At 61.2% G+C, this 114556-nt stretch carries 93 protein-coding genes, 1 tRNA gene and 7 pseudogenes (1 of these 101 only partly in view); 37 read left to right on the forward strand and 64 right to left on the reverse strand.

Features of this window, described 5'->3' with window-relative positions; genetic code table 11:
- The 3 genes from NDJ82_RS06745 to NDJ82_RS06755 all read right to left on the reverse strand — a co-directional run.
- Window positions 1–991 carry the 5' end (the start) of a bifunctional diguanylate cyclase/phosphodiesterase gene (locus NDJ82_RS06745; RefSeq protein WP_250925162.1) on the reverse strand. 1568 nt of this gene lie to the left of the window's left edge, so only the first 991 of its 2559 coding nucleotides appear in the window; the start codon lies at window positions 989–991; its stop codon lies off the left edge, out of view.
- A 74-nt stretch (window positions 992–1065) separates the two neighbouring features.
- Entirely contained in the window at window positions 1066–2205 is a 1140-nt protein-coding gene (locus tag NDJ82_RS06750) for an MFS transporter (RefSeq protein WP_250925245.1), read from the reverse strand.
- A 44-nt stretch (window positions 2206–2249) separates the two neighbouring features.
- Window positions 2250–3272, reverse strand: a complete 1023-nt coding sequence (locus NDJ82_RS06755) for an alpha/beta hydrolase (protein WP_250925163.1) — start codon at window positions 3270–3272, stop codon at window positions 2250–2252.
- 166 nt (window positions 3273–3438) lie between these two features.
- On the opposite strand from NDJ82_RS06755, the gene NDJ82_RS06760 reads away from it, so the two are divergent.
- On the forward strand, window positions 3439–4353 hold the full coding sequence (locus NDJ82_RS06760; RefSeq protein ID WP_099585336.1) for an AraC family transcriptional regulator: 915 nt from the start codon (window positions 3439–3441) through the stop codon (window positions 4351–4353).
- Here the strand turns inward: NDJ82_RS06760 and NDJ82_RS06765 are convergent.
- Both NDJ82_RS06765 and proP read right to left on the reverse strand, forming a co-directional pair.
- Window positions 4328–4834, reverse strand: a complete 507-nt coding sequence (locus tag NDJ82_RS06765) for a GAF domain-containing protein (RefSeq protein ID WP_099585335.1) — start codon at window positions 4832–4834, stop codon at window positions 4328–4330. The two genes, NDJ82_RS06760 and NDJ82_RS06765, sit on opposite strands and share 26 nt — an antisense overlap.
- Before the next feature lie 51 nt (window positions 4835–4885).
- Window positions 4886–6388, reverse strand: a complete 1503-nt coding sequence (gene proP / locus NDJ82_RS06770) for a glycine betaine/L-proline transporter ProP (protein ID WP_099585334.1) — start codon at window positions 6386–6388, stop codon at window positions 4886–4888.
- Window positions 6389–6783: 395 nt separating this feature from the next.
- Between proP and NDJ82_RS06775 the strand changes: the two are divergent.
- Both NDJ82_RS06775 and NDJ82_RS06780 read left to right on the forward strand, forming a co-directional pair.
- A pseudogene (locus NDJ82_RS06775) lies at window positions 6784–7053 on the forward strand (GNAT family N-acetyltransferase); the annotation flags it as partial.
- 143 nt (window positions 7054–7196) lie between these two features.
- The gene (locus tag NDJ82_RS06780; protein ID WP_099585333.1) at window positions 7197–8600 is read left to right on the forward strand and encodes an MFS transporter; all 1404 of its coding nucleotides are present in this window, start codon (window positions 7197–7199) and stop codon (window positions 8598–8600) included.
- 51 nt (window positions 8601–8651) lie between these two features.
- On the opposite strand, the gene NDJ82_RS06785 is transcribed toward NDJ82_RS06780, so the two are convergent.
- Together NDJ82_RS06785 and NDJ82_RS06790 are read right to left on the reverse strand one after the other, a co-directional pair.
- Window positions 8652–9944 carry a PQQ-dependent sugar dehydrogenase gene (locus tag NDJ82_RS06785; protein WP_099585332.1) on the reverse strand — a complete coding sequence of 431 codons (1293 nt, stop codon included), beginning with the start codon at window positions 9942–9944 and terminating at the stop codon, window positions 8652–8654.
- Complete coding sequence (locus NDJ82_RS06790) at window positions 9941–10354, reverse strand: DUF2231 domain-containing protein (RefSeq protein WP_160385003.1); 414 nt, start codon at window positions 10352–10354, stop codon at window positions 9941–9943. Before NDJ82_RS06790 ends, NDJ82_RS06785 begins: the two co-directional genes overlap by 4 nt.
- Before the next feature lie 221 nt (window positions 10355–10575).
- On the opposite strand from NDJ82_RS06790, the gene NDJ82_RS06795 reads away from it, so the two are divergent.
- Window positions 10576–11601, forward strand: coding sequence for an apurinic/apyrimidinic endonuclease family protein (locus NDJ82_RS06795; RefSeq protein ID WP_250925164.1), 1026 nt, complete (start codon window positions 10576–10578; stop codon window positions 11599–11601).
- Entirely contained in the window at window positions 11598–12392 is a 795-nt protein-coding gene (locus NDJ82_RS06800; RefSeq protein ID WP_250925165.1) for a nucleotidyltransferase domain-containing protein, read from the forward strand. Before NDJ82_RS06795 ends, NDJ82_RS06800 begins: the two co-directional genes overlap by 4 nt.
- An 86-nt stretch (window positions 12393–12478) precedes the next feature.
- On the opposite strand, the gene NDJ82_RS27605 is transcribed toward NDJ82_RS06800, so the two are convergent.
- From NDJ82_RS27605 to NDJ82_RS06810, 3 genes and pseudogenes are all read right to left on the reverse strand, one after another.
- Window positions 12479–13246: a methyl-accepting chemotaxis protein gene (locus NDJ82_RS27605; RefSeq protein ID WP_371926551.1), complete on the reverse strand. Its 768-nt coding sequence runs from the start codon at window positions 13244–13246 to the stop codon at window positions 12479–12481.
- Window positions 13247–13333: 87 nt separating this feature from the next.
- Window positions 13334–14431, reverse strand: a pseudogene (locus NDJ82_RS27610) (cache domain-containing protein); the annotation flags it as partial.
- Between the two features lie 137 nt (window positions 14432–14568).
- Window positions 14569–18552 carry a bifunctional nitrate reductase/sulfite reductase flavoprotein subunit alpha gene (locus NDJ82_RS06810; RefSeq protein WP_250925166.1) on the reverse strand — a complete coding sequence of 1328 codons (3984 nt, stop codon included), beginning with the start codon at window positions 18550–18552 and terminating at the stop codon, window positions 14569–14571.
- A gap of 587 nt (window positions 18553–19139) precedes the next feature.
- Here NDJ82_RS06810 and nirB point away from each other — a divergent pair.
- The 4 genes and pseudogenes from nirB to NDJ82_RS06830 all read left to right on the forward strand — a co-directional run bounded on the left by nirB (window position 19140) and on the right by NDJ82_RS06830 (window position 23108).
- Window positions 19140–21683, forward strand: a complete 2544-nt coding sequence (gene nirB, locus NDJ82_RS06815) for a nitrite reductase large subunit NirB (RefSeq protein ID WP_112195548.1) — start codon at window positions 19140–19142, stop codon at window positions 21681–21683.
- Window positions 21683–22024 carry a nitrite reductase small subunit NirD gene (gene nirD / locus NDJ82_RS06820; protein ID WP_099585325.1) on the forward strand — a complete coding sequence of 114 codons (342 nt, stop codon included), beginning with the start codon at window positions 21683–21685 and terminating at the stop codon, window positions 22022–22024. Before nirB ends, nirD begins: the two co-directional genes overlap by 1 nt.
- A 270-nt stretch (window positions 22025–22294) precedes the next feature.
- Window positions 22295–22666 (forward strand): annotated as a pseudogene (locus NDJ82_RS06825) (HIT family protein); the annotation flags it as partial.
- Window positions 22659–23108, forward strand: a complete 450-nt coding sequence (locus NDJ82_RS06830) for an NUDIX hydrolase (RefSeq protein ID WP_250925167.1) — start codon at window positions 22659–22661, stop codon at window positions 23106–23108. The pseudogene NDJ82_RS06825 and the gene NDJ82_RS06830, both read left to right, overlap by 8 nt.
- Here the strand turns inward: NDJ82_RS06830 and NDJ82_RS06835 are convergent.
- On the reverse strand, window positions 23105–23665 hold the full coding sequence (locus NDJ82_RS06835; protein ID WP_250925168.1) for a cysteine hydrolase family protein: 561 nt from the start codon (window positions 23663–23665) through the stop codon (window positions 23105–23107). The two genes, NDJ82_RS06830 and NDJ82_RS06835, sit on opposite strands and share 4 nt — an antisense overlap.
- Window positions 23666–23784: 119 nt before the next feature.
- On the opposite strand from NDJ82_RS06835, the gene NDJ82_RS06840 reads away from it, so the two are divergent.
- The gene (locus NDJ82_RS06840) at window positions 23785–25185 is read left to right on the forward strand and encodes an XAC2610-related protein (RefSeq protein ID WP_250925169.1); all 1401 of its coding nucleotides are present in this window, start codon (window positions 23785–23787) and stop codon (window positions 25183–25185) included.
- A gap of 84 nt (window positions 25186–25269) precedes the next feature.
- On the opposite strand, the gene NDJ82_RS06845 is transcribed toward NDJ82_RS06840, so the two are convergent.
- Entirely contained in the window at window positions 25270–26355 is a 1086-nt protein-coding gene (locus NDJ82_RS06845) for a methyl-accepting chemotaxis protein (protein ID WP_502941221.1), read from the reverse strand.
- 207 nt (window positions 26356–26562) lie between these two features.
- A pseudogene (locus NDJ82_RS27615) lies at window positions 26563–26835 on the reverse strand (PAS domain-containing protein); the annotation flags it as partial.
- Between the two features lie 163 nt (window positions 26836–26998).
- On the opposite strand from NDJ82_RS27615, the gene NDJ82_RS06850 reads away from it, so the two are divergent.
- On the forward strand, window positions 26999–29197 hold the full coding sequence (locus tag NDJ82_RS06850; RefSeq protein ID WP_250925170.1) for an OsmC domain/YcaO domain-containing protein: 2199 nt from the start codon (window positions 26999–27001) through the stop codon (window positions 29195–29197).
- A gap of 370 nt (window positions 29198–29567) precedes the next feature.
- Here the strand turns inward: NDJ82_RS06850 and NDJ82_RS06855 are convergent, their stop codons facing one another.
- Window positions 29568–30734: a cystathionine gamma-synthase gene (locus NDJ82_RS06855; protein WP_250925171.1), complete on the reverse strand. Its 1167-nt coding sequence runs from the start codon at window positions 30732–30734 to the stop codon at window positions 29568–29570.
- Complete coding sequence (locus NDJ82_RS06860; RefSeq protein WP_112195534.1) at window positions 30731–32107, reverse strand: pyridoxal-phosphate dependent enzyme; 1377 nt, start codon at window positions 32105–32107, stop codon at window positions 30731–30733. Before NDJ82_RS06860 ends, NDJ82_RS06855 begins: the two co-directional genes overlap by 4 nt.
- Window positions 32108–32221: 114 nt before the next feature.
- Between NDJ82_RS06860 and NDJ82_RS27620 the strand changes: the two are divergent.
- Together NDJ82_RS27620 and NDJ82_RS06870 are read left to right on the forward strand one after the other, a co-directional pair.
- Window positions 32222–32326, forward strand: a pseudogene (locus NDJ82_RS27620) (AraC family transcriptional regulator); the annotation flags it as partial.
- Window positions 32327–32485: 159 nt separating this feature from the next.
- Window positions 32486–33205 (forward strand): type 1 glutamine amidotransferase, encoded by a 720-nt coding sequence (locus NDJ82_RS06870; protein WP_158876193.1) that lies wholly within the window; start codon window positions 32486–32488, stop codon window positions 33203–33205.
- 47 nt (window positions 33206–33252) lie between these two features.
- On the opposite strand, the gene NDJ82_RS06875 is transcribed toward NDJ82_RS06870, so the two are convergent.
- On the reverse strand, window positions 33253–33609 hold the full coding sequence (locus NDJ82_RS06875; protein WP_099585316.1) for a VOC family protein: 357 nt from the start codon (window positions 33607–33609) through the stop codon (window positions 33253–33255).
- A gap of 103 nt (window positions 33610–33712) precedes the next feature.
- Here NDJ82_RS06875 and NDJ82_RS06880 point away from each other — a divergent pair, with 103 nt between their 5' ends.
- Window positions 33713–34456, forward strand: a complete 744-nt coding sequence (locus tag NDJ82_RS06880) for a class I SAM-dependent DNA methyltransferase (protein WP_191946170.1) — start codon at window positions 33713–33715, stop codon at window positions 34454–34456.
- 65 nt (window positions 34457–34521) lie between these two features.
- Here NDJ82_RS06880 and NDJ82_RS06885 read toward each other — a convergent pair whose 3' ends face one another.
- A complete protein-coding gene (locus NDJ82_RS06885; protein WP_099585314.1) occupies window positions 34522–35865 on the reverse strand; it encodes an MFS transporter in 1344 nt (447 codons plus the stop codon).
- A gap of 123 nt (window positions 35866–35988) precedes the next feature.
- Entirely contained in the window at window positions 35989–36924 is a 936-nt protein-coding gene (locus NDJ82_RS06890; RefSeq protein WP_191946169.1) for an EamA family transporter, read from the reverse strand.
- A 390-nt stretch (window positions 36925–37314) separates the two neighbouring features.
- Here NDJ82_RS06890 and NDJ82_RS06895 point away from each other — a divergent pair, with 390 nt between their 5' ends.
- The 3 genes from NDJ82_RS06895 (at window position 37315) to NDJ82_RS06905 (ending at window position 39464) form a co-directional block, all read left to right on the forward strand.
- Window positions 37315–38049, forward strand: coding sequence for a helix-turn-helix domain-containing protein (locus NDJ82_RS06895; RefSeq protein ID WP_250925173.1), 735 nt, complete (start codon window positions 37315–37317; stop codon window positions 38047–38049).
- A 79-nt stretch (window positions 38050–38128) separates the two neighbouring features.
- Window positions 38129–39073, forward strand: a complete 945-nt coding sequence (locus NDJ82_RS06900; protein WP_191946168.1) for a DMT family transporter — start codon at window positions 38129–38131, stop codon at window positions 39071–39073.
- A 91-nt stretch (window positions 39074–39164) separates the two neighbouring features.
- Window positions 39165–39464 carry a hypothetical protein gene (locus tag NDJ82_RS06905; RefSeq protein WP_250925174.1) on the forward strand — a complete coding sequence of 100 codons (300 nt, stop codon included), beginning with the start codon at window positions 39165–39167 and terminating at the stop codon, window positions 39462–39464.
- A 569-nt stretch (window positions 39465–40033) separates the two neighbouring features.
- On the opposite strand, the gene NDJ82_RS06910 is transcribed toward NDJ82_RS06905, so the two are convergent.
- The 5 genes from NDJ82_RS06910 to NDJ82_RS06930 form a co-directional block, all read right to left on the reverse strand.
- Window positions 40034–40708 (reverse strand): hypothetical protein, encoded by a 675-nt coding sequence (locus tag NDJ82_RS06910; RefSeq protein ID WP_191946589.1) that lies wholly within the window; start codon window positions 40706–40708, stop codon window positions 40034–40036.
- Window positions 40709–41167: 459 nt separating this feature from the next.
- On the reverse strand, window positions 41168–41479 hold the full coding sequence (locus tag NDJ82_RS06915; protein WP_099585309.1) for a hypothetical protein: 312 nt from the start codon (window positions 41477–41479) through the stop codon (window positions 41168–41170).
- A 176-nt stretch (window positions 41480–41655) separates the two neighbouring features.
- Window positions 41656–43149, reverse strand: a complete 1494-nt coding sequence (locus tag NDJ82_RS06920; protein WP_250925175.1) for a methyl-accepting chemotaxis protein — start codon at window positions 43147–43149, stop codon at window positions 41656–41658.
- Window positions 43150–43342: 193 nt separating this feature from the next.
- The gene (locus NDJ82_RS06925; protein WP_250925176.1) at window positions 43343–45502 is read right to left on the reverse strand and encodes a TonB-dependent siderophore receptor; all 2160 of its coding nucleotides are present in this window, start codon (window positions 45500–45502) and stop codon (window positions 43343–43345) included.
- A 187-nt stretch (window positions 45503–45689) separates the two neighbouring features.
- Complete coding sequence (locus NDJ82_RS06930; RefSeq protein ID WP_099585306.1) at window positions 45690–46181, reverse strand: Lrp/AsnC family transcriptional regulator; 492 nt, start codon at window positions 46179–46181, stop codon at window positions 45690–45692.
- A gap of 121 nt (window positions 46182–46302) precedes the next feature.
- On the opposite strand from NDJ82_RS06930, the gene NDJ82_RS06935 reads away from it, so the two are divergent.
- Window positions 46303–47337, forward strand: coding sequence for a histone deacetylase family protein (locus NDJ82_RS06935; RefSeq protein WP_112195517.1), 1035 nt, complete (start codon window positions 46303–46305; stop codon window positions 47335–47337).
- Between the two features lie 61 nt (window positions 47338–47398).
- A complete protein-coding gene (locus NDJ82_RS06940) occupies window positions 47399–48802 on the forward strand; it encodes an amino acid permease (protein WP_099585304.1) in 1404 nt (467 codons plus the stop codon).
- Here NDJ82_RS06940 and NDJ82_RS06945 read toward each other — a convergent pair.
- The 20 genes and pseudogenes from NDJ82_RS06945 to NDJ82_RS07035 form a co-directional block, all read right to left on the reverse strand.
- Window positions 48759–51299 carry an autotransporter family protein gene (locus NDJ82_RS06945; protein ID WP_250925177.1) on the reverse strand — a complete coding sequence of 847 codons (2541 nt, stop codon included), beginning with the start codon at window positions 51297–51299 and terminating at the stop codon, window positions 48759–48761. The genes NDJ82_RS06940 and NDJ82_RS06945 overlap by 44 nt on opposite strands.
- A gap of 250 nt (window positions 51300–51549) precedes the next feature.
- Window positions 51550–52311, reverse strand: coding sequence for a PIG-L deacetylase family protein (locus NDJ82_RS06950; RefSeq protein ID WP_099585302.1), 762 nt, complete (start codon window positions 52309–52311; stop codon window positions 51550–51552).
- A 176-nt stretch (window positions 52312–52487) separates the two neighbouring features.
- Entirely contained in the window at window positions 52488–53147 is a 660-nt protein-coding gene (locus NDJ82_RS06955) for a glycosyltransferase family 2 protein (protein ID WP_191959029.1), read from the reverse strand.
- Entirely contained in the window at window positions 53144–53743 is a 600-nt protein-coding gene (locus tag NDJ82_RS06960; protein WP_250925178.1) for an SAM-dependent methyltransferase, read from the reverse strand. Before NDJ82_RS06960 ends, NDJ82_RS06955 begins: the two co-directional genes overlap by 4 nt.
- On the reverse strand, window positions 53740–54498 hold the full coding sequence (locus NDJ82_RS06965) for a PIG-L deacetylase family protein (RefSeq protein WP_099585299.1): 759 nt from the start codon (window positions 54496–54498) through the stop codon (window positions 53740–53742). The genes NDJ82_RS06960 and NDJ82_RS06965 overlap by 4 nt, the downstream gene beginning before the upstream one ends.
- Window positions 54495–55493, reverse strand: coding sequence for an acyl-CoA dehydrogenase family protein (locus NDJ82_RS06970; protein ID WP_250925179.1), 999 nt, complete (start codon window positions 55491–55493; stop codon window positions 54495–54497). The genes NDJ82_RS06965 and NDJ82_RS06970 overlap by 4 nt, the downstream gene beginning before the upstream one ends.
- Before the next feature lies 1 nt (window position 55494).
- Complete coding sequence (gene glgX / locus NDJ82_RS06975; protein ID WP_099585297.1) at window positions 55495–57654, reverse strand: glycogen debranching protein GlgX; 2160 nt, start codon at window positions 57652–57654, stop codon at window positions 55495–55497.
- A 119-nt stretch (window positions 57655–57773) separates the two neighbouring features.
- Entirely contained in the window at window positions 57774–58043 is a 270-nt protein-coding gene (locus tag NDJ82_RS06980) for a DUF2934 domain-containing protein (protein ID WP_250925180.1), read from the reverse strand.
- Window positions 58044–58067: 24 nt separating this feature from the next.
- Window positions 58068–60818 (reverse strand): malto-oligosyltrehalose synthase, encoded by a 2751-nt coding sequence (locus NDJ82_RS06985; protein WP_250925181.1) that lies wholly within the window; start codon window positions 60816–60818, stop codon window positions 58068–58070.
- Window positions 60815–62899, reverse strand: coding sequence for a 4-alpha-glucanotransferase (malQ, locus tag NDJ82_RS06990; protein WP_250925182.1), 2085 nt, complete (start codon window positions 62897–62899; stop codon window positions 60815–60817). Before malQ ends, NDJ82_RS06985 begins: the two co-directional genes overlap by 4 nt.
- Window positions 62896–64641, reverse strand: coding sequence for a malto-oligosyltrehalose trehalohydrolase (treZ, locus tag NDJ82_RS06995; RefSeq protein WP_250925183.1), 1746 nt, complete (start codon window positions 64639–64641; stop codon window positions 62896–62898). The genes malQ and treZ overlap by 4 nt, the downstream gene beginning before the upstream one ends.
- A 19-nt stretch (window positions 64642–64660) precedes the next feature.
- Entirely contained in the window at window positions 64661–66217 is a 1557-nt protein-coding gene (gene glgA / locus NDJ82_RS07000) for a glycogen synthase GlgA (RefSeq protein WP_099585292.1), read from the reverse strand.
- Between the two features lie 462 nt (window positions 66218–66679).
- Window positions 66680–67633 (reverse strand): D-2-hydroxyacid dehydrogenase family protein, encoded by a 954-nt coding sequence (locus NDJ82_RS07005; RefSeq protein WP_250925184.1) that lies wholly within the window; start codon window positions 67631–67633, stop codon window positions 66680–66682.
- Between the two features lie 26 nt (window positions 67634–67659).
- The gene (locus NDJ82_RS07010) at window positions 67660–68661 is read right to left on the reverse strand and encodes an alpha/beta fold hydrolase (RefSeq protein WP_250925185.1); all 1002 of its coding nucleotides are present in this window, start codon (window positions 68659–68661) and stop codon (window positions 67660–67662) included.
- Window positions 68662–68705: 44 nt separating this feature from the next.
- Entirely contained in the window at window positions 68706–69149 is a 444-nt protein-coding gene (locus NDJ82_RS07015; RefSeq protein ID WP_191946153.1) for a VTT domain-containing protein, read from the reverse strand.
- Between the two features lie 3 nt (window positions 69150–69152).
- On the reverse strand, window positions 69153–69599 hold the full coding sequence (locus NDJ82_RS07020) for a DUF411 domain-containing protein (protein ID WP_112195496.1): 447 nt from the start codon (window positions 69597–69599) through the stop codon (window positions 69153–69155).
- Between the two features lie 81 nt (window positions 69600–69680).
- Window positions 69681–70139, reverse strand: coding sequence for an SRPBCC family protein (locus tag NDJ82_RS07025; protein WP_158876220.1), 459 nt, complete (start codon window positions 70137–70139; stop codon window positions 69681–69683).
- An 89-nt stretch (window positions 70140–70228) separates the two neighbouring features.
- Window positions 70229–71074 carry a methyl-accepting chemotaxis protein gene (locus tag NDJ82_RS27625; protein WP_371926527.1) on the reverse strand — a complete coding sequence of 282 codons (846 nt, stop codon included), beginning with the start codon at window positions 71072–71074 and terminating at the stop codon, window positions 70229–70231.
- A gap of 15 nt (window positions 71075–71089) precedes the next feature.
- Window positions 71090–72223: pseudogene (locus tag NDJ82_RS27630) on the reverse strand (HAMP domain-containing protein); the annotation flags it as partial.
- A 134-nt stretch (window positions 72224–72357) separates the two neighbouring features.
- Window positions 72358–73353, reverse strand: coding sequence for an aldo/keto reductase (locus NDJ82_RS07035; RefSeq protein ID WP_112195491.1), 996 nt, complete (start codon window positions 73351–73353; stop codon window positions 72358–72360).
- Window positions 73354–73470: 117 nt separating this feature from the next.
- On the opposite strand from NDJ82_RS07035, the gene NDJ82_RS07040 reads away from it, so the two are divergent.
- Window positions 73471–74412 carry a LysR family transcriptional regulator gene (locus NDJ82_RS07040; RefSeq protein WP_191959036.1) on the forward strand — a complete coding sequence of 314 codons (942 nt, stop codon included), beginning with the start codon at window positions 73471–73473 and terminating at the stop codon, window positions 74410–74412.
- Here NDJ82_RS07040 and NDJ82_RS07045 read toward each other — a convergent pair.
- Window positions 74409–77891 carry a membrane-targeted effector domain-containing toxin gene (locus NDJ82_RS07045; protein ID WP_250925186.1) on the reverse strand — a complete coding sequence of 1161 codons (3483 nt, stop codon included), beginning with the start codon at window positions 77889–77891 and terminating at the stop codon, window positions 74409–74411. The two genes, NDJ82_RS07040 and NDJ82_RS07045, sit on opposite strands and share 4 nt — an antisense overlap.
- A gap of 299 nt (window positions 77892–78190) precedes the next feature.
- Between NDJ82_RS07045 and NDJ82_RS07050 the strand changes: the two genes are divergently transcribed.
- On the forward strand, window positions 78191–78379 hold the full coding sequence (locus NDJ82_RS07050; RefSeq protein ID WP_099585282.1) for a hypothetical protein: 189 nt from the start codon (window positions 78191–78193) through the stop codon (window positions 78377–78379).
- A gap of 30 nt (window positions 78380–78409) precedes the next feature.
- On the opposite strand, the gene NDJ82_RS07055 is transcribed toward NDJ82_RS07050, so the two are convergent.
- A complete protein-coding gene (locus NDJ82_RS07055) occupies window positions 78410–78790 on the reverse strand; it encodes a fe2+ zn2+ uptake regulation protein (protein ID WP_158876228.1) in 381 nt (126 codons plus the stop codon).
- Between the two features lie 237 nt (window positions 78791–79027).
- Between NDJ82_RS07055 and pvdQ the strand changes: the two genes are divergently transcribed.
- Window positions 79028–81316, forward strand: coding sequence for a bifunctional acylase PvdQ (gene pvdQ / locus NDJ82_RS07060; RefSeq protein WP_250925187.1), 2289 nt, complete (start codon window positions 79028–79030; stop codon window positions 81314–81316).
- A 212-nt stretch (window positions 81317–81528) separates the two neighbouring features.
- Window positions 81529–81602 (forward strand) — tRNA-Cys (locus tag NDJ82_RS07065).
- 84 nt (window positions 81603–81686) lie between these two features.
- On the opposite strand, the gene NDJ82_RS07070 is transcribed toward NDJ82_RS07065, so the two are convergent.
- Window positions 81687–81947 (reverse strand): hypothetical protein, encoded by a 261-nt coding sequence (locus tag NDJ82_RS07070; protein ID WP_158876232.1) that lies wholly within the window; start codon window positions 81945–81947, stop codon window positions 81687–81689.
- A 150-nt stretch (window positions 81948–82097) separates the two neighbouring features.
- Between NDJ82_RS07070 and NDJ82_RS07075 the strand changes: the two genes are divergently transcribed.
- From NDJ82_RS07075 to souR, 3 genes are all read left to right on the forward strand, one after another.
- On the forward strand, window positions 82098–82265 hold the full coding sequence (locus tag NDJ82_RS07075; RefSeq protein WP_158235035.1) for a hypothetical protein: 168 nt from the start codon (window positions 82098–82100) through the stop codon (window positions 82263–82265).
- Between the two features lie 258 nt (window positions 82266–82523).
- Window positions 82524–83132 carry a LysE family translocator gene (locus tag NDJ82_RS07080; protein WP_112195482.1) on the forward strand — a complete coding sequence of 203 codons (609 nt, stop codon included), beginning with the start codon at window positions 82524–82526 and terminating at the stop codon, window positions 83130–83132.
- A gap of 342 nt (window positions 83133–83474) precedes the next feature.
- On the forward strand, window positions 83475–84455 hold the full coding sequence (souR, locus tag NDJ82_RS07085) for a transcriptional regulator SouR (RefSeq protein WP_177411617.1): 981 nt from the start codon (window positions 83475–83477) through the stop codon (window positions 84453–84455).
- A 43-nt stretch (window positions 84456–84498) separates the two neighbouring features.
- Here souR and NDJ82_RS07090 read toward each other — a convergent pair whose 3' ends face one another.
- Window positions 84499–85104 carry a TetR/AcrR family transcriptional regulator gene (locus NDJ82_RS07090; protein ID WP_250925188.1) on the reverse strand — a complete coding sequence of 202 codons (606 nt, stop codon included), beginning with the start codon at window positions 85102–85104 and terminating at the stop codon, window positions 84499–84501.
- Window positions 85105–85186: 82 nt separating this feature from the next.
- Between NDJ82_RS07090 and NDJ82_RS07095 the strand changes: the two genes are divergently transcribed.
- Window positions 85187–85786 carry an NAD(P)H-dependent oxidoreductase gene (locus NDJ82_RS07095; RefSeq protein ID WP_250925189.1) on the forward strand — a complete coding sequence of 200 codons (600 nt, stop codon included), beginning with the start codon at window positions 85187–85189 and terminating at the stop codon, window positions 85784–85786.
- A 1-nt stretch (window position 85787) separates the two neighbouring features.
- Here NDJ82_RS07095 and NDJ82_RS07100 read toward each other — a convergent pair whose 3' ends face one another.
- The 3 genes from NDJ82_RS07100 to NDJ82_RS07110 form a co-directional block, all read right to left on the reverse strand.
- Window positions 85788–86177, reverse strand: a complete 390-nt coding sequence (locus NDJ82_RS07100; protein ID WP_099585274.1) for a hypothetical protein — start codon at window positions 86175–86177, stop codon at window positions 85788–85790.
- 32 nt (window positions 86178–86209) lie between these two features.
- Entirely contained in the window at window positions 86210–87466 is a 1257-nt protein-coding gene (gene aroA, locus NDJ82_RS07105) for a 3-phosphoshikimate 1-carboxyvinyltransferase (RefSeq protein ID WP_250925190.1), read from the reverse strand.
- A gap of 90 nt (window positions 87467–87556) precedes the next feature.
- The gene (locus NDJ82_RS07110; RefSeq protein ID WP_250925191.1) at window positions 87557–88111 is read right to left on the reverse strand and encodes a UPF0149 family protein; all 555 of its coding nucleotides are present in this window, start codon (window positions 88109–88111) and stop codon (window positions 87557–87559) included.
- 160 nt (window positions 88112–88271) lie between these two features.
- On the opposite strand from NDJ82_RS07110, the gene NDJ82_RS07115 reads away from it, so the two are divergent.
- The gene (locus NDJ82_RS07115) at window positions 88272–89084 is read left to right on the forward strand and encodes a crotonase/enoyl-CoA hydratase family protein (RefSeq protein WP_099585271.1); all 813 of its coding nucleotides are present in this window, start codon (window positions 88272–88274) and stop codon (window positions 89082–89084) included.
- Between the two features lie 5 nt (window positions 89085–89089).
- The gene (nudC, locus tag NDJ82_RS07120) at window positions 89090–89923 is read left to right on the forward strand and encodes an NAD(+) diphosphatase (RefSeq protein WP_250925192.1); all 834 of its coding nucleotides are present in this window, start codon (window positions 89090–89092) and stop codon (window positions 89921–89923) included.
- Here nudC and NDJ82_RS07125 read toward each other — a convergent pair.
- The 6 genes from NDJ82_RS07125 to NDJ82_RS07150 all read right to left on the reverse strand — a co-directional run bounded on the left by NDJ82_RS07125 (window position 89891) and on the right by NDJ82_RS07150 (window position 96268).
- Window positions 89891–90670 carry a TSUP family transporter gene (locus tag NDJ82_RS07125; protein ID WP_032886830.1) on the reverse strand — a complete coding sequence of 260 codons (780 nt, stop codon included), beginning with the start codon at window positions 90668–90670 and terminating at the stop codon, window positions 89891–89893. The genes nudC and NDJ82_RS07125 overlap by 33 nt on opposite strands.
- Window positions 90671–90850: 180 nt before the next feature.
- Window positions 90851–91567, reverse strand: a complete 717-nt coding sequence (gene pcsA / locus NDJ82_RS07130; protein ID WP_099585269.1) for a phosphatidylcholine synthase — start codon at window positions 91565–91567, stop codon at window positions 90851–90853.
- Window positions 91568–91715: 148 nt separating this feature from the next.
- Window positions 91716–92636, reverse strand: a complete 921-nt coding sequence (locus tag NDJ82_RS07135; RefSeq protein WP_250925193.1) for a class I SAM-dependent methyltransferase — start codon at window positions 92634–92636, stop codon at window positions 91716–91718.
- Window positions 92637–92686: 50 nt separating this feature from the next.
- Window positions 92687–93175: a DUF1289 domain-containing protein gene (locus NDJ82_RS07140; RefSeq protein WP_099585267.1), complete on the reverse strand. Its 489-nt coding sequence runs from the start codon at window positions 93173–93175 to the stop codon at window positions 92687–92689.
- A gap of 84 nt (window positions 93176–93259) precedes the next feature.
- Window positions 93260–94510, reverse strand: coding sequence for a ribonucleotide-diphosphate reductase subunit beta (locus NDJ82_RS07145; protein ID WP_150677006.1), 1251 nt, complete (start codon window positions 94508–94510; stop codon window positions 93260–93262).
- 345 nt (window positions 94511–94855) lie between these two features.
- Window positions 94856–96268, reverse strand: a complete 1413-nt coding sequence (locus NDJ82_RS07150) for an aminotransferase-like domain-containing protein (protein WP_250925194.1) — start codon at window positions 96266–96268, stop codon at window positions 94856–94858.
- A gap of 158 nt (window positions 96269–96426) precedes the next feature.
- On the opposite strand from NDJ82_RS07150, the gene NDJ82_RS07155 reads away from it, so the two are divergent.
- From NDJ82_RS07155 to NDJ82_RS07175, 5 genes are all read left to right on the forward strand, one after another.
- A complete protein-coding gene (locus NDJ82_RS07155) occupies window positions 96427–96591 on the forward strand; it encodes a rubredoxin (RefSeq protein WP_016968943.1) in 165 nt (54 codons plus the stop codon).
- Between the two features lie 26 nt (window positions 96592–96617).
- Entirely contained in the window at window positions 96618–97487 is an 870-nt protein-coding gene (locus tag NDJ82_RS07160; RefSeq protein WP_099583163.1) for a sugar phosphate isomerase/epimerase family protein, read from the forward strand.
- Window positions 97488–97557: 70 nt separating this feature from the next.
- A complete protein-coding gene (locus NDJ82_RS07165) occupies window positions 97558–98190 on the forward strand; it encodes a LysE family translocator (protein WP_099583162.1) in 633 nt (210 codons plus the stop codon).
- A 106-nt stretch (window positions 98191–98296) separates the two neighbouring features.
- Window positions 98297–99355: a diguanylate cyclase gene (locus NDJ82_RS07170; protein ID WP_099583161.1), complete on the forward strand. Its 1059-nt coding sequence runs from the start codon at window positions 98297–98299 to the stop codon at window positions 99353–99355.
- Between the two features lie 46 nt (window positions 99356–99401).
- Entirely contained in the window at window positions 99402–100631 is a 1230-nt protein-coding gene (locus NDJ82_RS07175) for a M20/M25/M40 family metallo-hydrolase (RefSeq protein WP_099583160.1), read from the forward strand.
- A gap of 68 nt (window positions 100632–100699) precedes the next feature.
- Here the strand turns inward: NDJ82_RS07175 and NDJ82_RS07180 are convergent, their stop codons facing one another.
- From NDJ82_RS07180 to NDJ82_RS07200, 5 genes and pseudogenes are all read right to left on the reverse strand, one after another.
- Window positions 100700–101047, reverse strand: coding sequence for a hypothetical protein (locus NDJ82_RS07180; RefSeq protein ID WP_250925195.1), 348 nt, complete (start codon window positions 101045–101047; stop codon window positions 100700–100702).
- A gap of 95 nt (window positions 101048–101142) precedes the next feature.
- Window positions 101143–101499: a hypothetical protein gene (locus tag NDJ82_RS07185; RefSeq protein ID WP_250925196.1), complete on the reverse strand. Its 357-nt coding sequence runs from the start codon at window positions 101497–101499 to the stop codon at window positions 101143–101145.
- 43 nt (window positions 101500–101542) lie between these two features.
- A pseudogene (locus NDJ82_RS07190) lies at window positions 101543–102472 on the reverse strand (type IV secretion protein Rhs); the annotation flags it as partial.
- Between the two features lie 110 nt (window positions 102473–102582).
- Window positions 102583–105666 carry an efflux RND transporter permease subunit gene (locus NDJ82_RS07195; protein ID WP_250925197.1) on the reverse strand — a complete coding sequence of 1028 codons (3084 nt, stop codon included), beginning with the start codon at window positions 105664–105666 and terminating at the stop codon, window positions 102583–102585.
- Between the two features lie 2 nt (window positions 105667–105668).
- Entirely contained in the window at window positions 105669–106775 is a 1107-nt protein-coding gene (locus tag NDJ82_RS07200) for an efflux RND transporter periplasmic adaptor subunit (protein ID WP_191958368.1), read from the reverse strand.
- A 102-nt stretch (window positions 106776–106877) separates the two neighbouring features.
- Here NDJ82_RS07200 and NDJ82_RS07205 point away from each other — a divergent pair, with 102 nt between their 5' ends.
- Together NDJ82_RS07205 and NDJ82_RS07210 are read left to right on the forward strand one after the other, a co-directional pair.
- Complete coding sequence (locus tag NDJ82_RS07205) at window positions 106878–108089, forward strand: MFS transporter (RefSeq protein WP_250925198.1); 1212 nt, start codon at window positions 106878–106880, stop codon at window positions 108087–108089.
- 397 nt (window positions 108090–108486) lie between these two features.
- Window positions 108487–110424, forward strand: coding sequence for a TonB-dependent receptor domain-containing protein (locus NDJ82_RS07210; RefSeq protein ID WP_250925199.1), 1938 nt, complete (start codon window positions 108487–108489; stop codon window positions 110422–110424).
- On the opposite strand, the gene NDJ82_RS07215 is transcribed toward NDJ82_RS07210, so the two are convergent.
- Both NDJ82_RS07215 and NDJ82_RS07220 read right to left on the reverse strand, forming a co-directional pair.
- Window positions 110421–111740 carry an ATP-binding protein gene (locus tag NDJ82_RS07215; protein WP_178075313.1) on the reverse strand — a complete coding sequence of 440 codons (1320 nt, stop codon included), beginning with the start codon at window positions 111738–111740 and terminating at the stop codon, window positions 110421–110423. The genes NDJ82_RS07210 and NDJ82_RS07215 overlap by 4 nt on opposite strands.
- A gap of 20 nt (window positions 111741–111760) precedes the next feature.
- Window positions 111761–112504, reverse strand: a complete 744-nt coding sequence (locus NDJ82_RS07220) for a response regulator (RefSeq protein WP_191958371.1) — start codon at window positions 112502–112504, stop codon at window positions 111761–111763.
- Window positions 112505–112684: 180 nt separating this feature from the next.
- Here NDJ82_RS07220 and NDJ82_RS07225 point away from each other — a divergent pair, with 180 nt between their 5' ends.
- The gene (locus tag NDJ82_RS07225) at window positions 112685–113551 is read left to right on the forward strand and encodes a pirin family protein (protein WP_250925200.1); all 867 of its coding nucleotides are present in this window, start codon (window positions 112685–112687) and stop codon (window positions 113549–113551) included.
- A gap of 65 nt (window positions 113552–113616) precedes the next feature.
- Here the strand turns inward: NDJ82_RS07225 and NDJ82_RS07230 are convergent, their stop codons facing one another.
- Window positions 113617–114414, reverse strand: coding sequence for an EamA family transporter (locus tag NDJ82_RS07230; RefSeq protein WP_250925201.1), 798 nt, complete (start codon window positions 114412–114414; stop codon window positions 113617–113619).
- Window positions 114415–114556: the final 142 nt, after the last annotated feature.

The raw sequence follows: 114556 nt of genomic DNA on the forward strand, positions 1-114556 counted from the left end.
CATTGATCTCCCAGACCCAGTCGGAGCTGGCTTCCACTACATCGCGAAAGCGCGCTTCGCTGGTGGCCAAGGCGCTCTGGCTGGTTTGCAATGAACTATGACTGGCATCCAGGGCCAGGGCAGCGGCGGTGCTGCGGCGCAAAATCATCCACGTCATCAGGCACACCAGCAACGCGGCCAGGCCCAGCAAGGGCAGGCCGACACCAATCAAGCGCCGGCCGGGCTGTTCCGGCTGCCAGTACAGGCTGCCGGCGCTGCCGTGGTCGCCGAGGGGCAGAAACACGCCCTTGGCGATGTCGTCAGGGCTGGCGATGTGCAGGTTGTCCACGCCAAAGTCATTGCCGATCCGGCCCAGTTTGGCGCTGTCGAGAATGTCGACGAAGATCAGCACCGAGGCTGGCCGGCCATCCGTAACCACAGTGGGGTCGGTGCCTGGGGTGATCGCGGCGGCGGCCACCAGCGCCGGGCTGCCGCGTACGTTGATGAACGTGCTCACGGGGGTTTCGTCGTCGGCACCGGCGCGGGCCTGTTCGAGAAGCTGGGTCAGGGGCTGGTCGAGCCATTCGCTGATTTCAAAGGCTTGCAGTTCGCCCTCGACCACCGCGTAGACGGTGCGGTTGGCGTCGTTGACCACAAACAGGCCTTGAAAGCCGAAATCATGGAACAGTGTCGAGCCGATATTGCCACGGGCGTAGGCCCACTCCTTGTCGACCTCGATATGCAGGTGCCTGTAGGCATCGCTCCAGAATGCGTAATCCTTGACCGTCACCCGCATGGCTTTTTCCATGGACTGCATGGCTTTGCGGGTATGGAATGCGCTTTCGGCCTGCTCGGTGTGGTCCAGCTCATGGGCAATGTAAAGCAGCGAGTAAGCCGCTGCCGCAAAGACAACGGCCAACAGGACCATGAAGTTGAACAGTGACGTGCGCGTCAGCGACAGGCTGGTACGGGTGGACAGCGAGCGAACGATCGGAGCGAGAGAGTTGGGCATTATTTCGCGCAGGGCCTCGCTGCATGTCAGGGGTATGACAGCTTATCGGCGGCCCTGGAAAAAGGTTGAGCGCGTCAGGCGGTGCTCAAGCGCCCGGCGCGATAACTGACCCGGCGTGCCGCCCACGCCAGCAACGCGGCCACGCACAGCAGCGTCGCACTCAACTCGAACGTCGCCTGATAACCACTGATATCAAACACCACGCCTCCCACTGTGGCACCTGAAGCAATCGCCAACTGGATGATCGCGACCATCAAGCCGCCTCCAGCCTCGGCATTGTCGGGCAGGGTGTTTGCCAGCCAGGTCCACCAGCCCACGGGGGCGGCGGTGGCGACCAGGCCCCAGAGTCCCAGCAACAGGGTCGTCATCCCGGTCGAGCTGCCGAAAGCGACCAAGGCCAGGGCGATCAACGCCATCAGCAGTGGGATAGCAATCAGCGTGGGGTACAGGCTGCGCTTCAAAAACCGTTCGATCAGGAACGTCCCCGCCAGACCGGCCAGACCGAGTACCAGCAGCATCAGCGATAACAGGGATACGCTGACTTGGGTGACGGTTTCCAGAAACGGTCGCAGGTAGGTGAACAACATGAACTGACCCATGAAAAACACGCTGACGGCGAGCATGCCGATGGCCACCGGCGGGTGCTTCATCAGGCGCAGCACATTGGTGGTCGTTGCGTCGCCGTGGGTCTTGATCGACGGCAGGCTGATCAGCAGCCACACCACGGCAATCACTGCCACCGGCACCACGCAGAAAAACGCGCCACGCCAGCCGATCATCCCGCCGAGAAAGCTGCCGAGCGGCGCGGCAATCACCGTTGCAAGGGCGTTGCCGCCGTTGACCATGGCCAAGGCACGCGGCACTTGGGCTTCGGGCACCAGGCGCATGGCGGTGGCAGCCGACAGGGACCAAAACCCACCAATCGCCACGCCGATCAGCGCACGCCCCAGCATGAAGATCAGGTAATTCGGCGCAAGTGCTACCACCGTCCCGGACACGATCATCAGCAGGGTCAGTGCCACCAGCAGGCGCTTGCGATCCACCCGGGCCGCCACGGCGGCAATCACCAGGCTGGTGAGCAAGGCAAACAGCCCCGACACAGAGATGCCTTGACCGGCCTGTCCCTGAGTGATGTCGAGGTCAGCCGCCAGCGGCGTCAGCAGGCTCACCGGCATAAACTCCGAGGCGACCAATGTAAAGGCCGCCAGGGACATGGCGAGCACCGCGCCCCAGCGCGGTGCAGTCGAGTGACCGGGCTTCACTTGAGGTTGTTCTTGAAGAAGGCGGTGAGCTGGGCGAACGGAATCAGGTTGACCCGGTCGTACAGATCCACATGGCCCGCATTGGGGATGATGAGCAGTTCTTTCGGTTCGGCCGCACGCCGGTAGGCGTCCTCGCTGAACTCGCGGGAGTGGGCGTTGGCACCCGTGATCAATAGCAGTGGGCGCGGGGAAATCGTCTCGATGTCGTTGAACGGGTAGAAGTTCATGAACTTCACGTTGCTGGTCAGCGTCGGCATGGTGGTGGTCTGTGGCGATGCACCGGCAGGCGTGACTTGGCCGCGTGGGGTGCGGTAGAAATCGAAGAACTCGTCACCCACCGGGTCGCCCGTCAGCATGAGCGGCGAGCCGCTGGTGTAGAGGGTTTCGCCGCCCTGGAATTCCACGTAGCGCTGGTTCGCCGCCTGCAGCAGGATGTGCCGGCGCTGTTCCAGCGTGACGCCGTGCTTGAGCCCGTTGCGGTTGGCCGCGCCCATGTCGTACATACTGACGGTGGCGATGGCCTTGAGGCGTGGGTCGATTTTTGCGGCAGCAATGGCAAAGCTGCCGCTGCCGCAGATACCGATCACGCCGATGCGCTCACGGTCGACCATCGGCCGGGTGCCGAGGAAGTCCACGGCGGCGCTGAAGTCTTCGACGTAGAGGTCGGGCAGCACCGCATTGCGCGGTGCACCGGCGCTTTCGCCCCAGAACGACAGGTCCAGGGACAGTGTGACGAAGCCCTGTTCGGCCATTTTGGCGGCATACAGGTTGGCGCTCTGTTCTTTGACGGCGCCCATGGGGTGGCCGACGATGATTGCAGGGTTTTTTGCGCCAGCGGCGAGGTTTTTCGGCACGAACAGGTTGCCGGCAACCTGCAGGCCGTATTGGTTGTTGAAGGTGACCTTTTCGACTGTCACCTTGTCGCTTGTGTAGAAGTTGTCAGCACCGTTGGACATATCGGCTCCCAGAGCAGTTAACGACGTCACCAGCAAACCCAGGGCAAGCAAGAGGCGTTTCATGGGTGGATCCTTGAAGGGGTTGGTCCGTGCATTTTCCCGGTGTGTCCGTAGGTTCTGTAGTGCGTTGCGCTGGATTACTTGCCTGATGCTCTGAGTCTGTGGGTTTGCCGGGGACGCCATGGGCTGTGCGGGGTACAGTTCGTGAACCAACGAAAAAGGGCGGGTTATGAAGAACAATCTGGACGCGCTGATTCACGCCATTGCTTCGCGCATCGGCGCACCTGGGGACAGCCCCATGCCAATCCCAGGCCTGGGGTTTTATCGGCGCGAGCAGCCGTGCACGCCGGTGGTGTGCATGGTCGAACCGAGCATCGTGCTGGTCGCCCAAGGTCAGAAGCAGTTATGGGTAGGCGGCGAAGGGTATCCGTATGACACGTCGCGCTTTCTGGTGACGTCGCTGGATATACCGGCCAATTCCGAAGTGCTGCAAGCGAGCCCTGCGCGGCCGTGCCTGGGGCTGACCTTCAAGCTGGACCTGCGCATATTGGCCGAGCTTATAGCCCAGAGTGAGTTGCCGCCCAAGCGCGAGCGCTCTGCGCTGAAGGGGGTCGGCATCGGTGTGGTCACCGAGGGCATGCTGGCGTCATTTGCGCGGCTGGTGGCGTTGCTCGATGAGCCCGAAGCGATCCCGGTCCTCGCGCCGTTGATCCAGCGCGAAATCCACTACCGGCTATTGCAGAGTGACCAGTCGGATCGACTGCGCCAGATCTGTTCGGTGGACGGGCAGGGGTATCGCATCGCCAAGGCGATTGACTGGCTCAAGCTCAATTACGACGCGGCACTGCGCGTTGAAGACCTGGCGGCGCGGGTGCAGATGAGCGCGGCGACTTTCCATCATCACTTTCGCCAACTCACGGCAATGAGCCCATTGCAGTATCAGAAGTGGCTGCGCTTGAACGAGGCGCGCCGGTTGATGCTCAACGAGCATCAGGATGTGTCCAGCGCGGCGTTCAAAGTGGGCTATGAAAGCCCGTCGCAGTTCAGCCGCGAATACAGCCGGCTGTTTGGAGTGCCGCCCAAGCGCGATATCGCCGGGTTGCGCGGCAAGCCTGGATTCAGCGATCGCTCTGCGTCAGGTTAGCGAAAAAAATGCAGCCGATCAGCCGCGCAAACAGGCTCAGGGTTTCTGGCAGGTTGGGGTCGTCAAACAGCATTGCCTGTGAATCCAAGGCACACAGCGCGCCGAACAATCGGCCGTCGGGCAGGAAGATCGGCGCACCGGCGTAGCTTTCGATGGCGAACTGCTTGACCACCGGGCGTGCGGCGAAGCGGCCGTTTGCACTGACTTGCGGGATGAACAAGGTCTGGGGGTTGATGCAGAACTCGCTGCACAGGGTGGTTTCGAGGTCGAGCACGTCGTCCACATGGATCCCCATTGCCATGGGGTCGTGGACCGAGCAGACCACCCATTCCAGATCGGTGAACTTGGCGATGCCGGCAAAGCGCATGCCGGTCAGACGGGTGACCAATTGCAGGATGCTGGTGGTGGCTTCTATTTCGGCGATGGCGGCGCGTTCGTCTGCGCTGAGTAACGATTGTGCTGAGGTGACGCTGGGAAGCATGCTGAACACTCCAAAGGCGTGGTGGCCTAGGCCACCACGCACGGTCAGGGCTTAATTGATTCGCGGATGCTGTTGTACCAGATTCTGGCGCTTGGCTTCCAATGCAGCAATTTCGGCGTCGATGTCTTCGATCTTCTGCTCGATATTGTCGTGGTGTTCCTGCAGCAACTCCTTGGCTTCTTCCATGTCCGACGCCGCCGGTGCCGCGCCACGCAGGGGCTTGTTGGCGGTTTCCTTCATGGTCAGGCCGGTGATCAGGCCGACCACGGCAAACACCATCAGGTAATAGGCGGGCATGAACAGGTCATTGGTGCTTTCCACCAGCCAGGCCACGGCGGTCGGGGTCACACCGGCGATCAGCACCGAAACGTTGAACGCACTGGCCAACGCACTGTAGCGCAAGTGGGTGGGGAACATCGCCGGCAACGTCGAGGCCATCACACCGATGAAGAAGTTGAGGATCACCGCCAGGATCAGGAGACCGGCGAAGATCAGGCCGATCTTGCCGCTGGTGATCAGCATGAATGCCGGGATCGACAGGAACAGCAAGCCAACGCTACCGGCGATGATGAAGGGCTTGCGGCCGATCTTGTCGCTGACAAAACCGATGAACGGCTGCACAAACAGCATGCCGACCATGATCGCGATGATGATCAGCACGCCGCTGTTTTCTTTGTAATGCAGGTTGTGGGACAGGTAGCTCGGCATGTACGTGAGCAGCATGTAGTACGTCACGTTGGTCGCCGCGACGATGCCGATGCAGGTCAGCAGGCTGCGCCAATGCTTGGTGGCGACTTCCTTGAACGAAACCTTGGGACCATGGGTCAGGCCTTCGCGGTCGCCTTGTTCGAGCTTGTCCATGTGCTGCTGGAACGCTGGGGTTTCTTCCAGCGCATGGCGCAGGTACAGGCCGATGATGCCCAGGGGCAGGGCGAGGAAGAACGGCAGGCGCCAGCCCCACGCTTCAAATTCGGCTTCGCCGAGCACGCTGGAGATCAGCACCACCACACCGGCACCCAGCACAAAACCGGCAATCGAGCCGAAGTCCAGCCAGCTGCCGAGGAAACCGCGCTTGCGGTCCGGGGCGTATTCGGCGACGAAAATCGACGCGCCGGTGTATTCACCCCCCACCGAGAAACCCTGGGCCATTTTGCACAGCAGCAACAGGATCGGCGCCCAGATGCCGATGGAGGCGTAGCCGGGAATCAAGCCGATGGCGAAGGTGCTCAGGGACATGATCACGATGGTGGCGGCGAGGACTTTCTGTCGCCCGTACTTATCGCCGAGCGCGCCGAAGAACAGGCCACCCAGCGGGCGAATCAGGAATGGCACGGAGAACGTACCCAGTGCGGCGATCATTTGTACGCTGGGGGAGGCGTCCGGAAAGAACACTTTACCGAGCACATAGGCGACAAACCCGTAGACACCGAAGTCGAACCATTCCATGGCATTGCCCAGGGCGGCGGCGGTTATCGCCTTGCGCACCTTGGCATCGTCGACGATGGTGATGTCCTTCAACCCGATGGGTTTAACGCTTTTTTTACGTAATTTCATGCGAACCACTCTAAAACCGAACAGGGGTGGTGCTATCACCGCGATAGCACCGCTCTGTCAGTTCAGATACAAGCGGACACGAAATAATTCACCCGCAGGTGTATTTTTTCTCAACCGGGTGCAGAACCACCTGTGGGAAGCGCAATTTTCCAGCTCCACGAGCTCCCTGACAGTGAGCTGGCTTTTGTGATGGGCGGGCTTCTGTGGTGAGCGGGCCTGCCCCGCGCTGGGCTGCGAAGCAGCCCCAAAACCATACAGCTCGGTTTGTCTGGAAAAACGGGGGTGGTTCTGATGGGGCCGCTGCGCAGCCCAGCGCGGGGCAAGCCCGCTCACCACAACAAGCCCGCTCACCACAAAAAAGAGCGGCATCTTGAGAGAGGATCAACGCAATGGCCACCGAGCGCCGTATCAACCTCGTCTACCGTTTTGCCGTGGAGGCGTGGGGGCAGGGCTATGCCACCGAACTTGCCCGCGATGCCCTGGCGTTGGCCTTTGAAAACCTGAACGTGCCCCAAGTGTTCGGGCTGGTGCGACCCGATCACGCCGCATCGATCCGCGTGTTGGAAAAGGTTGGCATGCAGCACTTCGGCCTTCTTGACGATGTGCCTGGCCAGGCGCCCAGCCTGGTCTTGCGTATTTGTCATCCTACAACTGAGCCTCCGTGAAACTTCTCGTAACCATGTGGTACCTAGACAAACGTTAATCTTTGAGATTGACACCGCTCAGGCGTCTCGCTATAAAAGTCGAAGTTGTACGACGACATATGACGTTACATATGTCCTGACTAACAAAAATAAAAAGTGATGCCATGAATCTGAACGAGCCCATCAGCGCCCACCGCGTGGGTCAGGCGGTAGGCAACTATCGCTGGACCATCTGTGCGATGTTGTTTTTCGCCACCACCGTCAACTACCTCGACCGTCAGGTGCTCAGCCTGTTGGCACCGCAGTTGTCCACGCAATTTGGCTGGAGCAACACGGATTACGCCAACATCGCGGCGGTGTTCCAGTTCGTGTATGCGATTTCCATGCTGTTTGCCGGGCGGTTTGTCGACAAGATCGGTACCAAGGCCGCCTATGTGGTCGCGATTGCCATCTGGTCCACCGGCGCCATCATGCATGCGTTCTCGGTGCAGATGGGTGAGGGCATCGCCGCCGTCAGCGGCGCAATTGGGTTGGCGGTGATTCCGGTATCGATTGCCGGCTTCATGCTCTCCCGTGCAGTGCTGGCGATTGGCGAGGCGGGTAATTTCCCGATTGCGATCAAGGCTACCGCCGAATATTTCCCCAAGAAGGAGCGGTCCTTCGCGACCGGTATCTTCAACTCCGGTGCCAATGTCGGCGCAATCCTGGCGCCGATCTGCGTGCCGCTGATTGCCGGTATGTGGGGCTGGGAAGCCGCCTTCATGGTGATCGGCATGCTCGGGTTCCTGTGGGTGGCGGTGTGGGCGGCGGTGTATGAAAAGCCCGAGCAGCAAAAACGCCTGTCGGCCGAAGAACTGGCCTATATCCGCAGTGACCAGACCGTACAGCCACACACCAAAGCCCCGGCTGGCACGTCCGAGAAGAAAGTTTCGTGGTTCAAGCTGCTGACCTACCGCCAGACCTGGGCCTTTGCCTTCGGCAAGTTCATGACCGACGGCGTGTGGTGGTTCTTCCTGTTCTGGCTACCGACTTACCTGTCGGCGCAATACGGCATGAAAGGCGCCGATATCGTCATGCCGCTGGCGGTGCTGTACAGCATGACCATGGTCGGCAGTATCGGCGGCGGCTGGTTCCCCAGCTACTTCATGGCCCGCGGCGATGCTCCGTACGACGGCCGCATGAAAGCCATGCTGGTGATCGCGCTGTTCCCGCTGGTGGTACTGCTGGCGCAGCCCCTGGGCTATATCAGCTTCTGGGTCCCGGTATTGCTGATCGGCGTGGGTGCGTCTGCGCACCAGGCGTGGTCGTGCAACATCTTCACCACCGTGTCGGACATGTTCCCGCAGAAAACCGTGGCCTCGGTGGTCGGCATTGGCGGCATGGCCGGTGGGATCGGCGGCGTGGTGATGACCAAGATCGGCGGTTGGGTGTTCGACTACTACAAGTCGATCAACGACATCCACACTGGCTACATGATCATGTTCGCCATCTGCGCGCTGGCTTACCTGGTGGCCTGGAGCGTGATGAAAACTTTGGTGCCGCGTCACAAGGAAATCACTGACCTGTAACGCGAACTCCCTGTACGGGGTTTTCTGTAGCAGAAAACCCCGCATCTGCTGCTATTGGTTGCGCGTCACTCGCCACACCGTATTGGCCAAGTCATCGGCAATGATCAGTGCACCCTTGGGGTCCACCGTCACACCCACCGGGCGGCCACGGGTCTTGCCGTCGTCGCCACGGAAGCCGGTGGCGAAATCAATCGGCTCGCCCGCCGGTTTGCCATTGCTGAACGGCACAAAGATCACCTTGTAGCCCACCGGATTCTCACGGTTCCAACTGCCGTGCTCGCCGACGAACACCCCATCGGCGAATTTCTCGCCCATGGCCGGGATGGAGAAGTCCACACCGAGCGCCGCCACATGGGAGCCCAGGCTGTAATCGGGCTTGATCGCGGCCGCGACTTTGGCCGGGTTCTGCGGTTGCGCACGCGGGTCGACGTTCTGGCCCCAGTAGCTGTAGGGCCAGCCGTAGAACGCGCCTTCACGCACCGACGTCAGGTAATCCGGCACTAGGTCGGGGCCGAGTTCGTCGCGTTCGTTGACTACTGTCCACAATTGCCCGGAGTCCGGTTGGATGGTCAGCGCCGTCGGGTTGCGCAGCCCGGTGGCATAGGGCTTGTGCGCGCCTGTGGCGGCGTCGATCTGCCAGACCATGGCGCGGTCGATTTCCACTTCCATGCCCCGTTCGGTCACGTTGCTGTTGGAGCCGATGCCCACGTAGAGCTGGCGTCCGTCTGCACTCACGGCCAGGGACTTGGTCCAGTGGTGGTTGATCTGTGCCGGCAGGTCGGTGACTTTGACCGGCGCGCCACTGGCCTTGGTCTGGCCGTCGGTGTAGTCGAACCGCACCAGCGCATCCTGGTTGGCCACGTAGAGCTTGCCGTCGGCAAATGCCAGGCCGTAGGGCGCGTTGAGGTTGTCGGCGAACACGGTTTTCAGCTCGTAGGTGCCGTCACCGTCGGCGTCGCGCAGCAGGGTCAGGCGGTTGCCGCCCTTGACCTTGGTGTTGCCCTCGGCCTTGATCAGGCTGGCGATCACATCCTTGGGCTTGAGCTTGGCCGCACTGCCGCCACGGCCTTCGGCGACGAGGATGTCACCGTTGGGCAGCACCAGGGTCTGGCGCGGAATCGCCAGGTCGGTGGCGATTGCGGTCACGCTGTAACCCTCGGGCACTTTGGGTTTCTGCTCGCCCCACGGCGCGGGCTCGGCGATCTTCATGCTCGGCAGCAGGCTGCTTTGCTGCTCGGGCAACTTGGGATCAGGGCCACGGGCCTGGGTTTTATCGCCTTCGCCACCACAGGCGCTCAGCAGCAGGGCGGCACTCAACAGGGTCAATGTATTGGACGTTTTCATTTGGCACCTCCCGAACGCAGGCCAGTCCACGTGGCTGCCAGCGTCAGCAGCATCACGATTGCCGACAACACCAGGCCGGTCGGCATGGCGGCGTAGGCATCCTTGGCGTGTTGGAAGGCGTTGACCAAGCCCAGGACCCAGGTGACCAACAGCAGCAGGACATACAGCGTGGGCTGCCCGGCCTTGCGCTCGGCGCGCAGCAGGTTGACCAGTGCAAACAGCAGCGCAAAACCACCGAATACCAAGGCACCGGCAATCAGCCAGGAGGCGAAGTTGGCCCATTGAATCTGGTAGGTCTGGGTGTAGGCAATGTCACTGAGCAGGGCGCCGAGAAACAGCGGCACGGTGCCGGCGAGCAAGGTCGCATGCAGCGGGCCTGGCGTACGGCGATAAGTGGAGAGGGTAGTCATGGTGATGGCGGCTCCTTGTCTGTTTCAACGTAGCTTTTTTTTCAACGTAGCGTTGTTTCAACGTAGCTATCCAACGCATCTGGGCGCGGCAGCGCATAGGAAGTGAGCGCGGCGCTTGTCAGAAAGTTCAGGGTGATCAGTGTCTAAATATTATGAACCCGCTGCCTGAGCCCACGCCTAACGCCGTATCATCCTGTCCTTTCCTTTCGCCGGGCGCCTCCATGACACACCCTCGCATTGGCTTTGCCTGCCAGTACAAGCATCCTGAACGCCTATTGTCGGCCAGCGCCCTCAAGCTGATCGAAGGCCCCTTCAACCCGCGCACCACCACCTTGCGCTGGATGGACGGAGTCACGCCGCAGGTCGCCCGCGACAAGCTGGTCGAAGTGGTCACCCATAACCTGGCGGCACAGTTACGCCTGCTGGCCTATGTCGCCGACCTGCCGCCGACCTTGCGCATGCTGCGCCTGAGCAGCGACCTGCTGCCGTTCTACAGCCATCCTAAAGTCGCCGACGTTTATAAAGACCCTGCCATCGAACGCCAATTGATCGAAGGGTTCGCCGCCATCGGCGAGCTGGCGCGCGCCTCGGATATTCGGCTGTCGTTCCACCCCGGCCAATACTGCGTGCTGGGTTCGGAAAACCCCGGCGTGGTGGAAAACAGCCTCGCCGAATTCGAATACCACGCCGACATGATCCGCATGATGGGCTACGGCCGGCGCTTCCAGGACCTCAAGTGCAACGTGCACATCGCCGGGCGCCTCGGCGTGGAAGGCACCCGCGCCGTGTGGTTGCGTTTGTCCGAGGTGGCGCGCAACTGCATCACCTTTGAAAACGATGAAAAGACTTATGGCCTCGACCACTGCCTGCAAGTCGCCGACCTCGCGCCGGTGGTGCTCGACATTCACCACTGCTGGATCAACGAAAACGAGTACATCGACCCCAACAGCGAACGCGTCGCTCGCGTGATCGACAGCTGGCGCGGCGTACGCCCGACGATGCATTACTCCCAACCCCAGGAAAGCCTGCAGGAGCTGGGTTTCGACGCCGAGCACAAGCTGGAAATGGACGCGCTGTTGCAGGTGATGTCCAAGCGCGACCTGTACGGCCACAGTGCGCAAATGTGGAACCGCTGGACCAACGACTACGCGCTGCAGTTTCTGGAGCGCTTCGACATCATGCTGGAAGCCAAGGACAAGAACGTGGCGGCGCTGGCGTTTTATGAACACTGGAAGAAAAAGTCATGAGCCCGTCGAACATCGACCTCAACGGTTACATCCTCAGCGTCACCGATAGCCCCGTGCAGCCTGAGTTTCAACCACTGCTTGAGGATGTCTGCGCGTCGCTGTCGCAGGATGATCTGGGTCTCGATGGGATCTATCTGTACGGCAGTGTCGCCAGGGCAGACGCCACGCCCGGGGTCTCTGACCTTGACCTCACGCTGGTGCTGCGCGAACCGCCGACTGCGCCGCTATTGGAACGCCTGGAAGCGATCCGCCAGGCGCTGGAGCAGCGCCACCCGGAGGTCATCAAGGTCGATTTCGATATTGGCAGTCGTGCGCAAGTCCTGGCGCCTGAAAACACGCACAGCTGGGGGTTTTGGCTCAAGCACCATTGCCGGTGCCTGTGGGGCAATGACCTGTCGCAACAGTTCGAGTGGTTTCGGCCGTCACGCGAGATCGCCGTGGCGCTGAATGCTGACTTTGAACAGGTGTTGGCGGGCTATCTCGCACGTATCGCGCAGGCCGATGCCGAGCCGCAACGCCTGCGCTTGCAGCGTGAAGCGTCGCGCAAGGTGGTGCGGGCCACGCATGTGCTGCGCTCGGAAGAGGCGACGACGTGGCCGCAGACGCTTGAAGAACATGTCGCGCTGTTCGTGCAGTGTTATCCGACGATGATCACACAGGTGGCATTCTTTCTGTTTGAAGCGCGAAATCCCGAAGCGCAAGGCGATAACTTCACCACCCGGTTGCAAACCTTTATGGCGTGGATGGCCTTGCAACGTACCGCCGCAATCGCAGCACAGGTATCCACATAGCTCCTGAAAGCTGACACATAACGTTGTAGTGAGCGGGACAAGCCCGCTCACCACACGCCAGCGCCTACAGGTGCGCTTGCCGAAAGTCAGGACTTGAAGCGCCCCACCAACCCATTGAGCTCGCTCGACAGCTCCGACAACCGCCCCGAGTCGTCCTGCGCCGAGTTGGCCAGGCTTTCCACCAGCCGCGCTTCGTCGTAGATCTGCTGGATATGCCGGTTGATCTCTTCGGCCACGCTGTGTTGTTCCTCGGCGGCGGCGGAGATTTGCAGGTTCTGGTCGCGGATCTCGTTGACCGACAACTGGATGCCTTCAAAGCTGTCCCGCGCGCTCTCGATGGACGACACGCTGGCCCGTGACAGGTCCAGGCAACTGCCCATTTTTTGCGTGACTTCCTGGGTCTTGTTTTCCAGGGTGCCGAGCAGGTGTTCGATTTCGCCGGTGGAGTCCGAGGTGCGCTTGGCCAGTGCGCGCACTTCATCGGCCACCACCGCAAAACCGCGGCCCTGATCACCGGCGCGGGCCGCTTCGATGGCGGCGTTGAGCGCCAGCAGGTTGGTCTGTTCGGCAATGGCGCGGATGGTGCCGAGGATCTGGTTGATGCTGCGGCTGCCGGCTTCCAGTTCGACCATGGCCTGGGACGATTCGGTCAGGCGGCGGCCCAGGCGGTTGACGTTGTCGGTGGTCACTTCAATCTGCTGCTTGCCCTCGGCCACGCGGCGGTGGCCGTTCTCGGCGGACTCCGCCGCGCCGCTGCACGAGCGCGCCACTTCGTTGGCGGTGGCGACCATTTCGTTGAACGCGGTGGACACCAACTCCACCGCCTCACGCTGACGCCCGGCGGCTTCATTCATGTTGTGCGCCACTTCGCTGTTGACCTTGGAGGCGTTCTGCAAATTGGCCGAGGCTGCGCCGATGTGCTGGATCAGTTGGCGGATGGCCGCCAGAAACTTGTTGAACCAGCCCGCCAACTCGGCGGTTTCGTCCTTGCCCTGCACCTGCAGCGCGTGGCGCAGGTCGCCTTCGCCCTCGGCGATGGATTGCAAGCCGCTGCTGACCTGGCCGATGGGCTTGACGATCACCTTGGAAAACGCTGCCGCGAGCAAGCCGAAGACCAGCACCAGCACGCCGACGATGGCGGCGGTGAGGTAGGTCATGCGTGTGGCTTCGGCCATCACTTCGTTGTGTTCGATCAGCCCGATATAACGCCAGCCCAGGCCGGGGGAGGTCCACACGTTGGCCATGTAGCGCACACCGCCGATCTCTACTTCGGTGGAGCCTTGGGGCGTTTGGGCAAGGTGGGCATAGGCGTCGCCCAAATCCTTGAGCGGCTTGAAGCTGTGGCCGGCGTCACGCGGGTCCACCAGCACCACACCGTCCTCGATCAGCATCACGTAGCCGCTTTCGCCGAGCTTGATGCTCTTGACCAACTCGGTGAGGTTCTTCAGCGACACGCTGACCACGAACACGCCTTTGGCTTTGCCCGCGTTGTCGAGCAATGCCCGTGCAGTGCCCACCAGGGCCACGTCGTCTTTGTCGTAATAGTAAGCCGGGGTGCGCACGGTCTTGCCGGGGCTGGCCATCGCCGCTTTGTACCAAGGGCGCGTGCGCGGGTCGTATTTGGCCAGTTGCGGGTCATCCGGCCATTTGACGTAGGTGCCGTCTTCCAGGCCGATGGACAGGATGGCCGCCGCCGGGTGGGTGGCGCCAAAGCGGGCGAAACGGTCGATCACGGTTTGCGCGGCCGCAGGCATCGGTTGGCTGGGCGCATCCGCGGGTTGGTAATTCTTCAAGGTGTTGATAGAGGTGTATACAGGATCCGTAGCCATTTGATCGACGTTCTGCAGCGTGCCGTCGAAGAACTGGCGGATATTGCCATCGATCTGGCGGATTTCCCGGGTGCTGCCATCAATGAACTGTTCAACCGCCTGGGTTCGCGTGTTCATGACAGAGATCACGGCCACCAGGCTGACCGGGATAAACGCGACAGAAACAAATGCCAGGACAAGCTTATTTTTTATTTTCATCGAGACGACCATCAGCGCAGAGGGTGGTCAAACCGCCGCACGCTGTAATAACAGTGCGGCGATTTGCTATCAATGCTGTTTCGGCCCGTACTCAGCAAATCTTTAGGGTTTTTTGTACACAATACAATTGACGATTGTTCTGTATCCAATCAGTAGACATCACGCAAGTAACGCTTCTGCTCGCTCAGTTGGCGCCAGTACTCCACGGCGTCCTCCACGCCCAGCCCACCGTGGGTGTGCGCCACTTGGCGCAACGCCTGGTCCACATCCTTGGCCATATGGCTGGCGTCGCCGCAGATGTACAGCCTGGCGCCGTCCTGCAACCAGCGCCACAGCTCGGCGCCCTGTTCGCGAATGCGGTCCTGCACGTAGATCTTCTGCGCTTGGTCACGGGAAAACGCCAGGCTCAGGTGAGTGAGGAGGCCATCGCGCTGCATGCCTTGCAGTTCGTCCTGGTAGTAGAAGTCGCTGGCGGCGTACTGCTCGCCAAAAAACAGCCAGTTACGGCCCTGATGCCCCATGGCCCGACGCTCCTGCAAGAACGCGCGAAACGGCGCCACCCCAGTGCCGGGACCGATCATGATCATCGGCACGTCACCGTCCGTTGGCGTGCGAAAGTGTTTGGACGGCTGCACAAACACCGGCACTTCGCCGTCGCCGACGCGGTCGGCGAGGAAGGTCGAGGACACACCTTTGCGTTTGCCGTATCGCACCGCCGCCACGGTGAGGTGGACTTCCTGGGGATGGGCCTTGGCGCTGGAGGCAATCGAATACAGCCGGGGTTGCAGGCGCTTGAGGGTACCGAGCAGTTCGTCCGCCGAGCAGTCGATGGGGTATTCCTGCAGCACATCCGTGAGCTGTCGGCCCCATAGCCAGTCTTTGAGTTCGGCCTTGTGCTCGGGTCGCAGCAGTTGCTCCAGGCCTGGATTGGCGCTGCGTTCGGCAATAAAGGCCAGGGTCTCGTTGCCGGGGCGGGCGATTTCGAAGTGCTGGGTCAGGGCTTGTTGCAGCGACACGTCACCGAACGTCTCGATGTTCACCGAAGCGCCTGCGCTCAGTTGGGTCAGCTCAAGCAGTTCGCTCACCAGGTCCGGGCAGTTGCGCGGCCGCACGCCGAGGGCGTCACCGGCTTCGTAGGTCAGGCCGGAGCCCGTCAGGTCCAGGGCGAACTGGCGGGTTTCCTTGTGGGCGCTGTGGGGGTTCAGGTGCCGGTTGAGCAGCAGGCGTGACGGGTGCAGTTTGGTTTTGCCGGCCGGGGTGGCCGCCGCTGCGACGGGTTTGGCCGGGTTGAGGGTTTGCTGGAATCGGGTCAGCCAGGCATCGGCGGGTTCTTCGAATTCGGTGTCGCAGTCGACACGTTCCAGCAGGCGAGTGGCGCCCAGTTCCAGCAGGCGCTGGTCAAGCCTTTTGCCGTGCTTGCAGAACTGGTCGTAATTCGGATCGCCCAAGGCCAGCACCGCAAACCGCAGAGACTCAAGGCGCGTCTCGACGGTGCTGAGGCTGTGCCAGAACCCTTCGCCATTGTCCGGTGGATCGCCGTCGCCAAAGGTGCTGCTGATAAGGGCCAGGGTCTGGACGCTGGCCAGTTTGCTTGCGGGGAAGTCCGCCATGGCGCTCAGTTCTACGCTGATGCCCGCTTCGCGCAGGCGTTTGGCAAAGCGCTCGGCGAGGGCTTCGGCATTGCCGGTCTGCGACGCCCACAACAGCGTGACGTCCGGGGCGGCTGCTGGCGCAGAGTCTGCGCGGCTGAACAAACCGCCGAGCAAGCCGTCCAGCCATAGGCGGGCATCCTTGGCCAGCGGCGCGCTCGCCGGCATTACCGGTACGCCAGCGTCCTGGCGCGCCGCACTGGCGTGCAGGCCGCTGAGGAACCCGGCGAGGTAGGTGCGTTCACTGTCGCTCAGTAACGGCGCCGGTACGTTACGGATATCGGCGAGTTCGGCGAAGGCGTCGAGGCGCGACATGCTGAAGTCCTCTCGGAGATCTTGGGGAGCGGGTTGATCAAGGAACTGATGGTCGATCAGCTCGACTCGGGCCAGCGCGACAGCGCAGCACTTGAACTCGGGCTGCAGGGAAATCGGGTCGACGGCATCGTTGGTCACCGCGTTGATCGCCAGGTGCTCGCCAAACACATCATTCCAGTGGAAGGGCGCAAAGCAGTTGCCGGGACGCACGCGGTCGGTGATCAGCGCTGGCAGCACGGCACGCCCGCGCAGGGAGCGCACCTCCACCGGATCCTTGGCCTTGAGGCCCAGGCGCCTGGCATCGTCGGGGTGGACTTCCACGAACGGGCCAGGGTTGAGTTTGTTCAGGGTGGCGACCTTGCCGGTCTTGGTCAGGGTGTGCCACTGGTGCTGCAGGCGGCCGGTGTTGAGCACGAACGGGAAGCGCTCGTCGGGCATTTCCGCAGGCGGCATATGGGGGCGCGGGAAGAACTGGCCTTTGCCGCTGTCGGTGGCGAATGCGAGCGTGGCGGCAGTGCGATAGCGGATCGGGTTGCGGTCCGCGCCATCGGCCGAAGCGCAGGGCCATTGCAGCGGTTGTTCACGCAGGCGTGCGTGGCTGGCGCCGCGTAGGTCGTAGCCGGTCTTGGGGTTCCAGGCGCGTTTGATTTCTTCGAATACCTCGGCGGCGCTGGCATAGGTGAAGGCGTCGGCAAAGCCCATTTCACAGGCAACCCGAGCGATGATTTGCCAGTCGGGCAAAGTGTCGCCGGGCGCCTCGACGGCTTTCTGCATCAGGGTCAGGTTGCGTTCGGAGTTGATCATCACCCCTTCAGCCTCGGCCCACAGCGCGCCGGGCAGCAGGATATCGGCGTAGCGGTTGGTCTCGGTGTCGAGGTAGGCGTCCTGGGTGATCACCAGTTCGGCGGTGCGCAAACCATCGATGGCGATCTGGCGATTGGGCACGCTGGCCACCGGGTTGGTGCAGATGATCCAACACGCCTTGATCTGCCCGGCAGCCATCTGCTCGAACATCGCCACGGTGCCGTTGCCGGCCTGGCGCGGCAGGTGGTCAGGCGGGATTTGCCAGAGGTCTTCGATAAATGCGCGGTCGGCTTCCACCAGCACCGAACGCTGCCCCGGCAGGCCTGGGCCCATGTAGCCCATCTCGCGGCCACCCATGGCGTTGGGTTGGCCGGTGAGGGAAAACGGCCCGCTGCCGGGGCGGCAAATCGCGCCGGTGGCCAGGTGCAGGTTGCACAGGGCGTTGGTGTTCCAGGTGCCGTGGGTGCTTTGGTTGAGGCCCATGGTCCAGCAACTCATCCACTCGGCGGCCTGGCCGATCCAGTCGGCGGCTTGGCGGATATCCGCTTCGGCCAGGCCGGTGAGGGCGGCGACGCGGTCGGGCGAATAGTCCTCAAGAAAGCCAGGCATGGCCTCCCAGCCTTCGGTGAATGCGGCGATGAAGGCTGGGTCGGTGTGGCCGTTTTTAACCAGCAGGTACAGCAGGCCATTGAGCAGGGCGAGGTCGGTGCCGGGCTTGATCGGCAGGTACAGGTCGGCCTTGTCGGCGGTGGCGCTGCGTCGGGGGTCGACCACGATCAGCTTCGCCCCGGCCTTGACCCGGTCCATCATGCGCAGGAACAGAATCGGGTGACAGTCGGCCATGTTGGCGCCGATCACGAAGAACAGGTCGGCGCGGTCAAAGTCTTCGTAGGACCCCGGAGGCCCATCCGAGCCCAGGGACAGCTTGTAGCCGCTGCCCGCGCTGGCCATGCACAGGCGCGAGTTGGATTCGATGTTCGGCGTGCGCACAAAGCCCTTGGCCAACTTGTTGACGAGGTACTGCGCCTCCAGGGACATTTGCCCGGACACGTAGAACGCCAGCGCATCGGGGCCATCGCGGTCGAGGATATGGCGCAGACGGCTGGCGGTTTCGCTGATGGCGGTGTCCATGGCGATGCGCACCGGGTCGTGATCGCGCTCTTCGCGCAGGTAGGCATTCTCCATGCGGCCTGAATCGGCGATGGCTTGGCCGCACGTAGTGCCTTTGGTGCACAGGCGACCGAAGTTGGTGGGGTGGGCCTTGTCGCCGATCACCTTGACCACTTTATTGTTTTCCACTTGCATCACGATGCCGCAGCCGACGCCACAATAAGGACACACGCTGCGTACGCTTTGGTTTGCCATCCGTCACCCTCGAAACTTTTTTACCCGCCAACAAAAAAGCGCCCTGCAACCCACCGTTTGGAAACGGGGGGTGCACGGCGCCTTTGTCGTGAATGGGCAATCAGCGTTGACTGCTTTATGCAGGTGTTCCTAGCAAGTCACGCGCCAGCTTTGCATTTCAAGTGGCTTACCCACTGTGGCGAGGGAACTTGCTCCCGCTGGGCTGCTAACCGGCCCCAACATCCAGGGAGCGCTGCGCACTCCAGCGGGAGCAAGCTCCCTCGCCACAGAGGCGGGTATGCGCACTTATATGATGCGGGGCGCACCAGTTGGAGGCGCAATCGTGGGCGTATTGCTGGGTTGAAGGGCTGGCGTAGCCGCGACTGCGGGGTTGCGGCCAATTGGCACGCCGCCTGCAAGCTCACCCTCAACCCCACTCGGTCAACGACGATCGACAGGCCCTTCAAGGTCATGGGCATAAAGCGATGGATCCGGCGAAGTCGTCCGAACCGATCCCGCATAAGAACAGGCAAAGACGCCTGGAACCGCAAGGTTTCAGGCGTTTTTTTTTGCTTTTTAAACCGTGATGAATGTTGTCAGGTGCTGATATGAACAAACCGATGAAAACCCTGATCGTCGTTGGCAATGGCATGGTCGGTCACCATTGCGTGGAGCAACTGATCGAGCGCGGTGCGCTGGAGCACTTCCACCTGCATGTGTTCAGTGAGGAGCCGATGCGCGCCTATGACCGTGTGCACCTCTCCGAGTATTTCACCGGCCGCGATGCCGAGTCGTTGGCCCTCTGCGAAGCGTCGCTGTACCAGACGCCGGGTGTGACCTTGCACCTGGGCGTGCCGGTGCTGGAAATCGACCGCGCCCGCCGGGAGGTGATCACGGCGCAAGGCTGTGTGGGCTACGACAGCTTGGTCCTGGCCACCGGTTCCTACCCGTTTGTGCCACCGATTGAAGGCGCCGAAGGCGATTCGCGGTTGGTGTATCGCACCTTGCAAGACCTTGATGCCATTCGTGCTGCGGCAGCCAATGCCCGGCGCGGGGTGGTGGTCGGCGGTGGCTTGCTGGGCCTGGAAGCGGCGAACGCCCTGAAAAGCCTCGGCCTGGAAGCCCATGTGGTGGAGTTCGCGCCGCGCTTGATGCCAGTGCAGTTGGATGATTTTGGCGGCCTGGCGCTCAAGGCCCAGATCGAACGGCTGGGCGTCGGTGTGCACCTGTCCCGTGCCACGCAGTCGATCAGCGCGGGCGAGCAGTACCGCTATCGCATGAACTTTGCCAACGACGAATTTCTGGAAACCGACCTTATCGTATTCTCCGCCGGTATCCGCGCCCAGGATGCACTGGCGCGCCAGGCTGGCCTGGAGATCGGCCCGCGCGGCGGCGTGGTGATCAACGATGAATGCAAAAGCTGCGACCCGCACATCTACGCGATTGGCGAGTGTGCCTCGTGGAATGGCAGCCTGTTCGGCCTGGTCGCGCCGGGCTACCAGATGGCCCGTGGGGTTGCCGCGCTGTTGTGCGCGCAGGCCGCCGAGCCGTTTGTCGGCGCCGACATGTCCACCAAGCTCAAACTGCTCGGCGTGGACGTTGGCTCCATCGGCGACGCCCACGCCCACACGCCGGGTGCGCGCAGCTACCAGTTTATCGACGAGGCCAGCGCCAGCTACCGGCGCCTGGTGGTGGACGCATCGGGCAAGCATGTGATCGGTGCGGTGCTGGTGGGTGACAACAGCTACTACGACACCTTGCTGCAATACATGCAGAACGCGATTGCGCTGCCGGCGGAACCGGCCAGCCTGATCCTGCCGTCCTCCGCCGGCGCACCGACCCTCGGCCCCGGCGCGTTGCCCGAATCGGCCACCGTGTGTTCCTGCCACAACGTCACCAAAGGTGCGATCTGCTCGGCCATCGACGGCGGTTGCAGCGACCTGGGCCTGCTCAAATCCCAGACCAAGGCTTGCACCGGTTGCGGCGGTTGCGCGGGCTTGCTCAAGCAGGTGTTTGAACACGAACTGATCGCCCGTGGTGTCAGCGTCGACAAGAGCCTGTGCGAACACTTCGCCTATACCCGCCAGGAACTGTATGCCCTGGTGCGGGTGGAAGGGGTGATCACCTTCGAAGAACTGCTGGCCAAGCACGGCCGTGGCCACACCGGGTGCGACGTGTGCAAACCGGCGGTGGGTTCAATCCTGGCTTCGTGCTGGAACCAGCCGATCATGGATGCCTCGCTGGTGCCATTGCAGGACACCAACGACACGTTCATGGCCAACATGCAGAAGAACGGCACCTACTCGGTGGTGCCACGGATTCCGGGCGGCGAGATTACCGCCGACAAGCTGATCGTGATTGGCGAGGTGGCGAAGAAATACGACCTCTACACCAAGATCACCGGCGGCCAGCGCATCGACCTGTTTGGCGCGCAACTGCATGAGCTGCCGGATATCTGGGCCGAGCTGATCGCGGCCGGCTTCGAGACCGGGCACGCGTATGGCAAATCCACGCGCACGGTCAAGTCCTGCGTGGGCAGCACCTGGTGCCGCTACGGCGTGCAGGACAGCGTGAAAATGGCGCTGCTGATCGAGGACCGCTACAAGGGCCTGCGTTCGCCGCACAAGCTCAAGTTCGCGGTGTCCGGCTGCACCCGTGAATGCGCTGAAGCCCAGAGCAAAGACGTGGGCGTGATTGCCACCGAAAAGGGCTGGAACCTCTACATTGCCGGTAACGGCGGCATGCGTCCGCGCCATGCCGAACTATTTGCCACCGACCTCGATGACGCCACGCTGATCCAGTACATCGACCGTTTCCTGATGTTCTACATCCGCACCGCCGACAAACTGCAGCGCACCTCAGTGTGGCGCGAAAGCCTGGAAGGCGGCCTGGATTTCCTCAAGGACGTGATCCTGCACGACAGCCTGGGCCTGGGCGCCGAGTTGGAAGCGCAAATGCAACTGGTGGTCGATCGCTACGAATGCGAATGGGCCAACGCCCTTAAAGACCCGGAAAAGCTCAAGCGCTTCCGCACCTTCGTCAACGACAAACGCCCGGATCCGGACATCCACTTTGTCCAGGAACGCGGCCAGCGCCGGCCGATCATGGCCGCTGAACTCAACCTGATTCCTGTCATCGAGGAGCTTGCCTGATGAGCCAATCCACCTGGAAACGCGTGTGCAACGAGACTGACCTGGTGCGCCATTCCGGCGTGGTGGTGTGGCTGGACGGCGCGCAAGTGGCGCTGTTCTACCTGCCGGGCGCGCAGGAACAGACGCTGTTCGCCATCGACAACCATGACCCGGAGTCGGGAGCGAATGTGATTGGTCGCGGATTGGTCGGCAGTATCAAGGGCGATCTGGTGGTGGCTGCGCCGATCTATAAGCAGCATTACCGCTTGCACGACGGCCAGTGCCTGGAGGCGCCGGATCAGCGCCTGCGGGTGTGGCCGGTGCGGTTGAATGCTGGAGTGGTGGAAGTAGGCGTGGGCTGACACACCTGGGTATAAATGTGGGAAGGGGGCTTGCCCCCGATAGCCATAGGTATCTACACAACTTCCCGTGGATGCTGAATCTATGGCAACTGGGCTGTTGTGGTGAGCGGGCTTGTCCCGCGCTGGGCTGCGAAGCAGCCCCATCAAAGCCACCGCGTTTTTTTCAGAAAAACCAAGTTGCCTGGTTTTGGGGCTGCTGCGCAGCCCAGCGCGGGACAAGCCCGCTCACCACAGAGTTATGTATAAGCCTTTGAGAGTTGTGTAGATAGCTATGCTGTGATGGGGGATGTGCAGTTTCTGCCGGGCTACTGCCTGCTGTTGCCTGATCCGGTGGTGGCGAGCTTGAACGACCTGGATACCGAAGCCCGCGCCGCCTACCTGCTGGACATGGCGCGACTCGGCGATGCAGTGCTGCAGGCCACTGACGCCTTGCGCATGAACTACGAGATCCTCGGCAATTCCGAGCCCGAGTTGCATTGCCATATCTTCCCGCGCTACGCCTCGGAGCCCGACGACAAGCGCAGGATGCCCGCGTGGTTTTATGACTGGAAGAGCGCGGTTCCTTATGCAGAAGAGCTTCACGGGGAGTTGCGCCAGGCCATTGCGCGCTTGCTTCAGGACGCGAGCACATCCCATGCGTGAACGACAGGCATCGCGACTGTTGGTGATCAGCCCCTCCCAAACCGTGCTGTTGTTCAGGTTCGTGCATAAGGATGGCGCGCTGGCCGGGAAAAACTACTGGGCTACCCCGGGCGGAGGGGTTGAGCAGGGGGAAACCTTTGAGGCCGCAGCCATCCGCGAGCTGCGCGAGGAGACTGGGATAACGGCCAGCAGCGTGGCGGGCTCAGTGGGCGAGCGCCGTTTCCCGATGATGCTCCCCACTGGCGAAACCGTGCTCGCCGTCGAACAGTATTTTGTGGTTCACGCAGAAAGCGAAGCGCTTTCCAGTGCTGAGTGGACCGTGGAGGAAACACAGGTCATGGCCGACCACCATTGGTGGTCGGCGCACGAACTGCGATCGACGCAAGAAACGGTATTCCCCGAGGCTCTGTTGGACATGCTGGTGAGCGCGGCATTGTTCTAAGCCGACGCCAGTATCTCATCGCTCCCGACCACCCTGGCGTAATCCATCGCCAGGTTGCTCAGTGACAGCGCATGCACATCCTCCGCTGGCCACAGGCGCCCCGACAAGTCGGTTTGGTCAAACGTGTAGCAGGCGTCGGCGGCCACGATGACATCAAAGCCCAGGTTGCCGCCTGAGCGCGCCGTGGCCTCGACGGAGTTGTTGGTGATGACCCCGACGATCACCAACTGCCTGATCGCTCGCGTGAGCAGCCAGCGTTCCAGGCCGGTGTTTGTGAACGCATCCGGTACGTTTTTCTCCAGCACATGCTCATGCGCCTGGGGCTGCAGTGCGGGCTGGAATTCACAACCCGGTTGCCCCGGCCAGAACACGGAGCCCGGTGAGCGGGAGATATGCCGCACATGCACGATGGGTCTACCGGCTTGCCGCCAGGCGCTGAGCAGACGGTGCATGTGCAACTCCGCATGCGGATTGTTACGTCGCCCGAGCGCGGGTTGGTTGATGCCTTGCTGCATGTCGATGATCACCAATGCGGCGTTGTTGCTTAACGATTCCATGGCACCTCCCTTCGCGCGTGAGGCCCGCAACATAGCAGCCTACGGGCACATCCAAACAGCGATTTATGCGCGGACAACCGCTACACTGCCGCCCCCGAATTTCAGCAAGGATGCTTTGCATGCGTTCGCTTGTCAGCGCTGTGCTCCTCTCCATGGCCGTGGCGGCTCCGGTCATGGCCGAACCCCGCTCGTTCTCGGTCAATGACCCCAGCGGCAAGTACCTGGTTGAAGTGCTGTTCCCCGAGGTGCCGCAGGACTTGCAGTACCTGGCGCGGGCACTGGTCACCCTCCGCGACGCAGCCACCCTCGAAATCCTCCAGCAATTGCAGACCCCGGACGCCCAGGTGCCGATGGACCAGAACGGTAAAACCGTCGACTGGCGTTTGATGGGGGAGAACGGCGTGGTGTACTTCGCCGACATCAATCAGGACGGCCGCCAGGACTTGGCGATCCGCAACGGCACCGGCGCGGATAAAGATTTCCAGTCCAGTTACGACGTGTACCTGCAAGACTCGCAAAAGACGCAGTGGGTGCTGAACGGCCCCTTGACCGAGCTGGCCAACGAAACCTCCGGCGGCATGTTCTCGGTCAACCCCAAGGACGGCATTATCCATTCGCAGACCGACCGTGGCTGCTGCTGGACACGTGCGAGCCGCTGGCAAATGCGCAACGGCGAACTGGTGCGACTCAGCTCATATACCCAGCAAGAAGTGCCTGCGACAGACGATGACGCCAACACCAGCATGCCCAGCGGCTACATGCTGCGCACCACCGGCGAATGGAAGGACGGCCAATGGCTGGAAACCGCCAGGCTGGAAGGGCCGGTCAATGAAGATGCACAGCGGCTGGTGGGCACCCTGGATGGCAAAATCCCGGTAGAAATCTGGTACCAGCAACAGGGCGCGGTGATGATTGGCGAGCTGCGCTACACCCAAAGCGGCAGCGGTAAGCCGATCAAGTTGGTGGGGGATCGCGGCGAGTATGCTGATGAGTCCTTCCTTTACCTGCATGAATACACCGATGACGGCCATCAGACCGGCATTTGGCGCATCAAATCGGATTACACCGGTACCTGGGTCAGCAGCGCCAAGGGCGACCAGCGAGAGCGAGCGATCCAGTTGCACGACGAATACCGTGAGCCCGAGTACGAAAAGTTCGACGAAGTCGCCCGCGATCAGCGCGACGGTCACTACCAGATGCGCAATGACTTCCTCGACCGCGACGGCGACCTGGACCTGAAAATCCTCCCCGACCGCGATGCCCAGGGCCGGGAAGTGGCAGAGTTCACCTTGACGCTCAAGGAAACCGGCACCGACAAGGTGATCGTCAGCGCGCACCACTCGGTGGCGATGGAAACCGAAAACCTGATCATCGTGCGCGAGCCCTTGGCGACTCGTCGCGCCGGCCCGTATCACATTCAACTGGTGAAGAATTTCGCGGTGATCAACCACAACTCGGCGCCGGACTTTGCGGATTACTTCACGGGGATGTATCGCAAGCAGCCTCAGGGGAATCCGTAGATTGCGTCTTCACCCTCACCGGGCAAGCGCAAGCTGCTACGCAGGCCGTAGGCACCTTGTGACAGGGTGCCCGCTTGCCTTCACTCAGCGATTGAAGCGTTCTACCAACGCATATTGAGTGGCCGCCGTATTGGTCAGCTCCTTGCTCAGACCTGTGGATTGATGGGCTTGCATCGACGTCTGGTCGGCCAGTTCGGCGATGGTGGTGATGTTGCGGCTGATCTCCTCGGCGACCGCGCTTTGCTCCTCGGTGGCGGCGGCGATCTGGGTGGTCATGTCGGTGATGTGGGACACCGCTTCGCTGATACCGACCAATGCCTGGTCCGCTTCCAGCACCCACGCCACGCCTTCCTGGGCCTGGCGTTGACCGTTTTCCATGCTTTGCACGGCGTTGTTGGACGATGCCTGCAACTGAGTGATCAGGGCGTGGATCTGGGTGGTGGATTGGGAGGTGCGCTGGGCCAGTTGACGCACTTCATCGGCTACCACGGCAAAGCCACGGCCCTGCTCGCCAGCGCGGGCGGCTTCAATCGCGGCGTTGAGTGCCAGCAGGTTGGTTTGATCGGCGATGCCTTTGATCACGTCCACCACACTGCCGATTTCGTCACTGTCCTTGGCCAATTGCGCCACGGTGGTGCCGGTTTCGCCCACCACGGCAGACAACCGCTCAATGGCCAGGCGGGTATCTCGCGCCACTTCACGGCCACGGCCGGTCAGCACATTGGCTTGTTGGGTGGCGTCGGCCGTGCGCTGCACATGGCTGGCGACTTCCTGGGTGGTCGCCGCCATCTGGTTGACGGCGGCGGAGACTTGTTCGGTCTCGACGCGCTGGCGATCCAGGCCTTTGGAGCTGGCGGTGGCCAACTGATCCGATTGCCCGGCCAGGGCGCTGAGCTGTTCGGCACTGTCCTGCAAGCGGGTGAGGCAGGTTTTCAGGCGGGCGTTCTGGCTGAGGAACGCGGTTTCCAAGCGCGCCTGGGGGCCGCTCGCGTCGCTGTACATCTGGGCGATCAAGGCATCCGATGTCGAGGGCTCGACACCCGCCAGCAGGCGCAAGGTGCTGCCTTGGCGTACGCGGGAGCAGAGCACGCCCACCGGCACGGCGACGGCGACGGCTACTGCAATGGCGACCGGGGCGCTGAGGAACAGCCCGGCCAGACTGCCGGCGATACCGGTGGCTGCGTAGGGGATGCAGCTCACCAGTGCCGGCACCCAGGCATTCATGGATGAAATACCCGTCTTGCCTTGGCCCAGACGTCGATACAACGCCTCGGCGCGGCGGATTTCATCGGCCGTGGGTTTGACCCGCACGGACTCGAAACCCACCACCCGGCTGCCTTCGAAGATCGGCGTGACGTAGGCGTTGACCCAATAATGGTCGCCGTTTTTCGAGCGGTTCTTGACGATGCCCATCCACGGCAGGCCTTGCTTGAGCGCAGCCCACATGTGTGCAAAGACCGCCGGCGGCACATCGGGGTGACGCACAATGTTCTGCGGCGCGCCGATCAGATCGGCGCGTTCAAAGCCGCTGATTTCGACAAAGGCGTCGTTGCAATAAGTGATGCCACCCTGAGTATCGGTGGCAGAGATCAGTTTTTGTGAAGGCGCGAGTGAAATCTCGCGTTGTGTTACGGGCTGGTTGTTGCGCATTCCGACTACTCCCTGGTTGCACACAGTCCATCGGCGCCAACGTGCAGAAGATTAATCCACATTGGCTATTTCGCCAGCCATTGGTCAAAAGCCTGAAATTAATCGACGAAAAACCCCATAATGGCGGCCATTTTTGTTTAGCCCGTTATTCTGGTGTGCCCCCATGGAAATCAAGGTCAACTTTCTCGACAACCTCCGGCTTGAAGCCAAGTTCGATGACTTCACGGTGATTGCCGACCAACCGATTCGCTATAAAGGCGACGGTTCGGCACCGGGGCCATTCGATTACTTCCTCGCATCGTCGGCGCTGTGCGCCGCGTACTTCGTGAAGCTGTACTGCCAGACCCGCAATATCCCCACGGACAATATTCGCCTGTCCCAGAACAACATCGTCGACCCGGAAAACCGCTATAACCAGATCTTCAAGATCCAGGTCGAATTGCCGGCGGATATCTCCGATAAGGACCGCCAGGGCATCCTGCGTTCCATCGACCGTTGCACCGTGAAAAAAGTGGTACAGGCCGGGCCCGAGTTTGTGATCGAAGAGGTGGAAAACCTCGACGCCGACGCCCAGGCCTTGTTGATGCCCAGCAGTCTGTCGGAGCAGGGCACCTACATCGCGGGCAAGGACCTGCCGCTGGAGCAGACCATCGCCAACATGTCCGGCATCCTTGCCGGCCTGGGCATGAAGATCGAGATTGCGTCGTGGCGCAATATCGTGCCCAACGTCTGGTCGCTGCATATCCGCGATGCGCATTCGCCGATGTGTTTCACCAACGGCAAGGGCGCGACCAAGGAGGGCGCGCTGGCGTCGGCATTGGGCGAATTCATCGAGCGGCTCAACTGCAACTTCTTCTACAACGATCAGTTCTGGGGAGAGGAGCTGGCCAACGCGCCGTTCGTGCATTACCCGGATGAGCGCTGGTTCCAGCCAGGCCCGAATGACGAGTTGCCAACCGAGATCCTCGACGCTTACTGCCGCAAGGTCTACGACCGCGAAGGCGAGTTGCGCGGTTCGCACCTGTTCGACACCAACTCCGGCAACGAAGCGCGTGGCATTGTTTCGCTGCCGTTCGTACGCCAGTCCGATGGCGAGGTGGTGTACTTCCCGTCCAACCTGATCGAAAACCTCTACCTCAGCAACGGCATGAGCGCGGGCAATACCCTGGCTGAAGCCCAGGTGCAATGCCTGTCGGAGATTTTCGAACGTGCGGTCAAGCGTGAAATCATCGAAGGCGAATTTGCTTTGCCGGACGTGCCAGCTGACGTGCTCGCCAAGTACCCGAGCATTGTGGCGGGCATTGAAGGCCTGGAAGCCCAGGGCTTCCCGGTGCTGGTCAAGGATGCGTCCCTGGGCGGCGAGTTCCCGGTGATGTGCGTGACCTTGATGAACCCGCGCACCGGCGGTGTGTTCGCCTCGTTCGGCGCCCACCCGAGCCTGGAAGTGGCGCTGGAGCGCAGCCTTACCGAACTGCTGCAAGGCCGCAGCTTCGAAGGCTTGAACGACTTGCCGCAACCGACCTTCGAAGGCCAGGCAGTGACGGAGCCGAACAACTTCGTCGAACACTTCATCGACTCCAGTGGCGTGGTGTCGTGGCGCTTCTTCAGCGCACAGTCGGACTACGAATTTGTCGAGTGGGACTTCAGCGGCGAAGGCGAAGACTCCAACGTCCAGGAGGCTGCGACTTTGTTCGGCATCCTGGAAGGCATGGGCAAAGAAGCCTATATGGCGGTGTACGAGCACCTCGGCGCCACCGCATGCCGCATCCTGGTGCCGGACTACTCGGAAATCTACCCGGTGGACGACCTGATCTGGGACAACACCAACAAGGCGCTGTTTTTCCGCGAGGACATCCTCAACCTGCATCGCCTGGACACAGAAGAATTGCAGGCGCTGGTCGAGCGCCTGATCGAAAGCGAACTGGACGACTACACCGACATCACCACGCTGATCGGCATTGAGTTCGACGACAACACCGTGTGGGGCCAACTGACCATCCTGGAGTTGAAGCTGCTGATCTTCCTGGCCTTGCAGCAGTACGAGGAGGCGAAGGAATGTGTGGAGATGTTCCTGCAGTACAACGACAACACCGCCGACCGTGGCCTGTTCTACCAGGCGCTGAACGGGGTGCTGGAGATGGAACTGGACGACGACCTGGACCTGGCGGACTACGAAGCCAACTTCCGCCGCATGTTTGGCAATGAGCGGATGGACGCAGTGATCGGCTCGGTCGATGGCAGTGTGCGGTTCCATGGGTTGACGCCGACCAGCATCAAGCTGGAAGGACTGGACCGGCATCTGCGCTTGATCGAGAGCTACAAGAAGCTGCACAGCGCACGGGCGAACATCAAGTCGAACTGATCGCGTGCACAGGCGCACTGGCTTCTTGGGGTGAGCAGGCTTCTGTGGTAATTGGGCTTCTTAGGGTGAGCGGGCTTCTGTGGTAATTGGGCTCCTTAGGGTGACCAGGCTTCTGTGCTAAGTGGGCTTCTGTGGTGAGCGGGCTTGCCCCGCGCTGGGCTGCGAAGCAGCCCCAATAACAAACACCGCGTAGCATCAGCAAGGGCCCGATCGCCCGGGTTTAGGGCGGCTTCGCCACCCAGCGCGGGGCAAGCCCGCTCACCACAGAAGCCCGCTCACCACAGAACCTCACTTACCAAGGAACCCTGCCCACCATAAGAACCCTGCTCACCACAAGAAGCCCGCTCACCACACAAACCCGGTAGCGCAGTTAGATGCGGGCCAACGCCTGCGCCAAATCCGCCCGCAGATCTTCCACATCCTCAACCCCCACCGACAACCGCACCAGCCCGTCACCAATGCCCAACTGCGCCCGCATTGCCGCCGGGATGCTGGCATGGGTCATGATCGCCGGATGTTCGATCAGGCTTTCCACGCCGCCCAGGCTTTCGGCCAGGGCGAAGATCTGCACGTTTTCCAGAAAGCGTGTGGCGCCAGCCAGGTCGCTGTTCAGGTCCACTGAAATCATCCCGCCGAACCCGCGCATCTGCTGGCGGGCCAAGGCGTGCTGTGGGTGAGAAGCAAGACCGGGGTAGTAGACCCGCGACACCTGCGGCTGCTGTTCCAGCCAGGTGGCAAGTTCCAGGGCGTTGCTGCAATGACGCTCCATGCGCAGGGCCAGGGTTTTCACGCCGCGCAGGGTCAGGAAGGCGTCGAAGGGGCCGGCGATGGCGCCCACTGAGTTCTGTAGAAAACCCAGGCGTTCAGCCAGTTCGGGGTTGTCGCCGACAACGGCAATGCCGCCGATCACATCGGAGTGGCCATTGAGGTATTTGGTGCTGGAGTGCACCACCACATCAACGCCCAACTCCAGCGGGCGCTGGATCCATGGGCTGGCGAAGGTGTTGTCGGCCACGCAGATGATCCCGCGGGCCCGGCAGATGCGTGCGATGGCGGCCAGGTCAGTGAGGCTCAACAGCGGGTTGCTCGGCGTTTCGACCCAGACCATGCGCGTGTCGTCTTGCAGCGACGCTTCAAACGCCGGTACATCACTCAAATCCACAAAGCTGAAACGGTGCCCGGCGCTGCGTTGGCGCACCTTGTCGAACAGCCGAAAGGTGCCGCCATACAGGTCATTGCCGGAGACGATATGCGCGCCCGCGTCCAACAGTTCCAGCACCGTGGAAATCGCCGCCAGCCCAGATGCAAAGGCAAACGCCTGGCTGCCGCCCTCAAGGTCCGCCACGCAACGCTCCAGGGCGAATCGCGTGGGGTTGTGGGAGCGGCCGTAGTCGAAGCCTTTGTGCACGCCGGGGCTGTCTTGCAGGTAGGTCGAATTGGCGTAGATCGGCGGCATCAGCGCGCCGGTGGTGGGGTCGGGGGATTGCCCGGCGTGGATCACACGGGTGGCAAACGCGCTTTTATCGGGCTGGCTCATGCAAGGGATCTCCGCAGGTGGTTGAGCAGGTCGACGCGGGTGATCAGGCCGTAAAAGCCGTCTGCGTCGGCAATGATGGCGACCAGGCCGCGATCCAGTTCGGCTTGCAGTTCGATCAGGCTGGCGCTGGGGGCCAGGGTTTGCAGGTGGTCGGTCATGGCGCTGGCGACGATCATCGTGAAGTGCGCGGCGTCGTGGTGCAGGCCCAGCAGGATGTCGGACTCGTCGATCACCCCCACCAGTTCACGGCCGTTGACCAGCACCGGCAGTTGCGACACATCGGCCAGGCGCATGCGCTGGAAGGCGGTGAGCAAGGTGTCGTCGGGGCTCACGCTGATCACGCGGCCGTCTTCGAAACGGCGGGCGATCAGGTCGCGCAGGTCGCCGTAGTGGGTGTAGTGCAGCAGGCCTGCATCGGTCATCCATTGGTCGTTGTAGACCTTCGACAGGTACCGTGTGCCGGTGTCGCACACAAAGCTGACCACGCGCTTGGGCGTGGTTTGTTCACGGCAATAGCGCAGCGCGGCGGCGAGCAGGGTGCCGGTGGAAGAACCGCCGAGAATACCCTCGGCCTTGAGCAGTTGGCGGGCGTGGTCGAAGCTGTCTTCATCACTGATGGAATAGGCGTGGCGCACGCTGGACAGGTCGGCAATCGACGGGATGAAATCCTCGCCGATACCTTCCACGGCCCACGAGCCGGGAGTGATCAACTGGCCGCTGCGGCTGTATTCGGCCATCACCGAGCCCACCGGATCGGCCAGTACCATCTCCAGTTCCGGTTGCACGCGCTGGAAGAAACGGGTCAGGCCGGTGAGCGTGCCTGCCGAGCCGACGCCGACCACGATTGCATCCACGTCGTGCTGGGTTTGCGCCCAGATCTCCGGCGCGGTGCTGGTTTCGTGGGCCTGGGGATTGGCCGGGTTGTTGAATTGGTCGGCGAAGAATGAACCGGGAATGTCCTGGGCCAGGCGTGCGGCGATGTCCTGGTAGTAATCGGGATGGCCCTTGCCTACATCGGAGCGGGTGATATGCACCTCGGCGCCCATGGCCTTGAGGTGCAGCACCTTTTCGGTGGACATCTTGTCCGGCACCACCAGTACCACGCGGTAACCCTTGGCCCGGCCCACCAGCGCCAGGCCCAGGCCGGTGTTGCCGGCCGTAGCCTCAATGATGGTGCCGCCGGGGCCCAGGCGGCCGTCGCGTTCGGCGGCGTCGATCATGGCCAGGCCAATGCGGTCCTTGATGGAACCACCGGGGTTCTGGGACTCCAGCTTGAGGAACAGCGTGCAGGGGCCAGTATCGAAGCGACTGACGCGAACCAGTGGCGTGTTGCCGATCAGTTCGAGTACGGCGGGGCGTGAAGGTGTGGGCATGTCGTCACCTGGGTACGCAAGGCAGACATGAAACAGTAGGTCGGTATTGGTTGAGTCGCAACCGGGCGGTCGGCTTGCTGTCTTTTTTCGGCGCATGGGCGACGCTGTACCTGTGGCGAGGAGCTTCGCGACCAGCCACTGTTTTTCGACTACCTGAGCATTTACCCCGAGACGCCGCAGGATCAATGGCAAACCGATATTTATGTGCCGTTGCAGTAGCGCCAGAGGGGAAGGCGGCAAGGATTCATGAGAGCTGATGCAGATGAATCTTGCCAATGACACAAAGTGTCATTAGTATTCATTTGTGTCCTTGTCGGTGGTCCGTAAGGGCTTGGTTCTGATGGTCATGCGACGTTCGTTGAATCTGAGGGTGAAGAATTGAAAGTCCATTTTTTGGTGCATGAATCCTACGAAGCCCCCGGTGCATTTGAGGACTGGGTAAAAGCTCGCAGCTATCAAGCCACTTATTCCCGCGTGTACCTGCAGGATGCGCTGCCAGCCAGCGCGGCATCGTTCGACCTGTTGGTGGTGTTGGGTGGCCCACAAGATCCGGCAACGACGCAGGCGCAGTGTGCGCATTTCAATGCCGTTGCCGAGTGTGCGCTCATTAATGAAGCCATTTCGGCCCGACGTGCTGTGGTTGGAGTGTGCCTGGGGGCGCAATTGATCGGTGAAGCCCTGGGCGCGACGTTCAGCCACAGTCCCGAAAAGGAAATTGGCAAGTTCCCGATTTACCTGAGCCAGGAGGGCTTGGCGAATCCGAAGTTCGCGCATTTTGGGGATACCTTGGACGTCGGCCATTGGCACAACGACATGCCAGGGCTCACGCCGGATGCAAAAATCATCGCGCGAAGTGAGGGTTGTCCGCGTCAGATCGTCGAATACACCCCTTTGGTCTATGGCTTCCAATGCCATATGGAACTGACACAAGACGTCGTGGAGCAGTTGATCCAGGCATCCGATGTGCAATTGCGAACGCTGGTTGATCAGCGATTTGTTCAGCAACCCGCCGAGTTGCGGGCCAATGAATACGATGAAATGAACCAGAAGCTGTTTTTGTTTCTGGACAAGTTGGTGGCCGATTACCACGCACGATAAAAAGCGAGGCAGGTCACAGGCCTGCCTCTGTTTGGTTGAGCGTCAGCTTAGGGTTGTACGCTCCATACCGCCAATTCATACCCATCCGGATCAATGAAGTGGAACCTGCGCCCGCCGGGGAACGCAAACGTCTCGCGGATTATCACAGCGCCTGCGGTCTTGATCCGCTGCTGCGTGCCTTCCAGGTCATCGGCATACAGAATCACCAACGGCCCACCCGGTCGAACCGGCTCTCCGGTTGTGAACCCGCCCGTCAGCCGCCCATCGCTGAACTCGGTGTAGGCCGGCCCGTAATCCACGAATGTCCAGCCGAACACTGCGCCGTAGAAGGCTTTGCTGCGGGCGATGTCGCCTACGTTGAATTCGATGTTGTCGATCTGTCGGTCATGACCATGAACGCTCATGGTTGCCTCCTTGGCGGATGATTGAGGTGCGAGTGTAGCGGTTCTCGCGCTGGACTGAGTTACCATGCCGCCGCGAAATTCCCGCCGACCGCTCTGGCCACCTATGTCCTCCAATGCGCTGTACACCGACCTGTCCATCTATTACGACCTGATGTGTGCCGACATCGACTACCGCGCACAAAGCCACAGCGTGCACCGCCTGCACCAACTGTTCGGCAATGGCGGACGCCGGCACCTGGACCTGGCCTGCGGTACCGGCCCTCACGTGCGCCATTTCCTCGACTTCGGCTACCGCAGCGCCGGCCTGGACATCAGCCAGCCGATGCTCGACCTCGCCCAACGGCGCTGCCCCGAGGCACTGTTCAGCTGCCAGGACATGGCGGGTTTCCAGGTGGACGACGCGCAAGATCTGATCACCTGCTTTCTCTACTCGACCCATTACAACGCCAGCCTGGCCCAACTGCGCGCTTGCCTTGCCAGCGTGCACGCTGCGCTCGCTGAAAACGGCGTGTTTTGCTTCAACGCGGTGGACAAGCTGCACATCGACAACCGTTTGCTGGTGCGCCATAGCGTTGAGTGGGAAGGCAGCCACTTCACTTTCGGTTCCGGCTGGCACTACAGCGGGGCAGGTGAGCAGCAGGCGTTGCGCCTGAGTATCGAGAAGACCACGGCAGGTGTGACGCAGGCTTGGCAGGACGAGCACGCTATGGTTGCGCTGAGTTTTGTCGAGTTGCAGCAATTGCTGCAGGTGCATTTTGAAGTGCAGGTTTTTGAGCATGACTATGAGCGGATTACGCCTTGGGGTGGCACGACCGGGAACGCGTTGTTTGTGTGTGTGAAGCGCTGAGGATGCGCCTGCGCTCTGTTGTTATGGCTTGCCCGCCGCCGTCGCGGGCAAGCCTGTAGCGTTTTTTAGGCCTGACGCGAAAGCACCGTCGCCGCGCGTTTTTCTTCCGAACCCACATCATGCAGCGAGATCCTCGACGTCTCCGGTAACGCCAACCCGCCTGCCAGTGCCAACACGGCCACCGCAATCAGATAAAACGCCGGTGACAGGTTGCTGCCCGTGGTGCTGATCAACCACGTCGCCATCAGCGGCGCGGTGCCGCCGAAAATTGTATAGGCCATGTTGTAGGTGATCGCCGAAGCGGTATATCGCGTGCGGGTCGGGAAGGTCTCGGACAGCAACGCCGCCGTGACCACTCCACACAACACCGCACCCACCGCAAGCAGCATCACCCCCACAATCGATGCTGCGAACGACCCGGAACTGGCCATCAGGAACGATGGATACACCACCACCATCAGCAACACGCAGGCCGTCATCACAGTGACCCGACGCCCGACCCGGTCCGAATACAGCCCCGCCAGCGGGCAGATCGCCGCGGCGAAAATCAGCGCGATCAGCGACACCAGCAACGCCACCGCCCGACTCAGTCCGCCCGCCACTTGCAGGTACGTCGCAAAGTAGGTGGTGAACATATAAAACGACAACGCCGTCAGCGACACAAACGCGCCCAGGCAGCAGATCGCCGCGCCGTGGTTGCGCAAGGTTTCCTTGAGTGGAGAGTGGGCAACCGCGTGTTCCTGCTTCACGGCCTGGAAGGCCGGCGTCTCATCCAGTTTCCAACGCAGATACAGCCCCACCAAACCCAGTGGCGCGGCGATCAGGAACGGCAAGCGCCAGCCCCAGCTGCCCATCGCCTCGGCGGACAACGACGCTTCCAGGGCGTACGCCACCACCGCGGCGGCGGCGAACGCGGAGAACGTGGACACCGGCACGAAACTGCCATACCAGGCGCGTTTGTCGCTCGGCGCATGCTCCATCAGATAGGCGCAGGCCCCGGCGTATTCGCCCCCGGCAGAGAAACCCTGGGCGCAGCGGATCAACGACAACAGAATCGGCGCTGCGACGCCGATGGCGGCATAAGTGGGCAACAGGCCAATCAAGGTGGTCGCGCCGGCCATCAGCAAAATCGTCATCGCCAGGGTGCGCTTGCGGCCAATGCGGTCGCCCAGCATGCCGAAGAAAATCCCGCCCAACGGCCGAAAGGCAAAGGCCACGGCAAACACGGCAAACGTCTTGAGCAGCGCCGCGCTGGCGTCCCCACTGGGAAAAAATTGTTGGGCGATGGTCGTGGCGAGGAAACCGTAGACGGCGAAATCAAACCATTCGACGAAGTTACCGATGCCGGCGGCGATGATGACTTTTCTCAGGGTTTGGGGGCTGACCTGTTCGGTGGATGAGCTCGTCATGGGTGAAGGCCTCGGAGTGCGCAGGGGGATACCTGATTATCCGAGGTGGTGGGCGGGCGGCGGGGTTCAAAAGAGGCCTGCGCGTAGTCAGCAGCGACTTTTTCGCGCCGGGACCGGCCCGCTTCAGGCCTTGGCGGAACGCTGGGCGGACTTGCGATACGTCAGCAGCACAATCCCTGTCACCACAATGACGCCGCCGGCCACCTGCCCGGCGCTGAGCATTTGATCGAGCACGAGCCAGCCCATCAGCAGCGTCGCCAGCGGCTCAATGTTCATGACCGGCGCATTGCGCGGCATATCCAGGCGCGGCACCGACATGAACAGCACGATAAAACCGGTGCCATACAGCACCACCAACGTCGCCAGCGCCAGCCAGCCGGTCGGCGACGCTGGCGGGTTAAGGCCGTCGGCAAGCGCGCCACTCCAGCCAGCAAGGTTCACGCTGCTGAACACAATGAAGATCGTCAGCAGGCTGCGCACCGAACCCCGTACCTGGGACAACTTGTGATCGGTGATCCACAGCGCGCAAGCGAACACGAAGGCGGCGCAGAGGGCGAGGGTAACGCCCAGCAGCCATTGCGGGCCGATGTCGGCGTCGGCCGAGAGCCGAGTCGGCACGTCCAGCACAAACACCAACCCCACCAGAATCAAACCCATCAGCAACGCGGTGCGCGCCGTCGGGCGTGGACCGCCTAATGCCCAAGTCAGCAGCGCCAGCAAAATCGGGAAAACGTTAGCCACCAGCAACGCCAGCGCGACTGGCACACGGGCCACGGCCGAGTAAAGGCAGAGGCTTTGGGCGGTAATGAGTAGCCCCAACAGTAACTGCCAACGCCATGCTCCCGAAGGCAGGCGCACACTCTGGCGTTGCCAGAGCACCAGCGCGCCGAGCACCAACAAAGTGCCGCCAGAGCGCAGCAAAATGGCCAGGAGCACACCGGCGCCATCGTCGAAGGCGACGCGAGCGGCGATGTGGTTGCCGGCGAAGGCACAGCCCATGCAGAGCAGGATCATTACGGCGACGTGGCGGGGGAAAAGGGCGGGGGCAGGGGGTGTCATGGTAAGGGCTCGGACAAGGGGTGCCATCTTCGGGAATGGCGATTTATTTTTATGGTCATCGTACAACCGTGTTGTAGGTTTGTAGCGTGTTTCAAGCGAGGGGGCAAGCGAGGATTTACGGAATGCCTCAGGATATGTGGCTTGTAGGGGGGGCAGGATGTTTGGGTGATTTCGCGGCGGAGCGGGCGTATTCAATTTCTGGCAGGTTTGGCGGTAGTTGTATGATGTTTTAGGCAGAAATTGGGGGCGCCGCCATTTTTTTAAATGGGGTCTGCCGATCAACGGGCTGATCCGTAAATGTTAGAATCAGTTGCAAGCCTGACCTAACCTGGGTGCAAACTGGCGTTATGGGACAACCTTGGATAACCAGATGGGCCGGAAGGTGCAGTAATGTTTCTAAGCCTTGAAGTTCGCAGCTATGAGAGGGAAAACCCTCACCCTCACCACCACCACGAGTATGCTCAATTGGTACTGCCGATTCGTGGCGAAATGGAAATTGACGTAAACGGTCGCGGCGGCTGCATTGATCAGTCATTGGCAGCGCTTGTGACACCTGGCTCGATCCACTCGCAGCAGACTAACCTCGATAGCCGGTTTCTTGTTTTGGACTGTGCGCCGATGACCCTGGAAACGCTCCAGATAGAGCGTCTTGCTCAGAAAATATATGTGCCCATTTCGCCCGCAACTCGTCGGCTTATAGAGTTCGCTGAGCTAATCGGCAACGCACAACTGTCCATCGCTGCTTCCCAATTGGGGCCTTTGCTTTTGTCGTCCCTAAATCCCGACATCTCTTGCTTTCCAGACCCCATGGAGCAGTTGATCGCCCGTCTTCGGGCGGATCCTGGAGCCAACTGGAGCAATGAGGCTATGGCTCAAGTAGCAAGAATGAGCATGAGTCAGCTGCACCAGCGATTCCGGCTATCGTTCGAGATGAGTCCGCAAGCCTGGTTGACCGATCTACGCCTGCAAGAAGCTCAACGATGGTTGCGTGGAACCTCATTAACCATATCCGAGATTGCCTTGCGTGCTGGCTTTTGCGATCAGGCATCGCTGACCCGTGCCATGCAGCGCGTGAGGGCCACGACCCCGGCGGTTTATCGTAAAACGCAAAAACAGTCTGGGTAAAAAATTCCGCAGTTACCGACAATACTCCCTGAATCAGTTGCTCCAGACTTCATCCATTACGCTTTGGAGCGCGGATGAAATGTTTGCTGATCGGTCACTGTTAAAGGGCATTGTCTACGGAGTTTGCGCGGGCCTGTGTTGGGGAGTGATTTTCCTCGGCCCCCAGCTCACCCCGGGCCTGAGCGGCCTGCAATTCGCCGTTCTGAGATTTCTCTGCTACGGCGCGATTTCGGTGGCCTTGCTTATGCCTCGCTGGAGGCGCGTTTGCGCCAATCTCACTATGGCCGACTGGAAGTCACTCTTCTGGCTTAGCCTCATTGGGAACCTCATCTACTACACGCTGGTGGGCACCGGTGTGCAGTTGGTTGGCATTGCCACAACGTCTCTGATCGTCGGACTCATTCCGGTGTTTGTCGCATTGGCAGGTCGTCATGACATCAACGCCGTTTCTTTGCGCAAGCTCACTCCCTCGCTGTGCTGCGCAGTGGGCGGGGTCACACTTATCAGCTGGCACGCACTGATCAACGGCGACAGGCCCGATACACTGACAAACATTGCCGGAATTCTATGCGCGGCGGGCGCGTTAATGACATGGAGCTGGTTCGCAGTGAGCAACGCTCGGCGGCTGGCTCAGGTAGCCAGCGTTTCCGCCCATGACTGGGCACTGCTGACAGGGGTCATGACTGGCGCTCAATCACTACTTTTGGCGGTACCTGTCCTGGGTTGGCAGGTCGGAACGCATGGCAACTCCGAATGGCTACACTTTGTCATGGTAGCCGGTGGCGTAGCGTTTTTATCTTCGGTTGTGGGTAATGCGTGCTGGAATCAGGCGAGCCGACTTCTGCCACTGGCACTAAGCGGACAAGTGCTCGTGATTGAGACGTTAGCGGCGCTGTTTTTAGGATTTCTATGGGAGCATCGGCTGCCCGACTCATATGAAATTGCGGCGATTGCACTTTTGGTCACCGGTGTCATGTGGTGTCTGAATTGTCATCGTACTCCCCGTCACTCTCCGGCTGTTTAGCTCTTACAGAGCCGCTGAACGACATGAATGCTGACTGCACCTAGATGACTTAGCCGGACGCATACCTCTGAATAGATAATAAGGAACGTTTATGAATAATCTCGCGGACATAGCTTTGAACTATCTTTGGACGCTGAATTTTTCAAGCGATGATTTAGGGTTTGACGAAGATTGGGTTGTAAAAGAAATTGAGTCTATGTCTCATGAGATGGAACATAATTTCACTGACGCAGAGCGTCAAGCTCTCAAGGAGTCTGCAAGCCGAGCTTTGACGAGGTGGCTGAGGGAGCCTGATGAGCACGGCTATACGCCACGCAAACTTCTTAAACCAGAACAAAGAATTTTTCTAGAGTGTATTGCATCAGGAAAATTCAGCGGCCCAGAGCGCTGATTACTTCAAGCGGGCAACGCGGCCGGTTGAAAAAAGAAATAGCGTTATTCAGCCTCACCGTTCGACATCGTGATGTCGGGTCGCAAAGTCAGTCAACAGCTGGTTCTGGCCAAGTGTCGCTGATCGCGAAGGGCTGCAATGGGTCGACAGCTGCCGTTCGCGACCAGCGGCTTTTGGCCAAAAGCAGACGTTCATGATCAAGCGCTTTCGACCCATAGCGGACAGCCTGGACCGCAATCGGGGGAGCACAGAGTGTGATAGCACGACAGGCCATTTCGCTATTACACACGCTGCTGCCCTGCCTCCGTAAGCAGTGTGTGCAGTTTTTGCTTGACCGATTCGGCAAGCATGCGAAGGGTAGCGTTGAAACTCTTGCTCAGCGGCTTGCGGAGTTTGGGTGAAGCCACGACGCATTGGTTGCGGCATTCGTGCTTCAGTCATCTGGCCCAAGCCACGGGCGATCTGGTGATGGTGCGCTCTTTAGCTGGGCATGCCCGCCTATCCCCCCAGCCGTAGGCTTCGATTCAGAGGCTTTTCCTACAGAGCTTTTGGTACCTTTTGCACCCTATTCAACCTTTCAGCGCTGGCAAAGACAGCACGTCATCGTAATTTGGCCAGTCTTCTCTGGCACGGTTGAGTACACCTTGCACCAACTCGTCCAACTCAGGCACTGGCTGTTCGGACGGCAATTGATCAAAGGGCGCGGCCAACAGCGGGTGATCAATCTTCTGCGGATTGGCTAAACCTTCCCACTGGCGCAGGCGCAGGATATAGAGAATTTCCACCGGCACGCGCTCCAAGTGCCAGTCCTGATTGAAGTCGTAAGAATTCTTCTGGCTTTCTTTGCCTGTTTGCCAAGTGTGGCGGTCACACGCGGCCAACAGACAGGGCATCAGGTCGTCCGGGCTGGGAGTGCGCCACTTGGCCAACAAGGCTTCGTAGATGGGTTCGTCGTAAGCATAAGCAGGCCATTGATGCGAGACATCGCCCACCCAATCGGCAAACACACGCAGCATAAAGGCTTGGGCACGGCGGTGTTGCTCTTCGTACTCAATCACTAATTGATGCCCACGGTTGAGAGCCGCATGGGTGAGATAGCCCTGATGGATGACGGCATCCTTCCAGCCTAGGATCGCCATGGCGACCATCATATTGGTGGCGGTTTGGATGCTGTAGTTTTGGCGGCGTCGTTTGTTGCCTGCCGCTTTGGCAATAATGTCGAACTGGCCCGCCCAGAAGAACAACTGCCAAATTCCTACTTGGTAATAGCGCAGCCAATGGGCCAATTCCAGAAGCCATTGCGGGTTATCTGGTGCGGTTGCCAATACCTTGTGGGCTCGTGTGACGGCCATCCATTCGGAGCTGCTACGCGTAACGTTGTCACTATTCGGCACAGGCATTGATGGCTTCGCAAATGCATCGCCGCGCTCAACATATTCACGGATGCCATTCAACTCGTATTCATCTGAGACGTCTGGCCCCTTAGCTATGCGCCCCAGCACACTTTTGTAAGAAGGCCATTTCGGGTTTACGCCCGCGCGCTCGCACTGAATTATTTCTTGGACCATGGTTCCACCTTAAATTCTGCTATACCTGACCAATTCCAGTCGGATGCCGAGGGGCTGCAATGGGTCGAAAGCCGTCATCCACGACCGGCAACCATCGACCCAGAGCTGCCTCTCAGAGAGCTAAAACTGAGGTTGTCACTCGTCAAACAGAGTCCAGCCATGGCAAATGCCGTCAAAGTCTTTTGCCGTAAAAAATAATACAAGTTCCTCGGGGTTAAATTTTGTGTACAGCCAGTGCCCAGGAACAGGGCCTCTCGTTATCACGTATTCCAAGCGGTACTTTTGAACGGCTGCAGAACTGAGAGAAGCTGAATTCAACTCAAATCTGTCACCTTGATTGAGCGCCCATAGCTTTCCAACAAGGCTGTCATCAAGTATCACCTCTTCAGCTGTCTCCATCAGATGCCGTGTATGCAGTTTTTTTTGAAGCCTAACGCTTCTGCCCATGGATCAACCTACCAATAAACAGTCCGAAGATCAGCATGATAATACTGGAACGCGGAGATGACCGCTCTGGGGCTATTTCAGCCGGTTCCGACAGGCAGCTATTGGCCGATTTCTGCCCATCGCGACCTGCAAAAACCGACCCATAGCTGTCGCTCAGCAGAGGCAGAAACGCTACCTCACTGATGAAACCGGCGCCCCAACGCATCCAGCCGCACTGCAATCGGCGGTAGTTGTTCGCTGCTCCGGGCCAGCATCTCCACATCGTCTGCGGTGCTTTGGGCAATGCCCTGCACCGACTGCAACCGCCCGACAATTTCCAGGTTTGCTGAGCTCTGTTCCCGCGAGGTGGTGACGATTCGTCCGTTCAGCGCATCGATCTGGCTGATGTCATTGCCCACGGCCCTTAGCATGTCCACCGCGACCTGGCTGTCTTCCACGCAGCGCTCTACGCCTTGGCGGCTGTCGTGCATGGCTTCGACGGCTTCGCGGCTGCCTTGCTGCAAGCTGTCGATGATGGTTTTGATTTCCTGGGTGGAGACGGCTGTGCGTTGCGCCAGGCTGCGTACTTCGTCGGCGACGACGGCGAAGCCGCGGCCTTGTTCGCCGGCGCGGGCGGCTTCGATGGCGGCGTTGAGGGCGAGGAGGTTGGTCTGGTTGGCGATGCTGCTGATGACTTCGAGCACCGAGCCGATCTGTTCGGCCTGCACGGCCAGGCCTTGGACGGTCTGGTGGGTGCCGCTGAGGCGCGTGGCCAGTTGGGTGATTTCGTGTTGGGCGCGGCCGACGCTTTCCTGGCCGCGCAGGATTTGCTGGCTGGCGACGCCGGCGTGTTCTACGGCTTCCTCGACGTGCACCGTAATGTTGCCCATGGCGTGTTCCATGCGCTCCATGGAGTCGGTCATTTGCGCAATTTCGGCGAGTTGGTGGCGCGCGCCTTTTTCCAGGGTGCCGCTGGCGTGGGCCAGTTCCTGGCCGAGTTGGCCGAGGCCGTGGGAGTCGCGGGCGACCCCGTCGATGAGGCCGGTGATCTGGTCCAGGAAGTGGTCGAAGCGTTTGGCCAGGGAGACGTGCACCTTGCCTTCGCCCTGGGCGGTTTCGACGGTGAATTGGGTGGTGACGGCGAGCATCTTTTCGAGCATTTCCTGGCTCTCGACGGCTTCGGCGTGGCTGTGCACGGCGAGGTAGAGCAGGGCGACGGTTTCCATCACCACGTAGAAGGCGTGCACAAACACCATGGTCCAGCCGCCATGGTGTTCCATCACGAACACCGGGAAACCTTGATGCTGCAAGGCATGGAAGACTACGTGGTGCACGGCGATGGTGAGTGCGGCCACCAGGATCGGCAGCCAGTCGCGGTAGAACGTCAGCACCGCCAGCAGGGCGAAAATCCCGAAGTGGGATTCGATCACGCCCTGGGCCTGGTTGATGTGCAGCGCGGCCATGATCATCAGGCCCGCGCCGAGTGCGCAGCGCATTGCCCGGGTGCCGCCGATGGCGCGGTAGAGCGCGGTCAGCACCACACTGGTGCCGCCACCGACGACGATTGCCTGGGCCAGGGTGTCGTGCCAGAACGCCAGGCCTACGGAGAACAGTGTCATCAGCCAGATCAGCGCCAGCATGATGCGGTCGGCCTTGCGGTAGTGCTCTAGGAAGCGCGCGTGGACAGGCATTCACTCTTACTCCATGTGGTCTGGCCAGGAACAAAGCATGCGGCGTGCCACGATGGCGCGCGGGTACAGAGCAAAGCAGGTATCAGGTTTTTTTCAGGATCGGGGTGCCAAAAGGCTTATCGGCATTTGTGGTGGGGACTTTAAGTGCCGCAACAAGAGGAAAGGCTGCCCGAGCGGGCAGCCTTGATGAGGGTCAGAAGCTGTACTTGGCCGTCAGCATCATGTTGCGCGGGTTGCCGTACGAGTCGCCGCCGTAGCTCACGGAGTTGGCAATCGACGAATAGTAGCTGCGGTCGAAGATGTTGTTGGCGTTGAGCTGCAGGTCCAGATGGTCGTTGACCCTGTAGCCGGCCATCAGGTCGGTGACGGCGTAGGCGCCTTGTTGCAGGCGGTAGGTGCTGCCGTCAGCCAGTTTGATGTCGTTGTACATGCGGCTCTGCCAGGAGATGTTGCCGCCCACGCGGAATTTTTCCAGCGGGCCCTGGAGGTTGTAGCGGGTGGTCAGTTTGAACAGATGCTCCGGGGTGTCGGTGTCGTACTGCTTGTTGACCTTCTCCGGGCTGGCTTCATCCTTGATGGTGTGGGTCCGTGCGTAGGTGTAGCCACCGCCGACCTGCCAGTTGTCGGTCAGGGCGCCTTGCAGTTCGAAGTCGATACCCTGGCTGCGGATCTCGCCGGAGGCTTCATAGCACTCCGTCTGCGGGCAGTTCTGCACAGTCACTTGGCTAGCACGGTTTTCCTGGTCGACACGGAACAGTGCGACGCTCGCATTCAGCGCGCCGCCCAGGTATTCGCCCTTGACGCCGACCTCGTAGTTCTTGCCGACGATTGGCTTGACCGGCGTGCCGGAAATGTCCTTGGCGCTCTGCGGCGTGAAGATGTCGCTGTAGCTGACGTAGACCGAGTGATTGTCGTCCAGCTCGTAGATCAAGCCCGCGTAGCGCGTCAGGTTGCGGGTGACTTTGTAGTCGCCGCTGTTGCTGCCGTGGGCATCGTAGTCGTACCAGTCCAGGCGCCCGCCGAGGATCAGCTTCAGCGGGTCCGCCAGGCTCAGGCGGGTGGTGACGTAGACGCCGTCCTGGGTGGTGATTTCGCGGGTGTCGGAGGTGTGCACGAAGTCCGGTTTGCCGGCGTTGATCGGCCAATTGGTGTCGTACGGGCTGTAGTCGTGGCTGGTCATGTCGTAAATGCGGCGGCTGGCGCCGACTACCAGCTCATGGCTGCGCCCGAATGCCTGGAACGGGCCGCTGACAAACGCGTCGACGCCGGCCTGGTTCTCGTCGTAGGCGGCTTGGTAGACGGTTCGTCCCAGCGACTTGTCCGCCGCCCAACGCGATTGGTAGGAGCCCGAGAACAAGGCTTTCTGCTCGGCGTAGTTGGCGTTGACTTGCAGCTTCCAGTCGTTGGCCAGGTTCTGGCGCAGTTCGGCGAAGACCGTGTTGACCTCCTGGTCCTTGTTTTCCCAGTCGGTGCCGGGGTTGTAGGAGCGGGGCAGGTCGAGGTGATGGCCGTCCTGGCCGATCATCGAGGAGCCCCAGAAATAGTTGGTCTTGTCCTTCTGGTTCGAATAACCGAGGGTCAGGGTGGTGTTTTCGCCCAGGTCGGCTTCGGTGACGGCATAGAACAGGCCGTGATATTCCTCGGCGTTGTCGATGAAGCTATTGGCGTCGCGGTAGGAGGTGACGACGCGACCGCGCCAGGTGCCGCTGTCATTGAGCGGGCTGGAGGCGTCGAGTTCGCCACGATAGTCGTCCCAGCTGCCAGCGGCGCCGGTGAGGGTGACTTTCTGTTCATCCAGTGGGCGTTTGCGGATCAGGTTGATGGCAGCCGATGGGTTGCCCGCGCCGGTCACCAGGCCGGTGGCGCCGCGTACCACTTCAACGCGGTCGAACATCGCCAGGTTTGGCTGCGCCCCCACTGAAGCGCCGTTATAGCCGCTCGGAATGCCGTCGTACATCAGGTTGTCGATGTCGAAACCGCGTGAGGTGTAGGACTGCCGACCTGGCCCGTTGGAGTAGTTCAGGAACAGCCCTGGCGTGGCATTGACCACGTCGTTGATGCTGGTCATCGCTTGGTCATCCATGCGCTGGCGCGTAATCACGGTGACGGCTTGTGGCGTTTCACGCAGGGTGAGCGGCAGTTTGGTCGCGGTCTTCATTGCGCCGGTGGTGTAGGACTGCGTGCCCTCGGTGGTTTCGCCCAACTGCTGTTCGCCGGAGATTTGGGTGGCGCCCAGTTCCAGCGTGGTTGCCGCGGCTTCGGCGGCGAGGGCCGCGTGCGAGGTAGCCAGGCAGACCGCCAACGCAATCAAACTGGGTGTAAAACCTTTACCGCCGGATGGGTGCACAGACATGGAACGGACTCTCCCCTAGAGTGCCGTCCCTGGCGAATAATAAAAGTGTTGATAATTATTCGCATCAGTGTGCCAGATTGATTCTGTAGGAAAAAGCCTTTGGGGAGAATTAGTTAACGAATTTTTCACATGCGCGCGATAGGCAATTAGCCATCACTTGCCGCTGTTGAACGCTTTTGTACCGGGCTCAATCGCGCGTCCCAATCGCCACCCGGCTCGTCGCTTTTACCTCGCGCAGCGCCAGGCTCGACTGGATCGACGCAATCCCCAACTGCCGCCTCAACACGCTTTCGACAAACTCGCTGTAGCTGTCCAGATCTTGCGCCAACACCTGCAACAGGTAATCGGCATCCCCCGTGATCTTGTGACACGACAGCACCTCGGGCAGCTCTTTGATCACCGCTTCAAAGGCGTCCGGCGCGTGGTCGGTGTGGATGGCAAAGCGCACATGCACAAACGCCAGGATGTCCAGGCCGAGCAGCTTGCGATCCAGGTTGGCCTGGTAGTCCTTGATCACGCCTTCTTCTTCCAGGCGCTTGCGGCGACGCCAGCAGGGCGTAAGGCTCAGCGAGAGGCGCTCGCTGAGTTGGGCATTGGAAATGCTCGCGTCTTCCTGCAGCAAGGCAAGGATGGCGAGATCGGTGTCATCAAGAACGACCTGCTTGGTTTTATTTTTCATATCTGCTCGGGCGTGGGGTAAAAACGCCCGATAAAGCTACCAGTGCCAGAAGTAAAAGCAAAGAAAGTCCCGAACTGCCAGAACAAAATAGAGCCTGACTTTCACTGGCGGATATCTACACATGTTGACTGTTTTCAGCGATGCCCACCGTTTGCACCACGGCACCGAATTGAAGGATGGCGTACTCAAGCCATCGTTCGAGCAACCGAGCCGCGCCGACACCGTACGTGACCGCGTCCAGTTCGTCGGGCTAGGCGATATCATCGTGCCGCGTACCTTCGACCGTGCCTGTTACGTCAATGCCCACAGCGAGCGCTACGTGGCGTTTCTCGAAAGCGCCTGGGCCGAATGGACGGCCATCGGCCGCAGCCATGACGCATTACCGCTGGTGTGGCCGGTGCGTGACCTGGCTAACCAGCAGGTGCCGGACTTCATCGACGGCAAGCTGGGCTTCTTTGCCATGGACGCCGGTTCGCCGATCACCGCCACCACCTGGAACGCGGTCAAGACCAGCGCAGACATCGCGCTCACCGGCCTGGCGCTGATCGACGAAGGCCACCACAGCGCCTTCGCCCTGTGCCGCCCACCCGGTCACCACGCGGCCCGCGAATACATGGGCGGTTATTGCTACCTCAACAACGCCGCGATTGCCGCGCAACAGGCCATCACCCAGGGCGCCAAGCGCGTCGCGGTACTGGATGTGGATTTCCATCACGGCAACGGCACGCAGAATATTTTCTACGACCGCCCGGACGTGTTGTTCATCTCCCTGCACGGTGAACCGGCGGTGTCCTATCCGTACTTTTCCGGCGCTGGCAGCGAGCGCGGCGTGGGTGCCGGGGAGGGCTTCAACCTGAATTATCCGCTGCCGAAAAACACCACTTGGGATCGCTACAAAACCGCGCTGATCGATGCGTGCCAGCGGCTAAAACACTTCGCCCCTGACGTGCTGGTGATTTCCCTCGGCGTCGACACGTTCAAGGACGACCCCATCAGCCACTTCCTGCTCGACAGCGACGACTTCCTCGGCATGGGCGAGATCATCGCCAGCGTGGGCGTGCCGACGCTGTTCGTGATGGAAGGCGGCTACATGGTCGATGAGATCGGCATCAATGCCGTCAACGTGTTGCACGGTTTCGAAAGCCGGACCGCCTGATAACCACGACCGCAGCATTTTTCTTCTGCCAAAACTCAAAAACATAACAAGAGGTTTTGTGATGAAAACAACCACGCCCGGACTGTGTGAAAAGCCTGCATTGCAACGCACCCTGAGCAACCGCCATATCCAGCTGATGGCCATGGGCGGAGCGATCGGCACCGGCCTGTTCATGGGCTCCGGCAAGATCATCGCGCTGTCCGGCACCTCGATCATCCTGATCTACATGATCATCGGGCTGTTCGTGTATTTCGTGATGCGCGCCATGGGTGAACTGCTGCTGTCCAACCTCAACTTCAAGAGTTTTGCCGACTTTGCCGGCGCGTACCTGGGGCCGCGCGCGGCGTTCTTTCTCGGCTGGTCGTACTGGCTGAGCTGGAGCGTGGCGGTGGTGGGGGACGCGGTGGTGGTCGGCGGCTTTTTCCAGTACTGGTTCCCGGACGTGCCGGCGTGGATACCGGCCGTGGGCATGCTGTTGACGCTGTTTGCGTTGAATGTGCTGACGGTCAGGCTGTTTGGCGAAGTGGAATTCTGGTTTGCGATCATCAAGATTATCGCTGTGGTCACCCTGATTGGCGTGAGCGCGGTGCTGATCGCCAGTTCGTTTGTTTCGCCCACCGGGGTTACCGCGTCGTTGAGTCACTTGCTGGATAAACAGGCGGCATTCCCCAATGGCCTGTTCGGTTTTTTTGCCGGGTTCCAGATGGCGATCTTTTCCTTTGCCGGCACCGAGCTGATCGGCACCGCAGCCGCCGAAACCCGCGCACCGGAGAAGACCTTGCCCAAGGCGATCAACTCGATTCCGCTGCGGATCATCCTGTTTTACGTGCTGGCATTGGCGTGCATCATTGCGGTGACGTCGTGGCACCAGGTGTCGCCGAGCAAAAGCCCGTTCGTTGAGTTGTTCCTGGTGGCCGGGTTTCCGGCAGCGGCGGGGATCGTCAATTTCGTGGTGCTGACCTCGGCGGCGTCATCGGCCAACAGTGGGGTGTTTTCCGCCAGCCGGATGCTGTTCGGCTTGTCTGACCTAGGCGACGCACCGGGTATCTTCCGGCGATTGTCGAGCAGCAGCGTGCCATTTATGAGTCTGGCCTTTACCACGCTGTTGATGTTGCTCGGCCTGGTCCTGCTGTTTGTCGTGCCGGAGGTGATGACCGCCTTCACTATCGTGTCGACGGTCTCGGCGATCCTGGTGATTTTTACCTGGTCGACCATCCTTGCGTCCTATATTGCCTATCGCAAAAAACGCCCCGACCTGCATGCCGCCTCCACCTACAAAATGCCCGGCGGCGTGCCGATGGCGTGGTTCAGCCTCGGGTTTCTGGCATTCGTGCTGTGCCTGCTGGCGTTGCGGCCGGATACACGCCTGGCGCTGTGCGTGATGCCGGCCTGGTTTGTCTGGCTGGCGATTGTCTACCAGGTCAGAACTCCATTCTCAGGCCAACCGTCCCTTGGCGGCCGTTGAAGGTGTTGCTGTCCAGGTTGCGGTTGTAGCCCATCTCGCCGTAAACACTAATGCCCGTGGCCACCTTCAGCGTGGCCCCGACATTCACGTCCAGGGTGGTGGACTTCTGCTCGGTGTCGATGTCGGTGACGTCGGCAAAGGTCACGGTGTTTTGCCCGGCGCTGTTGTGCCAGACGTTGGCCCTGACATAAGGCTGCAGCGGCATGCCACGCACTTGATAGTCGCCCCGCAGGCGGATCCCCAGGCGCGTGGTGAGGTTGGTGTCGGCGTCGTAGGACACATCGGAAATCCCGTCGTGCTGGCTATCGAGTTTGGTCTTGCTGGCGATCACCTGAGCCTGGGGTTCCGCGACCCAGTTGGTCGTGATCGGGATCGGCCAGCCGACTTCGGCTGAGGCCGTAACGTTGCGCCCACGGGTTTTCATTTTCACGCCCCGGTCAGACTCGTTGTTGCCATTGAAGCGCGTACCCATCAATACCAGGTCCAGGTAGGCCTGGTTCGCGCCAATCAGCGTCCAGTAGATTCCCAGGCTATCGCCGCGCAAGGTGGTCTTGCCCGCGGCCTTGTCCTCCCAGCCACCATTGAAACCTTTGACGTTGCCCTTGAGGCGGCTGTGGCCGACGAAGAACCCGGCGCGCTGCTGGCCGTTGCCCAGCGGGCTGGCGTACACATCGGTGCCCACCTGGAAGCCTGTCACCGAGCTGTCCAGCGTCGGGCTGACGGTGCCGGCGAAACTCTGGCGACTGCTGCTGCCATACACCCGGCCCCAGCCCGCGGCCAATGCGCCGGTTTGCTGTTGCTGGCTCTGGTCACCCATACGCTGATGAAACGTGCCGAGCATGCCTTGCACCAGTTGCTGTGCGGCGGGAAACAATGCGGCGTAGATCGGCACTTCCGGGCGGTAGATCGGAATTGGGGTCACTCCGGGGTTGGTGGGCAGCGGTGGCTCACCGGGCACGGGCACCGGCAATGGGGCGATAATCACCGGGTCCGTCGGCGTCACCGGGATGGTCGTGCGCAGGTAGTAGTTTTCTGCGGTACCGGCGGTGACGCCGCCCTTGAACAGGGAGTAATCGAACGCGCCGGCAGACACCGGTCCGACGAGGGTAAAGGCGGTGCCGCTGCCGGCGGCATCGTTGACTGCCTGTACCACCAGGATACCGTCTTGCAGCGTCGCTGCACCGGCGCCGCCGAGGTTGGTCACGTGGATGTTCGTACTGCCCTGGATAGTGCCCTGGCTGATCACCAGTTTGTCGCTGGGCGAGCCGTCGCCGCCCAACACACTTTGCAACGCGAGTTGGCCGCCGTTGCCGCTGTAGTTGCCATTGATCGTCAGGGTATCGGTCGCGGTGGAACTGCCGGTGGTCATATTGATGACCCCGCTGTTATTGACGTTGACCAACTCGCCAGAGGTAAACGAATCGATCACCCCCGTGCTCACCAGCAGTTCGCTGGTACCATCAATGCTCAGGGTGCCGGTGGCTGTCGCGCTGTCACCCAGTTTCAGCGTTCCGCCCAAGGTCAACTGCGAGGCGTTATCCAGTCGGATGGTTTCCCAGTTGGGAAACAGCCCCGGGTCACCTGCCTTGGTGTTGTCCAGGGTCAGCGTGTCGACACCCAGGCCGCCATCTATCAGCTGCGCGCCGACCAGTTGGGTATTGACCAGGTTTTGCAGCAACGCGCTATCGTCCCCCGCGCCCATCAGCACGAACGAATGCAGGCTCCCACCCGACCAGCCAAAATGATCGTTGCCAAAACTGAGCAGTATCTGCCCGTTGACTTCGCCACCCGAGACGTTCACGACATCGTTGCCGCCACTGACACTGATATTGCCGCCTACGAAGGCCGTACCCGAGATCAGGATGGTGTCATTGCCGAAACCGGTCACCAGGTTGCGGATGATCCTGCCGCCAGACATATCAAACACGTTGTTATCGAGCTTCATATCGACCCGGCCGATGGTCCCGCCGCTCATCTTGGCGCGGTCGCCATCCTCGAAAGCGTCGCTGATAGTGCCGCCGCTCATGAAAAAATCATCCAGTCCATCTCCCTGAGCCAGGGACTCGACGACCCCGCCGCTCTGGGCGTAGCTGTCGACACCTGCGCCCTGGAAGACGGCGCCGACTTGCCCTCCGGTAATCTGTGCAATGTCACTCCCCGCGCCTTGGGTCACACTTCCCGTGATACTGCCCATGTTGATCCGGAAGATATTCGCGCCGTCACCCTGGTTGAGTGAGCCATCTATCCCGGCGCTCGGCCCGGTCACGTCCACTAGGTCGTTGCCGCCACCAAAGGTCACGTTACCGGTGATCCGGCCTGTCGCGGTGATATTAAGCGTGTTGTTGCCTGCCGTGTCGGTAAAGCCCGGCGCCGTGGCGCTGTCACAGTCTGAGGTGTCGTCGCCAGCCGTATTGTTGATGGTGCACGCCCCGTAGGAAGCGAGCGGCGACACCGCCAATGCGAGCAGATACAACCAGGAATATGTCCGTATACGCATGATCCGTCCTCGATAGAGGGGAATATTTCCCAGGCACCTGCAAAACCAGGCGCTGGTCAGACCATGACAACGTCACGCGCGATACGGAACAGGGACAACGGGTTACCTGAATCTGAAAACACCGCCCAATGCAAAGGGTTGGCATGGCTTTCTCGACTGCACCTGAACCTGTGCAGCGCTTTTTGCACCTTAGACGGACATCTCTGGTGGCGCTACTGTGAGAAATAACAGGTACAGACGAGTGAGCGGCTCACGCGAACACGATCTCGTAAGGCTCGCGCATGCGTTCCAACAGCACCTGCGCCAGCGTCGGCGCCAGCCCGATCAGCGGGTCACCCACTAGCTGGCTCGCATAGGCATGGGTCGCGTGGAGTTTGCGCGCCACGCTCCAGGTATCCAGGCGCACCTTGCGCGCCCGTTGCCAGGGGATGATCGCACTGTCACGCGCGGGCCAGTGCCAGGCCCGGATCGGCAGCTCATACAGCTGCGCACCGACCAGATTGCATGCCTTGGCACTGGCGCGACCGACCGCGTCGTGGTCGGGGTTGCCGTCGTTGCGCCAGGTGGTGAACACCACATCCCCGGCTTGCAGGTAACGGGCAATGAATTGGCTCAGTTGCGGTTCACGGGCCGCCAGGGCGTTGTCGCAGAAACCGCCGCGAATCCACTTCAGGCTGTGCATGGGCATACCCAGGCGACGCAGCGCTTCGGCACTTTCTTGGGGCCGCACCACGCTCAAGCGGCTGGCCGGCCACACATGCGAGCCGGGGTGGCTGGCACTGCCGTCGGTGATGGAGATCAGTTGCAGCGGGTATTCAAGGGTGCTGAGCAGCTGGAGCATACCGCCGCAGGCCAGCACTTCATCGCCGGGGTGGGGGGCGATGACCACCACGCGCGCGCCGGCGGGGACCAACGAGGTTGCCGAGATAGGGGCGATTTGCGCCAGCTGCGGTGCGCTGTTCCAGATTTGCGCGGGGCCGCGACGGCCTTCACTGAGGGAGGCAGGCTTCATGAGAATTACATCCTTGTCGATTGGTGCTGGGTCGTGCCCCGTTGACGGGACGACTCTATTTATTCACCACAGACTCCGCCGTGGTGGTGCGTGGTCATTCAACCCTGAATGACCAGCAAGGCGTTTTCAGCATAGACAAGGATTCGCCGCTTTCACATTTTGCAATGTGGAATTTTTCACGGCGCGTGCACCAGGCTCTTCAAATAATCGCCAAACCCACCCTGGGCGCGGGCGTCCAGGCGCGCACTGGTGATCACTTGGGGCGAGTGGCTCCAGGCAATCGAGGCACCGCAGCGTTCCAGGCTGCGCACCAGTTGCACATCTTCATCGCAGGCCAAGGGTTCGAAACCACCGGCGCGAATGTAAGCACCTGCGCTGACCCCGAGGTTGGCGCCGTGGATATGCCGATGCCCGTCCCGCGCCTCGTAGCCCTGGAGATAGCGGATCTGTGCGGCCGGGTCGAAGTCTTCGCTCCAGGCATCTACCGTCACCGTGCCGCATACCGCATCGGCGTTCAGCGCCAACTGCGCCACCAGCCAGTCCGGTGCGACGCGGCTGTCGGCGTCGGTACAGGAAATCCAGCGGGCGCCCTGATTGAGCAAGTGCCGCGCACCGACGCCGCGCACATGCCCCACATTGCGCGCCCGTACTTCCAGATGCTGCACCGGGTAGGCCCTCGCGATGGCGGCGCTACCATCGCTGCAGCTGTCGAGCACCAACAGGATCTGCACCGCTTCACCCTGCAAGCCGGGGTGGCAGGCCGCGATCAATGCAGCGTCCAGGCACTCGGCCAACAGGGTTTCTTCGTTATGTACCGGGATCAGCACGCCGATCATCGCAAGCCCTCATGGCGAGCGACCGAGGTGCCATCGCGGCACCACAGGTCGAGGAGAAAATCCTGTTCGTGGTAGCTGGCGAGGCGCGGCATGGCCAGTCGTTCGTGGAGCAGGGCGTGCACCTGCTCGGCCGTCTGCGGGCAGCCTTCGATTGGCATGCGCCAGTGGCACGCCAGCAGTTGACCGTCGTCGGTCAGGCTGGCGAGCGCGTGGTCGATCACGCGGCCCAGATCGTCGGCGTCGAGGTAGTAACACAGCTCGCTGAGCACGATCAGCTCGAACCGTTCCGTCGGCCATTGTTCCGGCAGGCGGCGTTGCTGCACCTCGGCATGGGGGAACCCCAATAAACGGCTGCGCGCCAGACTGACTGCGGCTGCGGCGGTGTCACAGCACAGCAGGCGATCACAGCGCGGGGCCAATTCGAAACTCAATTCGCCATTGGCGCAGCCCGGCTCAAAGATGGCGGCGTAGCGCGGCCGCGTCAGTACGGCCAAGGTCAGCGCACGTTTGCGTCGCTCGTACCAGCGTTGACGAAACGCCCAGGGGTCGTCGTTTTCGGCGAACAGTTGGTCGAAATACGGCGTGGCCACACTCATACAAATACCACTTCAAAGGGCTGCAGCAGACGCTCCAGCACATAGGGGGCCAGCACGGGGGCCAGGCCGATCTGCGGGTCACCTTCCAACTGGCTGGCAAAGGCATGGATGGCGTGACGCTTGCGGGCCACGGTCTCGCAGCTCAGGGGGATTTTGCGCGCGCGATGCCACGGCACTTGGCGGTCTTCGGGGGTTGCCCAGTGCCAGGTCCACACCGGCAACTCATACAGCGTGGCGCCCGCTGCCTGGGCTGCCTTGGCACTGGCACGGCCGACGGCTTCGTGGTCGCAGTGGCCGTCTTCGCGCCAAGTGGTGAACACCACATCCGTGGGCTTGAGGTAGCGTTGGATAAACGCGCTCAATTCATCTTCCCGCGCTGCCACCTGGCTGTCGCTGAAGCCAGCGCGCAACCACTTCAGGCTGTGCAACGGCAACCCCAGCCGATGCAGGGCCTGCGCCGATTCCTGTGGCCGCACCACACTCAGGCGCTCCACCGGCCAGCGCCGGGAGCCGGGGTGGCTGGCGCTGCCGTCGGTCACCGAGATCAGCTGTATGGGCCGGCTGAGCGCGGCCAGACCTTGCAGCAACCCGCCGCAACCCAACACTTCATCATCCGGATGGGGCGCGATGATCACTGCGCGATGGCCCTCAGGCACCAGTTGTTCGACGCTGATCTCTGGTAACTCGGCCATCCGTGGCGACGTCTGCCAGCGATGCAGCGGCGTGCCTTGGCCGACAATCGGGTTGGGTTTCATAATTGCCACCTGCCCGTGGGTTCGCCGGCAACCAGCTCACCGAGCCCGGCCAAGTCACGTTCAGCGTGACTCTGGCGCAGGTACACCGGCAAATCCGCCATCAGCTGTGCAAAGTGCGGGTCCTTGCAATAAGGCCCGGCACCGACCGCACGGCCCACGTGGTGCATCACTTGTGTGACCGTGTCCTCGATGCAGGCCCGCGTCCGCTGGGCCAGCGCGCGGGCATCGGCCTTGGGCTCCTGGTCGATGTGCTCGGCGCTGGCGCGCAAGACGCAGGCGGCCGCGTTCAACGCACTGTCGACGGCGCCCAAGTGGGCGAGGGCATGGGGCTCCGGGCGCTTGGCGCATTGTTCACGCAACACTTCTGCCAGGCGTTGGGCGGCGCCATACCAGCACGCGGCAATCCCTATCCCGCCTTGCCAGAAGCCGGGACGGCTGAGGTAGTCACCCGGATGGCCGACCGCAATGGCGGCGGCCTCCGTGAACAGCACTTCGACACTGCCCGTAGCGGCCATGCCGACCGCATGCCAGCCTTCATCGGTCACCGTGACCCCCGGCGTGCGCATCTGCACCGCCACCAACTGCTGGCGGTCCTCCTCGTCCCACGCCGTCAGCAACCCATGGCTGACCACCGCCGCGCCGGAACACCAGGCTTTGCGACCGTCGACGATCAGTCGATGGCCGTCGCGCCGCACGCGCACTTTTGCATTCGGCGGTTCGGCGGCCCACATGCCCCACGTGCTGCCCAAGGGCGGCAGGGGGCTGTCCAGCTCGGCAATGATCGCCAACGCGTCGGTGTGGCCTTCGAATAACTTGCACAGGCGCAGGTCATGCCCGGCCACCTGGGCCAGGCGGCTGAAGCGTGCCAACGTCTGGCCGCTGCCGGGCAACGGCAGTTGGTCCAGGCCTTCCTCCTGAAGCGCCTTCAGGGCCTCGCCCAGGGCCTGCGTGTCCGCATAGCCCCGGTAGCCTTGAAGGAATCCATGCAAAGCCATGTCATACCTCGTCTTCGCGCTGCAGCTCGAACAACAACAGCGAGCGGCCGGTCACCGCGTATTCGTGTTCGAAATCAAAACGCTCCTGACCGCGCACGGCAATGTCATTGGTGTCGAGCATGCAGGTCCAGAACTCACCTTCGGGCACCGGCGGCAGGCGGAAATTGACCAGGTCGTGGTGCGCGTTGACCACCAGCAATAAGGTCGCATCGGCGCCGGCGCGGCGAATCCCGGTTTCCTGGGCGCGGCCATCCATCAACATGCCCAGGCAGCGGCCATGGCTGTCCTCCCACTGTTCGGTGGTCATTTCATTGCCATCGGGGGCGAGCCAGGTCACGTCTTTCACGCCGATGTCTTCGTTGTAGTCGCCCACCAGGAAGCGCCCACGCCGCAGGATCGGGTACGCCAGGCGTAGTTTGATCAGGCGCTTGACGAACTTGAGCAGCGATTTGCCGTCATCGTCCAAGTCCCAGTTGACCCAGCCGATCTCGCTGTCCTGGCAATACGCGTTGTTATTGCCATGTTGCGTGCGGGCGAACTCATCACCGGCCACGATCATCGGCGTGCCTTGGGCCAGCAGCAGGGTGGCGAAGAAGTTGCGCATCTGGCGCAGGCGCAGCGCGTTGATTTCCGGGTCGTCGGTGGGGCCTTCGACGCCGTGGTTCCAGGAAAGGTTGTTGTTGCTGCCGTCCTGGTTGTTTTCGTCGTTGTCTTCGTTGTGCTTGTCGTTGTACGACACCAGGTCGTGCAAGGTGAAGCCGTCATGGGCCGTGATGAAGTTCACCGAGCTGTAGGGGCGACGGCCACGATGGTTGAACATTTCACCGGAGGCTGTCATGCGCCCGGCGAAGTCCGCGAGCTGGCCGTCGTCGCCTTTCCAGAACGCACGCACGGTGTCGCGGAAACGGTCGTTCCATTCCACCCAGCCCGGTGGGAAATTGCCCACCTGATAGCCGCCGGGGCCGCAGTCCCACGGTTCGGCGATCAGTTTGAGCTGACGTAGTACCGGGTCCTGGCGGCAGGCCACGAGGAAGCTGTGGCGTTCGTCGAAACCGTCGCGGTAACGGCCAAGAATCGTCGCAAGGTCAAAGCGGAAGCCGTCGACGTGCATCTCGTTGGCCCAATAACGCAACGAGTCGGTGACCATTTGCAGCACGCACGGATGGCTCAGGTCCAGGGTATTGCCGGTGCCTGAATCATTGATATAGAAGCGCTTGTCGTCAGGCATCAGCCGGTAGTACGAGGCGTTGTCGATGCCGCGCATGGACAGAGTCGGGCCGCGCTCGTTGCCTTCGGCGGTGTGGTTGTAGACCACGTCGAGGATCACTTCCAGCTTCTGCTCGTGCAGGTGCGCGACCATCTCCTTGAACTCGGCGATCTTGCCGCTGGCCAGGTAGCGCGGGTCGGGGGCGAAGAACGCGATGCTGTTGTAGCCCCAATAGTTGGTCATGCCTTTTTCCAGCAGGTGCTGGTCGTTGACGAAGGCGTGCACCGGCAGCAGCTCTACCGACGAGATCCCCAACTGGCGAATGTGCTTGAGCACGTCGTCTTCCATCAGCCCGGCGCAGGTGCCGCGCACGGATTCGCCCACCGAAGGGTGACGCATGCTGATGCCGCGCAGGTGGGTTTCATAGATGATCGTGCGGTCCCACGGCACCCGCACCGGTTGGTCGTTGCCCCAGGTGTGCGCGGGGTCGATGACCTTGCACTTGGGCACGAACGGCGCGCTGTCGCGCTCGTCGAAACTGAGGTCGTCGTCAGGGTGGCCGATGGTGTAGCCAAACAGCGCTTCGGACCATTTGAGCTCGCCCACCAGTTGTTTGGCATAGGGGTCGATCAGCAATTTATTGTGGTTGAAGCGATGGCCGTTGGCCGGGTCGTATGCGCCGTAGACGCGATAGCCGTAAATCAGCCCTGGATGGGCGTCGGGCAAGTAACCGTGGAAAATTTCGTCGGTGTATTCCGGCAGCTCGATGCGCTCCAGTTCCACTTCGCCCGAATCATCGAACAGGCAGAGTTCGACCTTGGTGGCATTGGCCGAAAACAGCGCAAAGTTGACACCCAGGCCATCCCAGGTCGCGCCGAGTGGGAAGGGCAAACCTTCACGAATCCGCGACGGCTCATGGTCCGGCGTCGCTTGGCTTTTGTCGGGTTTGCTCATTGAAGTTGCTCCTGCAGGGTCTTTTTCGGGCCGAACGTCGCCGTGCTGACGAACATACAGCTGACAATCTGTGTGATGAAATGACCTCCCGCCGACACGTCGACGGGAGGTTGATGGAATTAAGGCTTGGGCTTTTTCGGCGCCGGTGGTTTTTTCGCCGTTGGTGGCGTCGGCTTGCCGGCAGCGGGGGCTGGCGGCTTGGCCTTGGCCGGCGGCTTGGGGGCGGCCTTGGGCTTGGCGCCCGCCTTGGGTTTGCTCGGCGTCAGCGCTTCAGATTCGGCCAGCTTGCGCGCCATCTCCCAGTGGCGTGCGTCTTCGCCATGGGGTTTACCTTCAGACTCCCAGATCTGATGCGCCAGCTCGCGTATGCGTTTGTCTTCAGTACTCATCACAATGCTCCTCACAGAAAATTTTCAGCTTTCTTGATCATCAGGATTGATAAAGACATTGACCGGGAAATCCCCCAGGGCAGCGCTGATCAACAGCTCCTTGTCTGGTGTGACTGCGCCTGTATGAAAAAGTCCCTTCCAGTATTGAGTTGGTGCGGCGAACGGTAATTTCAGTCGGGTATCGCCCCAAACCTGCGCATTGATCTGGGGATGCACACCGTTATCCAGCAGGTGATGAGGCCAGCGTGGCACCACCACCAGCAGGCGTTTGCCCTGGTGTTCGCGGCAGAATGCGACCACCCGCCCGGCGTGTTGGCCGACCACTTCCAGCGGCGTGTAAGTGCCGCTGCGAAACAGCTCAGGCTGAGCCTTGCGCAAGGCCAGCACCTGGGCAATCAAGGCCTGCTTGATGCGCCCGTCCCGCCAGTTGAACAGCAGTTCGCCGATGTCCGGCGGCGTATCCAGGGCCTGTTGCCGTGCACTGAAATCCACCGGGCGACGGTTGTCCGGATCCACCAGGCTGAAGTCCCAGAACTCAGCGCCCTGGTACAGGTCCGGTACACCGGGCACCGTGATGCGAAGCAAGGATTGCGCCAGCCCATTGAGCGCACCCGCCGGGGCAATCGCCTGGGCGGCCGTCGCAATCGCGGTGCGCAGCGGGCGGCCTTCGTCACTGAGCAGCAGGCGCGACAGAAACGCTTCGACGCCTTGTTCGTAGGCGTCGTTGGGCGCGCTCCAACTGCTGTTCAACTTGGCTTCGCGCAGGGCTTTCTGTTGCCACTGCCACAGGCGTTGTTGATAGCCGTCGAAGTCATCCCCCAGGTCCAGCGGCCAGCTGCCCAGCAGCACTTGGTAGAGGATCAGCTCGTCACCGGCCGATGGCGTGGCGGCATCAGTGCGCAATGGCGCGGCCAGGCTGCGCCACTGCTCAACCTGCTCCACGTACCAGGTGGCGCACTCGCTGAGCACTGCGAGCCGTGCACGGGTGTCTTCGCCGCGTTTGTGGTCGTGGGTGGCGGTGGCCAGCAGGTTATCCGGGAAGGCCTGCAAACGCTGTTGGTTGATCTGATGAAACTCAGCCAAAGGTGCGCTGAACTGCTCGGTGCTGAAGCCCACATCATTGCGCGACAGCAGCACCGCCGAGCGATAGAACGCGGTGTCTTCCACAGCCTTGGCGGCGGCGGGCGAGGTCAGTTGCTGGAAGCGTACACAGGCGTGCTTGAGGATCTTGCGCTCCCGGCCCACCGGGCGTTGGCGCCAGGGCTGGCCGCCGAGCCATTTTTCGAGGTGATCGAGCACCGGCCAGTCGCCCTCGCTCAAGGTGGTGCGTGCACCGTCCATGGCCTGCTGGAACACCGCGTCGTCGGCGGCGCTGCGGCCGAGGACGCTGATGTAGGTGCGGTACACCGGGAAGTGCACGATCAGTTCCTGCAAGGCGCGGCGAATCGCGCCCAGGGTCAGGTCGCGGGTCATCACATCGTCGCGGGCCACTTGCAGCAGCGCTTGGGCGACGCTTTCAAAATCCCCGCCCAACGAGCCGTTGAGGATTTGTTGGCGGGCCAGGCGGGCTTCTTCGATAAACGCCGAGGGCCGCTCGGTATGGCGCGTCCACAGTTCGGCCAGCGGTGCAAAACCGTCCGGCTGGTGTTGCAGCAACGACAGTTGGTCCATGAATTCATAGCCGGTGGTGCCGTCCACGCGCCAGTCTTCACGCAGGGTCTCGCCTTCGCCGAGGATTTTCTCGACAAAGATCGGCAAGTGCCGACCTGGCGCAAGAGCATCCACCCGGCGACGCAGCTTGCGGCAATATCCACGGGGGTCGGCCAGGCCGTCGATATGGTCGATGCGTAACCCATCCACCAAGCCTTGGCTGATCAACTCGAAGATCTTGCCGTGGGTGGCTTCGAACACTGCTGTGCGTTCGACGCGCAGGCCGCCCAGCTCATTGACGTCGAAGAAGCGCCGCCAGTTGATATCGTCCGCCGCCGTGCGCCAGCTCGCCAGGCGGTAGGCCTGTTGCTCCAGCAACTGATGCAAGCGGTTGAAGCCTTCCGGTTGGCGCCCGTCGAACTGGCTCAAGCGCTCTTCAATGGCCGGCATGACTTCGGTGGCGCGCTCGGCGAATGCCTGCTTGAGCCACGCGGCTTCGGCGTAGGCGTCGTCCTGATAGGCGAGGGCGGCGAAACGGTCAGCCATGGGTTTGAGCGTTGCGTCGTTGCCCAGAATCAGCGCGTAATCCCGTGGGCAGATCGGGAAACGATGCTCGTAATGCTCGACATGAAACGCGCCGTGCTCGGCATCGAAATGCAACGTCAGGGTGCCGGTCTGCAAGGCCTCGCCGTAGTCGCTGCCCAGAAACGGCATCAACAGCTGGCCCTTGAGCAGCGGGTCGGGCGAGTGCCACTGAATATCGAAGAATTCGCTGTACGGACTCAGGCGGCCCCACTCCAGCAGGTCCAGCCACCACGGGTTATCGGCACCGCCGACGGCCATATGGTTGGAGACGATATCCAGGATCAATCCCATGTCGTGTTCACGCAGCGCCGCCACCAGGCGGCGCAGGGCCGGCTCGCCGCCGAGTTCCGGGTTGACGCGGGTCGGGTCGACCACGTCGTAGCCGTGCATGGAGCCGGCGCGGGCACTGAGCAGCGGCGAGGCGTACAGATGGCTGATGCCTAGCTGGGCGAAATACGGCACCAAAGGCACCGCGTCGTCCAGGGTAAAGCCTTTATGAAATTGCAGGCGCTGGGTAGCGCGCAGGGGTAGGGTCTTCATCGGTCACGCTCATGGGCCTGGTTGCGCGCGACGGCCAGCAATTCGAGGCGTCGTGCAGCACCGGCGTTGTCCAGCAAACTTGAAGCTTCACCCGCCAGGCGTCGGCGCCAATTGGGATGGGTGTCGGTGGTGCCGGGCAGGTTGGCTTGTTCTTCGACGCCCAGGGCGTCCTCCAATGGCAACAGCACCAGCGGCGCACGGGTGTGGCCGAGGTAGCGCACGCTGGCGTCGATCATGTGATCGGTTTCGTTGCGAATCTCTTCGACGAAGTTCTGCGGGTCCTGGCTCAAGGCCTGGCGCAGCGCCTGGCGTTCGCGCAGACGGTGTTCGCTCCATTGATCCACGGTGGGCGCATCGATCAGGCCGAGCTGGATGTTCCAGTCGATATCGCGGCTGTGCCACCAGCCGTTGAGCGTGGGCAAATCGTGGGTGCTGGTGGTCGCCAGGGCGTTGTCCGGCCAGTCGAGGATCGGCTTGAACTGGCCGTCATGGCCTTGCTCGAACAGCAACACGCGCATGCCCAGGATGGAGCGGCCGCTGAGTTTTTCGCGCAGGCCTTCGGGCACGGTGCCGAGGTCTTCACCGAGGACGATGGCCTGGTGGCGGTGCGATTCCAGCGCCAACAGGCGTAACAGGTCGTCCACCGGGTAATACAGGTAAGCCCCTTCCCGGGGCGATGCGTCCATGGGGATCACCCACAGGCGCTGCAGGCCCATCACATGGTCGATGCGCAAGCCGCCGGCATGGGCGAAGTTGGCGCGCAACATCTCGATAAAGGCACGGAAACCGTTGCGCTTGAGGCCTTCGGGGGAGAACGCGGAAATGCCCCAGCCCTGGCCGGCGCGGTTAAGGATGTCTGGCGGCGCGCCCACGGTCAGGTCGGCCAGCAACTCGTCCTGGCGACTCCACGCCTGGCTGCCACCGCCGTCGGCGCCCACGGCCAGATCGGCGATCAGACCGATGCCCATGCCACTGCCCTTGGCGGCTTGTTGGGCACGCTCCAGGCACCGGGCGATCAGCCATTGGGTAAAGGCGAAGTAGCCGATCTCTTCACGGTTGTCCTCGGCGAACTGCGCCAGCGCCGGGCTTTGCGGCGTGCGCCACTCTTGCGGCCAGTGGCGCCAGTCGAGCTCTTCGCCGGCAGCTGCGCGGGCGGCTTGCACGGCTTCGAAGCGACAGTGGTTTTCCAGGGCTTCACCGCCGGCCTGGCGGAAACTCAGGAAGTCCGCATGTTGCGGATGCTGGCCGTGGCGGAAGTCTTCATACAAGGCGCGCAGCAGGCGTTGCTTGGCCTTGGCGGCGGCGGGCCAGTCGATCAGGGCGTGTTGCTCCAGCGCGTGCAGCTCCTCCTCCAGGCCGAGCGCCTCGATGGCGCTGCGCACTTCACGTTCGCCGAGGATGCAGCCGGGCGAGGCATACAAGCTGTTAAGGAACAACCGGCTCGACGGCGAATACGGGCTGTAGCGTCCGGTGTCGGCGCTGAACATCGCGTGCATCGGGCTGATCGCCAGGGCATCCGCACCGCGTTCGGCGGCCGAACGGGCCAGGTGCTCCAGGGCCAGGGTGTCGCCGAAGCCACCATCGCCCAGACGGCGCAGCGAGTACAACTGGGCACTCAGGCCCCAGGCGCGGGCGGGTTGGCTGTCGACGGCTTCGGCGACGCTGTAGCAGTGGGTGGGGGCGACGGCGAGGGTGAAGGTCTGGTCGTTGATGTACACGCGGTGATAGCCGAGGGCGATCACGCCGGGCAGCACCGCGTCGCCATCGAGACGCAGCTCCAGGGTTTCGCCGTTTTCCAGGCTGACGCGGCACTGCGTGTCGGGTTCGAAGTAGCGCGCCAGGTCCAGGCCGTGGCCGCTGTCGATGGTCAGCAGCGGCGGCAGGTGTTTGTCTTGCTGCTGTTGTTCCAGTTCCAACAGGCTGGCGTCGATCTCTGCATCGGTGTCGGCAGGGTGGCCCAGACCTTTGAGCACGGCGCGCAGGGCATCGGGTGTCACGCGTTGCGGACGGCCGTTGGCGTCGATCCAATCGACGGCAAGGCCCGCGCGGCTGGCGAGGATTTCCAGGTTCGCTTCGCTCAAGGGTGTTCTCCAACAGGGGAAAGGCTGACGCGCGCGCTGTACGGCGGCAGTTGCGCGCCTTGCTCAGCGGGCGTGGCGAAAATAACGTGCTGCGGCGCCGGGTGATTCACGGGCGTGGCACTGAGGTTGAGGTCGATCTGCAACAGGCTGCCGTTGCCCAGGCGCCAGCGCGCGGTGACGGCGCCGTCTGCCAGTACCTGGGCGCCCAGCGCCACGCTGCCGGGCAGGTGCGGCACGAGGTGGCGACGGCGCAGGCTCAGCAGTTGGCGGTAGAGCTGCGCGTGTTCGCTGTCGGCAAACACCGGGGCCGATTGCTCGAAGGTCGGCAGGGCGTTGGGATCGGGAATACGTGCGCGTCGTTCGGGATCCTGGAACGCGGCGAAGTCGGCAAACTCGCTGCGCCGGCCTTCACGCACCGCTTCGGCCAATTCGCCGTGGTGGTCGGTGAAAAACAGAAAGGGTTGCTGGGCGTTGACTTCATCGCCCATGAACATCAGCGGGATCATCGGCGACATCAACAGCAACGTGGTCGCGGCCCTGAGTGCCTGGGGCGTGCAGAGTTGGTGCAGGCGCTCGCCCATGGCGCGGTTGCCGATCTGGTCATGGTTCTGCAAGAACAGCACAAAGGCACTCGGTGGAAGGTGCGCGCTGGGCTCGCCACGGCGATGGCCATGGCGGGTGGTGTCACCTTGGTAGATGAACCCTTCGCTCAGGCAGCGGGCCAGTTTGGCGGTGGTGTCCTGGGCGAAGTCGCTGTAGTAGGCGTCGGTTTCACCGGTGAGCAGCACATGCAGCGCGTTATGGCCGTCGTCGTTCCACTGTGCATCGAAATCATGCTCCAGCAGGCTGGCCTGGTTGAATTCGTTTTCCAGCACCAGCCATACGTGGCGGCCGGTGTCGACCTGTTGGCGCACCCGTTGCGCCAGTTGTTGCAGGAAACCGGGATTGTCGATGGCGTGCACGGCGTCCAGGCGCAGGCCGTCGAAGCGGTACTCCATCAGCCACATCAGGGCGTTGTCGAGGAAGAAGTCGCGCACCTCGCGGCGCTCGAAATCGATCCCGGCACCCCAGGGCGTGTGCACGTCGTCGCGAAAGAAGTCTCGGGCGTATTGGCCCAAGTAGTTGCCGTCAGGGCCAAAGTGGTTGTAGACCACGTCGAGGATCACGGCCAGGCCGTGTTCGTGGGCGCTGTCGATCAGGTGCTTGAGCTGCTCAGGCGTGCCGTACGAGGAGTGGGGGGCGTAGGGGAGAACGCCATCGTAGCCCCAGTTGCGTTCGCCGGGGAACTGCGCCAACGGCATCAATTCAATCGCGGTCACGCCCAGCTCGGCCAGGCGCGGCAGGTGCTTTTCGACGCCGGCGTAGCCCCCCAGCGCGCCGACGTGCAGTTCGTAGATGACCGCCTCATGCCACGGGCGACCGGCCCATTGGCTGTGCCGCCATTCGTAGGCGAGGGGGTCGACCACCAGGCTCCAACCATGCACATCTGCAAGCTGGGCTCGGGAGGCGGGGTCAGGCACGTCCTTTTCCCCGTCGATGTTGTAGCGGTATCGCGTGCCCGCCGCGCATTTTATTTCTACTTCGAACCAGCCCGCTGCCTGCGGCAGCATGGCGACTGATTTACCGTCTTCCAATTCAACGCTGACATAAAACGCGTCTGGCGCCCACAAGGCAAAACGCGTGTGTTGCGCGTCCAGCATGATTGCGCCGTGGGGCCAGGTTTCCAGAGTCCGTAATGGCATCTATAGAGACCTCCCTTGATTACTTGACTGATTTCCCCAGGGCCTTGGCCACAAGTTGTTCGTAGAGTTCTGCGTAGGGTTCGACCGCCTGGCACCAGTTGAATGGTTGGGTCATGGCCCGGCAGCGCATGGCGTTGAGCAGTCCCGGGAAGGCGAAGACCTTGAACGCACGGCTCAGCGCTTCTTCATAGCTTTCCACGGTGGATTCATTGAACAGGAACCCAGTGACGCCGTTCTCGATGGTGTCCGCCAGGCCGCCGGTATTGCGTGCCACCGGCAATGAGCCGAAGCGCTGGGCGTACATCTGGCTCAGGCCGCAGGGCTCGTAGCGCGAGGGCATCAGCAGGAAATCACTGCCGGCGAACATGCGGCGGGCGTCGGTTTCGTTGAAGCCGATGCGTACGCCGACCTGGCCCGGAAAACGCAGGGCCAGTTCACGCATGGCCTGTTCTTCTTCCGGCTCGCCGCGTCCGATGATCGCGATCTGGCCACCGTTCTCGACAATGAAACTGGCGACTGCTTCGGTCAGGTCCAGGCCTTTTTGATAGACCAGGCGCGAGACCACGGCGAACAGCGGGCCAGTGGAGTCGTGCAGGCCGAACAGTTCGCGCACATGGGCGGCGTTAATGGCCTTGCCTTCCCAGTCGCCGATATTGAAGTTGTGGGTCAGGTGTTCGTCGGTGGAGGTTTCCCAACTTTCATCGATACCGTTGGGGATACCACTGAGCAGGCCTTGCTGGGTCTTGGCGGCGAGAAAACCGTCGAGGCCGCAGCCAAATTCCGGGGTGGTGATTTCCTGGGCGTAGGTCGCGCTCACCGTGGTGATATGACTGGAATACGCCATGCCGGCCTTGAGGAACGACATCTTGCCGTAGAACTCCATGCCTTCCTGTTGCAGGGCGTGGGGCGGGATACCCAGCTCCGGTGTGGAGGCGAGGCTGACCACACCCTGGTAAGCCAGGTTATGGATGGTGAACAGGGTCGGTGTGCGTGACCCACGCCAGTGCATATACGCCGGGGCCAGGCCAGCGGGCCAGTCGTGGGCGTGCACCAGGTCCGGGCACCAGTGGATCTGCGCGAGGTTGGCGGCGATGTCGGCGGCGGCGAGACCCAGGCGGGCGAAGCGGATATGGTTGTCCGGCCAGTCGCGGCCGTTGTTGGCGCCGTAGGGCGTGCCTTCACGCTCGTAGAGTTCGGGGCAGATCAACACGTAGATGACCAGGCCGTCCTTGAGATCCATGCGCCCGATCTTGCACGGCGGCAGCGCGGCGTGACCGCCCAGCTCACCGATGATATGGATCGGGTTGTCGCTTTCCATCACCTGCGGGTAACCGGGGATCAACACGCGCACATCATGCAGGTGGGCCATGGCGCGGGGCAGGGCAGCGGACACGTCGCCCAGACCGCCGGTTTTCACCAGGTCGGCAAACTCGGAGGTGACAAACAGGACTTTCTTTCGATTCGGGTTTTGACTCACGACTGGCCGCACAGTGTTGGGCAGGTCGGCCAATGATGTAGGCCCCCCTGCGGGCTGACTGAAACGCTCTCCCTGAGTATCTACTGCGGCACTGATCATAATGCACTCCCATTTTGTTGGTCGGCTAATGGCCCGCTGCCATTAGCTCCGATTGACCGCATCCTGCGGCCAGGCGCACAAGCACTGTACAAACTGGCAAGGCGTATGCCAGTTGCACGGGTTGTGAAAAAAGATTGGATGGACGGGCATTTGCCGTGAAGCCAACGCGCTCGCCTTACCTTAAAACTGGACCAATGGCAGAGTCTGAAAGTTTCGATTTTTTGCGGGGTTTTTGTTTTGGAACGGACCCATCGGTCATGAGTCTAGGACAGATCCCAGAGCCTGTAGGGTTTCTAGGCAGATTTTGTAGGACAAAATACTTGTAACCAGACATTCAACTGTTATTAACCGATTGGGTGCAGCTGTGTGGTGAGCAGGCTTGCCCTGCGCTGGGCTGTGAAGCGGCCCCATTGGGGCGACCGTCCCTATGCATGGTGCAGTGAGGTGCCCCGTGTTGGTGCGTCAGCCGAGTACGCGCATGGGCGCCGCTTTGGCCCACGCCTGGATATCCTCAATCATCTGCTCGTAGAACTGCCGGTAATTCTGCGCGCTCACATAGCCCACATGGGGCGTGGCCAGCACATTCGGCAAGTGGCGAAACGGATGATCCAGCGGCAATGGCTCCTCGGCGTACACATCCAGTGCCGCCCCGGCCAGGCGGCCACTGCTTAACGCTTGGACCAGCGCCTGCTCATCCACAATCGGCCCGCGCGCGGTGTTCACCAGTCGCGCCGTGGGTTTCATCCAGCCCAGCGCTTGGGCATCCACCAGCCCACGGCTGCGGTCGCTGAGTACCAGGTGGATGGTAAGGATGTCGGCCTGCTCGAACAGCGCCTGCTTGCTGACCCAGGTGGCGCCAGCTGCGGCCGCACGTTCCGGCGTGAGGTTTTCGCTCCAGGCAATCACGCGCATGCCGAACACCTGGGCGAATTGCGCGACCTTCTGGCCGATGCTGCCCAGCCCGAGAATGCCCAGCGTCTTGCCGTACAGGTCACCGCCCAGCCCGACCTGCCAGTCGCCAGCACGCAAGGAGTTGGCCTCGGCCAGCAGGTTACGGGTGGAGGCCATGATCAACGCCCAGGTCAATTCCGGCGCCGCCTGTTTATAGCTGTCGGTGCCGCAGACCTGAATGCCGAGGGCCTTGGCCGCAGGAATGTCGATCGCGGCGTTGCGCATGCCGCCGGTGACCAGCAACTTGAGCCGGGGCAAGCCCTGTAACAGCGCCTGGTCGAAGGTGGTGCGTTCACGCATCACACAAATCACTTCGAAGGCTTGCAGGCGCTCGATCATCACGGCGGTATCCGCCGGGTAATCGTGCAGGAAATGCACTTGGCCCACTGACTCCAGTACCGACCAATCCACCACGCCACTGGCCACGTTCTGCCAATCATCAATGACTGCGATCTGTATCGACATTCACGCGTGCCTCGAAAAAGGTTGGGTTAAAGGGCGTTCAAGCCCTGCAACAGCGCCTGGTGAAACTTCGCCGGTTCTTCCATCTGCGGCGCGTGGCCCAGGCCGGGAAACTCCACCAGGGTTGCGTGGGGGATCAGCTTGGCCACGTTTTTGCCCAGCACTGCGTAGTTGCCCAGCGTGGCCTTGACCGCTGGCGGCGCGACATCCTTGCCGATGGCGGTGTTGTCGGCCGTGCCGATCAGCAATAGGGTGGGCATCTGCAGATTCTTGAACTCGTAGTACACCGGCTGGGTGAAGATCATGTCGTAAATCAACGCCGAGTTCCATGCGACCCGCGTATGCCCAGGGCCGTTGCTCAGACCGGCGTACATGTCCACCCAGCGCTCGTACTCCGCCTTCCAGCGGCCGACGTAGTAAGTGTTGAGCTGATACTTGCGAATCCCCTCGGCGCTGACTTTCAGTTCACGGGCATACCACTGGTCGACGCTCAGCGCGGGCACGCCCAGGGCTTTCCAGTCTTCCAGGCCGATGGGGTTGACCAGCGCCAGTTGCTCGGTCTGCTCGGGGTACATCAGCGCGTACCGCGTGGCGAGCATGCCGCCGGTGGAGTGGCCGAGGAGGGTGGCCTTTTGAATGCCGAGTTTTTCCAACAGTTGATGGGTGTTGAGGGCCAACTGCTGGAAGCTGTACTGGTAGTGCTCGGGTTTGCTGGAGCTGCAAAAACCGATCTGGTCCGGGGCGATCACGCGGTAGCCGGCGTCGCTCAAGGCCTTGATCGAACCTTCCCAGGTGGCACCGCAAAAGTTTTTGCCATGCATCAACACCACGGCGCGACCATTGGCAGTGCCTTTTGCCGGCACGTCCATATAGCCCATTTGCAGGGATTCGCCTTGGGATTGGAAGTGAAAATGTTCCAGCGGATAGGGGTACTGGAAGCCTTGCAGCTCGGGGCCGTAGGTGGCTGCGAGCGCAGGGGCGGTGCTGGCCGTCAGCAGGCCGGCGACGCAAAAAGCACGGAATAGAGGCATGGGCGGGGCTCCACAAAGGTTGCCTGGATGCTCTTGGCGAGGGATTAAGTGGGGATTAACACCCAGTGCAAGGTCACGGCGGCCAACACTGCATAGCGCAGGCCTTTGGCGAGCGTCACCAGCAGCACAAACCGCCACAGCGGCTCACGCATCACCCCGGCCACTAACGTCAGCGGGTCGCCGATGATCGGCAGCCAACTGAGCAGCAGCGTCCAGTGCCCCCAGCGCTGGTAATGGCGGCGGGCTTTTTCCAGCTGCTGATCGCTGACCGGAAACCAGCGTCGGCCTTTGAAGTGTTCGACCCAGCGCCCCAACCACCAGTTGACCAGCGAGCCGAGCACATTGCCCAGGGTGGCGATGCCCAGCAGCCACCCCAGGCTGTAATGCCCGCTGAGCAACAGGCCCACCAGCACCGCTTCCGATTGCAAGGGCAGCAGGGTCGCCGCACCAAAGGCGGCGACGAACAGGCCGAAGTAACCCATCAGCACCGATCAGTGCGCCGGGTAGTCAGCCACCACCACATCCTTGCCGTCCCGGGTCAGGCCGATGACTTGATAGGCCTCGCCGCGCCCGTCCATTTCCATGCCGGGCGAACCCATCGGCATGCCCGGTGCGGCGATGCCCAGCAGGTCGTCGCGCTTGCGCAAGGCCAGCACTTGCTCGGCGGGCACATGGCCCTCGACAAATTTGCCGTCGATCACGGCGGTGTGGCAGGAGCCCAGGCGCGGCGCCACGCCCAGCCGTTGCTTGACCGCGCTCATGTCGGCTTCGACATGGTCGTTGACCTTGAAGCCGTTGCTTTGCAGATGGCTGATCCACTTTTTGCAGCAACCGCAGTTGGCGTCACGGTGTACATCGATGGGGATCAAGTCAGCGGCCTGGGCCAGGGTCGTGGTGAACAGGGCTGAAAGCAGGGCCAATCGCAATGAGGTTTTCATCAGGTTTTCGTCCGATACCAGGCAGTAAGCCGGGCATTCTCCGCGCTTTTTTCGCGGGGACGCCGTGGTAATGTTTCAAAGTTATACAGAGTCGGGGTTTTCCAGCCGCTGCTTGAGCCGGTCCAGCGCCTTGGCCGAAAGCTCGATCATGCGCTCATGCAGGCTGGCCAACTGCAATTCGGTCTCATAGGTCAGGATGCGCTTGAACAGCGTGCCGTCGCGAAACGGCTGGAGGAAGTAGTGGAGGGAGCCATCGACGACCAGGGACGTGAACACTGCCTTGAACTCGCTTGGACGCTGGGCGATCTGCACGCGGTAACTCATGGGTACGCGTACACCGAGCAGGTCGATCATTTCGTTAAAGCGTGCACCGGCGGGGAGTGAGCCGCTGGTGCCGGTGTCGGCACTGAGGGAGGTGGGGTGCCATTCGTGCCAGCGATCCGGTTGGGTCACATAGTCGTAGACGGCATCGATGGGGGCCTGGATAAAGCGTTCCTGACTGATCCGCTCCAAGCGGACCGACTGCTCGACAACGCGCATGGCACACCTCCTGTGTGGCGGGGCTAACACTTGGAGCTGTCAGAATAGTCCGACTCCCGCGCTTTGCACGGGAGCATTCAGAGAATTGATCAGCGCACTTTAAAGCGGCTCATCAAGGCTATCACCCGGCCATTGGCGTCCAGCAGGCTCTGGGTATTGGTTTCAGTGGCATGGCCACTTTGTACCAGCTCTTCGACCATATGTCGGATCTGCACCATGCTGCGGTTGATCTCTTCGGTCACCGCGCTTTGCTGCTCGGCGGCCGTAGCGATCTGGGTGCTGAGGTTGTTGATATGGCTGACGGAACCGGCCATTTCATCCAGCCCGGTGTTTACCCGCGCCGTGGCATCCGCCGCCGATTGGCAACTGGCCTGGGTGTTTTCCATGGCCGCGACCGACGAACTCACCCCGGCCGTCAGGCGTGCCAGCATCTCGTTGATCTGCGAGGTGCTGGCCTGGGTGCGCGCGGCCAGGGCGCGGACTTCGTCGGCTACCACGGCAAAGCCACGGCCTTGCTCGCCGGCCCGGGCCGCTTCAATCGCGGCGTTGAGAGCCAGCAGGTTGGTCTGGCCGGCAATGGCGCCGATCACGCCGAGGGTTTCGGTGATGCGTGCGGCGTCCTGGCGCATGTTTTCCACGGTGTGGGTGGCGCTGGCGACTTCGCCGATCAAGGCGCTGACGCTGGTGGACGCTTCCCCAACCACCACGCGGGAGCGGTCGGCATGTTCATTGGCGCGCTGGGTGAACGAGGCAGTTTCGGCGGCGTTTTGCGCCACGTTGTCGGCGGTGGAACTCATCTCGGTGATGGCGGTGACGGTCTGGTCGGTTTCCGAGGCGTGGCGCACCAGGATCTGGTTGGTGTGGGCCGAGGTCTGTTGCAGTTGCTCAAGGCCCGACGACATCGCGCCGGTGGCCTGGGTGACCTCGCCGATCATGTTTTGCAGGTAGACGATAAAGCGGTTCACCGAATGACCGATGGCACCCAACTCGTCTTCGGCGCGGATGGTGATGCGCCGCGTGAGGTCGGCATCGCCGGCGGACAGCGCGTCGATGTTGGCTTTCAGGGTCTTCATGCGCTGCACCAACTGGCGGATCGCATACGCGGCCAGCAACACCAGCAACAGCACCATCGGGATCTGCACCAGCGCCAGGCTGCCGAGCACGTCATCGCGCTGGGCGGTAATCAGCGAAGTGGGCAGGGCGGTGGCGAGGAACCACGGCGTGCCTTCGATGGGGCGCATATAGAACGTGCTGGCGACGCCGCCGTTGTCGAACTCGCTGCGTTGCAGCGCCTGGTCGCGATGAGCCAGGGCTTTGCTGACCTGGGTGGCAAATGCCGAGGTCGCGGTCAGTTCGCTGATGTTCTTCAACACCACCGGGCTGCTCAGGCGCGAGCTGTTGCTGATGATCTTGCCGTCGCCTTCGACGATCAGCATTTGCCCGCCGATGTCTTTTTCCTTGCTGGCCACCAGGTCATTGAAGAAACCCAGGGTCACATCGATAGTGGCCACGCCATACGCGGCGCCGTCACGCTGGATCGCCATGGCGCAGTTGGTGCGCGGCTCCTGGCTGGCGTCGTCCTTGTAGGCCGCGGCCCAGGCGCATTGCCCGCGTGGCGACGCGAGGCCGCCCTTGTACCAGCTCTGATCGTAATAGTTGGGCGCGGGGTCGCTGTTCCAGAAGGTGTTCACTGCCAGCTTGCCCGACGCATCGCGGTGCCAGAACGTGCTGTGTTTGTTGCGCCCCGGCGTGCGCTGGTTGGGCAGCGGCCAGATGCCGCCGCCGAATACTTTCAGCTCGCCATATTGGTCGACCAGCCCCGGCAGCACCTTGTCGATGGCATCGCTGTCGAGCAACGGGATGGTTTGGGTGATGGTGCGTTGCTGGGCCTGAACCTTGTTCAGTTCGCCCTGAATCTGTTCGGCCACCTCACTGATGCGATTGAGCACCACCTGTTCTTCGGTCTGTCGCAGCTTGGGCGCGACCAACTGGCCGATACCCACGACGGTCAACACGAACAACACCAGGACGAACAGCACCAGAAACAGGGTATAGCGGGCTTGGATAGAGCGCAGTGGGGGCATGGGGCCGTCCTTACGAAGCGTTTATTATCGACGCGGCTTTTTTGGAGCTTCGTAGGGCTATCGGCCTGACAATGCGCAGCTTTAGGTACGTCCGTGCAAGAAAATAGAGGCGCCGCCAGACGGCGCCCCCCTCGTCAGATATCCAGCATCGCCATGACCTCTGCGGGGTAGCGCAGGCCGGCAGTTGCATCGGCCGGAAAGATCGTCTCCAGCGCCGCCAACTCCTGCGCGGTGAGGGCGATTGAGACCGCCGCCACATTCTCTTCCAGGTATTTGCGCTGCTTGGTGCCGGGGATCGGCACGATGTATTCGCCTTGCGCCAATACCCAGGCCAGCGCCAGTTGGCCGGCGGTCACGCCTTTTTCAGCCGCAAGGGTCTGGACCTGCTTTACCAGTTCCAGATTTTTCGCGAAGTTCTCGCCCTGAAAGCGCGGATTGGTGCGGCGATAGTCATCGGCAGCGAAGTCTTCAGGGCGTTTCAGCGCGCCGGTGAGAAAACCACGCCCCAGCGGGCTGTAGGGCACAAACGCAATGCCCAGGCGTTGGCAGGCGGCGAGGCAGCCGTTGTGTTCCTGGTCGCGGCTCCACAGCGAGTATTCACTTTGCAGCGCGCTGATGGGGTGAACCTTGTGCGCCCGTTCCAAGGTAGCGGCCGAGGCTTCGCTCAGGCCCAGATAACGTACCTTGCCTTCCTTGACCAGATCTGCCATGGCGCCAACGGTTTCTTCGATGGCAACCTGCGGGTCGATGCGGTGCTGGTAGTACAGGTCCAGAGTATCTACGCCAAGGCGTTGCAGGGTGCCGTTGATCGAATCGCGGATGTATTGCGGACGGCCGTTGACGCCGCGCAGGGCTGGGTTCGCCGGATCGCGGACGATCCCGAATTTGCTGGCCAGGAACACCTGGTCGCGCTTGCCGGCGATGGCCTTGCCGATCAGTTGCTCGTTGGTGTGCGGGCCGTACATGTCGGCGGTGTCGAGGAAGTTGACCCCCAGTTCCAGGGCGCGGTGCAGGGTGGCGGTGGCTTCGGTGGTGTCGCTGTCGGGTGCGTAAAAGTCAGTCATGCCCATGCAGCCGAGGCCGATGGCGGAGACGCGAGGGCCGTTTTTACCGAGTTGACGAGTGTGCATGGGTTGAGCTCCTGTTGATGAAGGCGTCCATTGTTACTCTCGACAAAATCGGGATAAACAGGCTAAAACCACTATCACTGTTCGTAATATCTAAATAATCCACACAGGACGTGCCCTTTGGACCGTTTCAACGCCATGCGCGTATTCACCCGGATCGTTGAGTTGGGCGGCTTCGCCAAGGCCGCCGACAGCCTGCAACTGCCTCGCGCCTCGGTGACCGTGCTGATCAAGCAACTGGAGGCGCACCTGGGCGTGCAATTGTTGCAGCGCACCACGCGCCAGGTCAGCCCGACCCTAGACGGCGCCGCCTATTACCAGCGGTGTGTGCAGTTGCTCACGGACCTGGAGGAAACCGAAGCGGTGTTCTCCACCCAACGCCAAAACCCGCGCGGCACCTTGAGCATTGATATGCCCGCGGGTATCGGCCGCTACCTGGTGATCCCGGCCTTGCCGACATTTACCGCCCGGTATCCGCAGATCGACTTGGAAATCGGCCTGAACGATCGTCCGGTGGACCTGATTCGCGAAGGTGTGGACTGCGTGCTGCGTGGCGGGCTGGCACTGGACGAATCCCTGGTGGCGCGGCCGTTGGCAATGATGGATCAAATCACCCTGGCCAGCCCTGCGTACCTTGAACGCATGGGGGTGCCCGAAACCCTGGAAGACCTGGCTCGGCATCAGATGGTCGAGTACGTCTCCAGCGCCAGTGGCAAGCGCTTCGGCCTGGAGTTCGAGCTTGGCGCCGAACTGCGTCTGGTCAACCTGGCCAAGCGCGTCGCCGTCAACAGTTCCGACGCTTACTTCGCGGCGTGCGAGGCTGGGTTCGGTTTGATCCAGGCGCCGCATTATCACGCCATGCGCCAATTGGCCGAAGGCATACTGGTGCATGTGCTGCCCGGTATCCCGGTGCCGAAAATGGCGCTGACTGCCCTGTATCCGCCGCACCGTCAGCTGTCACAGCGGGTCAGGGTGTTTGTAGATTGGTTGGTTGAGCTCTGCGCGCAGCCCGGCACCGGCTTGCAGCGCCAGGCCTGCGGTAATCAGCCATGTGGAGGCTAGGCGTAGATATGCAGGTCGCCAGGGCGGTCGGTTCCACTGAGGGGTTTTTGAGGGTTGGGGACGTTAACGGTATCCCTGAGTCCTACGGACACCTGGGGAGGCCTGTTCTGGAACACACCGATGCCAATACTTCCCGTCATCTCGGCCAGCCCAGGTACACCTTCGGAGGTCTTCATATGGGAGTGGCCGACCAAGGCGACCCACTTTTCCGTGCCTGAGTTGGCCTTGATCACTTCAGAGGCATAGTAGTTGAATTCCTCAAGCCTGCGCACCGATCCTGACCCGGCTTGGGTGAGGCCAAGTCTTGCGTCTTTGTGCCGTGTCAGATAGTAGTGATCCAGGGGCAGTACCTCGATGCCGTTCAACTCCAGTTTGGCTTTGAGCTCCTTGAACGTCGGGCCTGTACGCGGCGTGTTGGCCGCCCCGAGATTGCCAATACCATCGTCCACGACTCCCTTGCCGGGTAGATCGATGACACCCTCGAAATAGACTTTTTTCACCCCTTGTTGTTTGAACGTATCAACGTTGTCGAACAGCGTTTTGAAGCTGGCCATCTCGCGATGAGATTCTCCAAACACGATGCCATCGGAGACCTTCAGCGCTTCTGTGATCAAGTCCTTGGCGGGCACGGGCTTGGGAATCGCTGGAATGCTCGGACGTGGTGGTAGGCCTCCGTGCTTTAACGCGTTATACGCCTGGTCCATTTCCTCGAGAAATTTTTTGAAGGTTTCATCCTTCCCGTTGCCGCGCAGAAAGTGCCCCGGCTCCAGCCTCCCTTTCATGCTTTCCACATAGCTGCCTGCGGGGAGCGGCACTTGTTTGAGCGGGGGGCGGCGAGCGCTTCGATCCAACGGGTTGTGCCGAACGCCGTCGGTGCTTTTAGGGGTGGTGGTATGGGTCGGTGCGAGGGTATCGCTGGGGTTGAACGTGTCAAGCGGCGGCCCATATGGCTGCCGTGAGTGGGTATCCGCTGCGTACCATTTGCCATCGTGCAACACTGCACTGCCTTCCAGGCGTCTTCCCCCCTGCGTGAAGACGCCGATTGCCGCGTCGTCAAACCCGCGACTGGCCTCTATCAAGTCGCTGCCTCTGAGCATGCCTTTGAGTCGGTGAATACCCTCGCCGGCAGTGCTCACGCTAACCAAGGCCAGTTTGCCTGCACCCACAGCGACGTCGCCCACACCGCTCAAGGGGTTAAAGGCGCTTAAGGCATTGACCCCGATTATTCTGGTGCCTCGCGCCACTTTGGCGAGGGTTGAGGCAACCGTGCTTGCACCTTTTGCCACTTTTGCCACCGTAGCAATGCCTGCGGTAATAAAGCCAAAGATGTCGAACGCGAGGTCCCCAGCGGCGTCCTTGTAGTGACCTGCACGAAAATTGACGATGGCGGATCTCAAGGGGACAAGGTCCAGCAAGAACTCCCCGGCAGCGTCCAGCGTGTCGCGGGTTTGTTCGGCAGATGTTCTGCCCGCGGCTTGACGCTTAACGGCGTCACTGTCTATGCCCTGGGCGTTGACCACTGCCTGGGCGATTTGTCTGATGCGCGAATTGGTAAAGGTGTTGGCCTCGGCATCGCCGCGTGTTTGTGCTGTTTCCAGTTCACTTAATGCTGCACCGACGGGGAACGCTTCGATCTTGGTGACCTCACTCGGCCCAGGCTGGTCAGGCCCTATTCGGCTTCTGGCAACTTTCTTGATCGTCGACGTTGTGGTGTCGAATTCGTAAACATGCTTTTCGCCGTTGTAATCTGCTTGCATCAATATTTTGGGGCTGGTGTGGAACAAAGTGTCTTTGACGAACGGAAGCGCGGAGATTCGGTAGGAGTTCTCTTTGTAGAAACCCAGTTTTGCCTTGTTAAGAATATCTCGGTCTGCCGAAGGCAGAAGGGTGATGGCATTCATCAAGGCGTAATGCTTGATTTTTTTGTACTGGCTGGTCACCGCGGTGAACTTTTTATCGAACTCACTGGGTACGTTGAATGACGCGCTGTTAGTGAAGCGGACGACAGCTTGCAGGTTGATATCGTCACGCGCTGGAACGAACCTCCAGTCGTGAGCATTGATTTTGAGCCCCTGCATGACGATATCCACCAACGAGTAGTAGGTAGCGGTTCGTCCTACGAGCAAGAAATTTGGCATGAAGCAGAGATTTTTTTCTTCAAACCACGGTTTATCCCCAAAGGTTTTTTTGAGTAATGCGAGCGCCATTTCTTTGCGGTTCGGCAGGGGCGCGTCGAGCAAACCGGATGCCTCTTTCAAGGCTTCATGTTGTGTGTTGAAGACACGGCGAGCTTCCTCAATATCTTCTGTGGAATAGAGGGCCTCATCTGCGCGTGGGAGCACTTGGTTGGCCACACTCCAGTCAATCAGCACGGCTTTTTTAGTTGCCTCGCTCGTCTCGCTTGTCTGGCCGGCTGCGAGCATGACTTCGCTGAAGCTCATGTGGACCGACTTACCCGGCGTGTCGGCTTCGATACCGGCGACTGCAAGACACAAATGGGCCCACGCCTGACTGCCGTAGACCACTGTTGCAGGGATGTCTTTGACCAGGAACTGCGGAGCAACGCGCGTCAACAGCAATCGGGCTGCCAAGGGGGCGGTGGCTGACGCTGTTCGACCGCTGCTGCTCAGGTGGTTCGCCAAGGCGTCGACGACGGCGGCGGGCGAATGGCCCCAGTGACGCTCGGCTGCCAGGTCAAAGCCTGCCACTTTATTCCGCTCGGGTTGCTCAAGCGCTTCGGAGTCAAGGCCCAGATGGATGGCGGCCAACACATAATCATTGACGCTGCTGTCTGTGGCGATGCCGCCAACGCTGGCTTGAATAGCTGCGCCCAGCGCCGCAGCACGGGGGGTGTCGAGAAGCTGTTCCAGTGCGGCGGCGGGGTCTTGCAGCGCGGTCGGGGAGAGTGTGACGGCATCGGTCAGGTAGTCCAGCGCGCCGGCGCGGGAGCTGGTCAGCGGCAGGCCGGGCAGATTTGCACTGTTACATGCAACGACGTCGTACACCGTGCGTTGATGCTCCACGCTCAACGGCAGCGCCCAGGACAGGGCGCCCCCGAAGTTGCCCAATGGATGTTGCAGGGTGTGATCGGACAGTGCCAGGGCGGTGTTTTTGAGTTCTTCCCAGGTTTTCGGCATGTAGGCGCACGTGGCGCGGATGAGTGACTCAAGATTGGCAGTGCGTGCACTTGCGCCGGCTGTATCCGGATCAAGCGGCAGGTGTGTGCTGCGCAAATAAGCGGCCAGCGCCTCGGGCGTCGCGTCTTCCCCGAGTTTTTCCACCGCGGTGTGTAGCGCCTGGGCCAAGGTGTGCACGTTACGGCTGTCGCCCAACCGGTCTTTCAGGGCTTGGCGCCCGTCCGGTTGTACCTGTTCAGTTTGCGCTGTGAGGTGCAACGAGGAGCTTTGTGTCGGGGCAAGCTCAAGCAGAAAGGGGGTGGGCTGCGGGAAAATACGAGGTGAAGTGCTGAGAGAATTCATCGTGATTGACCTTTATGGCGCGCAAATGTCGGCGCTACGAAAGCCAAATCACTGGTGGCCTGAGCGCATTAGTCTGTGCGCGTTTCAGGCGTTGCAGTTCCTGTGGTGGTCCTTACGTATGTAAGTGAACGAAACGATGAGGTGTTACTTTTCCTTTTGTCCGGGCAGGGGCGAGCTGAACCTCAATACCGGACAAGCCAAAGCTTTTCATCACCTGTAACATAAGGCCATGCCGACCTCAGTGGATTCCCGACGCGGGGCCATGCAGGGATTAAATTTTTCAGGTTCAGGAACCCGTCATGACGCAAAAGCAACGTTTGAAATATTCGCTTCTGATTGCCCTGGCTGTACTGGGGACGATGTTTGGTCTGTCCTACTTGCAGAACACCGGGGTCATCAGTGAGAAAACGTTCCAGACCATCGCTATTGCCGTCGCGGTGATCGTGGTGGTGATCAACGGCATCATGCGCCGCAAGGTCAAGCTCTGAACATGAAGGCCGGGGCGTGAAGCGCTGACTTCAGGCCCGCCCTTCGAGCACCTTGGCAGCCTCTGCATGGAGGCTGTAGCTCTTATCGGCATTGAGGGTGATCACGCCTTCGCTGCACAGGCGCTTGAGCACTTCGCGCACGCTGAGAAACGACAACGGGATGCCCAGCTCCAGCAAATGGCTGTGCACGCCGCGTACCCCAAGGGTGCGCTGGTTGTCGGCAGCGGTGAGCAGGGCGTCGATGACCTTCAGCCGAATCAGGCTGGTGCGCAAACCGAAACACTTGAGCAAATGGCGAATACGCTGGTTGCCTTGCTGTTCGGGCGTTTTGCCGAACGCTTGCGTGCCGCCGCCAAAATTGACGTCGGCAACCGATGAATGTCCGTCCGTGGGCACTTGCGGGTTGTACATGCAAAAACTCCTTATCAGAGCCTGATCAGGAAAATGATGGCGCTCTTATCTAATAAGACGAACGAGCGAGCAAAATCATGAAGTGTTGGATGTAGAAATTTCGTCAGTGTCGGTTTTGTCACAACTCACTTCCTTCAGATAAAGCTGCCACGCGGCTAAATTTCTCCCGGTTTTATGCGTTCTTACGGTGGGGTAACTGCCCCCGGTGAGGGTGTTCAATTTGACTGTGGAGTCTGCGTGATTATTTCCAACGGGTTGTCCAGGGTAGGTATCGCAGGGTTGCTGCTGGGGTTGAGCCTGGCCGCATCTGCGCGCGAGCAGGTGATGCAGGCGTCGGCAGATATTCGCCGTACCAGTTATGGGGTGCCGCATATCCTCGCCAGCGATGAGCGTGGCCTGGGCTTCGGCATCGGTTACGCCTATGCCCAGGACAATCTGTGCCTGCTGGCCAATGAGGTGGTCACGGTGAATGGCGAGCGGGCAAAGTTTTTCGGCCCCGATCAGTCGACCCTGGAAGAACGCAACAATCTGGCCAGTGATGTGTTCTTTACCTGGCTGAATACGCCAGAGACGGTGGCGGCCTTCTGGAAAGCCCAGACCCCTGAAATAAAGGACCGTATTGAAGGGTACGTCGCCGGCTATAACCGCTATCTGAAAGAGCAGGGCGCCCCTGCCCAGTGTCAGGCTGCGTGGGTAAGGCCGCTGGTGGCTGAAGATCTGGTGAAGTTGACCCGCAGGCTGCTGGTGGAGGGCGGTGTCGGCCAATTCGCCGAAGCGCTGGTGGGCGCAGCGCCGCCTCAAACCACGGCCAGCGTGCAGCCTACCGTCAAGGCGTTTGAACTGGCGGCCGCCAACCAGCAGCGCTTCACCCTGGATCGCGGCAGTAACGCCGTGGCGGTGGGCCGTGATCGTTCGTTCAATGGGCGCGGCATGTTGCTGGCCAACCCGCATTTTCCGTGGGTCGGTGGCATGCGCTTCTATGAGATGCACCTGACCATTCCAGGCCAACTGGATGTGATGGGCGCCGCGCTGCCGGGCCTGCCGGTGGTCAATATCGGCTTTAACCAGCACGTGGCGTGGACCCATACGGTCGACACCTCCAAGCACTTCACCGTGTACCGCCTCACGCTGGATCCGAAGGATTCGACGCGCTATATGCTCGATGGCAAATCCATCCCCCTGGAAAAAACCTCGGTGACGGTGCAGGTCAAGCAGGCCGACGGCAGCCTCAAACCCGTGGTTCATCCGGTGTACAGCTCGCAGTTCGGCCCCGTGGTGCAATGGCCCGGCAAACTGGACTGGGACAGCCACTACGCTTTCAGCCTGCGCGACGCCAACCTCGGCAACGACCGCGTCCTGCAACAGTGGTACGCGATGAACCGCGCCGGCAGCCTTAAAGCGCTGCAAACGTCAGTGCACACCCTGCAGGGCATTCCGTGGGTCAACACCCTGGCTGCCGACGATCAGGGCCAGAGCCTGTACATGAACCTGTCGGTGGTGCCCAACGTCAGCGCGGCCAAGCTCGCCCAATGCAGCGACCCGCGTGCCGGCCTGCAACTGATCATGCTCGACGGCGCCCACAGCGCCTGCGCCTGGGACGTCGACCCGCACGCAGCCCAGGCCGGTATCTTCCCGGCCGACCAACTGCCGCAACTGGAGCGCACCGACTACGTGCAGCACTCCAACGATTCAGCCTGGATGGTCAACCCCAAGGCGCCGCTGACGGGCTTTTCACCCGTGATCAGCCAGGACAATATCGGCCTGGGCCCGCGCGCCCGATTTGCCCTGCAACGCCTGCACTCCCTGGAAAAACAGCCGATCAGCGTTGCCGACCTGCAAAACATGGTGATGGACAACGAGGTATACCTGGCCGGCCAAGTCATGCCGGATTTGCTGGCGTTCTGCGCCAAGCACCTGGGCACCGACGCGGCTGCGCTCAAACCACTGTGCACCAGCCTCAGCGATTGGGACCGGCACGCCAACCTCGACAGCGGCCTGGGCCTGGTGCACTTCATCAACCTGGTGGACCAACTGGAGCAAATCCCCGACGCCTGGCGCGTGGCGTTCGACCCGGCCCAACCCCTGACCACACCGCGTGGCCTGGCCATCGACCGAGCGCCCGTCGCCAAGGCGTTGCGCGAAGCCATGCTGGCCTCCACCGCCGACGTCGCCAAGCTGGGCCTCAAGCCGGGTAGCAAATGGGGTGACGTCCAAGTCAGCGGCCAGACCCCGATCCACGGCGGCCCCCAGGAACTGGGGATCTACAACGCCATGCAAACCGTGCCCCGTGCCGATGGCAAGCGTGAAGTCGTCAGCGGCAGCAGCTACCTGCAAATCGTCACCTTCGACGACCAGGGACCACAGGCCCAAGGCGTACTGACGTTCTCCCTGTCCAGCAACCCCGCATCGAAATACGCCAAGGACCAGACCCAAGCCTTCTCCGAGAAAAAACTGCGCCCACTGCCGTTCACCGACGCCCAGATCAAGGCCGACCCGCAGTACCAGACGCAGCGCATCAAGGAGTAAGGCAGGCACGCAACCCCTTGATGCCAATGCGAAATATTTTTGAAATCAAGGGGTTGCAGGCATTGGTAAATGAGTACATAATGGCGCCCATCGAACGCAACGAAGCATTAAAAACTTCAATGTATTCAATGAGTTAGAGTAGAGGCATGGCTTTATAGCCCACTCAAGTTTTTATGCGGTGAATGTCAGCAATCAGGGCATTGATCGTTTGAGGCCGAGTAGCAAAATGGTTATGCAGTGGATTGCAAATCCACCTACGCCGGTTCGATTCCGACCTCGGCCTCCACTCTTGAAAACCCCGTAGATTAACGTCTACGGGGTTTTTTATGGGCGGGTGAAAAGTGGCAGCCGTTTGACCCGACACGCTGACTCAGTTGCCGCTCGGCTCGGACCTGTTGATGCGCAGCCCCTTAACTTCACGCGCATACACCGCTAGTTTTTCTTGTTGGTTTGCCAGCAGCGCACAAATCTTCATCAGAGCGACTGCTGCACTTGGCGTATTGCCACCCGCCGCGAGAGCGGTCAACTCCACCACTGACCACCCAATAACAGCCGCTGCATCTTCAAGGTCATAGAACAATTCCTGCTGGGCGGTTCTGGGCCCGTCGAGGCCCTGGATCAACTCTTCCATCTACTTATTCCTCTGCTCAAACCCACTGCCCATACACGTATCCACTACAACACAAACCCTACCAAGACGTTACACGAAAGCCGTGACGGACTTCATTTGCAGCGGTCTTATTTTCCGTACACCCAACCTTGTAAAGCACAGAGTGTTGTCATGAAGTTGAATTACCTAACCAAGGCAGCTGTGGTTGTCGCGCTGTTGTCGACCTTGTCTGGCTGCTGGATGTTTATGCCGCCGGGCGGTGGCGGCGGCGGTGGGCATGGCGGTGGGGGTCATGGTCAAGGCGGCGGCCCTGGTGGCCCTGGCGGCGGTCAGCGTTAACCATCAGTCAACCAGAGGCAGGTCATGAACAATGACCTGCCTCTTTTTTTGCCTGGGACAAATCCCGGACAAAGAAAAGCCCGCGATGGGGAGTGCGGGCTAAAAGGGATGTTCATTAGGAGCTGAGTCCACCCTAGCCCGTCGTCTGTGAAAGCTTTGTGAAAAGTGTACGCCTCCTTCCGCGCCTGGCTGTATGGGGCAGGGGAGGCCATAACCCACTACTGTCCTGGCATACCACTCCTGCTTGGATGCTGCCTTATGTTCATCCCCACCAGCCTGCTCTCGGCCTTTGTGCTGTTCGCCTTCGTGTCCTCGATTACACCGGGGCCCAATAACACCATGTTGCTGGCCTCGGGGGTCAATTTCGGGTTTCGTCGCTCGATGCCTCATGCGCTGGGGATCAGTATCGGTTTCATGCTGCTGGTGATTTCGGTCGGCCTGGGGCTGGGCGAAGTGTTCAAGGTGTTTCCTTGGGCCTACACCGTGTTGCGCTATGTGGGCGCAACGTACCTGTTGTACCTGGCGTGGAAGATCGCCACGTCGGGCGGCATGTCCGACAGCAATGACGAACGCGGCAAGCCCATGACCTTCCTCGGCGCCGCTGCGTTTCAGTGGGTCAACCCCAAGGCATGGATTATGGCGCTGGGCGCCATTACCACCTACACGCCGGCCGAGGGCTATGTCGTCAATGTGCTGGTGATTGCGCTGGTGTTTGCCGTAGTAAACCTGCCCAGCGTGTGCGTTTGGGTCGGGTGTGGCAGCGGCCTGCGCAATGTGCTGCGTGAGCCGCGCTGGCTGCGACTGTTCAACTGGTCCATGGCCGGGTTGCTGGTGTTGTCGCTGTACCCGATGTTGTTTGCCAGCTAAGTGCTAGACCGGTGAGATGGTCGCCAGCAGGCCGATGCCGATGGTCAGCACTAAAAAACCGAACAGGAAAATCGCCATCTTGGTCATAAGGCCTCCGAAGGGAAGGGGAAAAGGATTGGGGCTATTGTCCGCCCTGAGGGCGTTTCAATACAGGCGCAGATAACAAAGAAAAAACCGTATCAGATGCGCTCTGCACTGTTCTGCCACGGGCTTTGGGGCCCTGTGCTTTTTTCAAGATCAGCGTCTGAGACAGCCACCGCATTTCCCCCTAAGATGGCGCCCACTGCATCAACAATAAGAGTGGGCCAACCCTCGATGGAAAGACGTCAATTCAGCGGTGGCATGAAAGGCAAGAACCTGCGCTACCTCAATGAAACCTCACAGCCGGCGTCGGTCACCCGCGTCGGCTTCCTGTTGCTTGAACATTTCTCCCTGCCTGCCTTTACCCAGACCCTCGACACTCTCGTCACCGCCAACCTGCTACGCCCCGATCTGTTCGCTTCACGTACGTTTGGCTGGGGCGACGGCGAAGTGACCAGCGACCTGGGCCTGGTGATCCGCCCCGATGCGTGCCTGGACGCTGCTGCGTTGCATGAGTTGGAGTTGTTGGTGATCTGCGGCGGATTTCGCACCGAACTCAAGGCCAGCGAGGAATTCATCCAACTGCTGCGCAACGCTGCCGAGCACGGCGTCCACCTCGCGGGTCTGTGGAACGGCGCTTGGTTCCTCGGCCGCGCCGGACTGTTGCAGGGCTACCGCTGCGCTATCCACCCGGAACATCGCCCGGCGCTGGCGGAAGTGTCCAAAGCCACCCACGTCACCAGCGAACCCTACGTGATCGACCGCGACCGTCTGACCGCCTCCAGTCCTTCAGGCGCCTTCCATATGGCCCTGGACTGGATCAAGAGCCTGCACGACAAGGCGTTGGTCGAGGGTATCGAAGACATCCTGGCCTTCGAGGAGTCCCGCTACCGGCGTATCAAGCCCACCGAAAACGTCAGCGTCAGCGCGCCGTTGCGTGAAGTGGTGAAGCTGATGGACGCGAACCTTGAAGAACCCTTGGAACTGGACCAGTTGGCGGTCTACGCCGGCCGCTCTCGTCGACAGTTGGAGCGACTGTTCAAGGAGCAATTGGGCACCACGCCACAGCGCTACTACATGGAATTGCGCGTGACCGAAGCGCGGCGGTTGTTGCAGCACACCGAGTTGTCACAGGTAGAGGTGCTGGTGGCGTGTGGCTTTGTGTCGCCGAGTCATTTCAGCAAGTGCTACAGCTCGTACTTCGGCTATCGCCCCTCTAAAGAGAAGCGCCTGGTCAAATAGCCTGGGCCGGGCGTCAGCGAGGCTTTGTTGGCGCTGGCCCAGGTCAGGAAACAGCCGTGCGGTTGACCATCGCCAGAATGGTCGCCAGCAATTCGTGCTGGGCTTCTTCACGGCTGATTTCGCCGCTGGCGGCTGCATGGGACAACGCTTCCGCCGCGCCGAGCATGGCCCGCAGGCCGGCTTGGGACACTGTGCCGCTGGGGGCGAAGGGCGCCAGGGCGTCGCGGCATTTGTCGAGAAAGATCGCCTCGTACTTGCGCTTGAGGGTTTCCAGCTCCGGTGAGCCGCTGAGTGCGGCGGTGACGCCGGGAATTTCCCGACCCTGCAATAACACGCAGTCCACATACGACGCGGCGATGACCCACGCGCGGTCGTCCAGGGTCGCGCTGCTGGCTTCGATGGCTTGGGCAAACACCTGATTCTGGCGTCCGTCGAAGTCTTCATACAGCGCAGCCAGCAACCCCGCCCGGGTGACGAAATGATCGTAGACCACCGGCTTGGTCACGCCCGCCAGTTCCGCCAAGCGGCCCAGGGTCAGGGCGTCGGTGCCTTCTTCACGCACCAGTTGCCAGGCCACTTCCAACAATTGATTCAGACGATCTTCACGGGACAAACGACGACGTGGGGCAGGGGACTCAGTGCTTGACATGCTTATATACCAAAAGTAACTTACTCGAATTAACTTACTAAAAGTAACTAAGTCCAGCCTAAACCGAAAGGGAGTCAATGTCATGCACGCACTGATCGTTGTAGCTCATCACGACCCACAGTCCCTCACCCACAGCATCGCCACGCAAGTCGCCGCAGGCCTCATCGCCTCTGGCCACACCTACGAAATCGCCGACCTCGCCGCCGAAGGTTTCGACCCGCGCTACACCGCCGCCGACCACCTTGTCCACCGCACCCGCGCCGCACCGCCGGCCGATGTGCTTGCCGAACAGGCGCGCCTCGACCGCGCCGACGCCCTGGTGCTCGCGTTTCCGATCTATTGGTGGTCGCTGCCGGGGCTGCTCAAGGGCTGGATCGACCGCGTGTTCGTCAATGGCTGGGCAATCGACTACGGCCCGGATACCCCGGTGTTGAAAAAACTGCGCCACTTACAGGTGCACCTGCTGGCCCTCGGTGCAGCCGATGACAGCGCGTTTGACCGCCACGGCTATGCCAAGGCGATGCGCACGCAGATCGACTACGGCATCTTTGATTACTGCGGGGCGAAGGTGCTGACGTCCGAGCTGTTGCTGGAGTCGGAGGGCGGCGCGGCCGAGGTGCATCTGAAAACGGCGAAGGCCGTGGGGCAGGGGTTGTTCGAAACCGAGACCGTCGCCGGTTGATTCACCCCTCGCGAAACAGGTCGTGGGCATCCAACAGGCGGTAGGCGATTTCCGGGCGTTTCTCCAGGCCTCGGCGAATCGCCGCCGGGATTGATTGCCGGGTCTTGCGGCACATGCCTGGCAGCTCGTCGATCACGATCTGGATCCCGCGCATGCTCTTGACCTCGGTGTGCCCTGGCGCGATGTGCACGCGGATGCCCAATTGCTGGTACATCAGTTGTTGCAGGCGCTCCAGGTCTTGCAGGCTCTTGAGGTCTTCGAGGCGGTCGAGCAGGCGTTTTTCTTCCTGGCGCGTGAGGTTGAGGATGCGCAGGTCGGCGCCGGGCGCTTCAAGCAGTTGCTCGCGGTCGCAGACACAGGCGCCGGGTGGGCAGGGTTGGCGAATTGTCATGTGCATTCCCTCCCCACTCCGGCGCCGTTGACTCAGTAGCTGAGCTTGACCCCAAGACTGCCCAAGGCCTTCCAGTACTCAGGATAGGTCTTGGCGACACAATCCGGGTCCTGAATGCGGATCCCCGACACTTTCAAGCCCGCCAGGGCAAAGCACATGGCGATGCGGTGGTCGGCGTGGGTGTCGATCAGCGCAGTGCAGGACGTACCGGCCAGCCCAGGATCAGCGGCGACCAGCAAGTCGTCACCTTCGATGGTCGCCAGGTCCGGACGGATTTCGTTGAGGCCGTCGTGCAGCGCCTGCACGCGATCACATTCCTTGACCCGCAGGTTAGCCAGCTCAGTGAAACGCACCGGGGTGTTGTTGAACGCGGCCAGCACGGCCAGCGTCGGGATCGCGTCCTGCATCTGCGAGCCCACCACGGTGGCCTGCATGTTCGGGAACTGAGCGATCACGGCCTGGGCCTTGGCGTCGGGCTGGGTGAAGTCCTGCGCGGCCACGCCGATGTCGATACGGCCTCCGGTCAGCACTTCAGCGGCCCACAGGTAAGTGGCGGCGGACGCGTCCGGTTCGATCAGGTAGTCATTGGCGGTGTAGCCGGTAGGGGCCACGCGCCAGGTGGTGTCGTTGACCTCGTCCACCTGCGCGCCAAAGGCACGCATGCAGTCCTGGGTCAGGTCCACATAGCCACGGGCGCCGATGTCCTTGCCGGTCAGCGCCACTTCAATCGGCGCCTCACCGCACGCGGCCAGCATCAACAGGGCCGAGACGTACTGGCTGGACAGCCCGCCGTCAATCTCAAAGCGCTTGGCCTGGACCTTGCCCACCCCGTGCACGGTCACCGGTGGGCAACCGGTGGGGCTGTCGACCTGGATGCCGTTCTGGCCGAGGGTGGCCAGCAGCGGGCCGATCGGGCGCTTTTGCATATAGTCGTCGCCGTCCAGCACCACGGTGCCTTCGACGGTGGCGACGGCGGCCGTCAGGAAGCGCATCGCCGTGCCGGCATTGCCGAGGAACAGCGGTTGCGCAGGCAACTGCAGCTTGCCGGAGCCGGTGACGACAAAGGTGGTGTCATCCGGCTCATCGATGGTCACGCCCATCTGGCGCAGGGCTACCGACATGTGGCGGGTGTCGTCGCTTTTCAGCGCGCCACTGAGGCGGCTGGTGCCCTTGGCCAGGGCGGCCAGCAGCAGGGCGCGGTTGGTAATGGATTTGGAGCCGGGCGGTGCGACCTTGCCGTTCAGGGGAAAGTTGGGCGGTGTAACGGTCACGGTTTTCTGCGAACTCAAGGTACAAGGCTCCTGATCAAGGCAAGGTGGGACGGAGTGGCCGACGGGCGGACCCGAATAATCGGCCAAAGGTGCGGTGCTTGTCGAGGTTTAGCGCTGGCTCAGCGAGTAATCATGCAGAGCACGCGCCGCCGGTTCGATCTCGCTGACGCGTTGCTGGTGGGCCTGCACATCCAGGTCGGCCGGCAATTCGAAGTTGTCCTGCTCGGCGCACCAGGAGATCTTCTCCAGCAGCGCGGCCTGTGCGGCGGGCAGTGCTGGCCAGTTGCCGATGGCGGCGCCACGGATATAACCAAAGCACCACTCTTCGGCGAGGGTCACGGTCTGGCCTTGATGGTCGGTGTCATCGAAGCGTGCCTTGAAACCTTGGGCGTCGGTCGCCAGTTGGGCGGCCAGCAGGTTGATATGACGCACGCACAGGTCCAGGAACTGCTGGGCCTCTTCGGCGGTTTCCCACTCCGGATTCTGCCCACCCCAGATCGCCGGGAACCACTCTGCAATATCGACCTGCGCGGGGCTGGATACCAGTGCGGTGAAGTAGCCGTCGAGTTCCGCCAGGTTCAGCACCGAATGGTCATCGCCGTACTTGAGCAGGGTTTCTTCGATGAAGTCCAAATCGGCGGTGGCGAGGGGTTGGGCGTGCATGGCATTTCCTTAAAACGTCGAGCGCCGCGGGTAGGGCGGCTTAAAGCGCCAAGGATGGCGCCTGGCAGGGTTTTTTGCCAGTCCCGCTTTTGGCCGATGCGCCGTGGTGCACCCTTGTTATAGTTCGGGCCTTATCACTCGCCAGCCAGGGATCACTGCCATGTCCGAATACCAAGCGTTCGTCGTCGAAGTCACTGGCAACGTTGCCCATGTGCAGATCAACCGCCCGGAAAAAATCAACGCGATGAATGCGGTGTTCTGGACCGAGATCATCGACATCTTCCAATGGATCGAAGACACCGACGCCGTGCGGGCCGTGGTACTCAGCGGCGCCGGCAAGCATTTTTCGTCGGGCATCGACCTGATGATGCTGGCCTCGGTGGCCAATGCCTTCGGCAAGGACGTGGGCCGCAACGCACGCCTGCTGCGCCGCAAGATCCTGGAACTGCAAGCCTCGTTCAACGCGGTCGACAACTGCCGCAAGCCGGTACTGGCGGCGATCCACGGTTATTGCATCGGCGGCGCCATCGACCTGATCAGCGCCTGCGACATGCGTTACGCCGCTGAAGATGCGCAGTTCTCCATCAAGGAAATCGACATCGGCATGGCCGCCGACGTCGGTACGCTGCAACGCCTGCCCCGCATCATCGGCGACGGCATGCTGCGTGAACTGGCCTACACCGGGCGCCAGTTCGGCGCCGAGGAAGCACGCAGCATTGGCCTGGTCAATCGCGTCTACGCCGATCATGAGCAACTGCTGGCCGGTGTCCTGGAAATCGCCCATCAGATCGCCGCCAAGTCGCCGATCGCCGTGACCGGCACCAAGGCCATGATCAGCTACATGCGTGACCACACGGTCAATGATGGTCTGGAATACGTTGCCACCTGGAACGCGGCTATGTTGCAATCCAACGACCTGCGCGTGGCCATCGCGGCCCATATGAGTAAGCAGAAACCCGAATTCGTGGATTGACTGACATGACCCAAGGCTGGATTACCACAACGCTGCTGGACAACGACACCCCCGGCGGCTGGGCTGTCGCCCGCAGCCGCGACGGCTTTTTGAATGACCCCAACGGCCCGCTGTTCCCTCGCGAATGGCTCAAGCGCCAGGACTTGGTGGTGTTAGCCGAGCACGGCATCGGCCACCTCGACGGTGAGCCGGTGTATTTGCTGGAACTCGACGCCACCGCTGACGTGCCGGGTTGCAGCTGGCAAGGCCTGCGCGGCTTCATGCTGCAAGGTGATCACACGCTCTACAAAGTGCTCGGATACGCCGCTCAGATCGGTACGTGGGCGCGGGAGCATCGGTTTTGCGGCAGTTGCGGCCAGGCCATGGTCCAGGTGCCACGGGAGCGGGCGATGTTCTGCCAGGCGTGCGACCTGCGCAGCTACCCCAGGATTTCGCCGAGCATGATCGTGCTGGTGACCCGTGGCGACGAGATCCTGCTGGCCCGTTCGCCGCGTTTTGTGACGGGTGTGTACAGCACGTTGGCGGGGTTTGCCGAGCCGGGGGAATCGGCCGAGGACTGCCTGATCCGCGAGGTGCGCGAAGAAGTGCAGGTGGAGGTCAAGAACATCCAGTACATGGGCAGCCAGTGCTGGCCGTTCCCCCATTCGATGATGCTGGGTTTTCACGCCGAGTACGCCGGTGGCGATATCGTGCCCCAGGCCGACGAGATCGAAGACGCGCAGTGGTTCAACATCCACGACCTGCCGCCGTTGCCGGCGTCACGCTCGATTGCGCGCTACCTGATCGACCTCTACCTGGCCCGTCGCCTAGGCCACGCTGAACCAGTGCTGCCAGGCTAGGCGCACCGTCAGGCCGAGGACCACGGTGATAAACACCGGGCGAATAAATTTGGCGCCGCCGCTGATCGCGCTGCGTGCGCCAAAGAACGCGCCACACATCACCGAGACGCCCATCGCCAGGCCGACGATCCAGTCCACCGAGCCGTTGAAGATAAACACCGACAGCGCCGCCGCGTTGCTGACGAAGTTCATGCTGCGCGCCACGCCGCTGGCCTTCACCAGGTCGATGGGGTGCAGCAGCATGGTGCTGACGGTCCAGAACGCGCCCGTACCGGGGCCGGCCACGCCGTCGTAGAAACCCAGGCCAAAGCCTTGGGTGGACTGCCACTTCTTCTTGATCGGCGCGTCGTTATCCAATGCTGCCTTGGGCGTACCGCCAAACAACAGGTACAGGCCACAGCCGAAGACGATCACCGGGAGCATCTTGTTCAGGGTTTCGGCGGGCAGGTAATGGGCGACCACTGCACCGGTCAACGCACCGATCAGCGTACCGACGATGGCGTGCACCCATTGGCGCGGGTGGAACAGCTTGCGGCGGTAGAAGGTAAAGCTGGCGGTGGCCGAGCCGAAGGTGGAACTGAGCTTGTTGGTGCCCAATACCAGGTGCGGTGGCATGCCGGCGGTGAGCAGGGCGGGCGTGGTGAGCAGGCCGCCGCCGCCGGCGATGGCGTCGATAAAACCGGCGACGAAGGCCACGACGGCGAGAATGGCGAGGGTGGTGAGGTCAACGCTGAGTTCGAAGGGCATGGGCAGGGCTTATTGTTGGCGGGACTGCTGAGGGTCGCCATCTTACCTGCCGAATGTAAGGAGATCCAAATGTGGGAGGGGGCTTGCCCCCGATAGCGGTGTATCAGTCAGCTTGTGTCTAACTGACCCACCGCTATCGGGGGCAAGCCCCCTCCCACATTGTTAACCGTGACCGCTGGGTTATTTGTGTGTGCCCAGCCACTCCAGCGCCGTGCGCCAGATGCAAATCCCCAGGAAATACGCCGACATCACCGACCACAACCCAAACGTCCACGGGTTGGTGTTCGGGTAATCCACCACCATCAAGAAGCTGCACAGCAACCAGATGGTGGTCACGGCGATATTGATCGGCATGAAGCGCTTGACCCGGAACGGGTGCAGGAACTTCATCGGCGTCACGGTCAGCAGCGCCAGGCCGATCACGGTGAGCAGGGTCACCCAGGCGTCCGGCTGGATGATGTACACGCACAAGGCAACCACGTTCCAGGCGGCAGGGAAGCCGACGAAGTAGTTGTCCTTGCTCTTCATGTTGACGTTGCAGAAGCAGAACAGCGACGAGACCAGGATCACCGACACGGTAAACAGGTGGGTAAACTCCGGCAGGTCGATGTAGCGGTAGATAAACAGTGCCGGAATGAACACGTAGGTGAGGTAGTCGATCACTAGGTCCAGCACCGAGCCGTCAAAGCTGGGGAGTACCGTGCTGACATTGACCCGGCGCGCCAGGGAACCGTCGACGCCGTCCACCACCAGCGCCAGGCCCAGCCACAGCAGGCAGGCCTTGGGTGAGTTCTCCAGCAGCGCCAGGGTGGCCAGGAAGGCCAGCACCACACCGGTGGCGGTGAAGCCGTGGGCGCCCCAGGCTTTGATTCTGGCTACATGCAGGGTCGATATCACGGGCGGTTCTCCAAAAGGTCAAACGGGGCAGCCGACAACGTGACGCCGTCGAGTCTGGCCGGGGAATGCAGGTATCGACCGGGAAGGGGGTCATAAGGTTCACCGCCCGGCGTATCACTTAGCGTAGCAAGCGTAGGACGTTTCGGCATCAGCCTTGACGGAACACCAAGGCCTTCAGGCCACTTTGCACGTCGATATCCGGAAATTCAGGTGGGTTTTGCAGGCGTTCCACAAAGCCCAGGCCCGGCGCCTCGCGGGTAACGCCGTCGATCAGGAAGTCTTCGCCAAAGGCCGGGTCGTTCATGCAAGCGAGCACCGTGCCCTGCGCCGTGAGTAAGTCCGGCAGGCGACGCAATACGCGCTGGTAGTCCTTGGTCAGCAGGAAGCTGCCTTTCTGGAAGGACGGCGGATCAATGATCACCAAGTCATAGGGGCCGCTGTTGGTGACCTTGGCCCAGGACTTGAACAGGTCGTGGCCCAGGAAGGTCACTTTGCTCAGGTCATGACCATTCAGGCGATGGTTGTCGCGGCCACGGCTGAGGGCGCCACGGGCCATGTCGAGGTTGACTACATGGTCGGCGCCGCCTTCGATGGCGGCTACCGAGAACCCGCAGGTGTAGGCAAACAGGTTGAGCACGCGCTGGCCCTCGGCCTGTTCGCGCACCCAGTTGCGGCCGTAGCGCATATCGAGGAACAGCCCGCTGTTCTGCTTTTTACCCAGGTCGATCAGGTAACGCAGGCCGCCTTCGGTGATGGTCAATTCGTCGATGGCCTCGCCCACCAGCCATTCGGTGGTGCTTTGCGGCAGGTAGCGGTGTTGCAGGGCGACGGTGTGGGCGCCGAATCCGGCCCAGTCGATCTGCAACAGTTGCGCCTTCAGGGCGTCCAGGTGTTCGGTTTCCTTGAACAAGGCCACCAGCACCACGCCCTGCAGCCAGTCCACCGTCAGTTGCTCCAGACCCGGCCAGCAACGGCCACGGCCGTGGAACAGGCGCCGGGTTTCCGCAGGCACAGTGGCCAGGGCATTGAGCAGGTAGGCGTGCAGGGTGGCGAGTGCGTCTGGGGTCATCGTTGAGCGTCGGTCGTTGAGCGGGCGGCATTTTAACCACAATTGAAGGGTTAAAAGGCAGCGATCAACGGCGGACCAAATGCCTCGCGGATAAACCCCGGCGCGATATACCGCTCGTAATGCGCCTCGGACAGCAGGAAAAACTCGCGGTCGATGGCATCGCGCAGATCCGCCAGGTGGCGCTCACGAAACTCCGGCAATAACGCCAGCCCATACGCGTCCAGCCTGGATATCACCCGCGCACCCCGTGCGATCAACTGGTAGGCCCAGCAGTAGGGGGATTGGTGCGGCATAAAGCGGATCTTGCGGTCTTCCAACTGCTGGCGCAGACGCAGTGGATCAAACACCTCCAGCTTGCTGGCCATCACCTGCACCAGCAATTGCTCAAGGCGCAGCCACACCGCCTGTTTTTCCTCGGCGTTGTAGCCATTCCACTGGATGACTTCATGGTGATAACGCTTGCAGCCGCGGCAGACCAGATCGCCGTAAACGGTGGAGCAGAGGCCGACGCAAGGGGTCTTGATGGTTTGGTTGGGCATAAGAGAGTGTTTGTAAGTCGATGGAGCACCGATAACCAATGTGGGAGGGGCTTGCCCCCTCCCACATTTTTGGTCAGTGTTGAATCAATCCCAGCTCAGAGCGCCACCGGTCTGGTACTCAATCACACGAGTTTCGAAGAAGTTCTTCTCTTTCTTCAAGTCCATAATCTCACTCATCCACGGGAACGGATTCGTCGTCCCCGGATACTCTTCCTTCAACCCAATCTGCGACAGACGACGGTTCGCGATGAACTTGAGGTAGTCCTCCATCATCGCCGCGTTCATGCCCAACACGCCGCGAGGCATGGTGTCGCGCGCGTATTCGATCTCCAGCTGAGTCCCTTGCAGGATCATCTGGGTCGCTTCTTCCTTCATCTCGGCATCCCACAAGTGTGGGTTTTCGATTTTGATCTGGTTGATCACGTCGATACCGAAGTTCAGGTGCATCGACTCGTCACGCAGGATGTACTGGAACTGTTCCGCCACGCCGGTCATTTTGTTGCGGCGGCCCATGGACAGGATCTGGGTGAAGCCGCAGTAGAAGAAGATGCCTTCCAGGACGCAGTAGTAGGCGACCAGGTTGCGCAGCAGCTCTTTGTCGGTCTCGACGGTGCCGGTTTCGAACTTCGGATCGGAGATGGAGCGGGTGTATTTCAGGCCCCAGGCTGCCTTTTTGGCGACCGATGGGATCTCGTGGTACATGTTGAAGATCTCGCCTTCATCCATGGCCAGCGATTCGATGCAGTACTGGTAGGCATGGGTGTGGATCGCTTCTTCGAAGGCCTGGCGCAGGATGTACTGGCGGCACTCCGGGTTGGTGATCAGGCGGTATACGGCCAGGACCAGGTTGTTGGCGACCAGGGAGTCGGCGGTGGAGAAGAAGCCCAGGTTGCGCATGACGATGCGACGCTCGTCGTCGGTCAGGCCTTCGGGGTTTTTCCACAGGGCGATGTCGGCGGTCATGTTAACCTCTTGCGGCATCCAGTGGTTGGCGCAGCCGTCGAGGTACTTCTGCCAGGCCCAGTCGTACTTGAAGGGTACGAGTTGGTTGAGGTCGGCGCGGCAGTTGATCATGCGCTTTTCGTCAACGGCGACGCGGGCGGCGGAGCCTTCGAGTTCGGCGAGGCCTTCGGCGACGTCGAGTTTGTCCAGGGCGGCCTTGGCGCGGATGATCGCGGCGGAGTCGTTGGCGGTCACGTGGCGTGCTTCCAGCGCGGCGGCAGCGCCGGCACCGTCGAGGCGGTCCATGTTGGCTTCACTGGCGTGGCCGGCGTTGGCGCCCTTGATCACCGCTGCACCGGTGTCCTCGTTGTCGACTTCATCCCAACTCAGCATTGAAATACTCCCTTCTGTTCTGGTTTGACGGCATGAGAACCCGTCCAAAAAATATGCGATTTGCAGGCTGTCAGGCATTGAAATAGTGCGCATAGTGTGGTCGGTAAATACCGATACTGCACACTATGTAGTGGTCTGTTTTGTTTGTGGGCACACTATATGGGGTGTCACACGGTTGGTCAACGAACAAGAAGAGCGCAGCTGTCGCAGAGACCCGCGCCTAAGCTAATTCTAAAAAGATATTTATTGGCGGTTTTTAAGATCGTTTAGCTTGGACCCTTCTAACAGATTCTGTTCAAGGAGCGAGCCGCCAATGTCCCATGTGCGATCCCTGGCCCATCGCCGCTAAGGCGCGCGCACCGCCTTGAGCAACAGCGCTTCAAACACCCGCTGTACCCGCGGCTCATCGGTATGGGCCACATTAAAACGCATCGAATCACGATGGGCCGGGTCGTAGCCGAACAGCGCGCCCGGCGCCAGCACCATGCTGCGTTTCAATGCCTCCTGGGCCAACAGCTCGCCATTGACCCCCGGTGGCAGGCGCGCCCAGATAAACATCCCGCCGTCATACGCCATCGGCAACTCACAGCCGCAGCGCTTGAGCCATTGCTCGACGCGCCCACCGGCCTCCATCAAGCGCTGGACCATGCGCTTGCGGTGCTTGGCGTAGCTGCCTTCACTGAGCATGCGGTAGACGATCTGCTCGAAAAGCTCCGAGGTCACGCCGCCGCTCATCAACTTCATATTGGTCAGGTTGGCCGCCAGTTGCGGCGCGGCCACCACAAAGCTGACGCGGGTGTTGGCGCTCAGAATCTTGGAAAAGCCCGACAGGTAGGTGACCTGATCCAGACCGGCCACGGCCGCCAGGCGCGGTGGCGGGTTGGGATGAAGGTCACCGTAGAGGTCATCCTCGACGATATGGCAGTGGTACTGCTGGGTCAGTTGCAGCAGCCGAAACGCCTGGCTGGGGCTGAAGGAATGGCCGGTGGGGTTATGCAGCACGCTGGTGGTGAGATAGAGGCTGGGGCGGTGTTCGGCCAATAGCTGTTCGAGGGCGACGAAATCGAAGCCATCGGGACGGCGCTGGATGGTCACCACCTTGACGCCATGCAGCGCCAGGTTGGCGTGGAAGTTGAAGTAGCACGGCGCGTCAAGCAGCACCGTATCGCCGGGACGGGCGAGCAGGCGCATCAGCATGTCCAGGCCCTGCACGGTATTGGGGGTGGTGATGATCTGCTCCACCGGCACCGACAACCCTTCGCCGTGCAGCTTCTGTTGCAGGGCCTGGCGCAACGGCAGCAAGCCGGCCGGCGTGCCCAGCCCGGCGATGCGCAGCGACGGCGCACGCACCACGCTGCGCATGGCTTGGCGGATGGCGTCGGCGTCCAGCCATTCTTCCGGCAGGTGGCCGCCGCCGGGGCGCAGTTCGCCGCTGGCAGTGACCAGGGGCCGACGCAAGACGCTGAGCAGATCCTGGGGCAGCAGGTCGACCCACGCCACCGAGGCCGGGCGTGCGCTGTCCATCGCCACAAAGTAGCCACGGCCCTGGCTGGAGGTGAGCAGGTGTTGCCCGCGCAGGCGGTCCAGAGCTTCATTGAGGGTGAACTTGCTCACGCCCAGGGTCTGGGTCAATTCGCGCACCGACGGCAACTTGCTGCCAGGCGCCCATTCGCCGTTCTCGATGGCCTGGCTGAACGCCTCGACGATCTGTTGCACCTTCGGCGTGCCGTCCACAAAGGCGATGGCGGATACGAACATAAACCTTCCTTGTGTTTACTGGTGATTTTACCGGTGAAGTTAGGCCGGATTAGGCATTACTTCACCTGCCTTGTGCAATGCCGCTCCCCTAGACTGCGCGCCATCTCGCCTGGAATTGGCGAACCTTCCTACCAGCGAGCCATGGATTTCGCATTCTCATGAAGACTTATATGTGTGCGCCCTGCGGATTTATGTACGTAGAAGAATTGGGCATTCCTGAAGACGGAATCCCGGCCGGCACCCCTTGGGAAGAGGTGCCGGAAGACTGGACATGCCCGGACTGCGGCGTCACCAAGGCCGATTTCATGGCCATTGAACTGTAACCCTCCATCACGAAAGGAATCGCTTCATGGAAAGTAACCTGATCAACGCCGCCGTACCGTTCTGTACCGGTGTGGCCCACCAGAAATACCTCGCCGCCGAGAAGGGCCTGGACACCGCCATTGAAGGCGGCTGCACCCATTGGTATATCGACGGCAGCCTGTTCGGCGAAATGGTCGATGACTGGACCGATGAACGCATCGCCAGTCTGCAAGCGCAGATCGCGGCCACCGGTGTGAAGCCCGTCTACCACGGCAACTTCAAGGCGCCGCTGGGCAGTGACGTCGAAGCCTTTCGCGTGGCCGCCGTGGCGTATGTGAAAAAGGAAGTCGACATTGCCAGCCGTCTGGGCGCGCCGTTGATCATCCACGGGGGCTGCATCGTCGAACCAAAAATGGTGCTGATGGCCAAGAAAGTCGCCCTGGAGCACTACCTCAAGTCGGTGCAGGAACTGGCGCGTTACGCCGAGGCCAAGGGCGTGGACATCTACCTGGAAAACCTGTCGAACTACGTCAACTACCGGCCGTTCCACTACATCTTCACCCATGAAGCGGAATACGCCTTTGTGTTCGAGCGTCTGCAGGCCCACAGCAACGTGTACTTCTTTCTCGACGCCGGCCACGCCAATATCGAGGATGGCCTGCCGGCCGAAGTGGTGCGCAAGTATCACCACTTGATCAAGGGCATTTCCTTCAGCAACAACAATGGCGTGCAGGACCAGCACTTCGGCATTCATGACGGCAATTGCGACTACGCCGACGTGATGCAGGCCATCGTCGAAACCAACTGGAAAGGCCTGGTGGCCTTCGAAACCCGCAACCAGACGGCCAAAGCGGCCCTCGGTGAGCTGGCGGTGATGTACCGCGAATCCCTGGCCACCGAGATCGCTGTCGCTTGATGGAAGCCGGGGCGGGCGCCGGTGTGCCCGTCCCACGGCTGTCGTTTCTACTTATTGAAGGCCCTGGCCCATGACCACTGCGTTAACCCTGTCTTCGTTTCTCTATTTCCTGCTGTTCTGCGCCACCATGACCTTCAGCCCCGGCCCTATGACCCTGCTGCTGCTGAGCCTGGGCTTGAAGGACGGTTTGCGCAGCTCGATCCCGGCGCAGATCGGCGCCAGCGTGTCGTACCTGATTTCGATCCTGATCTTCGCCGTGGGCTTCTCGGAGCTGATCAAGGGCAACCTCGCGATCACCCAGACTATCCAGTTTGTCGGCGTGGCCTACATTCTCTACCTGGCCTACAAACAGTGGACCAGCAGCGGCGTGGCCATCGGCAAGGCCGGCGCCGTGGAGGGCTCGCGCAGCCTGTTCGGCAAAGGGCTGCTGACCGGGTTTTCCAACCCCAAGACCATCATCATGTTCAGCGCCGTGTTCCCGCAGTTTGCCGGGGCAGGGGAGCACAGCTCGGCGGCGGATATCGCCATCCTCGGCGCGACGTTCCTGTTGCTGCAATTTGCCAGCGGCTGCCTGTATTGCTACTTCGGCCAACGCATCAAGCACGTCCTGGAAAACCCCAAGCGCCGCGTGCTGTTGCAGCGGGTCACGGCAGTGCTGCTGTTGGGCGTAGCGTTGATGCTGGCCCGGGGTTTTTCCCACTGAGCGCTTTGGATCGGGCATTTGCGCGGGTGATGAGCTTATGAGTGGTAGTGGCGAATTGCTGGCGCCCTGATAGACTCCAGGCATTCATCCAGGATTACCCTCGACCATGCCAGCCGCCGGAGGAAAAGGACTTCCGCTCGCTATTCGTTTGTACAAATCCCGCACCCTGGGGCTGACGCTCGGTCTGGTGTGTGTGGTCTTTGGCATGTACCCGCTGCACCCGTCGCCCTGGGTGTGGGCGTGGATGCTGATCAACGCGTTTGTCTGGCCCCATCTGGCGTTCCAACTTTCCTTGCGAACCGCCAACACGCTGCGCACTGAGCGCGGCAACCTGTTGTTCGATTCGTTCTGCGGCGGTTTCTGGGTCGGTGCCATGCACTTCAATCCACTGCCCAGCGTCACCACATTGTCGATGATGACCATGAACAACGTGGCCCTCGGCGGCCCCCGCCTGATGCTGGCGGGGTGGTTGGCGCAGGCGCTGGGCATCGGCGCCTCGCTGCTGATCTTCGCGCCGGCCTTTGTCGCCACCACCACCCAGGTCCAACTCTACGCATGCCTGCCGATCCTGATGCTGTATCCCCTGGCGCTTGGCTGGATCTGCTACCGCCAGGCCCTGAACCTGGCCCGGCACAAACGTGAATTACTCGCCCTGAGCCGCACCGACAGCCTGACCGGCCTGCTCAACCATGGCGCCTGGAAAGATCACCTGGAGATTGAATTCCAACGCTGCCGCCGCGAGCAGCAGGGCGCTGCGATTGCGCTGATCGACATCGACCATTTCAAGACCATCAACGACACCTACGGCCACGTTACGGGCGATATCGTCCTGCGCCAACTCGGTAAAATACTGCGCCAGAACCTGCGCGCCACCGACCTGGCCGGACGCTACGGCGGCGACGAGTTCTGCGTGATTCTGCCGGGCATGCCGCTCAACCGGGCCACGGAAGTGATGGACGCACTGCGTGACCGCTTCAATGCCCTGGCATACGCCCAGGACCCGACGTTACGCGCCAGCTTGAGCATCGGCCTGGCGCCGTATCGACCCGAACATGCCGATTCCACCGGTTGGCTCAACGATGCCGACCTGGCGCTGTATGAAGCCAAGAGCAGCGGGCGCAACCGTGTCAGCGCGGTGCACGGGAGTTGGTTACGGTCCGTTTAGTGGGGTAGGGTGTGGCGGCCCCCCAACAAAAAACAAGGACCGGTTTATGCTCTTCACCTTCCCCCGTACGCTCCTGGCCGCCACGCTGGCCTTGTCCTTCGCACTCCCGGCCTACAGCGCCGAACTCCACCCGCAGATCCAGGCGGATGCCCAGCAGTACAAGGCCGAGGCCCTGAAACTGCTGGAGCGCCTGGTGAATATCGACTCCGGTTCCGGCTACGGGCCGGGCCTGACCCAGGTCAGCGACATCGCCGTGGATGAGTTGAAACAGTTGGGCTTCAGCATCGAACGCGTGCCGGACGCTGCCGCCAACAGCAACCATGTGATTGCCACCCTCAAGGGCACCGGCAAGGCCAAGATCCTGCTGATGGCCCACATGGACACCGTGTTCAAGGAAGGCTCGGCTGCAGAACGCCCGTTTCACATCAAGGACGGCCGCGCCTATGGCCCCGGCGTGATGGATGACAAGGGCGGCATCGTCGCAGGCATCTACGCACTCAAAGTCTTGAAAAACCAAGGCTTCAAGGACTACGCGCAAATCACCTTCCTGCTCGACGCCAGCGAAGAAACCGGCTCCGACATCGCCTCCGAGCTGATCCGCACCACCGCCAAGGCCCACGACGTCACCCTCAACCTCGAACCCGGCCGCCCCGCCGACGGCCTGGTGGTATGGCGCAAAGGCAGCGCCACCGCCGTGGTCGAAGTCAAAGGCAAAGCCGCCCACGCCGGCGTCGCCCCGGAACTGGGCCGCAACGCCGCCATGGAAGCCGCGCACCAGATCCTGCAACTGGGCAAACTGGGTGATGAAGAGAAGAAAACTACCATCAACTTCACGGTGATCAAGGCCGGCGACCGCACCAACGTGATTCCAGACCAAGCCACCGCCAAGGCGGATGTCCGCGCAGCCTTGCCGGAAGAGTTTGATCGGATCGAGAAAGACCTGGTGCGGGTTTCAGCCAACAAGCTGATCCCGGAAACCGACGTGACCACCACCCTCAAACGCGGCCTGCCGCCAATGCCGCAGACGGCGGAGTCGGACAAATTGGTAGCGATTGCCCAAGGGATCTATGGGGAATTGGGCAAGAAGCTGACCATTGAAGGCAGCGGCGGCGCGGCGGATGCGAGTTTATCGGCCGGAGTGGGGACACCGACGCTGGATGGTTTCGGGATTGTGGGTGGGAATATTCACACGGCCGAGGAATATGCGGAGGTGGAGAGCGTGGTGCCTCGGGTTTACCTGTTGAGTCGGATGATTATGGAGTTGGCGAAGCGGTGAATTGACGGTACGCAGTGTGGCTTTGTGGCGAGCAGGGCAAGCCTGCTCACCACTTGGTGGGTTAGCCATCAAGGATTGTCGGTGTAATGCTTCAGACTATAAAGAAGGGTCTGCATGAATGCCCGCTGATCAGCTACATCTTCGCTGAAGTAAGTCGCCATTTTTTTAAAGACAGCGTCGAAGTTGTCGTTGATCGTTAAGAAGTATTCTATTGAGTCAATGAACCAGTCTTGTTCGGGCTTTGTGTGATTTAAAAATTCTGGTTTGGTCAGCTTGTTGAATAATTCAATAAGTTCTTTTTCATTATTTATGTTTTTTGAAGAGATTAAGGCTTCTCTCTCCAAGTCGTCCGTGTTTTCGATATCATAGGTAAATAGCAAGCCGCGAATTATTTCCAAGCTTGGTTTGTTTTGCATATTTATAAGCCGGTGCAAGCAGCTTTTGTATTTTTGAGTTTCATTTGCTGAGTGATCTTTGTGATGAGCAGCTCTAGCTATCTAAAGCTTCTAAATTAATTATCTATTATTTCGACGTTATATCTGCAAAGGCAGTCTAGAAGGATTTTCATAAACTGCCTTTTGTCAGTTATTTCATCATTAAAGTAAGTGTCAAAAAGATAAAAGACAGACTCAAATTTTTCGTCTGCGCTTAAGGAATTTTGAATGGTGTTGATGTGCCACTCTCTTTCCTCTCTTGTATATTTGATGAATTCAGGTTTGGTAAGTTCGTCAAATAGGTCGGCGAGTTCTTTGTCGTCATTTATATTTTTTGATGCGATAAAGATCTCTCTTTCGGGGTCGTCGAAATTTTCGATGCTGTAGGTGAATAGCAGGCTGCGCAAGATCGAAAGTTTAGGGTGGTATTTCATTTCAATATTCCGTATAGGCGGTAATTGGGTTGCCGTCTGTATCACCCGTCCCGGCCGTCGCCCACATCAGCAGCAGGTTGATCAGCACTTCACCGGTGATCTCGCCCAGTAATTCATACATCTCCGGCGGTGGCAGCAGGCGTATCCAACTGACGATCGCCGAGACATAAATGAACAACAGCGGCTCATCGCTAAGCACCAACAAACCCTTGGCAATCGCGTCGCTGCCCAGCCTCAGCAGTTCATCAAGCTCAGCCTGGGATAGGTACGCCAACAACTTCTGGCTGTTGGCCTTGAGATCCGCCAGCAGGTCGTACAGCTGGGAAATGTTGTCCCACAGGTTGTAGAGCGCCTTGGCCATCCCGGTGGAAAACGCCACGCCCTGCATCGCGCTGCGTTGCAAAGAGCTGGCGCTGGCAAAGTCCTTCCATTGGGGTTGGAAAGTCGCCGTCCACTCTTCCCGCAGCCGACCCTCTAGCCCCGCAATCACCGACTGATAAGACGCATACAGCGCCTTGACGTGATCCTGGGGAACAGTGGGGTAGAAGGTGATTTGGTACGGCTGATTGCGATCACACTCGGTGATTTCGAGGATGCCGTTGGGGCCGATGGTCCGATGCAGCGGCGGGCCCATCGGGCTGCCATCCGCCGCAATGGCTTGGAGCATCACTGGCGTATTGCCGATCGGCACGAAGCGGGTGCTTTCGAACATATGCACCAGGGTCAGCGAGCCCTGGGCACTGCACGTGGCGACCGTTTTACTGGGTGCCTTGGACGAAACCGGCGTAACCAGCGCTACCTCGTCTCCCACCTTGAAAACCTGCTCGACCTCCAGCGCCGAACCGCTCCAGAAGCTTTCGGCCCAGGCATCAAAGGTGTTCAGGCAATCGCGAAAATCACCGAAGACGCGCTCACTATCCGGCGCCTTGGGATCCATGGGGGCCAGGACGAAGCTGGCGATGACGGGAATCAAGAGGCAGCCCCGTCAACCAGGGCCTTAACGAAAAAAACCATCTGCAATCCTTCGCCCTGTGTGATCAGGCGAAGGACTTTGCAGAGGTTTTCAGGGGGAAGCTGTAGAGCTTATCCGGCGGCCACGTGGGAAGCTTCGACGGCTTTTGTCTTCTCGCGCCCCAGCACCAGACTGCACAGCGCCGGCAAGAACAACAGCGTCAACAGCGTGCCCACCAGCACTCCACCGATCAGCACATAGGCCAGGGACGACCAGAACACCGACAACGTCAGCGGAATAAACGCCAGCGCCGCTGCCAACGCGGTCAAGATCACCGGCCTGGCCCGCCGCACCGTGGCTTCGACAATGGCCTCGCGTATCGCCATGCCCTGTTCCTGGTTCTGGCGAATCTGGTCGGTGAAGATCAGTGTGTTGCGCATCAGAATGCCGCCGATGCCGATCAGCCCCAGTATCGCGTTGAACCCAAACGGCTGGTTGAACAGCAACAGCGTCGGCACCGCGCCGATCAAGCCCAAGGGCGCGGTGGCGAAAACCATGAACATCACGCCGAAGGAGCGCACCTGGAACATGATCACGCTGAGGGTCAGCAGGATCATGATCGGGAACAGCGCGGCCAGGGCGACGTTGGCCTTGGCGCTTTCTTCCACCGGGCCGCCGATGTCGAGCGTGTAGCCCGCCGGCAGTTTGGCGATCAGCGGTTGCAGGTCTTTGTACACGGCCATTTCCACGTCGGGCGGTTGCACGCCGTCGATGATGTCGGCGCGCACTTCCACGGTGGTCGCGCGGTTGCGGCGCTTGAGGATCGGCTCTTCCATCACCGCCTGGAAATGCCCGACCTGGGCCAGGGGCACTGAGGTGCCAGCGCTGTTGGTCAGGGTCATGTTGTTGAGGTTGCCGAGGTTCTCGCGTTGGTTGCCCTGGGCGCGGGCCACGACGGACACGGTGCGATTACCTTCACGCACCTCGGTGATCGGATTGCCGCTGAGCAGGGCGTTGAGCTGGGACTTGACTTCATTGGGGGTGAAACCCAGCAGGCGCAGGCGGTCTTGATCGAGCACCAGGCGATAACCGCTGGTGCGCTCGCCCCAATCAAGGAAGGCATCTTTGGTCAGTGGGTTGGCGGCGACGACGTTGCGTACGTCTTCGGACAGCCCGCGCAGCACGTCCAGATTCGGGCCGGACACGCGAAATACCACCGGGAAGGGCACCGGCGGACCGAACAGCAATTGCGTGACGCGCACCCGCGCCGCCGGGAATTCGCCGGCCGCGATACGTTCGCGCATGCGCAGTTTGAGGGCATCGCGGGCATGGGAGTCCGGGGTCTGCACGATCAATTTGGCGAAAGCCGGGTCGGGCAGCTCAGGGTTCAACGACAGGAAAAACCGTGGCGCGCCGCCGCCCACGTAGGTGTCGACCATGCTTGTCTGCGGTTCTTGCAGCAGCGCCTTCTCCAGTTGCGCCGCCACCGCCTCAGTGCTTTTGAAGGCGCTGCCGGGCGGCATGTACACCTCCAGAATCAATTCGGACCGGTCGGAGTCGGGGAAGAACTGTTTCTTCACGACGCCCATGCCCAGCCCGCACAGCACAAACGCCGCCACCACCAGCCCGGTCACCAGCCAGCGCCTGCGCACGCAGAGTTCCACCAGGGCGCGCAGTTTCTGGTAGTAGCGCCCGGCGTAGATAGCGTCGTGGCCACCGGGCACCGGTTTGATATTCGGCAGCAGCTTGACCCCCAGGTACGGGGTGAACACCACCGCCACCAGCCACGATGAAATCAGCGCGAAGCCGACAATCCAGAAGATATTGCCGGCGTACTCCCCGGCGCCCGAGCGCGCAAACCCCACCGGCAGGAAGCCGATGATGGTCACCAGGGTGCCGGTCAGCATTGGCGCGGCGGTCGAGCTCCAGGCGTAAGTGGCGGCGTGAATGCGGTCAAAGCCTTCTTCGAGTTTGACCACCATCATCTCGATGGCGATGATCGCGTCGTCCACCAGGAGGCCGAGGGAAATGATCAGCGCGCCAAGGGTGACGCGGTCGAACTCTCGCCCCGTCACCAGCATGATCACGAACACCACGGACAGCGTCAGCGGCACCGCAGCTGCCACCACCAGGCCGACGCGAAAGCCGAGGGCCAACAGGCTGATGATCATCACCACCGCCAGGGCAACGAAGAATTTGAGCATGAATTCATTCACCGCCAGGCTGATGTTTTTCGCCTGGTCGGAGACCTTGGCGAAGTTCACCCCCAATGGCAGGTCTGCGTGGATCCGTGCCTCCTCGGCCTTGAGACGCTTGTCCAGCTCCAGGCCGTTCCAGTGTTTTTCCATGATCACGCCGAGCATCAGCGCCGGGTCGCCCTGATGGCGGATGCGGTAGCTCGGCGGGTCTTCATAACCGCGGCTGACGGTCGCCACATCGGCAATGCGCAGCAACCGGCCGTTGACTTCCAGCGGCACGTTTTCAATCAGCGCCAGGCTGTCGAAAGCCCCGTCGATACGGATATAGGCGCGGGCCCCTGCGGTTTCCACAAAGCCCGACGGCGCCACGGCGTTTTGCGCGGCGAGGGCGGCGAAGATCTGGTCGGGCTTGATGCCCAGAGTCGCCAGACGCTCGTAGGAAAACTCGACAAAAATGCGTTGTGCCTGTTCGCCCAGAATGTTGACCTTCTTCACCCCCGGCAGATTAAGAAAGCCCTGGCGCAGTTCCTCAGCCATCTGCACTTGCTGGCGATGGGGCAGGTGCTCGGCCTCCAGGGCGTACAGCGCAAAGTACACATCGGAATATTCATCGTTGAAGAACGGCCCGATCACCCCGTTGGGCAGCCTCGACGCTTCATCGCTGAGCTTTTTGCGGGTCTGGTAGAACAGGTCCTGGATCTCGCCGGGACGGGTGGATTCGAGGAACGTCATGCGCATCGACACAAAACCCGGCTGGGCGATGGTCTCGACGCGGTCGTAGTAGTCCAGCTCCTGCAGGCGTTTTTCCAGGCGGTCGGCGACTTGCTCCTGCATTTCCTGGGCCGTGGCGCCGGGCCAGGCGGCGGTGATGGTCATCACCTTGACGGTGAAGGACGGGTCTTCGGCGCGCCCCAGTTTGCCGAACGAGAAAATCCCGGCGGCCAGGATCGCGATGATCAGGAACAACGTGACGGCGCGGTGCTTGACCGCCAGTTCAGAGAGATTGATGCCGCGCATGTTCATTGGTCCTGTTTGCGGTTGAGGGCCAATGCCTGGGCGGGCAGCAGGCGTACCGCATCGCCGCTGTGCAGCAGGTGCGCGCCGAGGGCGACGATGACGGTGCCGGGGCTCACGCCGCTGTTGAGCAGGGCATCTTCCTGGCCGAGGCTGGCGACGCTGACCGGCGAGAAAGTGACTGTGTTATCCGCGCCGATCACCCATACCCCGGTGCCTTGCCCTGCATCGTGCAACGCGCCGATGGGGACGCGGGTCTGTTGTGCCTGGCCATTACCTTGCAGGCGCACCGTAATGGTCGAACCGAGGGCGAAGCGGTCGACGGCGCCGTGCAACACATAACGCGCGCGGTAGGTGCGGGTGGTGGGGTCGGCGCTGGCGGAGAGTTCGCGCAAGGTGGCCGCTACGGCTTGATCAGGCGCGCCGAACGGGAAGGCCAGGGCTTTTTGCGAGGCCTGTTCGCGCTGGTTTTCCGGCAGGTTGACGATGGCTTCGCGGGCACCGTCACGGGCCAGGCGCGCAACGATCTGGCCTTCGGCGACTACTTGGCCGGGGTCGACCCGTACGTCGGTGATGATGCCGTCGCCGTCGGCCTTGAGCACCGAGTAAGTGCGGCGGTTTTCGATCTGGCTGGCGTCGGATTGCGCCGAGGCCAACTCTGCTTCGGCGACGCGCAGGTTGGTCGCCGACTGGTCGAAGATCTGCCGCGACACGGCGCCGGTACTCGCCAGGCGCTGATAGCGGTTGGCGTCATCGCGGCGCTGGCGCAGTTGCGCCTGGGCGGCATTGACGCGGTTTCTGGCCGAGCGCAGGGCCAGCTCGAAGTCGCCGATATCCAGGACCAAGAGGGTGTCGCCACGGGAGACATGCTGGCCGGGATCGACCTTGCGCTCGATCACCTTGCCACCTACGCGAAAGCCCAGGTCGCTTTCCGTACGAGCCGCGACCACACCGGTGTAGGCGCTTTGTTGGGTGCCGGCGGCTTCGACCTTGGCGGCGAGTACCGCTCGTGGTTGGGGCGCCTGGGCGGCGGGGTCGGCCTGGCTGTTGCAGCCGCTGAGGATCATCAGCAAAGCCACGGGCGAGAGAAGGCGCAGCGGGAGAAGGTTCATGTCGGGCTCCAGGGGATGACCATCGGGCAAAAAATTATGGACATAATTTTTTACGCATATTATGGTCGAAATATAAATTAATCCAGCCCCCGGATAATCCCCATGTCGAATGCCCCGGTTCCGTCGCGAAGCCTGCTCTTGCTACTGGTTGCCCTTACGGCACTCGGCGAAGTCTCGACCCAATTGATCATTCCCGGCCTCGGCGCCATCGAGCAGGCGCTGGTCGCACCGCCGGGCTCGGCATTGATGGCGCTGTCTGCCTTCGTGGCGGCGTTTGGCCTGGGGCAATTGGTGTTTGGGCCCTTGTCGGACCGCATTGGTCGGCGTCCGGTGTTGATCGGCGGGTTGCTGCTGTATGTGCTGGCGACCTTGTCGATGCTGCTGGTCAGCGACATGCATCAATTTATCGCCGCCCGCGTGCTGCAAGGGCTTGGCGCCTGCGCAGCGCTGGTGTTGGCGCGCACGGTGGTGCGCGATGTATGGAAAGCCGAAGCGGGGCCGGCCCTGGCGCTGACCATGATCGGCATGCTCTACGCCATTGTTGTTGCGCCGATGGTTGGCGGTCTGCTGATCAAATTGTTGGGCTGGCATGCGCCGATCTTGCTGGCACTGGTGATCGGCAGTGTGGTGTTGTTGCTGGCGATGCTGTTCTTTCGTGAAAGCAACGCATACCTGGACCCGAAGGCCGGCCATTGGCGCACGCTGGGCGGCCAGTATCTGGATTTGCTCAAGGGCCGCCCATACCGTGCATTCGCCGTGGCGTTGGCATGCACCTATGGCGCGATGTTCGCGGTGATTGCCGGTTCATCGGCGGTGTTTATCAACTTGCTGGGCTTTAGCAGCCTGGAGTACGGCATCAATTTTGGCGTGATCGTGTCGATGCTGATCGTCGGTTCCACCTATACCCGGCGCAATATCCTGCGCCTGGGGCCGCAGCGGATTGTGTCGATGGGGGTGACGCTGGTAGCGCTCGGTGGGGTGTCGGCGGCGGTGATTTATGGCCTGTTTGGGTTGTCGGTGTTGGGGCTGGATATTCCGATTGCCCTGGCCACGCTCGGCGGCGGCCTGGTGTTGCCCGGCTCGGTCACGGGCGGGGTGATGCCCAACGCGCACCGCGCCGGGTTGGCGGCTGGGTTGATGGGCTTTGCGCAAATGTTCGGCGCCACGTGCAGTGGCGTGCTGCTGAGTCAACTGCGCGATGGCAGCGCTACACCGATGATCATGATCCAGGCGGGGTTTGCGGTGATGGCGTTTGTGGCGTTTCACGTATTGCGTGAGCGGCGTGTGGCGCCGGTGCTTGTGGGAGATGCCTAGTTTTGGCGAGGCTGAACGACCGCTATTGGGGCACGGGTATCTACACAACTTCCAGTGGATGCTGAATCTATGGCAAACACGCTTCTGTGGTGAGCGGGATTCTGTGGTGAGCGGGCTTGCCCCGCGCTGGGTGGCGAAGCCGCCCCAATAAAAACACCGCGCAGTATCAGACAGAACCCGGTCGCATGGTTTGTACCGGGGCAAGCCCGCTCACCACAGAGTTATGTGTCAACTTTTAAGAGTTGTGTAGATACCTATAGCTATCGGGGGCAAGCCCCCTCCCACATAGGCGAAACGGAACTCCCTGAAATCCGCACCAGTTGTCACACTTTGTCCAAGTTATTCGGGGCTGGATGATTACGATTCTCTTTTGAGTCCAATCCTAAGGTCCACGCCCATGCTTGCTGCTTTTCGCTTTACGCCCCTGGCCATGCTGGTTGCCGGCAGTTTCAGCGCCCATGCCGACGAACCCGTTGCCCTGGAACTCAACGATGTGGTGGTGACGGCTGCCGGTTATGCCCAAAGCGTGGAAGACGCGCCGGCCTCGGTTACGGTGATCGACGGCGAGGCACTGCGCCGTAAGTCCTACCGCGACCTGGGCGATGCGGTGCGGGATGTGGAAGGCGTGACGGTCAACGGCGGGGCGAATGAAACCGACATCTCCATCCGTGGCATGCCCGCCGATTACACCCTGATCATGGTCGACGGCAAACGCCAGAGCGCGAGGGAGTCGCGGGTCAATGGCAACAGTGGCTACGAGCAGAGCTTCGTGCCGCCTGCCGCCGCCATCGAGCGGATCGAAGTGGTGCGCGGGCCGATGTCGTCGCTGTACGGCTCGGATGCCATCGGCGGGGTGATCAACGTGATCACGCGCAAGGTCTCGCCGACCTGGGGCGGCTCCATCGGCTACGACTACTCGGCCCGCCAGCACAGCGACCAGGGCAATGCGCGCCAGACCCAGTTCTACCTCAGCGGTCCGCTCAAGGAGGATTTCCTCGGCTTGCAGGTGTGGGGCCGTTACCTCGACCGCCAGGCCGACGATGACATCGAACAGACCAACGGCTTCAGCCAGGCCGACCACCGCGACCTCACCGCGCGCCTGGCCTTCACCCCGACCATTGATCACGACATCCTGCTGGAAGCTGGCGCCACGCGCCTGAAGAATGGCGACGGGATGAGCGCCAACTGGGCCACCCGTGAGCAGGAAAACAACCGCGATCATTGGTCCCTGTCTCACCAGGGCCGCTGGGGCTGGGCAACTTCGGACATTGCCCTGTCCCAGGAAACCTCGACCCGCGAGGGCAAGGCCACCCCGGCTCAAACCGATATCTACGGGCGTAAACCCGAGATCAAGAACACCGTGTTCGACGCCAAGCTGGTGGTGCCCACCGCCCATAATGTCAGCACCGTCGGCGTGCAATGGAATGAAAGCGAGCTGACGGACTGGAACCAGGGCCTGGGTGACCGCGTCGACTATAAATTCTCGGTGGTGCAAAAAGCCCTGTTCGCCGAAAACGAATGGTCAGTCACCGACCGCTTTGCCTTGACCACCGGCCTGCGCCTGGATGAACACGAAGAGTACGGCGCGCATCTAAGCCCGCGGGTCTACGGCGTGTGGCGCGCCACCGACCAGTGGACGCTCAAGGGCGGTATCGCCCGTGGCTTCAAGGCGCCGGAACTGCGCGCCGTGGTCGAGGATTACGCTTACTTGCGCCGCAACCGCTTCGTGATGTTCGGCAACCCCGATCTCAAGCCCGAAACCAGCACCAATTACGAAGTCTCCGCACTGTGGAGCAACCGCGATGACCTGTCGGGCGGCGTGACGCTGTTCTACAACGATTTCCAGGACAAGCTCTCCACCGTCACCACCGATCGGCGCTGGAACGGCTACACCATCATGGAACGGGTCAACGTCGACAAGGCGATCATCCAGGGCGTGGAACTCAACGGCCAATGGGATATCAGCCCGAGCGTGCTGCTCAAGGCCAACTACACCTACACCGATTCCGAGCAGAAAAGCGGTGCTAACAAAGGTGCGCCGCTGGCCCTCACACCGGAGCAAAAAGCCAATCTGCGCACCGAGTGGAGCATCAACGACCGCACCCAGGCGTGGGCGTCGCTGAGTTACTACGGCGAAGAAACCGGCAACACCATTACCGACGAACCTGCGCCGGGCTACACCACGGCTGACCTTGGCGGCTCCTACGATGTAAACGATGCCTTGACCCTGAACGCCTCCCTCAACAACCTCACCGACAAGCGGCTGGACGATGAAACCTACGGCACGGTGAACTATGGCCGCACCTTGTGGATGGGCGCCACGTACAACTTCTAAAGTGCTGCGGGCAATCGCACCACCGCGCACAGGCCTGCCGGTGGGCGATTCTGCAACACCAGTTCGCCGCCATGGGCCTGGATGCACGACCGAGCAATCGCCAGGCCCAACCCCACACCGCCGTCGCTGACGCCGCGTTGCACAAAGGGTTCGAAGACTTTATCCAGCCAGTCCTCGGGCAGGCCTTGGCCGTGGTCGAGAATCTCGATGCGCAGCCAGCCGTTGTCTTCCCGGATCAGGCTCAGGTGGGCATCGCCGGCATGGTGCAGGGCGTTGTCGATCAGGTTGGTCAAGGCGCGTTTGAGCGCCAGGGCGCGGCACGTCAGCATAAGGGGCGGCGCACCGGCCCAACTGACGGGTTGCCGCAGGCGCTGATAACGCTTGGCCAGGTCATCCAGCAGGCTGCTCAACGATAGCGTGGCGGTCGCTTCCTGCACTGCATCATCGCGCACGAAACTCAGGGTTTCTCGCACCATTGCACTCAGCTCCGCAAGGCTTTCGAGCATGTCGTCCCGGACGTCGCCGGGCTCCAGCAATTCAACTTGCAGGCGCAGTTCAGTGATCGGCGTATTCAGGTCGTGGCTGACCGCCGCAAGCATCCGCGTGCGGCCTTCGACATGCCGGGCAAGATTGGCCTGCATGGTGTTGAAAGCGGCCGTAAGGTCGCGGGCTTCCTGCGGGCCGCGTTCCGGCAGAGGCGCGATCCATTCACCCCGGCTGACGCGCTCCGTGGCCTGGGCCAACGTCTTGATCGGGCGCACCACGCGGGCGATGAAAAACATCACGATCAGCAGCACCGGCAGCGTCGTCACCGGCAGGCTGTAGGCCAGCACGCGGCCCCATTCATAGGCGCCGGCGGGGTATTGCACGGCATTGAGGTAGTTGCCATTGGGCAGCGGCACGCTGGTGCGCAGGCGCAACGGTGCCCAACCGGCGGGGCTGAATACGTGGGTGCGGGCGTCGGCGCCGCTGATGCGTTCCAACTGCATGCCGATGGTGGTCGTGTCGTCCAGTTGCAAGTGGCGGCGCAGTTCGTTGGCCAGCCGCTGTTCTTCCGGGCGCAGCTCAAATAGCGCCACTTCCGGCGTGGGGGCGATCCAGAAGCGCGTGTCGTCATGGCTCATTCCGGCCAGCAGGTGTTCGGTTTCCGTTGAGGTCAGGTCGATTGCCGTGTGGTGCGCAATTCCCAGGCGCTCCAGGCTGAAACTGCGTGACAGCGGGTGGATCAGGCTGCCGGTGCGCTGCAGAAACAACATCGCGATAGCGTTGGAGGCGAGCAATGCGAGCAATAACAACAGGCTCAATTGCCGCGCCAGGGTGCGCGGCCACAGCCGGTTCAGGGCGTACATTCATTGACCTCGGCCGCCAACAGATAGCCGCCGCCCCAGATCGTGCGCAGCAGGTCCGGCGCGGCATCGCCCTGGGCCAGTTTGCGGCGCAGGCGGCTGACCTGGCGGTCGATGGCGCGGTCGCTCACGTCGCTGTCGGCAGCGGCGGTGAGGTCGATCAAGCGTTCGCGGGGCAGCAAGGTGTTGGGGTGGGTCAGGAACACCTGCAACAGTCGGCTCTCCGCTGTACTGAGCTGGATCGCCGGGCAGGCCTCGCGCTGCAAGGTGGCGTTGGCCACGCTGAACTGCCAGCCGGCAAACCGATAGGCGCGGGCGCCACTGCCGGGCGCGGCGGGCCCGATGTTGCGGCCTTGGCGGCGCAGCACGCTGTTGATGCGTGCCACCAGTTCGCGGGGTTCGAAGGGCTTGGTCACGTAGTCGTCCGCGCCCAGGTCCAGGCCTCGGATGCGGTCGGCGGCGGTATCGCGTGCGGTCAACAGAATCACGGGGGTATTGCTGCGTCGATGCAGTTGGTTGCACAGCTCGAAACCATCACCGTCGGGCAGCAGCACGTCGAGCACCACCACGTCGAACGCCTGGGTCTTGAGCAATTGCCACATGCCGGCCGCGTCCTCGGCGGTGCGCACGTCGAAGGTGTGTCGACGCAGATAAGTGGCCAAGGGTTCGCGGATTTTGCGGTGGTCATCCACCACCAGCACGCGCGGTGCGACAGGCGCAGGGGCAAACGGCATTGCAGCCCTCGGAAGGTTGAGCGGGAGAGGGCGGATATTACTACGAGTCATTATCATTAACGCTGTTTTTATGGCGAGTTGCGGGTATGCCGTTCTACCAGTAGGACGCTCTAGGGTGTTTTAGCCGCCTAGCGCTCAATTGCTATCGGTTTTAAGGTGTATGCACTTTGGAGGATCACCATGAAAAAACTCATCGGCATCTACACCAGCCCTCGCGCCCATTGGGTCGGCGACGGTTTCCCGGTGCGCACACTGTTTTCCTACGACAACCTGGGCAAACACATCAGCCCATTCCTGCTGCTGGACCACGCCGGCCCGGCCGAATTTACCCCTACCGAACAACGTCGCGGCGTCGGCCAACACCCTCATCGAGGGTTTGAAACCGTGACCATCGTCTACGACGGCGAAGTCGAGCACCGAGATTCCACCGGCGCCGGTGGCACCATCGGCCCAGGCGATGTGCAATGGATGACCGCCGCAAAAGGCATTCTCCACGAGGAGTTCCACTCCGAAGCGTTTGCCCGCAAAGGCGGCGCGCTGGAGATGGTGCAACTGTGGGTCAACTTGCCCGCCAAGGACAAAATGGCCGACGCCGGTTACCAGACCATCGTCGACGGCGACATCCCCGTGCTGCCGCTGGCCAATGACGCCGGGCACCTGCGCCTGATCGCCGGTGCATTCGCGGGCACTCAAGGCCCCGCACGGACCTTCACACCGATCGACGTATGGGACCTGCGCCTCAACGCCGGCCAACCAGTGACCGTGGACCTGCACACCGGGCGCAACACCGCTCTGGTAATCCTGCGCGGCACCGTGCTGGTCAATGGCGAGGAAGTTGCGCGCCAAGGCCAATTGGCACTGTTCGAGCGCGATGGCACGCAACTGGTCCTGGAGGCCAATGACAACGCCATGGTGCTGCTGCTCAGCGGCGAGCCGATTGACGAGCCTATCGTCGGCCATGGTCCTTTTGTGATGAATACAGAGCAGGAAATTCACCAGGCGTTTGCGGATTTTCAGTCGGGTAAATTTGGGCGGATGCACGCCTGACGAAGTGTGGCATTGCCCACGGCGAGATTGTTTTTGCGGTGGGCTTTATGTATGGGGCTTCGTCTTCAGGGGGAAACCAACGCAATTGCTATCAGTGTGAGGGGGAGCAGGAATTGTAAAAAACCCGTTAGGGATAGAGGGATTTTGCCGGTGGAGTAGGAAAACATGAGCAAAGGTAAGATTGATATCGCACCTGCCAGCCAAATCAGATTGCTCGATAATGTACCCAATTCACTGAGTTGAGTGATGGGCAAGTCAAGTAAAAAAATAGCGGGCATCAAGCAGCTTGTTAGAAAAAGCGTTTCTATGAATAATCCGTTTGCCGCGTCCAAAGAGGTAGATTTCTTGAGGTACGTGTAGAGTCCCCATGTTAGTGCAATCAATATAGATGTCCCGTGATTAAAGTTGTCGATCAGCACCATGAGAAGGGCAACCAAACCAAATACGAGAAAAGCAAACAGCGCTTTTCCCGTGCTTACTCGCTCGCGATAAATCATTGTTCCCAGCGTCACTGAAATGATAGGCGCCAGCAGGTAGCCGAGACCGCTCTCCAGAATGTATCCGTTAATGGATGACCAGATGAAAACGCCCCAGTTGATAGCGATAAGCAGCGACGCGATGCAGTGCAGCCGAATCAGCTTTAGCGTGTATCGTTCTATTTGATTGTATCGCCGAAAAGTGAAAATCAAAAAAGCGAGAATTAAAGTGGATAGCGAAACTCTGTAGGCAACCAACGTGAGGGACGAAACGTCGTTAAGCGCTCTCCAGTAAACAGACGACGCCCCTAATAGAACATTCGCCAGCGCAGATAAAATAATCGCTAACGCAGAAGTCTGGCGACTTTCTTGCTGTGTTTTCTGCATGTCAGTGCTACCTGTCGGTCATCCGTTGTCAGCTTCTTGCCGGATTGGGTCTACATCAAACCCCTCACTTCCCAAAAGTATGTAGTTCTTTTCCTGTGCTTTTTTGCAGAAAGGGGAAGGGAGTTTGGGGGGCTTGAGTTTT

It is taken from the genome of Pseudomonas sp. SR18, from assembly GCF_023701505.1.
Taxonomy (GTDB): Bacteria; Pseudomonadota; Gammaproteobacteria; order Pseudomonadales; family Pseudomonadaceae; genus Aquipseudomonas; species Aquipseudomonas cyclaminis.

What these genes read in the sequence shown, in the direction of transcription:
- NDJ82_RS06750 (WP_250925245.1), bottom strand. Translation starts at nt 2,205, where the DNA reads ATGTCCCTGGCGGCCTTTACATTGGTCGCCTCGGAGTTTATGCCGGTG.
- NDJ82_RS06755 (WP_250925163.1), bottom strand. Translation starts at nt 3,272, where the DNA reads ATGAAACGCCTCTTGCTTGCCCTGGGTTTGCTGGTGACGTCGTTAACT.
- NDJ82_RS06760 (WP_099585336.1), top strand. Translation starts at nt 3,439, where the DNA reads ATGAAGAACAATCTGGACGCGCTGATTCACGCCATTGCTTCGCGCATC.
- NDJ82_RS06765 (WP_099585335.1), bottom strand. Translation starts at nt 4,834, where the DNA reads ATGCTTCCCAGCGTCACCTCAGCACAATCGTTACTCAGCGCAGACGAA.
- proP (WP_099585334.1), bottom strand. Translation starts at nt 6,388, where the DNA reads ATGAAATTACGTAAAAAAAGCGTTAAACCCATCGGGTTGAAGGACATC.
- NDJ82_RS06780 (WP_099585333.1), top strand. Translation starts at nt 7,197, where the DNA reads ATGAATCTGAACGAGCCCATCAGCGCCCACCGCGTGGGTCAGGCGGTA.
- NDJ82_RS06785 (WP_099585332.1), bottom strand. Translation starts at nt 9,944, where the DNA reads ATGAAAACGTCCAATACATTGACCCTGTTGAGTGCCGCCCTGCTGCTG.
- NDJ82_RS06790 (WP_160385003.1), bottom strand. Translation starts at nt 10,354, where the DNA reads ATGACTACCCTCTCCACTTATCGCCGTACGCCAGGCCCGCTGCATGCG.
- NDJ82_RS06795 (WP_250925164.1), top strand. Translation starts at nt 10,576, where the DNA reads ATGACACACCCTCGCATTGGCTTTGCCTGCCAGTACAAGCATCCTGAA.
- NDJ82_RS06800 (WP_250925165.1), top strand. Translation starts at nt 11,598, where the DNA reads ATGAGCCCGTCGAACATCGACCTCAACGGTTACATCCTCAGCGTCACC.
- NDJ82_RS27605 (WP_371926551.1), bottom strand. Translation starts at nt 13,246, where the DNA reads ATGAATGAAGCCGCCGGGCGTCAGCGTGAGGCGGTGGAGTTGGTGTCC.
- NDJ82_RS06810 (WP_250925166.1), bottom strand. Translation starts at nt 18,552, where the DNA reads ATGGCAAACCAAAGCGTACGCAGCGTGTGTCCTTATTGTGGCGTCGGC.
- nirB (WP_112195548.1), top strand. Translation starts at nt 19,140, where the DNA reads ATGAACAAACCGATGAAAACCCTGATCGTCGTTGGCAATGGCATGGTC.
- nirD (WP_099585325.1), top strand. Translation starts at nt 21,683, where the DNA reads ATGAGCCAATCCACCTGGAAACGCGTGTGCAACGAGACTGACCTGGTG.
- NDJ82_RS06830 (WP_250925167.1), top strand. Translation starts at nt 22,659, where the DNA reads ATGCGTGAACGACAGGCATCGCGACTGTTGGTGATCAGCCCCTCCCAA.
- NDJ82_RS06835 (WP_250925168.1), bottom strand. Translation starts at nt 23,665, where the DNA reads ATGGAATCGTTAAGCAACAACGCCGCATTGGTGATCATCGACATGCAG.
- NDJ82_RS06840 (WP_250925169.1), top strand. Translation starts at nt 23,785, where the DNA reads ATGCGTTCGCTTGTCAGCGCTGTGCTCCTCTCCATGGCCGTGGCGGCT.
- NDJ82_RS06850 (WP_250925170.1), top strand. Translation starts at nt 26,999, where the DNA reads ATGGAAATCAAGGTCAACTTTCTCGACAACCTCCGGCTTGAAGCCAAG.
- NDJ82_RS06855 (WP_250925171.1), bottom strand. Translation starts at nt 30,734, where the DNA reads ATGAGCCAGCCCGATAAAAGCGCGTTTGCCACCCGTGTGATCCACGCC.
- NDJ82_RS06860 (WP_112195534.1), bottom strand. Translation starts at nt 32,107, where the DNA reads ATGCCCACACCTTCACGCCCCGCCGTACTCGAACTGATCGGCAACACG.
- NDJ82_RS06875 (WP_099585316.1), bottom strand. Translation starts at nt 33,609, where the DNA reads ATGAGCGTTCATGGTCATGACCGACAGATCGACAACATCGAATTCAAC.
- NDJ82_RS06880 (WP_191946170.1), top strand. Translation starts at nt 33,713, where the DNA reads ATGTCCTCCAATGCGCTGTACACCGACCTGTCCATCTATTACGACCTG.
- NDJ82_RS06885 (WP_099585314.1), bottom strand. Translation starts at nt 35,865, where the DNA reads ATGACGAGCTCATCCACCGAACAGGTCAGCCCCCAAACCCTGAGAAAA.
- NDJ82_RS06890 (WP_191946169.1), bottom strand. Translation starts at nt 36,924, where the DNA reads ATGACACCCCCTGCCCCCGCCCTTTTCCCCCGCCACGTCGCCGTAATG.
- NDJ82_RS06895 (WP_250925173.1), top strand. Translation starts at nt 37,315, where the DNA reads ATGTTTCTAAGCCTTGAAGTTCGCAGCTATGAGAGGGAAAACCCTCAC.
- NDJ82_RS06900 (WP_191946168.1), top strand. Translation starts at nt 38,129, where the DNA reads ATGTTTGCTGATCGGTCACTGTTAAAGGGCATTGTCTACGGAGTTTGC.
- NDJ82_RS06905 (WP_250925174.1), top strand. Translation starts at nt 39,165, where the DNA reads ATGAATAATCTCGCGGACATAGCTTTGAACTATCTTTGGACGCTGAAT.
- NDJ82_RS06915 (WP_099585309.1), bottom strand. Translation starts at nt 41,479, where the DNA reads ATGGGCAGAAGCGTTAGGCTTCAAAAAAAACTGCATACACGGCATCTG.
- NDJ82_RS06920 (WP_250925175.1), bottom strand. Translation starts at nt 43,149, where the DNA reads ATGCCTGTCCACGCGCGCTTCCTAGAGCACTACCGCAAGGCCGACCGC.
- NDJ82_RS06925 (WP_250925176.1), bottom strand. Translation starts at nt 45,502, where the DNA reads ATGTCTGTGCACCCATCCGGCGGTAAAGGTTTTACACCCAGTTTGATT.
- NDJ82_RS06930 (WP_099585306.1), bottom strand. Translation starts at nt 46,181, where the DNA reads ATGAAAAATAAAACCAAGCAGGTCGTTCTTGATGACACCGATCTCGCC.
- NDJ82_RS06935 (WP_112195517.1), top strand. Translation starts at nt 46,303, where the DNA reads ATGTTGACTGTTTTCAGCGATGCCCACCGTTTGCACCACGGCACCGAA.
- NDJ82_RS06940 (WP_099585304.1), top strand. Translation starts at nt 47,399, where the DNA reads ATGAAAACAACCACGCCCGGACTGTGTGAAAAGCCTGCATTGCAACGC.
- NDJ82_RS06945 (WP_250925177.1), bottom strand. Translation starts at nt 51,299, where the DNA reads ATGCGTATACGGACATATTCCTGGTTGTATCTGCTCGCATTGGCGGTG.
- NDJ82_RS06950 (WP_099585302.1), bottom strand. Translation starts at nt 52,311, where the DNA reads ATGAAGCCTGCCTCCCTCAGTGAAGGCCGTCGCGGCCCCGCGCAAATC.
- NDJ82_RS06955 (WP_191959029.1), bottom strand. Translation starts at nt 53,147, where the DNA reads ATGATCGGCGTGCTGATCCCGGTACATAACGAAGAAACCCTGTTGGCC.
- NDJ82_RS06960 (WP_250925178.1), bottom strand. Translation starts at nt 53,743, where the DNA reads ATGAGTGTGGCCACGCCGTATTTCGACCAACTGTTCGCCGAAAACGAC.
- NDJ82_RS06965 (WP_099585299.1), bottom strand. Translation starts at nt 54,498, where the DNA reads ATGAAACCCAACCCGATTGTCGGCCAAGGCACGCCGCTGCATCGCTGG.
- NDJ82_RS06970 (WP_250925179.1), bottom strand. Translation starts at nt 55,493, where the DNA reads ATGGCTTTGCATGGATTCCTTCAAGGCTACCGGGGCTATGCGGACACG.
- glgX (WP_099585297.1), bottom strand. Translation starts at nt 57,654, where the DNA reads ATGAGCAAACCCGACAAAAGCCAAGCGACGCCGGACCATGAGCCGTCG.
- NDJ82_RS06980 (WP_250925180.1), bottom strand. Translation starts at nt 58,043, where the DNA reads ATGAGTACTGAAGACAAACGCATACGCGAGCTGGCGCATCAGATCTGG.
- NDJ82_RS06985 (WP_250925181.1), bottom strand. Translation starts at nt 60,818, where the DNA reads ATGAAGACCCTACCCCTGCGCGCTACCCAGCGCCTGCAATTTCATAAA.
- treZ (WP_250925183.1), bottom strand. Translation starts at nt 64,641, where the DNA reads ATGCCATTACGGACTCTGGAAACCTGGCCCCACGGCGCAATCATGCTG.
- glgA (WP_099585292.1), bottom strand. Translation starts at nt 66,217, where the DNA reads ATGATCAGTGCCGCAGTAGATACTCAGGGAGAGCGTTTCAGTCAGCCC.
- NDJ82_RS07005 (WP_250925184.1), bottom strand. Translation starts at nt 67,633, where the DNA reads ATGTCGATACAGATCGCAGTCATTGATGATTGGCAGAACGTGGCCAGT.
- NDJ82_RS07010 (WP_250925185.1), bottom strand. Translation starts at nt 68,661, where the DNA reads ATGCCTCTATTCCGTGCTTTTTGCGTCGCCGGCCTGCTGACGGCCAGC.
- NDJ82_RS07020 (WP_112195496.1), bottom strand. Translation starts at nt 69,599, where the DNA reads ATGAAAACCTCATTGCGATTGGCCCTGCTTTCAGCCCTGTTCACCACG.
- NDJ82_RS07025 (WP_158876220.1), bottom strand. Translation starts at nt 70,139, where the DNA reads ATGCGCGTTGTCGAGCAGTCGGTCCGCTTGGAGCGGATCAGTCAGGAA.
- NDJ82_RS27625 (WP_371926527.1), bottom strand. Translation starts at nt 71,074, where the DNA reads ATGATCGGCGAGGTCACCCAGGCCACCGGCGCGATGTCGTCGGGCCTT.
- NDJ82_RS07035 (WP_112195491.1), bottom strand. Translation starts at nt 73,353, where the DNA reads ATGCACACTCGTCAACTCGGTAAAAACGGCCCTCGCGTCTCCGCCATC.
- NDJ82_RS07045 (WP_250925186.1), bottom strand. Translation starts at nt 77,891, where the DNA reads ATGAATTCTCTCAGCACTTCACCTCGTATTTTCCCGCAGCCCACCCCC.
- NDJ82_RS07050 (WP_099585282.1), top strand. Translation starts at nt 78,191, where the DNA reads ATGACGCAAAAGCAACGTTTGAAATATTCGCTTCTGATTGCCCTGGCT.
- NDJ82_RS07055 (WP_158876228.1), bottom strand. Translation starts at nt 78,790, where the DNA reads ATGTACAACCCGCAAGTGCCCACGGACGGACATTCATCGGTTGCCGAC.
- NDJ82_RS07070 (WP_158876232.1), bottom strand. Translation starts at nt 81,947, where the DNA reads ATGGAAGAGTTGATCCAGGGCCTCGACGGGCCCAGAACCGCCCAGCAG.
- NDJ82_RS07075 (WP_158235035.1), top strand. Translation starts at nt 82,098, where the DNA reads ATGAAGTTGAATTACCTAACCAAGGCAGCTGTGGTTGTCGCGCTGTTG.
- NDJ82_RS07080 (WP_112195482.1), top strand. Translation starts at nt 82,524, where the DNA reads ATGTTCATCCCCACCAGCCTGCTCTCGGCCTTTGTGCTGTTCGCCTTC.
- souR (WP_177411617.1), top strand. Translation starts at nt 83,475, where the DNA reads ATGAAAGGCAAGAACCTGCGCTACCTCAATGAAACCTCACAGCCGGCG.
- NDJ82_RS07090 (WP_250925188.1), bottom strand. Translation starts at nt 85,104, where the DNA reads ATGTCAAGCACTGAGTCCCCTGCCCCACGTCGTCGTTTGTCCCGTGAA.
- NDJ82_RS07095 (WP_250925189.1), top strand. Translation starts at nt 85,187, where the DNA reads ATGCACGCACTGATCGTTGTAGCTCATCACGACCCACAGTCCCTCACC.
- NDJ82_RS07100 (WP_099585274.1), bottom strand. Translation starts at nt 86,177, where the DNA reads ATGACAATTCGCCAACCCTGCCCACCCGGCGCCTGTGTCTGCGACCGC.
- NDJ82_RS07110 (WP_250925191.1), bottom strand. Translation starts at nt 88,111, where the DNA reads ATGCACGCCCAACCCCTCGCCACCGCCGATTTGGACTTCATCGAAGAA.
- NDJ82_RS07115 (WP_099585271.1), top strand. Translation starts at nt 88,272, where the DNA reads ATGTCCGAATACCAAGCGTTCGTCGTCGAAGTCACTGGCAACGTTGCC.
- nudC (WP_250925192.1), top strand. Translation starts at nt 89,090, where the DNA reads ATGACCCAAGGCTGGATTACCACAACGCTGCTGGACAACGACACCCCC.
- NDJ82_RS07125 (WP_032886830.1), bottom strand. Translation starts at nt 90,670, where the DNA reads ATGCCCTTCGAACTCAGCGTTGACCTCACCACCCTCGCCATTCTCGCC.
- NDJ82_RS07135 (WP_250925193.1), bottom strand. Translation starts at nt 92,636, where the DNA reads ATGACCCCAGACGCACTCGCCACCCTGCACGCCTACCTGCTCAATGCC.
- NDJ82_RS07140 (WP_099585267.1), bottom strand. Translation starts at nt 93,175, where the DNA reads ATGCCCAACCAAACCATCAAGACCCCTTGCGTCGGCCTCTGCTCCACC.
- NDJ82_RS07145 (WP_150677006.1), bottom strand. Translation starts at nt 94,510, where the DNA reads ATGCTGAGTTGGGATGAAGTCGACAACGAGGACACCGGTGCAGCGGTG.
- NDJ82_RS07150 (WP_250925194.1), bottom strand. Translation starts at nt 96,268, where the DNA reads ATGTTCGTATCCGCCATCGCCTTTGTGGACGGCACGCCGAAGGTGCAA.
- NDJ82_RS07155 (WP_016968943.1), top strand. Translation starts at nt 96,427, where the DNA reads ATGAAGACTTATATGTGTGCGCCCTGCGGATTTATGTACGTAGAAGAA.
- NDJ82_RS07160 (WP_099583163.1), top strand. Translation starts at nt 96,618, where the DNA reads ATGGAAAGTAACCTGATCAACGCCGCCGTACCGTTCTGTACCGGTGTG.
- NDJ82_RS07165 (WP_099583162.1), top strand. Translation starts at nt 97,558, where the DNA reads ATGACCACTGCGTTAACCCTGTCTTCGTTTCTCTATTTCCTGCTGTTC.
- NDJ82_RS07170 (WP_099583161.1), top strand. Translation starts at nt 98,297, where the DNA reads ATGCCAGCCGCCGGAGGAAAAGGACTTCCGCTCGCTATTCGTTTGTAC.
- NDJ82_RS07175 (WP_099583160.1), top strand. Translation starts at nt 99,402, where the DNA reads ATGCTCTTCACCTTCCCCCGTACGCTCCTGGCCGCCACGCTGGCCTTG.
- NDJ82_RS07180 (WP_250925195.1), bottom strand. Translation starts at nt 101,047, where the DNA reads ATGCAAAACAAACCAAGCTTGGAAATAATTCGCGGCTTGCTATTTACC.
- NDJ82_RS07185 (WP_250925196.1), bottom strand. Translation starts at nt 101,499, where the DNA reads ATGAAATACCACCCTAAACTTTCGATCTTGCGCAGCCTGCTATTCACC.
- NDJ82_RS07195 (WP_250925197.1), bottom strand. Translation starts at nt 105,666, where the DNA reads ATGCGCGGCATCAATCTCTCTGAACTGGCGGTCAAGCACCGCGCCGTC.
- NDJ82_RS07200 (WP_191958368.1), bottom strand. Translation starts at nt 106,775, where the DNA reads ATGAACCTTCTCCCGCTGCGCCTTCTCTCGCCCGTGGCTTTGCTGATG.
- NDJ82_RS07205 (WP_250925198.1), top strand. Translation starts at nt 106,878, where the DNA reads ATGTCGAATGCCCCGGTTCCGTCGCGAAGCCTGCTCTTGCTACTGGTT.
- NDJ82_RS07210 (WP_250925199.1), top strand. Translation starts at nt 108,487, where the DNA reads ATGCTTGCTGCTTTTCGCTTTACGCCCCTGGCCATGCTGGTTGCCGGC.
- NDJ82_RS07220 (WP_191958371.1), bottom strand. Translation starts at nt 112,504, where the DNA reads ATGCCGTTTGCCCCTGCGCCTGTCGCACCGCGCGTGCTGGTGGTGGAT.
- NDJ82_RS07225 (WP_250925200.1), top strand. Translation starts at nt 112,685, where the DNA reads ATGAAAAAACTCATCGGCATCTACACCAGCCCTCGCGCCCATTGGGTC.
- NDJ82_RS07230 (WP_250925201.1), bottom strand. Translation starts at nt 114,414, where the DNA reads ATGCAGAAAACACAGCAAGAAAGTCGCCAGACTTCTGCGTTAGCGATT.